Annotated in this window: 93 protein-coding genes, 1 tRNA gene, 3 rRNA genes and 1 pseudogene (2 of these 98 only partly in view); 33 read left to right on the top strand and 65 right to left on the bottom strand. The window is 63.1% G+C overall.

Annotated elements, in window-relative coordinates:
- A protein-coding gene (locus PFZ56_RS07000) for a CynX/NimT family MFS transporter (protein ID WP_170002577.1) crosses the window boundary here: on the top strand, positions 1 to 1,111 show its 3' portion. It extends 95 nt beyond the left edge of the window; only the last 1,111 of its 1,206 coding nucleotides appear in the window; the start codon falls outside the window, past its left edge; its stop codon occupies positions 1,109 to 1,111.
- Positions 1,112 to 1,173: 62 nt separating this feature from the next.
- Here PFZ56_RS07000 and PFZ56_RS06995 read toward each other — a convergent pair whose 3' ends face one another.
- Complete coding sequence (locus PFZ56_RS06995) at positions 1,174 to 1,434, bottom strand: hypothetical protein (protein WP_060836990.1); 261 nt, start codon at positions 1,432 to 1,434, stop codon at positions 1,174 to 1,176.
- A gap of 354 nt (positions 1,435 to 1,788) precedes the next feature.
- Between PFZ56_RS06995 and PFZ56_RS06990 the strand changes: the two genes are divergently transcribed.
- From PFZ56_RS06990 to PFZ56_RS06965, 6 genes are all read left to right on the top strand, one after another.
- A complete protein-coding gene (locus tag PFZ56_RS06990; RefSeq protein ID WP_170002575.1) occupies positions 1,789 to 2,265 on the top strand; it encodes a DUF6392 family protein in 477 nt (158 codons plus the stop codon).
- A gap of 640 nt (positions 2,266 to 2,905) precedes the next feature.
- Complete coding sequence (locus PFZ56_RS06985; protein WP_102882711.1) at positions 2,906 to 3,484, top strand: hypothetical protein; 579 nt, start codon at positions 2,906 to 2,908, stop codon at positions 3,482 to 3,484.
- A 9-nt stretch (positions 3,485 to 3,493) separates the two neighbouring features.
- Positions 3,494 to 3,709 (top strand): helix-turn-helix transcriptional regulator, encoded by a 216-nt coding sequence (locus tag PFZ56_RS06980; protein WP_011058598.1) that lies wholly within the window; start codon positions 3,494 to 3,496, stop codon positions 3,707 to 3,709.
- A gap of 74 nt (positions 3,710 to 3,783) precedes the next feature.
- Positions 3,784 to 4,455: a hypothetical protein gene (locus tag PFZ56_RS06975; protein ID WP_102882710.1), complete on the top strand. Its 672-nt coding sequence runs from the start codon at positions 3,784 to 3,786 to the stop codon at positions 4,453 to 4,455.
- 104 nt (positions 4,456 to 4,559) lie between these two features.
- Entirely contained in the window at positions 4,560 to 4,988 is a 429-nt protein-coding gene (locus PFZ56_RS06970) for an SMI1/KNR4 family protein (RefSeq protein ID WP_170002573.1), read from the top strand.
- Between the two features lie 23 nt (positions 4,989 to 5,011).
- The gene (locus PFZ56_RS06965; RefSeq protein ID WP_102882709.1) at positions 5,012 to 5,326 is read left to right on the top strand and encodes a hypothetical protein; all 315 of its coding nucleotides are present in this window, start codon (positions 5,012 to 5,014) and stop codon (positions 5,324 to 5,326) included.
- A gap of 114 nt (positions 5,327 to 5,440) precedes the next feature.
- Here PFZ56_RS06965 and PFZ56_RS06960 read toward each other — a convergent pair whose 3' ends face one another.
- The gene (locus PFZ56_RS06960) at positions 5,441 to 7,813 is read right to left on the bottom strand and encodes a TonB-dependent receptor (RefSeq protein WP_170002569.1); all 2,373 of its coding nucleotides are present in this window, start codon (positions 7,811 to 7,813) and stop codon (positions 5,441 to 5,443) included.
- Positions 7,814 to 7,967: 154 nt separating this feature from the next.
- Between PFZ56_RS06960 and PFZ56_RS06955 the strand changes: the two genes are divergently transcribed.
- Entirely contained in the window at positions 7,968 to 8,912 is a 945-nt protein-coding gene (locus PFZ56_RS06955; RefSeq protein ID WP_110651204.1) for a LysR family transcriptional regulator, read from the top strand.
- A gap of 274 nt (positions 8,913 to 9,186) precedes the next feature.
- Positions 9,187 to 10,803 (top strand): alkaline phosphatase family protein, encoded by a 1,617-nt coding sequence (locus tag PFZ56_RS06950; protein WP_170002567.1) that lies wholly within the window; start codon positions 9,187 to 9,189, stop codon positions 10,801 to 10,803.
- 147 nt (positions 10,804 to 10,950) lie between these two features.
- On the opposite strand, the gene PFZ56_RS06945 is transcribed toward PFZ56_RS06950, so the two are convergent.
- Entirely contained in the window at positions 10,951 to 11,856 is a 906-nt protein-coding gene (locus PFZ56_RS06945) for a TauD/TfdA family dioxygenase (protein ID WP_110651294.1), read from the bottom strand.
- A gap of 183 nt (positions 11,857 to 12,039) precedes the next feature.
- Here PFZ56_RS06945 and PFZ56_RS06940 point away from each other — a divergent pair, with 183 nt between their 5' ends.
- Complete coding sequence (locus PFZ56_RS06940) at positions 12,040 to 12,960, top strand: LysR family transcriptional regulator (RefSeq protein ID WP_102862601.1); 921 nt, start codon at positions 12,040 to 12,042, stop codon at positions 12,958 to 12,960.
- 264 nt (positions 12,961 to 13,224) lie between these two features.
- Here the strand turns inward: PFZ56_RS06940 and PFZ56_RS06935 are convergent, their stop codons facing one another.
- A complete protein-coding gene (locus PFZ56_RS06935; RefSeq protein ID WP_170002565.1) occupies positions 13,225 to 14,247 on the bottom strand; it encodes an ABC transporter substrate-binding protein in 1,023 nt (340 codons plus the stop codon).
- Between the two features lie 368 nt (positions 14,248 to 14,615).
- Between PFZ56_RS06935 and PFZ56_RS06930 the strand changes: the two genes are divergently transcribed.
- From PFZ56_RS06930 to PFZ56_RS06920, 3 genes are read left to right on the top strand one after another with little or no spacing between them, the layout of a single operon-like run.
- Positions 14,616 to 16,211: an ABC transporter permease gene (locus tag PFZ56_RS06930; RefSeq protein WP_170002563.1), complete on the top strand. Its 1,596-nt coding sequence runs from the start codon at positions 14,616 to 14,618 to the stop codon at positions 16,209 to 16,211.
- On the top strand, positions 16,208 to 17,023 hold the full coding sequence (locus PFZ56_RS06925; protein ID WP_170002561.1) for an ABC transporter ATP-binding protein: 816 nt from the start codon (positions 16,208 to 16,210) through the stop codon (positions 17,021 to 17,023). Before PFZ56_RS06930 ends, PFZ56_RS06925 begins: the two co-directional genes overlap by 4 nt.
- A gap of 14 nt (positions 17,024 to 17,037) precedes the next feature.
- Positions 17,038 to 18,648, top strand: coding sequence for an arylsulfatase (locus PFZ56_RS06920; RefSeq protein ID WP_170002559.1), 1,611 nt, complete (start codon positions 17,038 to 17,040; stop codon positions 18,646 to 18,648).
- Positions 18,649 to 18,829: 181 nt separating this feature from the next.
- Here PFZ56_RS06920 and PFZ56_RS06915 read toward each other — a convergent pair whose 3' ends face one another.
- Together PFZ56_RS06915 and PFZ56_RS06910 are read right to left on the bottom strand one after the other, a co-directional pair.
- Positions 18,830 to 19,276, bottom strand: a complete 447-nt coding sequence (locus PFZ56_RS06915) for a hypothetical protein (protein ID WP_170002557.1) — start codon at positions 19,274 to 19,276, stop codon at positions 18,830 to 18,832.
- Positions 19,277 to 19,389: 113 nt separating this feature from the next.
- Entirely contained in the window at positions 19,390 to 20,463 is a 1,074-nt protein-coding gene (locus PFZ56_RS06910; protein ID WP_170002555.1) for a fatty acid desaturase, read from the bottom strand.
- A gap of 99 nt (positions 20,464 to 20,562) precedes the next feature.
- Here PFZ56_RS06910 and PFZ56_RS06905 point away from each other — a divergent pair, with 99 nt between their 5' ends.
- The 3 genes from PFZ56_RS06905 to PFZ56_RS06895 all read left to right on the top strand — a co-directional run bounded on the left by PFZ56_RS06905 (position 20,563) and on the right by PFZ56_RS06895 (position 23,199).
- Positions 20,563 to 21,567 (top strand): AraC family transcriptional regulator, encoded by a 1,005-nt coding sequence (locus tag PFZ56_RS06905; RefSeq protein WP_102882708.1) that lies wholly within the window; start codon positions 20,563 to 20,565, stop codon positions 21,565 to 21,567.
- A gap of 170 nt (positions 21,568 to 21,737) precedes the next feature.
- Positions 21,738 to 21,986, top strand: coding sequence for a helix-turn-helix domain-containing protein (locus PFZ56_RS06900; RefSeq protein ID WP_102862594.1), 249 nt, complete (start codon positions 21,738 to 21,740; stop codon positions 21,984 to 21,986).
- Positions 21,979 to 23,199 carry a type II toxin-antitoxin system HipA family toxin gene (locus PFZ56_RS06895; RefSeq protein WP_170002553.1) on the top strand — a complete coding sequence of 407 codons (1,221 nt, stop codon included), beginning with the start codon at positions 21,979 to 21,981 and terminating at the stop codon, positions 23,197 to 23,199. The genes PFZ56_RS06900 and PFZ56_RS06895 overlap by 8 nt, the downstream gene beginning before the upstream one ends.
- An 11-nt stretch (positions 23,200 to 23,210) precedes the next feature.
- Here PFZ56_RS06895 and PFZ56_RS06890 read toward each other — a convergent pair whose 3' ends face one another.
- Positions 23,211 to 24,599 carry a heavy metal sensor histidine kinase gene (locus tag PFZ56_RS06890; protein ID WP_170002551.1) on the bottom strand — a complete coding sequence of 463 codons (1,389 nt, stop codon included), beginning with the start codon at positions 24,597 to 24,599 and terminating at the stop codon, positions 23,211 to 23,213.
- Positions 24,586 to 25,266 carry a heavy metal response regulator transcription factor gene (locus PFZ56_RS06885; RefSeq protein ID WP_041115126.1) on the bottom strand — a complete coding sequence of 227 codons (681 nt, stop codon included), beginning with the start codon at positions 25,264 to 25,266 and terminating at the stop codon, positions 24,586 to 24,588. The genes PFZ56_RS06890 and PFZ56_RS06885 overlap by 14 nt, the downstream gene beginning before the upstream one ends.
- A 135-nt stretch (positions 25,267 to 25,401) precedes the next feature.
- Between PFZ56_RS06885 and PFZ56_RS06880 the strand changes: the two genes are divergently transcribed.
- The gene (locus tag PFZ56_RS06880; protein WP_102882706.1) at positions 25,402 to 25,890 is read left to right on the top strand and encodes a heme-binding protein; all 489 of its coding nucleotides are present in this window, start codon (positions 25,402 to 25,404) and stop codon (positions 25,888 to 25,890) included.
- Between the two features lie 98 nt (positions 25,891 to 25,988).
- The gene (gene uraH, locus PFZ56_RS06875) at positions 25,989 to 26,399 is read left to right on the top strand and encodes a hydroxyisourate hydrolase (RefSeq protein WP_102862589.1); all 411 of its coding nucleotides are present in this window, start codon (positions 25,989 to 25,991) and stop codon (positions 26,397 to 26,399) included.
- A 147-nt stretch (positions 26,400 to 26,546) separates the two neighbouring features.
- Here uraH and PFZ56_RS06870 read toward each other — a convergent pair whose 3' ends face one another.
- Positions 26,547 to 27,233 (bottom strand): Crp/Fnr family transcriptional regulator, encoded by a 687-nt coding sequence (locus tag PFZ56_RS06870; RefSeq protein ID WP_102882705.1) that lies wholly within the window; start codon positions 27,231 to 27,233, stop codon positions 26,547 to 26,549.
- 102 nt (positions 27,234 to 27,335) lie between these two features.
- On the opposite strand from PFZ56_RS06870, the gene PFZ56_RS06865 reads away from it, so the two are divergent.
- Entirely contained in the window at positions 27,336 to 27,860 is a 525-nt protein-coding gene (locus PFZ56_RS06865; protein ID WP_102882704.1) for a DUF962 domain-containing protein, read from the top strand.
- Between the two features lie 44 nt (positions 27,861 to 27,904).
- Here PFZ56_RS06865 and PFZ56_RS06860 read toward each other — a convergent pair whose 3' ends face one another.
- The 9 genes from PFZ56_RS06860 to dibA form a co-directional block, all read right to left on the bottom strand.
- Positions 27,905 to 30,142, bottom strand: coding sequence for a GMC family oxidoreductase (locus PFZ56_RS06860; RefSeq protein ID WP_170002549.1), 2,238 nt, complete (start codon positions 30,140 to 30,142; stop codon positions 27,905 to 27,907).
- Complete coding sequence (locus tag PFZ56_RS06855) at positions 30,139 to 30,651, bottom strand: sorbitol dehydrogenase (protein WP_102882702.1); 513 nt, start codon at positions 30,649 to 30,651, stop codon at positions 30,139 to 30,141. Before PFZ56_RS06855 ends, PFZ56_RS06860 begins: the two co-directional genes overlap by 4 nt.
- Positions 30,648 to 32,024, bottom strand: coding sequence for a cytochrome C (locus PFZ56_RS06850; protein WP_102882701.1), 1,377 nt, complete (start codon positions 32,022 to 32,024; stop codon positions 30,648 to 30,650). Before PFZ56_RS06850 ends, PFZ56_RS06855 begins: the two co-directional genes overlap by 4 nt.
- A gap of 295 nt (positions 32,025 to 32,319) precedes the next feature.
- The gene (locus tag PFZ56_RS06845) at positions 32,320 to 33,309 is read right to left on the bottom strand and encodes a sulfate/molybdate ABC transporter ATP-binding protein (RefSeq protein ID WP_102882700.1); all 990 of its coding nucleotides are present in this window, start codon (positions 33,307 to 33,309) and stop codon (positions 32,320 to 32,322) included.
- A gap of 3 nt (positions 33,310 to 33,312) precedes the next feature.
- Positions 33,313 to 34,182 (bottom strand): sulfate ABC transporter permease subunit CysW, encoded by an 870-nt coding sequence (cysW, locus tag PFZ56_RS06840; protein WP_016968484.1) that lies wholly within the window; start codon positions 34,180 to 34,182, stop codon positions 33,313 to 33,315.
- 13 nt (positions 34,183 to 34,195) lie between these two features.
- Positions 34,196 to 35,014, bottom strand: coding sequence for a sulfate ABC transporter permease subunit CysT (gene cysT / locus PFZ56_RS06835; RefSeq protein ID WP_102862585.1), 819 nt, complete (start codon positions 35,012 to 35,014; stop codon positions 34,196 to 34,198).
- A gap of 149 nt (positions 35,015 to 35,163) precedes the next feature.
- Entirely contained in the window at positions 35,164 to 36,174 is a 1,011-nt protein-coding gene (locus PFZ56_RS06830; RefSeq protein ID WP_170002547.1) for a sulfate ABC transporter substrate-binding protein, read from the bottom strand.
- Between the two features lie 172 nt (positions 36,175 to 36,346).
- On the bottom strand, positions 36,347 to 36,529 hold the full coding sequence (gene oscA, locus PFZ56_RS06825; protein ID WP_022643503.1) for a sulfur starvation response protein OscA: 183 nt from the start codon (positions 36,527 to 36,529) through the stop codon (positions 36,347 to 36,349).
- A gap of 505 nt (positions 36,530 to 37,034) precedes the next feature.
- Positions 37,035 to 38,954, bottom strand: a complete 1,920-nt coding sequence (gene dibA, locus PFZ56_RS06820) for a phosphodiesterase DibA (protein WP_102862583.1) — start codon at positions 38,952 to 38,954, stop codon at positions 37,035 to 37,037.
- Positions 38,955 to 39,100: 146 nt separating this feature from the next.
- Between dibA and desA the strand changes: the two genes are divergently transcribed.
- Positions 39,101 to 40,285, top strand: a complete 1,185-nt coding sequence (gene desA, locus PFZ56_RS06815) for a delta-9 fatty acid desaturase DesA (protein WP_170002528.1) — start codon at positions 39,101 to 39,103, stop codon at positions 40,283 to 40,285.
- 187 nt (positions 40,286 to 40,472) lie between these two features.
- On the top strand, positions 40,473 to 41,465 hold the full coding sequence (locus PFZ56_RS06810; protein WP_102882698.1) for a sensor domain-containing diguanylate cyclase: 993 nt from the start codon (positions 40,473 to 40,475) through the stop codon (positions 41,463 to 41,465).
- 105 nt (positions 41,466 to 41,570) lie between these two features.
- Here PFZ56_RS06810 and PFZ56_RS06805 read toward each other — a convergent pair whose 3' ends face one another.
- The 9 genes from PFZ56_RS06805 to PFZ56_RS06765 form a co-directional block, all read right to left on the bottom strand.
- A complete protein-coding gene (locus PFZ56_RS06805; protein ID WP_110595271.1) occupies positions 41,571 to 42,785 on the bottom strand; it encodes a response regulator in 1,215 nt (404 codons plus the stop codon).
- Between the two features lie 142 nt (positions 42,786 to 42,927).
- Complete coding sequence (gabT, locus tag PFZ56_RS06800) at positions 42,928 to 44,205, bottom strand: 4-aminobutyrate--2-oxoglutarate transaminase (protein ID WP_102862579.1); 1,278 nt, start codon at positions 44,203 to 44,205, stop codon at positions 42,928 to 42,930.
- A 177-nt stretch (positions 44,206 to 44,382) separates the two neighbouring features.
- Positions 44,383 to 45,825: an NADP-dependent succinate-semialdehyde dehydrogenase gene (gene gabD / locus PFZ56_RS06795; protein WP_102882696.1), complete on the bottom strand. Its 1,443-nt coding sequence runs from the start codon at positions 45,823 to 45,825 to the stop codon at positions 44,383 to 44,385.
- Between the two features lie 378 nt (positions 45,826 to 46,203).
- Complete coding sequence (locus PFZ56_RS06790; protein ID WP_102862578.1) at positions 46,204 to 46,518, bottom strand: RebB family R body protein; 315 nt, start codon at positions 46,516 to 46,518, stop codon at positions 46,204 to 46,206.
- A 55-nt stretch (positions 46,519 to 46,573) separates the two neighbouring features.
- Entirely contained in the window at positions 46,574 to 46,888 is a 315-nt protein-coding gene (locus PFZ56_RS06785) for a RebB family R body protein (RefSeq protein ID WP_011058563.1), read from the bottom strand.
- A gap of 112 nt (positions 46,889 to 47,000) precedes the next feature.
- Positions 47,001 to 47,528, bottom strand: coding sequence for a hypothetical protein (locus tag PFZ56_RS06780; protein WP_249735456.1), 528 nt, complete (start codon positions 47,526 to 47,528; stop codon positions 47,001 to 47,003).
- 169 nt (positions 47,529 to 47,697) lie between these two features.
- Positions 47,698 to 48,360: a hypothetical protein gene (locus PFZ56_RS06775; RefSeq protein WP_102882694.1), complete on the bottom strand. Its 663-nt coding sequence runs from the start codon at positions 48,358 to 48,360 to the stop codon at positions 47,698 to 47,700.
- Between the two features lie 24 nt (positions 48,361 to 48,384).
- On the bottom strand, positions 48,385 to 48,612 hold the full coding sequence (locus PFZ56_RS06770) for a RebB family R body protein (RefSeq protein ID WP_011058560.1): 228 nt from the start codon (positions 48,610 to 48,612) through the stop codon (positions 48,385 to 48,387).
- 119 nt (positions 48,613 to 48,731) lie between these two features.
- Positions 48,732 to 49,274: an RNA polymerase sigma factor gene (locus PFZ56_RS06765; protein WP_162884103.1), complete on the bottom strand. Its 543-nt coding sequence runs from the start codon at positions 49,272 to 49,274 to the stop codon at positions 48,732 to 48,734.
- Positions 49,275 to 49,462: 188 nt separating this feature from the next.
- Here PFZ56_RS06765 and PFZ56_RS06760 point away from each other — a divergent pair.
- The 3 genes from PFZ56_RS06760 to PFZ56_RS06750 all read left to right on the top strand — a co-directional run bounded on the left by PFZ56_RS06760 (position 49,463) and on the right by PFZ56_RS06750 (position 51,014).
- Positions 49,463 to 49,539 (top strand) — tRNA-Arg (locus PFZ56_RS06760).
- A 175-nt stretch (positions 49,540 to 49,714) separates the two neighbouring features.
- Positions 49,715 to 50,566: a hypothetical protein gene (locus tag PFZ56_RS06755; RefSeq protein ID WP_170002525.1), complete on the top strand. Its 852-nt coding sequence runs from the start codon at positions 49,715 to 49,717 to the stop codon at positions 50,564 to 50,566.
- Positions 50,550 to 51,014 carry a hypothetical protein gene (locus PFZ56_RS06750; RefSeq protein WP_102882689.1) on the top strand — a complete coding sequence of 155 codons (465 nt, stop codon included), beginning with the start codon at positions 50,550 to 50,552 and terminating at the stop codon, positions 51,012 to 51,014. The genes PFZ56_RS06755 and PFZ56_RS06750 overlap by 17 nt, the downstream gene beginning before the upstream one ends.
- Before the next feature lie 18 nt (positions 51,015 to 51,032).
- Here PFZ56_RS06750 and PFZ56_RS06745 read toward each other — a convergent pair whose 3' ends face one another.
- The 7 genes from PFZ56_RS06745 to PFZ56_RS06715 all read right to left on the bottom strand — a co-directional run bounded on the left by PFZ56_RS06745 (position 51,033) and on the right by PFZ56_RS06715 (position 55,732).
- Positions 51,033 to 51,221 (bottom strand): hypothetical protein, encoded by a 189-nt coding sequence (locus PFZ56_RS06745; RefSeq protein WP_102862572.1) that lies wholly within the window; start codon positions 51,219 to 51,221, stop codon positions 51,033 to 51,035.
- Between the two features lie 72 nt (positions 51,222 to 51,293).
- Entirely contained in the window at positions 51,294 to 51,977 is a 684-nt protein-coding gene (locus PFZ56_RS06740; protein ID WP_170002523.1) for a hypothetical protein, read from the bottom strand.
- Positions 51,974 to 52,555 (bottom strand): RNA polymerase sigma factor, encoded by a 582-nt coding sequence (locus PFZ56_RS06735; RefSeq protein WP_170002521.1) that lies wholly within the window; start codon positions 52,553 to 52,555, stop codon positions 51,974 to 51,976. Before PFZ56_RS06735 ends, PFZ56_RS06740 begins: the two co-directional genes overlap by 4 nt.
- 37 nt (positions 52,556 to 52,592) lie before the next feature.
- The gene (locus PFZ56_RS06730) at positions 52,593 to 54,362 is read right to left on the bottom strand and encodes a VWA domain-containing protein (protein ID WP_170002519.1); all 1,770 of its coding nucleotides are present in this window, start codon (positions 54,360 to 54,362) and stop codon (positions 52,593 to 52,595) included.
- An 88-nt stretch (positions 54,363 to 54,450) separates the two neighbouring features.
- The gene (locus PFZ56_RS06725; RefSeq protein ID WP_170002517.1) at positions 54,451 to 55,011 is read right to left on the bottom strand and encodes a YbhB/YbcL family Raf kinase inhibitor-like protein; all 561 of its coding nucleotides are present in this window, start codon (positions 55,009 to 55,011) and stop codon (positions 54,451 to 54,453) included.
- A gap of 201 nt (positions 55,012 to 55,212) precedes the next feature.
- Positions 55,213 to 55,476: a BrnA antitoxin family protein gene (locus tag PFZ56_RS06720; protein WP_110595261.1), complete on the bottom strand. Its 264-nt coding sequence runs from the start codon at positions 55,474 to 55,476 to the stop codon at positions 55,213 to 55,215.
- Positions 55,454 to 55,732, bottom strand: a complete 279-nt coding sequence (locus PFZ56_RS06715) for a BrnT family toxin (protein ID WP_102882683.1) — start codon at positions 55,730 to 55,732, stop codon at positions 55,454 to 55,456. The genes PFZ56_RS06720 and PFZ56_RS06715 overlap by 23 nt, the downstream gene beginning before the upstream one ends.
- Positions 55,733 to 56,153: 421 nt before the next feature.
- Here PFZ56_RS06715 and PFZ56_RS06710 point away from each other — a divergent pair, with 421 nt between their 5' ends.
- Together PFZ56_RS06710 and PFZ56_RS06705 are read left to right on the top strand one after the other, a co-directional pair.
- Complete coding sequence (locus PFZ56_RS06710) at positions 56,154 to 56,423, top strand: hypothetical protein (RefSeq protein ID WP_170002515.1); 270 nt, start codon at positions 56,154 to 56,156, stop codon at positions 56,421 to 56,423.
- Positions 56,424 to 56,471: 48 nt separating this feature from the next.
- Entirely contained in the window at positions 56,472 to 57,065 is a 594-nt protein-coding gene (locus tag PFZ56_RS06705; protein ID WP_102882682.1) for a DUF4291 domain-containing protein, read from the top strand.
- Positions 57,066 to 57,238: 173 nt separating this feature from the next.
- Here PFZ56_RS06705 and PFZ56_RS06700 read toward each other — a convergent pair whose 3' ends face one another.
- The 7 genes from PFZ56_RS06700 to PFZ56_RS06670 form a co-directional block, all read right to left on the bottom strand.
- Complete coding sequence (locus tag PFZ56_RS06700) at positions 57,239 to 58,741, bottom strand: YdgA family protein (protein WP_170002513.1); 1,503 nt, start codon at positions 58,739 to 58,741, stop codon at positions 57,239 to 57,241.
- A gap of 199 nt (positions 58,742 to 58,940) precedes the next feature.
- Positions 58,941 to 59,576, bottom strand: coding sequence for an NADH:ubiquinone oxidoreductase subunit N (locus tag PFZ56_RS06695; protein ID WP_102882680.1), 636 nt, complete (start codon positions 59,574 to 59,576; stop codon positions 58,941 to 58,943).
- Positions 59,577 to 59,669: 93 nt separating this feature from the next.
- Positions 59,670 to 61,118: an efflux transporter outer membrane subunit gene (locus PFZ56_RS06690; protein ID WP_110651260.1), complete on the bottom strand. Its 1,449-nt coding sequence runs from the start codon at positions 61,116 to 61,118 to the stop codon at positions 59,670 to 59,672.
- A complete protein-coding gene (locus tag PFZ56_RS06685) occupies positions 61,115 to 62,005 on the bottom strand; it encodes an HlyD family secretion protein (RefSeq protein WP_170002511.1) in 891 nt (296 codons plus the stop codon). The genes PFZ56_RS06690 and PFZ56_RS06685 overlap by 4 nt, the downstream gene beginning before the upstream one ends.
- On the bottom strand, positions 62,002 to 62,211 hold the full coding sequence (locus PFZ56_RS06680; protein WP_011058538.1) for a DUF1656 domain-containing protein: 210 nt from the start codon (positions 62,209 to 62,211) through the stop codon (positions 62,002 to 62,004). The genes PFZ56_RS06685 and PFZ56_RS06680 overlap by 4 nt, the downstream gene beginning before the upstream one ends.
- A complete protein-coding gene (locus tag PFZ56_RS06675) occupies positions 62,208 to 64,295 on the bottom strand; it encodes an FUSC family protein (RefSeq protein ID WP_170002509.1) in 2,088 nt (695 codons plus the stop codon). The genes PFZ56_RS06680 and PFZ56_RS06675 overlap by 4 nt, the downstream gene beginning before the upstream one ends.
- On the bottom strand, positions 64,292 to 64,720 hold the full coding sequence (locus PFZ56_RS06670; protein WP_110595253.1) for a MarR family winged helix-turn-helix transcriptional regulator: 429 nt from the start codon (positions 64,718 to 64,720) through the stop codon (positions 64,292 to 64,294). The genes PFZ56_RS06675 and PFZ56_RS06670 overlap by 4 nt, the downstream gene beginning before the upstream one ends.
- A 197-nt stretch (positions 64,721 to 64,917) precedes the next feature.
- Here PFZ56_RS06670 and PFZ56_RS06665 point away from each other — a divergent pair, with 197 nt between their 5' ends.
- Both PFZ56_RS06665 and PFZ56_RS06660 read left to right on the top strand, forming a co-directional pair.
- Positions 64,918 to 65,196 (top strand): antitoxin of toxin-antitoxin stability system, encoded by a 279-nt coding sequence (locus tag PFZ56_RS06665; protein WP_102882675.1) that lies wholly within the window; start codon positions 64,918 to 64,920, stop codon positions 65,194 to 65,196.
- Complete coding sequence (locus PFZ56_RS06660; protein WP_102882674.1) at positions 65,193 to 65,474, top strand: type II toxin-antitoxin system RelE/ParE family toxin; 282 nt, start codon at positions 65,193 to 65,195, stop codon at positions 65,472 to 65,474. Before PFZ56_RS06665 ends, PFZ56_RS06660 begins: the two co-directional genes overlap by 4 nt.
- Here PFZ56_RS06660 and PFZ56_RS06655 read toward each other — a convergent pair.
- The 3 genes from PFZ56_RS06655 to PFZ56_RS06645 all read right to left on the bottom strand — a co-directional run bounded on the left by PFZ56_RS06655 (position 65,471) and on the right by PFZ56_RS06645 (position 67,916).
- Entirely contained in the window at positions 65,471 to 65,716 is a 246-nt protein-coding gene (locus tag PFZ56_RS06655) for a DUF2789 domain-containing protein (RefSeq protein ID WP_102882673.1), read from the bottom strand. The genes PFZ56_RS06660 and PFZ56_RS06655 overlap by 4 nt on opposite strands.
- 14 nt (positions 65,717 to 65,730) lie before the next feature.
- The gene (locus PFZ56_RS06650; RefSeq protein WP_102882672.1) at positions 65,731 to 66,192 is read right to left on the bottom strand and encodes an aminoacyl-tRNA deacylase; all 462 of its coding nucleotides are present in this window, start codon (positions 66,190 to 66,192) and stop codon (positions 65,731 to 65,733) included.
- Positions 66,193 to 66,308: 116 nt separating this feature from the next.
- Positions 66,309 to 67,916 (bottom strand): glycosyltransferase family 39 protein, encoded by a 1,608-nt coding sequence (locus PFZ56_RS06645; RefSeq protein ID WP_170002507.1) that lies wholly within the window; start codon positions 67,914 to 67,916, stop codon positions 66,309 to 66,311.
- A gap of 208 nt (positions 67,917 to 68,124) precedes the next feature.
- Between PFZ56_RS06645 and PFZ56_RS06640 the strand changes: the two genes are divergently transcribed.
- Both PFZ56_RS06640 and PFZ56_RS06635 read left to right on the top strand, forming a co-directional pair.
- Positions 68,125 to 70,323, top strand: coding sequence for an outer membrane assembly lipoprotein YfiO (locus tag PFZ56_RS06640; RefSeq protein ID WP_170002505.1), 2,199 nt, complete (start codon positions 68,125 to 68,127; stop codon positions 70,321 to 70,323).
- Complete coding sequence (locus PFZ56_RS06635; RefSeq protein WP_170002503.1) at positions 70,293 to 71,042, top strand: DUF3142 domain-containing protein; 750 nt, start codon at positions 70,293 to 70,295, stop codon at positions 71,040 to 71,042. The genes PFZ56_RS06640 and PFZ56_RS06635 overlap by 31 nt, the downstream gene beginning before the upstream one ends.
- Before the next feature lie 94 nt (positions 71,043 to 71,136).
- Here the strand turns inward: PFZ56_RS06635 and PFZ56_RS06630 are convergent, their stop codons facing one another.
- The 14 genes from PFZ56_RS06630 to PFZ56_RS06565 form a co-directional block, all read right to left on the bottom strand.
- A complete protein-coding gene (locus tag PFZ56_RS06630) occupies positions 71,137 to 73,602 on the bottom strand; it encodes a TonB-dependent siderophore receptor (protein WP_110597169.1) in 2,466 nt (821 codons plus the stop codon).
- Positions 73,603 to 73,699: 97 nt separating this feature from the next.
- Complete coding sequence (locus PFZ56_RS06625; RefSeq protein WP_110597170.1) at positions 73,700 to 74,653, bottom strand: FecR domain-containing protein; 954 nt, start codon at positions 74,651 to 74,653, stop codon at positions 73,700 to 73,702.
- Positions 74,650 to 75,159: a sigma-70 family RNA polymerase sigma factor gene (locus tag PFZ56_RS06620; protein WP_102882666.1), complete on the bottom strand. Its 510-nt coding sequence runs from the start codon at positions 75,157 to 75,159 to the stop codon at positions 74,650 to 74,652. The genes PFZ56_RS06625 and PFZ56_RS06620 overlap by 4 nt, the downstream gene beginning before the upstream one ends.
- 70 nt (positions 75,160 to 75,229) lie before the next feature.
- Complete coding sequence (locus PFZ56_RS06615; RefSeq protein ID WP_258381524.1) at positions 75,230 to 76,726, bottom strand: efflux transporter outer membrane subunit; 1,497 nt, start codon at positions 76,724 to 76,726, stop codon at positions 75,230 to 75,232.
- Positions 76,723 to 77,793, bottom strand: a complete 1,071-nt coding sequence (locus tag PFZ56_RS06610; RefSeq protein WP_110651270.1) for an HlyD family secretion protein — start codon at positions 77,791 to 77,793, stop codon at positions 76,723 to 76,725. The genes PFZ56_RS06615 and PFZ56_RS06610 overlap by 4 nt, the downstream gene beginning before the upstream one ends.
- A gap of 14 nt (positions 77,794 to 77,807) precedes the next feature.
- A complete protein-coding gene (locus PFZ56_RS06605) occupies positions 77,808 to 79,352 on the bottom strand; it encodes an MFS transporter (RefSeq protein WP_170002501.1) in 1,545 nt (514 codons plus the stop codon).
- A 267-nt stretch (positions 79,353 to 79,619) separates the two neighbouring features.
- Entirely contained in the window at positions 79,620 to 80,546 is a 927-nt protein-coding gene (locus PFZ56_RS06600) for a LysR family transcriptional regulator (RefSeq protein ID WP_102862548.1), read from the bottom strand.
- A gap of 215 nt (positions 80,547 to 80,761) precedes the next feature.
- Entirely contained in the window at positions 80,762 to 81,628 is an 867-nt protein-coding gene (locus tag PFZ56_RS06595) for an ABC transporter permease (protein WP_123391947.1), read from the bottom strand.
- 33 nt (positions 81,629 to 81,661) lie between these two features.
- Positions 81,662 to 82,522 carry an ABC transporter ATP-binding protein gene (locus PFZ56_RS06590; RefSeq protein WP_110597175.1) on the bottom strand — a complete coding sequence of 287 codons (861 nt, stop codon included), beginning with the start codon at positions 82,520 to 82,522 and terminating at the stop codon, positions 81,662 to 81,664.
- A 5-nt stretch (positions 82,523 to 82,527) separates the two neighbouring features.
- Positions 82,528 to 83,565: an ABC transporter substrate-binding protein gene (locus PFZ56_RS06585; RefSeq protein WP_222933705.1), complete on the bottom strand. Its 1,038-nt coding sequence runs from the start codon at positions 83,563 to 83,565 to the stop codon at positions 82,528 to 82,530.
- Positions 83,566 to 83,591: 26 nt separating this feature from the next.
- Positions 83,592 to 84,479, bottom strand: a complete 888-nt coding sequence (locus tag PFZ56_RS06580; RefSeq protein ID WP_110597172.1) for a TauD/TfdA family dioxygenase — start codon at positions 84,477 to 84,479, stop codon at positions 83,592 to 83,594.
- A gap of 326 nt (positions 84,480 to 84,805) precedes the next feature.
- Entirely contained in the window at positions 84,806 to 86,173 is a 1,368-nt protein-coding gene (locus PFZ56_RS06575) for an HlyD family type I secretion periplasmic adaptor subunit (protein ID WP_102862544.1), read from the bottom strand.
- Positions 86,163 to 88,319 (bottom strand): type I secretion system permease/ATPase, encoded by a 2,157-nt coding sequence (locus PFZ56_RS06570; protein WP_102882663.1) that lies wholly within the window; start codon positions 88,317 to 88,319, stop codon positions 86,163 to 86,165. The genes PFZ56_RS06575 and PFZ56_RS06570 overlap by 11 nt, the downstream gene beginning before the upstream one ends.
- A 37-nt stretch (positions 88,320 to 88,356) precedes the next feature.
- Positions 88,357 to 89,709, bottom strand: coding sequence for a TolC family outer membrane protein (locus tag PFZ56_RS06565; RefSeq protein ID WP_102882662.1), 1,353 nt, complete (start codon positions 89,707 to 89,709; stop codon positions 88,357 to 88,359).
- Positions 89,710 to 90,071: 362 nt separating this feature from the next.
- On the opposite strand from PFZ56_RS06565, the gene PFZ56_RS06560 reads away from it, so the two are divergent.
- Together PFZ56_RS06560 and PFZ56_RS06555 are read left to right on the top strand one after the other, a co-directional pair.
- Positions 90,072 to 106,028, top strand: a complete 15,957-nt coding sequence (locus tag PFZ56_RS06560; RefSeq protein ID WP_394304628.1) for a LapA family giant adhesin — start codon at positions 90,072 to 90,074, stop codon at positions 106,026 to 106,028.
- 159 nt (positions 106,029 to 106,187) lie between these two features.
- Entirely contained in the window at positions 106,188 to 106,526 is a 339-nt protein-coding gene (locus PFZ56_RS06555) for a tryptophan synthase subunit beta (protein ID WP_102861886.1), read from the top strand.
- Positions 106,527 to 106,569: 43 nt separating this feature from the next.
- Here the strand turns inward: PFZ56_RS06555 and lapD are convergent, their stop codons facing one another.
- Entirely contained in the window at positions 106,570 to 108,516 is a 1,947-nt protein-coding gene (gene lapD, locus PFZ56_RS06550; RefSeq protein WP_170002497.1) for a cyclic di-GMP receptor LapD, read from the bottom strand.
- Positions 108,517 to 108,530: 14 nt separating this feature from the next.
- Positions 108,531 to 109,223, bottom strand: coding sequence for a cysteine protease LapG (lapG, locus tag PFZ56_RS06545; RefSeq protein WP_102882660.1), 693 nt, complete (start codon positions 109,221 to 109,223; stop codon positions 108,531 to 108,533).
- A gap of 300 nt (positions 109,224 to 109,523) precedes the next feature.
- Here lapG and PFZ56_RS06540 point away from each other — a divergent pair, with 300 nt between their 5' ends.
- Positions 109,524 to 110,288, top strand: coding sequence for a thioesterase II family protein (locus tag PFZ56_RS06540; protein WP_170002495.1), 765 nt, complete (start codon positions 109,524 to 109,526; stop codon positions 110,286 to 110,288).
- A 69-nt stretch (positions 110,289 to 110,357) separates the two neighbouring features.
- Here the strand turns inward: PFZ56_RS06540 and PFZ56_RS06535 are convergent, their stop codons facing one another.
- From PFZ56_RS06535 to PFZ56_RS06515, 5 genes and pseudogenes are all read right to left on the bottom strand, one after another.
- Positions 110,358 to 111,143 (bottom strand): methyl-accepting chemotaxis protein, encoded by a 786-nt coding sequence (locus PFZ56_RS06535; protein WP_371826218.1) that lies wholly within the window; start codon positions 111,141 to 111,143, stop codon positions 110,358 to 110,360.
- 117 nt (positions 111,144 to 111,260) lie between these two features.
- Positions 111,261 to 112,238: pseudogene (locus tag PFZ56_RS06530) on the bottom strand (cache domain-containing protein); the annotation flags it as partial.
- Between the two features lie 919 nt (positions 112,239 to 113,157).
- Positions 113,158 to 113,273, bottom strand: a 5S ribosomal RNA gene (gene rrf / locus PFZ56_RS06525).
- A gap of 113 nt (positions 113,274 to 113,386) precedes the next feature.
- Positions 113,387 to 113,502, bottom strand: a 5S ribosomal RNA gene (gene rrf / locus PFZ56_RS06520).
- Between the two features lie 139 nt (positions 113,503 to 113,641).
- Positions 113,642 to 115,343: ribosomal RNA gene (locus PFZ56_RS06515) — 23S ribosomal RNA — on the bottom strand (it continues 1,190 nt past the right edge of the window).

Genomic DNA, 115,343 nt, shown 5'->3' with positions numbered 1-115,343 from the left:
CCCGTTGCTCAACGAGATTCGCGGGGCCACCGGCATGAGTTTCCAGAGCAGCGCCTGGCTCACCAGCCTGCCGGTGATCTGCATGGGCCTGGTGGCCTTGCTCGGAGTACGGATCGAAGCCCGTCTCGGCGAACGCCGCGGCGTGTCCCTGGGTTTAGTGCTGGTGCTGCTGGCCTGCCTGGTGCGGCTGTTCTTCGGCCAGGCCGCGGCCTTGCTCGCCACCGCCCTGCTCGGCGGCGCCGGAGTGGCCCTGATCCAGGCCCTGGTGCCAGCGCTGATCAAGCGCCAGTTCCAGCAGCGGGTGGCCCTGGCCATGGGCGTCTACTCGGCCTCGCTGATGGGCGGTGGCGGCATCGCCGCCCTGCTCAGCCCGCAGGTGGCCAGCCACTTCGCCCACTGGCAAGTGGGGCTGGGCATCTGGGTACTGCCAGCCATGGCCGCCCTGCTGCTGTGGCTGTGCCTGCCCCTGGGCGCCGGCCGCCGCAACGGCCTCCCGGTGCCCAGGGCCGGGCTCTGGAGCAACCGCCGCGCCTGGCTGCTGGCGTTGTATTTCGGCTTGGTGAACTGCGGCTACATGAGCATGGTGGCGTGGCTGCCGGCCTACTACCTGCAGCTGGGTTGGAGCGCCACCCAGAGCGGCTCGCTGCTGGCCTTCATGACGATTTTCCAAGTCACCGCCGCCCTGCTGATGCCCGCCCTGGCCCAGCGCAGCAGCGACCGCCGCCCACTGCTGGGCATCAGCCTCACGGCCCAGGCCGCAGGGTTTCTCGGGCTGGTGCTGTGGCCCTTGCAGAGCCCGCACCTGTGGGTAGCGCTGATCGGCTTCGGCCTCGGAGCGTGCTTTGCCCTGAGCCTGATCCTGACCCTGGATCACCGCCGCGATCCCCGGGAAGCCGGGCAACTGGCGGCTTTTGTCCAGGGCGTGGGCTTTCTGATCAACGCCGTCTCGCCGTGGCTGAGCGGCTGGCTGCGGCAAGTCACCGGCAGCTTTGTCAGCGCCTGGTGGGTGTTGATCGTCGGCGTCCTGGCGATGCTGCTGTTGACGCGAATCTTCAGCCCGGCCAGTTATCAGGCCAGGGCCACTGTCGGCACTGTCGCGCCAGCGACCTGAGCGCGACCGTCAATCGATGCCGCCTGCGAGGGCTCGCAGGCGGACAAGCGTCAAGGAACGGATCAGCCCTCGATCCGCCACTGCAATGCATCCAGCACATCGCAGCCGTCCTGCAGCAGCAGGTGAGCGGCATTGGCCACATGGCTCAGGTCTTGATCGGCAACACCCTTGATGCTCAGGCAGTTGAGACTGTGCATCAGATCGCGAGTGGCCTTGATCCGCTGCACAGCGCAGCCATAGAGATCGGCCGGAGGGGCGGCAGGGTTGAGGTAGAGCACCGGGGTGGGGGTGAGATTGCTTTGTAGCGGGGTGAACTCAGACATGGGTACATCTCCATTATTGTGTGGAGCTATCACCCGTTGCGGCTAAACAAGAGGGGTGGCAGCTGTACGCGGGTTAGCCGGCCGGGCCAATAATGGAATACCCGGCACACCCGAAGGTGTCCCGCGCACAGCCGCCATAACAAACGCCAAGCGACAAGGCGCGGGGCATTATAGAGGCAGGAAGTGCGTCCATTATTGTGTTTTTTCGACCGGCTAAGATCGGCCACCGATGCGTCGGTGACAGGCCGGACTATAGGCAGGAGGTCCTGGCGGAACAATCGCCGAAGTATTGCCATTCCCTTCCATCGACCCCAAGTAGAATTCCCTCTCGACACCCAGAACACAGGAACCGCAATGGACGCCGACACCCTCAGCCGCTGGGTAAAGAGCCTCGGGCTCAGCCATGCAGAACTGATCGCCCGGGGAGAGCGCATCGAGCGCCCGACGGGCAAGCTCTACGACGAATTCGAATGGCTGACCGTGATCGTCGAGCCCGGCCTGATGCTGGACTTCTGGGAAGACAGCCTGGTCCTGGAAAAGGTACTGATCGAGCTCATGCCTCTTGAAGAAGGGCGCTCGTTCTACAGCGGCGAACTGCCCGCCCCGTTCTCACGCAGCATGACTCGCGAAGACATTCGCGACCTGCTCGGCACGCCCCTGCGCTCGGGGGAACGTAGGCCATCAGCAGATGGGCAATACATGCTCAACGCATGGGAGAGCTACCGCCTGCCGGAGCCTCTCCACCCGAGTGCGCGGGTGGGTTTCGTCTATAGCGTCGACCTGACAATCAAAGTCCTGTCATTCGACTTGCTCGAGCCGCAGCGCGACTGATTCGCGCGACACCGCGTGGCTCTTGGAGGCTTGCGGCGATCCGGTAGGCATTAGAGGCTCGGCGTGAGATCGCCAAGCAAGGCCCTGCGGTCCTTTTCGCAGCCTCGCAGGCTCGGCAGCGGCTACAGGGAACGTGGAGGACGACAGAGATAGGCCGGCCGGTAGGCCGCCGTCAGATTTTGATCTTGCTCTGGCTTTTGATCTTCCTGCCCCCTTAGACACGATGGCCGAACGCAGGCATTGAGCCGTGGGTAACCCGGCAGGACGCCGGGTTAGCCGCGCTGGGCCAGGGATGGCCCATTGCGGCGGCCCACGGATCAATGCCGGAGTTCGGGCATGCCGAGCCTAGGCGAGGCACCGAGTGTAGGGGCAGGAGCCTTTGGTTACTTTGGGCTCTTCAAAGTGACTCGCTGTAAGAGCGAAACCATAAGTGGCCGTGACCGCAGCAACGGATATGCACACCCATAAGACCGCAACCTCAGGTTTCACGGCCGCTACGCGCCCGAGCGGGAGCCTGCTCCCTCGCCACATCATCATTCCTGGCTATGAACCGCCGGCATCTTTCGAGAAATAAATTATTGTAATCAGATAATTATTTATCAATAATTCGCCACCCCCAACGTTTTGCAAGGAATGACGCATGAACCCCCAAATAAATGGCTCAGCCCAGTACCGCTTACGACGGGTCGGCCTGCTGGCCGCGATCCTGGCCTGGGTCATGGGTGTGGTCGAGGTCGGCGGCAATGCCGGAATGTGGATCTACAACAAGGATCAGGTTCTGGGTGCCCTGCTCAGCGTCTTCGCCGACCACTCGCCGCGTCTGCTGGAAGCCGATTTCAAACTCTCTTCGCTGAGCTTCACCCTGCTGGTGATCCTCGACTTCCTGCCCTTGCTGCTGTCGAGCTTCGCCCTGTACCTGACCGGGGTGTTCTTCCTGCGCCTGTCGCGCGGCGAAACCTGGAGCGACCGCAACATCCGCATCCTCTGGCGCGTGGGCATGCTGTGGATCGTCGCCCCGGCCACCTTCCCGATGATGGAAACCCTGCAAGGCCTGGCCCTGTCCATCGACCTGCCGCCCGGCCAGCGCATTCTGCAGATCTCCGCGGGCTTCTCGTCCTACGCGGCCTATGAGGTGGTCAAAGGAATCTTGCTCTGCTCGTTTTCCATTATCATGCGCGACGCCAAAGTCCTCAGTGATGAGCACAGTCACTACATATAGAACAATGAGATGACCATTATCGTTCGGCTTGACGTTGTCATGGCTAAAAACAAGATTCGCTCCAAAGAGCTGGCCGCCATCCTGGGCATTACCGAGGCGAATCTGTCGTTGCTGAAAAATGGCAAGGTCAAGGGGATGAAAATCGAGACCCTGGACAAACTCTGCGCTGCACTCGACTGCCAGCCCGGTGACCTTCTGGAATACCAGGCCACCGAGCCCGCGTAACCCCCCGCGTTTGTTTGATCCGAGTCCCGTTCGTTAAAGCCTTACCACTCCTCACGTTGCACATTGGCTTATTCATGACTCGCTACCTGCTCTGCCCGCTGCTTTTACTCGCCTGTCTTTTGACCGGCTGCGCCAACAAACTCGAAGTGGCCATCGCCGCTACCCCGGCTCCGGACTACTACTTCGATCCCCAGGCCCCGGTGCTGGTGACCGTCAACGGCGCCAACGACGCCCACGGCCTCAACGCCAGCTACTACCTGCGCGACATGGTCGCGGCCCTGCACGGCATGGGCTTCAAGCAGGTCTACACCGAGACATCGCTGCCCAAGAACCCCCCACCGTTTCGCATGAACTTCACCCTCGACGTGGGCAGCGAAAAGACCAGCTACCGCTACACCGCTACCGACTACGGCCAGGTGCCCAGCAGCACCAAGACGGTGTGCAAGCAGAGCACCAAGAAGGACAAGAACCTGGTCTGCAACAGCACCCCGACCACCACCTGGGGCCCGGTGGGTTCCTCGGAGCGCACCGGCTACACCACCCTCAGCACCTTCAACATCAAGGCCAAGGACGAGCAGAGCCGGCGCACCGTGTTCCTGCTGCGGGCCTCGTCCTATAACGAGGACTGCCAGGACGCCAAGGTCGAGGACTTCCTGGTGCAGGAAAGCCTGAACAACCTGGACTTCAAAAACCGGGTGCAGCGCAAATACACCGTCACCCTGCCCGAAGGTCACAGCTGCAACTAAGCGCCTACCGCGCACCGGGCGACACGCCTACAATCGCCCCTCGCCGCCCGCCCGATCCCCCTCGCGCGGGCGCAGCCCCCTCAACGACAAGGCGCAGGTCGAACATGCCCCTGGACTGGAATGCCTGGGAAATAGAACCCGGATCGGCGGTGGACGAACAGCTGATCGCCCAGGTGCAGCAACGCCTCTGCGTCGAGTTCCCGGCGCTGTACCTGGAGCTGGTGCAGTACGCCGCGGCCGCCGCGCCGGGGATCGGCACATTCCCTTATGGCAACGGCTACGCCTGCATCAGCGAGTTCTTCGAATTCGGCCTGGACAACCAACCCTGGAGCCTGCTCTGGTACGCCAGCCTCGGCCGCGTGCCGGGGCTCGCCGCCGGTTGCCTGCCGATTGCCCGGGATGCCGGTGGCCTGCTGATTTGCCTGGACTTCAACAGCCCGCGGGTGGCGGTGGAAGTCTTCGATCCCGAGAGCGCCAGGCGCTACCCGGTGGCGGCCGACTTCAAGGCCTTTGTCGAGCTGTGGCAACCATGAACACGCCAGGCAAATGGATAGTCGTGCCCACCAGCCAAGAGGCCCAGCAACGCCTGGATCTGGACCAGTGCCTGCCGGGCGACCTGGAGGAACTGGCCCTGTCCCCGGAGCAGTGGGCGGTGCTGTCGCGCAGCGACCTGCTACCGAGCCTGAACCGCGCCCTGGGCAGCCTGATCGACGACTACGAAGACGCCTCGATCCAGGGCCAGGCCGCCCTGGCCACGGCCCTGTCGATCCTGATGCAGGCCGCGACGCCCGAGGATGAACTTATCCACAGGCTGATCGCCCTGAATCGACTGGCCCTGGAACGGGATACCGGCCTGTACTTCTACTTCTGAGGCCGTCGGCCAAAACCGCCTCGTCCAGCCAGCTCGCCTGCGCCACACTCACCGTCGTTTCCGAGCGTGACATGCCCTGGGGGCTCTGCGGCGCGAGGTCCGTGAAGCCGGGTTTCAGAAGTCGTAGCGGCCTGTGACGCCCAGGGTTCGCGGCGTGCCCAGCAGGCCTTCGTAACCACCGTTGCCGCCGGTCCAGAGGGTGGTGTAGTAGGTTTTGTCGAAGGCGTTCTTCAGCCACAGTGAGACGTCCCACTGACCCTGCTCGTAGTTGCCGCGCAGGCCGGTGGACAGGTTGACCACGGCGTAGCTGGGGATCTGCCCGTATTCGGAATCCTCCACGGTGCCCACCGCCTTGGAACGGAACGCATAGCTGGCGGTGACGTACTCTTCCAGGCCGTTATCCAGGTTCCACTTGTACTCGCCGTTGGCGTTGCCGATCCATTTCGACGCACCCACCACCTGGTGGCCGCTGAGGTCGCAGGACGCCGGTGCGCCAGGACGCAGGCTGACTTCCGGCGGGCACGGCGCATCCTTGTAGGACAGGTAGCGCACGTCGTTGTAGGAGCCGTTGAGGTTCAGGGTCAGGCCGCGAATCGGCACCAGGGTGCTTTCCACCTCCACCCCGCGCGAGCGCACCGAACCGGCGTTGGTCAGGTACTGCACGCGATTGGCGTCGTCGTAGGCGTTGGTCTGGTAGCCATTGACCTGGGTCCAGAACAGGTTGGCGTTGAGTTGCAGGCGACGGTCCCACAGGGTGCTCTTGAAGCCCAGTTCCGCGTTGTTGGCGCGCTCGGTGCCGATCAACAGCGAGTCCGCCCCGGCGGTCGGCGCCGAGCCCACGACCAGATTGACCCCGCCGGACTTCTCGCCGTGGGACAGGGTGGCGTAGCCCAGCAGGTCATCGGTGAAGCGGTAGCTGAGGTTGAGCAGGCCCGAAGGGCTGGTGCTGTACTGGTTGAGGTCACCGGAGTCATAGGCCCCGGTGCGTCCGCGACGAGCATTGGCGGCAGCCCCGACCACTGCCGCGCCACCCAGCGGAGCGTTGCGGGTGACCCAGGCACTTTTTTCCTCGTAGGTGCCCCGCAGGCCAGCGGTGAAATCCAGGCGCTCGGTCAGGTGCCAGGTGCCTTGGGCGAACAGGGCGAAACTGTTGGTCTGGATGTGCCCGTTGCCGATGCTGGTGACGTTGCTCAAGGCACCGGCCGGGGTGCCGTTCCAGATGTCCGCCTTGGGCCCGTAATAGGCGAAGGATTTGTTGTCCAGGTCGGAGCCGAAGTAGTAGGCACCCAGCACGTAGTCGAAGAAGCCGCCAGTGGGCGAGGCCAGTCGGAATTCCTGGGACCACTGTTTGTCTTCCACTGAAACCCCGGCGTTGTAGGTAGCCGCCACGTTGAGGCCATCGTCGTTGCGCGGAGTGAAGTTCCACCAGCGGTAGGAACTGACCGAGGTCAGCGTGAAGTCGCTGGGCAGGGTCCAGTTGGCCTCAAGCGAAGTGCCGCCCTGGAACACCGTGACATGCTGGTCGTTGTCCAGGTTGACCTTGCGGTGCGAACCGTTGACCAGGGTCGCCCCGGCCGCCGCCGCACGCGACTGGTAGACATTGGTGCCGTTGATGGTCGGCCCGGTGCTGTACAGCACCCGGGTGCCGGCACTGGAATCCTCTTCGTTGTAGTCGCCGATCCAGCGCAGGTTGAAGCTGTCATTGGGCTTGTACAGCAACTGCCCGCGAAAGCCCTGGCGGGAGCCGCCATTCAGATCGTGGCCGTCGAACTCGTTCTTGATGTCGCCGTCGCTGCGGGTGCGGTAGGCGGAAAAACGCCCCGCCAGCTCATCAGTCAGCGGCCCGGAAATCGTGCCCTTGGTCTGGAAGTAGCCGTCCTCGCCGAGGGAGGTTTCGATGCTGCGCTCCGGGGTGAAGCTCGGCGCCCGGGTGCTGATGTTGATCACCCCGGCGGTGGTGTTCTTGCCGAACAGGGTGCCCTGGGGACCGCGCAGCACTTCCAGCTGTTCGATGTCCATCAGGTCGAACACCGCCATCCCCGGCCTTCCGAGGTAGACGTTGTCGATGTACAACCCGACGCTGCCTTCCAGGCCGTCGCTGGCCGGGTTGTTGCCCAGGCCACGGATCGACACGCTGGACTGGCGCGCATGCATGTAGGCGACGTTGACGCTGGGCACCAGTTGCTGCAGGTCCTGGATGCGATACACCCGCTGGCTCTCCAGGGCCTGGCCGCTGACCACGCTCATGGGCGTAGGCACGCTCTGCGAGCTTTCCTCGCGGCGGCGAGCCGTCACGGTCACCGTTTGCAACTGGCCATCGTCGGCCTGGGTCTTGTTGGCGCTGTTCTTGGCCGGCGCGGTGTCCGGCGCCGGGGCCTCTTCGGCCCAGGTCGGCGTCCAACTGGCGCTGCCGGCCAGCAACAGCGCCAGGGGCAGGCGCTTGAGCCGCCGGGGCGAGAGGGGTGACGCGAGGGACAACGGGCTCATGGGCGGCTCCTGGTCAGAAAATATACAGCCTCGTATATTCCTTAAAGTTATTTATTTATGTTTTTGCAAAGATTTACTGCATAAGAGATTGCCTTTATAAGGAGTCGACCTAATGCATAGCCAATGCATTTCCCCGATATTTTTTATGTGAAAAATGCATATCGATCTGCGCCAGCTCCGTCACTTCATCGCCCTCGCTGAACAGCGCAGCTTTGTCGCGGCCGCAGCGGCGGTGAACCTCTCGCAATCGGCCTTCAGCCGCAGCATCCAGGCCCTGGAACACAGCGTCGGTTGTCAGCTGGTGGATCGCGGGCGCAAGGACCTGGCGCCGACCAAGCAGGGCCAGTTATTGCTGGAACATGCGCGCCGGCTGGTCAGCGGGGCCCAGCAGATGGCCAACGAGATCAGCCAGTTCAATGGCCTGGAGGCGGGAGAGTTGCGTTTCGGCTGCGGCCCGGCCCCAGCCTCGGGGTTGATTCCCCGAGCCATCGGCAGCTTTATCGGGCGCTACCCCAAGGCCCGGGTGCAGTTCCAGGTGGATGACTGGCAAAGCCTGAGCAAGCGCCTGCTCAGCGAAGAGTTCGAGTTCTTCGTCGCCGACACCCGGCACTTCGAGGCCGATCCGGATTACCTGACCCAGCGCCTGCGTCCGCGCAAATGGCATTTCTGCTGCCGCGCCGGGCATCCCCTGGCCCAGCGCGCCAGCGTCAGCGCCAGTGAGCTGATGAGCTACCCGCTGGCGGTGACCATCCGCCCGCCGAACCTGCGCAAAGTGATTGTCGACCTGAGCGGCAAGCCGGACTTCACGCCCAACGTGGAATGCGAAAACAGCTACAGCCTGCTGGGCGTGGTCATGCGCTCGGACGCCATCGGCATCGTCGGCTCCTACAGCGATGCCTTGCACAACGCCAAGGGCGAACTGGTGTGCCTGAAGATCGACGGGCTGGCCGACGACCTGGAAGAGCTCTACACCCGCTACGGCATCGTCAGCCGCGCCGGCTATCGCCTGTCGCCCCTGGCGGCGGCGATGATCGAAGAGATCAAGGCCATCGACGAACAGGACGAAGCGCTGCCGTCCCTCGACAACCTGGCCGTCTGAGCCCCTGACTGGCGTCCTGCCCCGACACTCGTCCCCTGCGCTTGCACCTGTAGCCGCTGCCGAGCCTGCGAGGCTGCGAACGAGGACGCAGTCCTCGCCCCGGCCATCCACGGCAAATCCCCGGCGGCCGCTGCGCGGCCGATCGCAGCCTGCGGCAGCGGCTACAAGGACCTGAGCGATGCACGCCCTGCATCAAAACTATTCGGCAAATGCGCTTGCCGGGAGGCCCCGCCGGAGGCGAAAAAACTCGCCTGTCTTCCCCTCGGTGAACCCCATGTCCAATACCCATCCGCACGTGCGCAACGTGCTCTACATCATGTGCGACCAGCTGCGCCGGGATTACCTCTCGTGCTACGGCCACCCACACCTGCACACCCCGAACATCGATCGCCTGGCCGCCGCCGGGGTGCGCTTCAGCCGCGCCTACACCCAGGGCACCATCTGCGGTCCATCACGGATGTCGGCCTACACCGGGCGCTATGTCAGCAGCCATCAGGTGGCGTGGAACGCCGTGCCCCTGCCCCTGGAGGAACTGACCCTGGGGGACTACCTCCGGCCCTACGGCATTCGCACTGCGCTGGTGGGCAAGACCCACGCCACGCCCAACCTCGATGCCCTGCAACGCCTGGCCATCGACCCCGAAAGCCCCCAGGCCGAGGCGCTGAACGAAGTCGGCTTCGAGCCCTACTTGCGCCACGACGGCATCTACCCCGACGACCCGCTGTTCGATGACAAACGCGAGTCGGCGCCCTACACCCATTACCTGCGCAAGCTGGGCTATGACGGGCGCAACCCCTGGCACGACTGGGCCAACGCTGGAGCCGGCGAGCAAGGGCAGATCCTCAGCGGCTGGAAGATGCGCAACGCGCACCTGCCGGCCCGGGTCGCCGAGGAACATTCGGAAACCGTCTACACCACCGACCGCGCCATCGACTTCATCAGCGAACAGGGCGAGCAACCCTGGTGCCTGCACCTGTCCTACATCAAGCCGCACTGGCCCTACATCGCCCCCGCGCCCTACCACGCCCTGTATGGCCCCGAGCAGGTCATCCCGGCCGTGCGCGCGGCGCCTGGGCAGCTCAGCGATCACCCGGTCTACGCCGCCTTCCGCCAGCATGAAGAAAGCCTGAATTTTTCCCGGGATGAAGTGCGCCTGAACGTGGTGCCGACCTACATGGGGCTGATCAAGCAGGTGGACGATCAGTTGGGCCGGCTGTTCGATTTCCTCCAGAGCAACGGCCGCTGGGACGACACTTTGATCGTCTTCACCAGCGACCATGGTGACTTCCTTGGCGATCACTGCCTGGGGGAAAAGGAGTTTCTGCTGGAGCCGGCGGTGGGTGTACCACTGATTGTCCGCGACCCGCGCGCGGCGGCGGACAGCAGCCGCGGCACGGTGGATGAACGCCTGGTGGAAACCATCGACGCCCTGCCGACCTTTCTTGAGGCCCTGGGCCTGCCGGGAGCCGAACATCGCCTGGAAGGCCGCTCGCTGATCCCGCTGCTGCACGGCGCCGAACCGGACTGGCGCCGCTACGCCATCAGCGAATACGACTACGCCTTCCAGGCCCCGGCCCGGGAGCGCCTGGGCCAGCCCATCGACCGTTGCCGCATGACCATGGTGCGCAGCGAACGCTGGAAGTACCTGGCCTACGACGGCTTTCGCCCACAGCTGTTCGACCTGCACAACGACCCCCAGGAGTTGCATGACCTGGGAGCCGACCCGGCCTATGCCGCGGTGCGTGAAGAACACCTGGGGTATCTGCTGCAATGGCTGCGCGGCCTGAAACGCCGCACCACCATCAGCCATGAGGAAATCGACCTGCGGGGCCAGCGTTTCCGCTACGGCGAACCGGAAAGCGAAAAGCTGGTGCAGATCGGCGTGTGGTAACCCCCACCCACGCCTACACCGCCCCTCGTAGGAGCCGGCTTGCTGGCGAAGAGGCCCCCAAGCCTTGCAGCGCTCTCTGGGGCGCATTCGCTGGCAAGCCAGCTCCTACAGTGGGCAGGTTCATCGGGTAAATGCCCGTGGGGCGGGTCAGAGGCCTTTGATGGTCTGGCTGCGCTGGCCATGCACGCCCACAGGGACATCGCCCTTGAGGGTCACGCGGCGCACGATGCGGTCCTGGGTGCCGTAGTCGTCCACGGCGTAATGCTGGGTCGAGCGGTTGTCCCAGATCGCTACGTCACCGGCGCTCCAGCGCCAGCGCACGGTGTTTTCCAGGCGGGTGACGTGGCTTTGCAGCAGGTTGAACAGGTGCGCCGAATCGGCCTGGGAATAGCCTTTGATGCGCTTGACGAAGTGCCCCAGCACCAGGCTCTTTTCGCCGCTTTCGGGGTGCACGCGGACGATCGGGTGTTCCGTCTCGAATACGGTGGAGGTGAAGACTTTGCGGTAACGCTCCAGCTTCTCCGCCGAGACATCAGGCTTGGCCCCGGCGTAGTCGTATTCGTTGCTGTGCACCGCCCAGAGCTTGTCCGCCAGCTCACGCAGTTCCGCCGAGAGTTCGTTGTACGCGGTGGCGGTGTTGGCCCACACCGTATCGCCACCGGAAGCCGGGGCCACCACCGAACGCAGGATCGAGGCTTTCGGGTAGGCGTCGACGAAGGTCACGTCGGTGTGCCAGGAGTTGGCCCGCTGACCCTCGGCGCCATCCAGTTCCAACAGGTAGCGGGTGCCGTCGCGCACCGGCACGGTGGGGTGGGCCACCGGTTCGCCCAGCAGGTGGGAGAAGGCTTCCTGGCTCTGGTCGTCGAGGTGGGTCTGGCCACGGAAGAAAATCACCTTGTATTGCACCAGCGCCTGCTGGATGGCGTCCACGGTGCCGGCGTCGAGGTCGCCGGACAATTGCACGCCACGGATCTCGGCGCCGATGCGACCGGCCACCGGGTGGATATCAAGGGCATCAACAGCGGGTTTAACGGCTAAGGCGGCATTGCTCATCAGGTACACCCTCATCGACTGCTTACGGTGGGAACCGCCGCGAAACAACGCTCTATCTATATTCAATTTGGATCTAATAGATAACTACATGCTTCGTTGACGGAATAAGAGCTTGCATTTAAAACCTCATTCCTCACTCGTCGCAAATGCCTTCGAGCTATTTTTCGGATGCCGGGAAAGCATATGGATCTTCGCCAATTGCGTTACTTCATCGCCCTCAATGAACACCGCAGTTTTGTCCGTGCCGCCGACGCGATGGGCATCACCCAACCGGCCTTCAGCCGCAGTATCCAGGGCCTGGAGCAGGAGTTCGGCTGCGTACTGGTGGACCGTGGCAACAAGGATCTGCGCCCCACCCCGGAAGGCCAGGTGGTGCTGCAGCACGCCTTGAGCCTGGTGCAGGGCGCGGCCTTGCTCAGCAGCGAAGTGACCCAGATGACCAAGCTCGATGCCGGCGAGGTGCGCTTCGGCTGCGGCCCGGCGCCGGCGGTGAAACTGGTGCCCGACGCGGTGGCGCAGTTCAGCAGCGCCCACCCCAAGGTGCGCACCTGCTTTGCCGTGGATAACTGGGAGAAACTCAGCCGCAGCCTGAACCGCGAAGAGATCGAATTCTTTATCGCCGACATCCGCCATTTCGAGGCCGACCCGAACTACCAGACCCAGCCGCTGACGCCCAAGCGCGGGGTGTTCTTCTGCCGCCCCGGGCACCCGCTGCTGGCCAAGGAAAGCCTGTCCACCAACGACATGTTCGACTACCCCCTGGCCACCACCCTGATCCCTCCGGGGATTCGCAAGCTTTTGGCCAACCTCAGCGGACGCATCGACTTTTCACCGACCATCGAGACTGAACACTTTCCGGCGCTGGTGAAGATCGTCCGCCAGTCCAATGCCATTGGCGTGGGCACCGCCGAGGCCTTTGCCGAAGACATCGAACAGGGGTCGCTGGTGCTGCTGCACTGGCGCAACCTGCCGCAGAACATCGAAAGCCTGAATGCCCGCTGCGGCATCGTCAGCCGCAGCGGTTTTCGCCTGTCGCCAGCGGCGCGCAAGTTGATCGAAGTGCTAGTGGCGGTCGACCAGCAAACCCACGGCATCGCCGTCTAACCCTGTAGCCGCTGCCGCAGGCTGCGAACGACGACGCAGTCGGCGCAAGAGGCACCCGGCTCCTCCAGGTAGACCGCGTTGCCGGCCCAGCGCCCCCCACGGTGCCGAACGCAGCCCTGTAGCCGCTGCCGCAGGCTGCGAACGACGACGCAGTCGGCGCAAGAGGCACCCGGTTCCTCCAGGTAAACCGCGTTACCGGCCCCGGCGGCCCCTACGGTGCCGGGCGCAGCCTGCGGCAGCGGCTACAGGGGTTCAGGAAGGGGGTTACAGGCCGGCGGCGGCGAGCGGTGGGGCGACCCAGGCCTCTACCTTGAACGGCTTGCGGATCAACCGTTCCTTGGCCGCCAGATCCACCGAATCCTGCAATTTGCCGAGGAACACCGGGTCCAGGGTCGAGGGGAAGATCTCGCTCAGGCGCTGGTCCTTGAGGTCTTCCTGCAAGATCACCGGCGGGTAGCTGGCCAAGCCTGACACCAGCTGGATATAGGCGTCTTTGTTGCTGTCCTGGGTCAGCCACTCTACGGCCTGCTGCTGGGCCTTGAGCAGTTTTTCAACGGCTTCGGGGTGCTCGTCGACAAACTTGCCGGCGCCCACCAGCACGCTCTGCACGCTGCCGGCGCCGCCCAGGTCCTTGGTGCTCAGGGGCAGTTCGGCCAGGCCCTTGCTGCGCAGGGCGGAAAGCCCGGTGCTGCCCCAGGAGGCGTCGATCTGCTTGGCCGCCAGGGCCGCCACCGCCGCGTTGAAGTCGAGGTTGACCACTTTCAGGTCCTTCTCGCTCAGGCCCCGGCTGGCCAGGGCGGCATCGAACGACAGCTGGGTGGCGGTGCCACGGAACACCGCCACGCGCTTGCCCTTGAGGTCTTCCAGGGTCTTGATCCCCGAGCCCGGCACCACCCCCAGGTAATGCTTGACCCCACGGGCCGAGGCGCTGAGCAAACGCGTATCCAGGCCATTGGACTTGCCGATGATGGCCGCCAGATCCCCGAGATAGGCCAGGTCCACCTGGCCGTTGGCGAAGGCTTCGTTGATCACCGGGCCTGCGCCCTTGAAGAAATTCCACTGGATCTGGATGCCCTGGTCGGCAAAGGCCTTTTCGAAGATCTGCTGCTGACGCAGCACGTCCACCACTCCGCCACCACTGTGCTGGGTGCCGGCGCTGAGGTCGGGCACGGCGATGCGGATTTCCTTGAGCTCTGCGGCCTGGGCCAGCAGCGGCAGGCAACCCAGCAGTCCCGCCAGGGCCGGCGCGGTGAACAGGCTGATCACGCGTTTGAAGGGAAGGTTCATGGGTGCGGCTCCTGATGGCAAAGGCTGTGAGGAGCAGAAGGTAGGCACGGAATCGATCAACATTTAAATACTATAAATTCACATTTTAATAACCATATTGAATAAACCAGTGACCACGGGCGCCCCGGAGGATATGCATCAAATGCATGAAAAATATTCTTCAAATGCATTGGATGCGTGTCGGGCAGAAGCCTTAAATGGCTTCTCTTATCTCCTAATAGAATCGATAAGTTTTTTAATAGATCACAAATGCATAACACGTAGGAGCCGGCTTGCCGGCGAAGAGGCCCGCCAGCCCTGATTCGCTGGCAAGCCAGCGCCTACGGCATCGACCCACGCCATGCAGTACCCGACGACGGAGGTCATCCATGGCCCGTGTTTCCCTGCTCAGCCTGCCCCTGGCGGCGCCGTCCAACGGACGCCCGGGCTGGCCCGCAATCCATCAGCGCCTGCTGCCCTGGCTGCTGCCCCTGAGCCTGTTCGTCCTGTGGTGGCTGGCCAGCCGCAACCTGTGGATGAGCGAGCAGATCCTGCCGGCCCCGGCCCTGGTCTGGAGCAGCGCCCTGGAGCTGGGCCGCGGCGAGCTGTGGAGCCACCTGGCGATCAGCCTGCAACGGCTGTTCTGGGGCTTGCTGGCCGGCATCGCCGCCGGGGCCCTGCTGGGCGGCGCCCTGGGTTTCAGTCGGCGTCTGGAGCGTCTGGTGTACCCCACCTTCGGCGCCCTGGCGCAGATCCCGACCCTGGCTTGGATTCCCTTGTTCATGGTGTTTTTCGGCATCGGCGAAGTGCTCAAGCTGGTGGTGCTGGTCAAGGCCGTGGTGGTGCCGGTGACCTTGCACACCCTGGTGGGCGTGCGCGACGCCCAGCCCAAGCTGCGAGAAGCCGCCGCAGTGCTGCGCCTGCCCCCGGCCTTGCTGATCCGCCGCCTGGTGCTGCCCGCCGCGCTGCCGGCGTTCATGGCCGGGGTGCGCCTGGCCCTGGCCACCGGCTGGACTTCGTTGCTGGCGGTGGAGCTGTTGGCCTCCAGCGAAGGCATCGGCTACCTGATGGTCTGGGCGCGGCAGCTGTTCATGCTGGATATCGTCTTCGTCTGCATCCTGGTGATCGGCATGCTGGGGGTGTGCATGGACCGCGGCATCGGCTGGCTGGATCGCACCCTGGTGCACTGGCCGAACCCGGCCACCGCCGCTCTGCGCCGTGGCCCGCGCTACCAGGGCTGGCAACGCCTGCAACCCTGGCTGCTGCCCCTGGCCTTGCTGGCCCTGTGGCAAGTGGCGAGCGCAGGGCAATGGGTGGACGCCAACATCCTGGTAAGCCCGCTGGCAGTACTCAGCACCACTGTCGACGGCCTGCGGGACGGCAGCTTGCTGGGAGGCATGGGCCTGAGCCTGGGTCGCGCCCTCGGCGGCCTGGCCCTGGGTGGCGGACTGGGCCTGGCCCTTGGCCTGCTGCTGGGGCTGTCGCGCCTCAGTGAACGACTGCTGGGGCCGACCCTGGCCGCCATTCGCCAGATCGCCATTTTCGCCTGGGTGCCGCTGCTCACCGCCTGGTTCGGCCTGGGGGAGCTGGCCAAGTGGGTGTTCGTCGCCCTGGCCGCCTTCTTCCCGTTATTCATCGCCACCCAGCGCAGCGTTGCCCAGCTGTCACCGCAACTGGCGGAGGCCGCCCAGGTGCTACGCCTGAACCTCTGGCAACGCTTGCGCCGACTGGTGCTGCCCGGCGCGGCGCCGGGGATTTTCGCCGGCCTGCGCATCAGCCTGATCTACGCCTGGATGGGCACCATCGGCGCGGAATACTTCATGCCGTCCAATGGCGGCATCGGCAGCCAGATGATCAGCGCCCAGCAACTGCTGCGCATGGATCTGATCATGGCCGGCATGCTCCTGGTGGGCCTGACCGGGGCCCTGCTCAACCTGCTGGGCCAACAACTCGAAACCCGCGCCACCCGCTGGAGACACGCATGAACGCACCCCTGGTCAGTTTCAATCACGTGGGCAAGAGCTTCGCCGTCGCCGGTGGCGAGGTGGAGGCGATCCGCGAATTCAACCTGGATATCGCCGACGGCGAGTTCGTCGCCATCGTCGGCTCCAGCGGCTGCGGCAAGTCCACCCTGCTGCGCCTGCTGATTGGCCTGGACACCGAGTTTCGCGGCGAGATCCGGGTCGACGGCCAGGCCGTCAGCGGCATCGGCAGTGAACGCGGCATCGTGTTCCAGGAGCACCGTCTGTTCCCCTGGCTGACCGTGGCCGAGAACATCGGCCTGGGCCTGGTCAACGAGCCCCTGAGCGCCGCCGAGCGCCAGCGGCGGATCGACGATTTCATCGAGCTGGTAGGGCTCAAGGACTTTACCCGGGCCTATCCCCATCAGCTCTCTGGCGGCATGGCGCAACGGGTGGCCATTGCCCGTGGGCTGGTGGCCAGCCCGCGCATCCTGCTGCTGGACGAACCCTTCGGCGCCCTCGACGCCCTAACCCGCCAGCAGATGCAGGACGAGCTGCTGGCGATCCGCGAGCGGGCAAGAATCACCACGGTGCTGGTGACCCACGATGTCGAGGAAGCGATCTTCCTCGCCGACCGGGTGGTAGTGATGGAGCCGCGCCCAGGCCGCATCAAGCGCGTGGTCGAGGTGGCCCTGCCGCACCCACGCCAGCGCAGCGGTTTCGACTTCCACCAACTGCGTGAAGAACTGCTCCACGAACTCACCAGCGATGATCACTACCAGGCGCCGCAGCCGGTGCAGATCCGCAACCTGCCCTTGACCTTCATTGCTTGCTGAACAGGAGTGCCGCGATGCCGCAACGTCCCAACTTTCTAGTGATCCTGGCCGACGACCTGGGCTTCTCCGACCTCGGCGCCTTCGGCGGCGAGATCGCCACGCCGAACCTCGATGCCCTGGCCGCAGGTGGCCTGCGCCTGACCGACTTCCACACCGCCCCGACCTGTTCGCCGACCCGCTCCATGCTGCTCACCGGCACCGACCATCACATCGCCGGGATCGGCACCATGGCCGAGGCCCTGACCCCCGAACTGATCGGCAAGCCGGGCTACGAGGGTTACCTCAATGACCGCGTGGTGGCCTTGCCGGAACTGCTGCGCGAAGCCGGCTACCAGACCCTGATGAGCGGCAAATGGCACCTGGGGCTCACCGCCGAGCGCGCGCCCCACGCCCGGGGCTTCGAGCGTTCGTTTTCGCTGCTGCCGGGGGCGGCCAATCACTACGGCTTCGAGCCCACCTACGATGAGCACACCCCCGGGCTGCTCAAATCCACCCCGGCGCTGTACATCGAGGACGACCGCTTCATCGATGAACTGCCGGCGGATTTCTATTCCTCCGATGCCTTCGGCGACAAGCTTTTGCAGTACCTGAAAGAGCGCGACCAGAGCCGGCCGTTCTTCGCCTACCTGCCGTTCTCGGCGCCCCACTGGCCGTTGCAGGCCCCCGAGGAGATGGTCGCCAAGTACCGTGGCCGCTATGACGCCGGCCCCGAGGTGCTGCGCCTGGAACGCCTGGAGAAACTCAAGGCCCTGGGCCTGATCGAGGCCGAGGTCGAGCCTCATCCGCTGATCAACCTCAACGCCGAGTGGGACGCCCTCAGCGACGAACAGCGGCAGGTTTCGGCGCGGGCCATGGAGGTGTATGCGGCGATGGTCGAGCGCATGGACTGGAACATCGGCCGGGTGGTGGATTACCTGCGCCAGCAGGGCCAGCTGGACAACACCCTGATCCTGTTCATGTCCGACAACGGCGCCGAAGGCGCGCTGCTGGAGGCCTTTCCCAAGTTCGGCCCGGAGCTTTTGACCTACCTCAACCAGCACTACGACAACCGCCTGGAAAACATCGGCCGGGCCAACTCCTACGTCTGGTACGGCCCGGCCTGGGCCCAGGCGGCCACGGCGCCATCGCGGCTGTTCAAGGCCTTCACCACCCAGGGCGGGATTCGTGTGCCGGCGCTGCTGCACTACCCGCAGTTGCCGCTCAAGGGACAGATCAGCCACGGCTTCGGCACGGTGATGGACATCACCCCGACCCTGCTCGACCTGGCCGGCGTGCGTCACCCCGGCAAGCGCTGGCGCGGGCGCGATGTGGCGCCATTGCGGGGCAAGTCCTGGCTGGGCTTTCTTTCCGGCGAAACCGCCCAGGTGCATGACCAGCACACGGTGACCGGCTGGGAGCTGTTCGGCCGCCGGGCGATTCGCCAGGGCCAGTGGAAGGCGGTGTACATCCCCGGGCCGGTGGGCCCGGCGACCTGGCAGTTGTATGACCTGGGCCAGGACCCGGGGGAGGTTCACGACCTGGCCCAGAGCCAACCGGAAAAACTGCGCACGCTGCTGGAGGAATGGCAGCGCTATGTGGATGAAACCGGAGTGATCCTCAGCGAATCGCCGTTCCAGCCGGATTGAGCTTGTAGGAGCTGGCTATGAACCGGACCGTGCAAGAGCGGGCTTGTGTAGGAGCTGGCTCGCCAGCGAAAGCGTCCTCCAGAACAACACAAGTCTCCAGGGCCCTTTCGCCGGCAAGCCGGCTCCTACGCGGTGCGTTTGGGTTGTCGGTGAATACACCGGGCTGCGCCAGGCGCTGGCCTCAGCCTCGGGTGATGCGGCAGGCCGGGGTTGTTGGCAGTTCCTTGACCACAACGTAATGCCCCGCCCGGTTTTTCTCGACCCGCAACGGCGAAGCGGCCAGGTAGCTGCCGTGCAGGTTCTGGTCGACAAAACAGATGGTGATGCCCTGCTTCCCCTGCTCCATCACCCTGACGCTGTAGATCCAGCTTTGTTCTTCGTCCGTCGCGCTGTAGGTGCCATCGGCGTCTGCGGCCTTCTCGTAGATCCGATAGGGCGTCTGGCCCAGCGTGGTGCCGTCCGGGTAGTGCCGCGGCCTTAAGGAATTGCGAAAACCGTTCACTTCCAGATGCTTCAAGATACTCAGCGCCAGCGCCTCGTCGCGGCCTTCCGCCACCGAGTCGGCCAGCGACACGCTGCCCACACTCATCAAGGCAACGGCGATCAATCGCCTTAGCGCACTGTTCATAGCGTCTCCCTGTCGTTGCCCCTTCGCGGATTCCGGGCGTTTCCCGGCGCCGCGTGACCTTGGCTTAACGTTATCGGTCCCTGGATATTTAACCAGAAAGACAGTCCGCCCCCTCAAGCCCGGGCGTTATGCGCAGGTTGCGTGGTCATCTGCTCCACGGGATGAAAGCGGTTGGCCCGGGCAAAGGTGCCGAAATCGTTGAAGCGCACGCCCATCTCGGCCATCACCTTGTGTGCCACCGGCGCCGTCAGCTGGCGGATGTAAAAGGGCTCCTTGACCACGAAATGATGGATGCCGTGGGTGCTGCCGAAGTTGCAGCAGAAGGCCTGCAGCGGCCACATCCACCAGGGGTTGAGCACCTGGGTCTGCTGGATCACGTTGCCCGGTTCGATATCGCCGTAGTAGTGCATGTTGGAGCTGACGAAATGCAGGCAGAAGGTGCGCAGCACGTTGGGACCGATGATCACCACCACGGCAATATCGATGCCGTGCATCAGCGCCAGGGTGTCCTGCGACCACTGGATCGGGCTGCCGAGCAACGCGGCGACGCCATTGGCGGCATGAAAGCCGAGGAACAGGTACCAGGCGCCCCAGTGCAGCAGGGCCAGCGGCGCGTACACCGCCAGGGTGCGGCTGAGGATGCGCAGCTTGTGCCTGGCCCCCGGCGCCCGCAGCAGGCGGATGAAGGCCGCCATCATGTTGTCGCCGACCATCAGCAGGCGGGCGATGCCCCAGGGTTCGCCGTTGGTGATGGCGCGCTCTTCGATATCGCTCTCGCTGCCGGACACCTTGTGGTGATTCAGGTGCAGGTGGCGCCGCACCCAGGGGTTGATGGTGCTCGGCCGCGCCAGCCAGACCAGCGCCAGCATCAGGTTGTGGGGCAGGCGCTGCTTGCGAAAGTACATGCTGTGGATCAGGTCGTGTTCCAGCTCGTGGGTCAGGGAAGCGAAGAACGCGTTGAGCAGCAGGCACGCCCACCAAGTCAGGTAGCCAGCGACATAGAGCGCCGCTGACCCCAGCATCCCGGACAAGGCAAAGAGCAGAATCCCCGCACCCAGGGCGTCCTGGTGCCGCAGCAAGGGAAAGCGCCGGCGCAGTTCATCGCCCCGGGCCAGGACCACCTGGCGAATGTGCGCCGCTCGCTGTTGTGCGTTCATCCGCTCGGGGCTTGCAGAAATACCCTGCATGATTCCATCCTCTGGTCAGTGATGTGTGCATCCTGCCCCGAGCCCCGGCTCCGGGCCCTAGCCGTAAACGCCAACCTGTTGACCGGACGCGCCAATCGCATGACCGAAGCCACTTCCCTTGCCAGCTGGACCCGCGCCTTGCGCAAGCAACTGGACGCCCTCGACCTCGACAGCGACGCACTGTGCCGCGCAGCCGGGCTCGACCCGCAATTGATGGATGACCCCAACGCCCGCTACCCGCTGTCGGCCACCACCCGCCTGTGGCATCTCGCCGTGCAGGCCAGCGGCGACCCGGCCATTGGCCTGCGAGTGTCGCGCTTTGTCAGCCCCACCACCTTCCATGCCCTGGGCTACGCCCTGGTGGCCAGCGGCAGCCTGCGGGAAGTGTTCGAGCGCATCGTGCGTTATCACCAGGTGGTCAGCGATGCCCTGGAACTGGCCCTGACCCGCGAGCCGGACCGCTACCGGTTCTTCCTCAAGGTGCCCGAAGGCGCGCCGCAGCCGGCCATCGAGGCCATCGACGCGTTTGCCGCGATCTACGTGCGCACCTGCCGTAACCGCCTGGGCCGCGACTACGCGCCGCTGGCCGTGCATTTGCGGCGCCCGGCCCCGGCGGACCCGAGCCAGTGGCACAAGGTGTTCCGCTGCCCGGTGCACTTTGCCGCGGCCGACGACTGCCTGGAATTCGGCCTGCACGATTTCGACAGCCACCTGGACGATGCCAACCCGGAACTGGCCGAGCACAACGAAGCGGTGCTCAAGCGCACCCTGTTGCAACTGCGGCCGCTGACCTGGGAGCGCAAGGTGCGCGGCGTGATCGAAGCCCAATTGCCGGAAGGCGAACCCTCCGCGGAACGAGTCGCCCAGGCCCTGCACCTGAGCCTGCGCAGCCTGCAACGGCACCTGGCGGATGAAGGCACGCGCTTCGACACCCTACTCAACGAATGCCGGGAAAACCTCGCCCTGCTGCACCTGCGGGACCTGGAATGCTCCCTGAGCGAAATCAGCTACCTGCTGGGCTTTGCCGATGCCAGCAGCTTCAGCCGGGCGTTCAAACGCTGGACCGGGATGACCCCGGGGCAGTTTCGCGACGGTTTGCGTTGAGCCCCTGCGCCGGCCAGCCGGTTCCTACAGGTGCAGCGACGGGTGCAACCTCCACCAGTAAAAAAAACCGCGAAAAAGACTCTGCCGATCTACACTGCACAATGCATCAAATAGGATGCATTAAATAATTTTCAGAAAAAATGCATTGCATACAATGCGGAATAAATCCCATGGAAAGCCTTGGACAACTGATCCGGACCCTGCGCAAAGAGCGCAAGCTCTCGCAGCAGGCACTGGCAGCACAATACGGCATGAGCCGTGCCACTATCTCGGGGATTGAAAACAACACCATTACCGAAATCGGCTTGCGCAAGGTCGAAGCCATTCTCAATGGTTTTGGCTACGAGCTCAGCGCCGTGCCCCGCCCCCGGCAACGCCCGACCCTGGACAGCCTGAAACAGGCGCATTTCCATGACTGAGCAACAGCAGCTGCACATCCGTGTGGCCGGCATGGCGGTGGGCACTCTCGGCCGTGGCCAGGCGCAGGCGGACTCGGTTTTCACCTACAGCGACAACACCTCGCCCCGCGACGCGGTCTCGCTGACCATGCCGCCACGCCTGGCGAGTTATGGCTGGGATCGAGGCCTGCTACCGGTGTTCGATATGCACCTGCCGGAAGGTTCGCTGCGTGATGAACTGCTGCGCCGTTTCAGCAAGGCGGTGCGCGGTTTCGACGACTTCGCTCTGCTATCGATCGTGGGGCCGCACCAACTGGGTCGGGTGGCCATCAGCACAACGCAATCACCCCAGGCGCCCCTGCCGGAAACCAGCCTGGAGGACCTGTTGGTGCATGACGGTGCCGAGGGACTGTTCGAGGATCTATTGGCGACCTATGGCCAGTATTCAGGGGTTTCCGGGGTGCAGCCCAAAGTCCTGATCCGCGACAGCACCAACAGCGTCGAACGCCTGACCCATCGCGGCGCTACTCATTTGGTGAAGGCTTTTCGCGCCGATCAATACCCCCACCTGGCCGCCAACGAATTCTTCTGCATGCGTGCGGCGCTGCATGCCGGCCTGCCAGTGCCGGAGATCGAACTCAGCCAGAATGGCCAGTTCCTGGTGGTCAAACGTTTCGACCTGAGCGCCCAGGGCTACCTGGGTTTCGAGGATTTCTGCGTGCTCAACGCCTGGCCGGCAAAAGCCAAGTACGACGGCTCCTACGAAGGCGCGGCGAAACAGATCAAGGCCTTTGTCTCCCCACACCTTCTGAACCGGGCCCTGGAGTCATTCTTCAAGATCGTGGCGTTGTCGGCCGGACTGAGAAATGGCGATGCCCATCTGAAGAACTTCGGCGTGCTGTACCCCGACACGGATGTGGAAGCCCCCGTCAGCCTGGCACCGGCCTTTGATCTGGTGACCACGTCGGTCTACATCAAGGCGGACAGCCTGGCGCTATTGCTGGGAGGCTCCAAGGCCTGGCCCAAACGCCAGGCGCTGCTGCGCTTCGCCCGCACGGCGTGCAACCTCAGCGAAGGCCGCAGCCATGAACTGTTGCAACAGGTCGAGCACGGCATGGCACAGGCGATGGGCGAGATGCAGGTCTATAGCGCGGCACATCCCGCCTTCAAGGGCATGGCCGAGGCCATGAGCGAGGCCTGGAAAACCGGTGTGGCGCGCAGCCTGACCCGTTGATCCGGTCACCGTTAAAGAACCGCAAAACCCAGTTCGAACACCGTGGCCTGCCCCTCGCTCGCGACCCGCACCTGACCGCCATGCAGCAGCATGATCGAGCGCACGATGGCCAGGCCCAGGCCGCCGGAATCCCCCGGTTCGGCGCGGGAGGGGTCAACCCGGTAGAAGCGATCGAACAACCGGGGCAGATGCTCAGGGGCAATCGCCGGGCCCTGGTTGTGCACCTGCAGCCAGCACCAGCCGGCTTCGTCGCGGCGTCGCAGGCGGATCAGCGAACCCGCGTCGGCGTGGCGCACGGCGTTGGCCAGGAGGTTGCCCAGGGCCCGTTGCAGCAGTTGCTGGTCGGCCAGCAGCTCGCCGTAAAATCCGTTCTCCAGACGAATTTGCCGGTCATCGGCCAGGGCTTCGAAATAGTCGCACAACTGCGCGCCGACGCCCGAGAGTGACAGCAGCTGGCGGTCCAGCGCCGCATCGGCCTGCTCGGCCCGGGCCAGGAACAGCAGGTTCTCGGCCATGCGTCCCAGACGCTCGAACTCCTCCATGTTGGAGGCCAGCACTTCCTGGTACTCCGCGGCGCTGCGGGGCTGGTTCAGGGCCAGGCCGTTGCTGCCCAACAGGTTGTGCAACGGCGTGCGGATTTCATGGGCCAGGTCGGCGGAGAACTGCGACAAGCGCTGAAAGCTCTCCTCCAGGCGCGCCAGCATGGCGTTCAAGGCTTGCACCGGCTCGTGGAATTCGGCCGGGATGCCGCTGGTGTGCAGGCGTCGGTCGAGGCTGCGCAGATCGATCTCGCGCACCGACTCGCTGAGCTGGCGCAGCGGCTGCAAGCCCCGGCGCAATAACAGCAAGCCCAGGGCGAAGGCCAGCAAGGCCCCCAGGCCTACCGCCAGGTACAGGCGCAGGCGGTAGCTGGCGAGCATCTGCTCGCGCTCGCTGAGCACCTTCCCGGCAATCACCGTCAGCGCCTCGCCCTTGGGGCCGCTGGCCTGCCCCGCCAGCAGGGCCAGCGGAACCTGGTCGCTGCCCGGCCAGAGGAGGATGTCGCGGCGTTGCGGGCGCTGCTCACGGGCAAGCGGCAGCAACTCGGGCAAGCGCTGTTGCCGGGGGTTGATGCCGATCACCGTCGAGCCATCGGCCCGCAGCACCAGCAGCAGGCTTTCCTGGTTGCCCAGCATGTTCTGGTACAGCCGGGGCCGGGCTTGCAGGGCGTCCAGGCTGTCGCTGTCCTGCAGCAGGGCGCGCACCTGTTCCAGACGTCCCAACAGGGCGAGGTCATCGCGGTAGGCGATTTCCTCGGCCAGGGAGCGGTAGAGGAACACCCCGATCACGCTGAGCACCAGGGCGCAGACCGCGGCGAAGGCCAGGGCCAGCCGCCAGGCGATGGAACTAGAGCGCTTCATCCGGGGCTTCCAGCTGGTAGCCGACGCCACGCACGGTGTGGATCAGCTTGGGCATGTAGGGATCGTCGACCTTGGCCCGCAACCGGCGCACCGCCACTTCCACCATGTTGGTGTCGCTGTCGAAATTCAGGTTCCACACCTGGGAGGCAATCAGGGTCCGCGACAGCACTTCACCCTGGCGGCTGGCCAACAGGTGCAGCAGGGCGAACTCCTTGTTGGTCAGGGCAATGCGTTGGCCGCCACGGCTGACCCGACGGCGCAGCACGTCGATCTCCAGGTCGGCGATGCTAAAGGATTCGGCTTCACGCAGCGGCCCGCGACGCAGCAGGGTGCGGACCCGGGCCAGCAGTTCGGCGAAGGCAAAGGGCTTGAGCAGGTAGTCGTCGGCGCCCAGCTCCAGGCCACGAACCCGGTCTTCGATGGCGTCCTTGGCGGTGAGGAACAGCACCGGGGTGGCGCCGCGCTGGCGGATCAACTGCAGCAACTGCCAGCCGTTGAGGCCGGGGAGCATCACGTCGAGGATGATCAGGTCGTATTCCTGCTGCTCGATGAAATAGCGCCCGTCCAGGCCGTTCAGGGCCACGTCCACGGCGAATCCGGACTCTCCCAGCCCCTTGGCCAGGAAATTCGCGGTCTTGGCTTCGTCTTCAACTACCAGCAAACGCATGGTGCACCTCGGAAATGATCGGCACAGGCTAGGCGCCCCGCGCGCGCTTGCCCATTACAAACTTGTAATCCAACTGACGAGGTTCTGACGAGCACCGCTGGGTAAGGTGGCGACCTGTCTTTCAGGAGCCTTCCCATGATCTGCAAAACCCTCGTTCTAAGCGTTGGTCTGGGCCTTGCCGGCACTGCCCTGGCGGCCCCGGAACTTCCGCGTCACGCAGAGCTGGACCTGGCCACCGCCCGTCAGTTGGCGGACGCCAGCCTGGCCCAGTGCACGGCCGTGGTGTCGGTGCTGGACCGTGGCGGCAACCTCTTGGTGACCCTGCGCGCTGATGGCGTCGGCCCGCACAACACCGTCGCCAGCCAGCGCAAGGCGTATACCGCGCTGTCCACCAAGACCCCTACCCGGCTGTTCGCCGAGCGGGCGCGCAACAACCCCGAGGCGGCCAATCTCAATACCTTGCCGGAGCTGTTGTTGCTCGGCGGCGGCATTCCCTTGTTTGCCGGCAACCAGCTGGTGGGCGCGATGGGCATTGCCGGTGCGGGCGGCGCGGCGCAGGACGAGGCGTGCGCGTTACAGGCGGCACAGCGGGTGGGGTTGGCGGCCGAGGCCGGACGTCAGTGAACTGGAGTGCCGCGCCCGCGTTGCGCTAATGCGCAGCCTCGCGGGCTCGGCAGCGGCTACAGAGTCTGTTGTTTGTTCAATCGAGAAAGGAGTGGGACATGAATATTTTGCGTAATAGCCTGGCGGCCATCGGCCTCTGCGGTCTGTCGAGCCTGGCCCTGGCGGCCGGCAACCCCTTGAGCGTGCACGTGCTCAACCTGGAGAACGGTTTGCCCTCACCGGGGGTCAAGGTGACCCTGGAGCAGCATGTGGGCCAGGACTGGAAAGCCCTGTCCAGCGGCGTGACCAACGAGCAGGGGCGGATCAGCGAGCTGTTTCCCGCTGGTCAGGCGCTGACAGCTGGCGAATACCGGGTGGTGTTCAAGACCGGTGAATACTTCAAGCAGGCCAAGCGCGATACCTTCTTTCCGGAGATTCCGGTGATTTTCGAGGTCAAGCAGACCGAGCAGCACTACCACATTCCGCTGTTGCTCAGCCCTTATGGCTTCTCGACCTATCGCGGTTCGTAGGAGCTGGCTGCTGACGAGGGCGGTCTTGCGGGCCTCTTCGCTGGCAAGCCAGCTCCTACGGTCGGCAGAGAAATCGCGCGGGATTTTGTAGGAGCCGGCTTGCCGGCGAAGGCGGTCTTGCGGGCCCCTTCGCTGGCAAGCCAGCGCCTACAGGCCTGCGAGGGCGCGCAGGCGCTCGGTGTCGAGGATTTCGATCTCGCCGTAGCTCAGGCGCAGGATGCCCTGGTGCTGCAGGTCCTTGAGGATCTGGTTGGTGGTCTGGCGCGACAGCGAGAGCATCAGCGCCAGTTGCTCCTGGGGCAGTTGCAGCAGGCTGCGACTTTGGCTGACTTCGCCGTAGCCGCCGGCCATCGCCAGCAGGCGACTGGCCACACGAGCCGGCGCCGGCATCAGGCTCAGTTGTTCCAGGTTGATGAAGGCCAGGCGCAGTTTGTGACTCATCAACAGCGCGAACTGGCGCCAGTACTGCGGCTGTTGCTCCAACAGTTGCAACAAGCTCGACTGCGGCACCTGAAGCAGGGTGCAGGCACCCTCGGCGTAGGCATCGTGGGTACGCGGCTGGCCGTCGAACAGGCAGATCTCGCCAAACCAGTGCGGCGCTTGCATCAGGCTGAGCAAGGCTTCCTTGCCCTGCTCGCTGACGGCTCCCACCCGCACCGTCCCTTCCAGCACCGCGTACAAGCCGCAGGGCGGATCGCCACGCAGGAACAGGCATTGCCCCGGCGCCAAGCGGCGCAGGCGGGCACCGCCGAGCAAACTATTCTGTAAGGAATCCGGCAGGTGGCTGAACCACTGGCCGGTCATCAGGCAGTCACGCCACTGCTGCATGTCCATGAACAGGTTTTTTCCTCAAGGCATCGGCGTGATTGTCGCCTAGCTGACAGTGCCGTGATCGGCGGCCGGGCATGATCGGGCCACCCTAACGGAGGAACAACAATGAAAAGCCTCGTTGATCATCTGAGTCAATACGCCGCCTACCACCGCGACCCGCGCAATATCGCCAGCCACTTTATCGGCATTCCCATGATCGTTCTGGCGGTGGCGGTGCTGCTGTCCCGTCCCGCCTGGCCGCTGGCGGGCATCGTGCTGTCGCCGGCCGTGCTGCTGGCCCTGGCCTCAGCGGTGTTCTACCTGCGCCTGGAGTTGCGCCTGGGCGTGTTGATGAGTGTGCTGATGGGGCTGTCGGTCTGGGCCGGGCAAGCGCTGGCAGCGCAAAGCACCGGGCTGTGGCTGAGCAGTGGCCTGGGCCTGTTCGTGATCGGTTGGGTGATCCAGTTCATCGGCCATTACTACGAAGGCCGCAAGCCGGCCTTTGTCGATGATCTGTCGGGCTTGATCGTCGGCCCGCTGTTCGTGGTGGCCGAACTGGCGTTCCTGCTGGGGCTGCGCCATGACTTGAAACAGGCCATCGAACAGCGTTCGGGGCCCGTGGCCCTGCGCCAGAAAAAAGCCATGATCTGAAGTCCCTGGCCGGGCGTGCCGACTGCACGCCCGGCCAGGATGGGTCACAAGCCGCCAAACTCCACTCGCACCGTCAGTGCGCCCTGGTTGTCCTGCAGGCCGACACCGTAACGCCCGTCCAGGTCGTCATTGATGCACAGCTGCAACTCTCCTTGCTGGCCCGCCGGGATCTGCGCCAGATCGCCGATCAGAAAGGGCGTGCCAGCGCTCCCGACGCGGCCGATCAGCGCGCCCTCGCTGGCCCCCGGCAAGGTATAGCCGGACTTGGCGATGTAGACCGGATTGCCCCGGCCGTCCACCATGCCCCCCGCCGGACTGGCAGACCAGCGCCCGCTGACGTAGCGCACCAATTGCGCACTGATCCCATTGAGTTGCACCCCGGTGCCTTGCCAGGGCTGATTGGCCTGGACCGTCACGGTGCTGGCCTTGAGCTCGTTGGCGAGCACATCGGCGGCCTGGAACGACAACGCGGCAATGGTCAGGCTCGGATTGGACGTGCCGCTGCTGGGAAACACCCCGTCTCCCACCAGGAACAGATTGCGGTGATCCCAACTGCGCTGATGCTTGTCCACCACCGAGTCCCTGGGGTTGTCCCCCATGCGGTAAGTCCCCATCAGGTGCCCGGCGCCCTGGAAGCTGTAGGGCTCGCCGTCGTAGACGAAGAACCCGGGGTTGGTCTTGGGGTCCGGCTTGAGGTCCGTGAGTTCGGTGGCCCCCAGCAGCTCGGTGATGATGTAGGTGGCGGCCTGCCGGGCCTGTTTGAAGCCCTCCTTGGTGTAGTCCGACAGGTTGTAGTGAATCTCCGGACGGGGGATGCCCAGGCGGTCCTTGTACTCGGTAGAAGGGACTATGTAGCAGTCGGCGTGGTCCGGATCCTTCTCCACCTGTTCCACCAGGAAGGCAATTCGGAACTGGCGGATCAGGCGGTCGTTGAGGGCACGGATCAGGTCCGCTCCAAACAACGCCTGGGGATCATGCTTGTCTCCGGGCAACGGGTTGGTGTGGCTGTTGTTCTGGCCGTCGATCAGGTCGCACACAGTGGTGTAGGGATCGCCGATCGGCCAGTTCAGGCCCTCATTGCCGATCTCGATGCGCCAGGCCGCCCGGTGGCTGCGAAAGGCCCCATCGCGCAGGCTCTCGATGCCCGCCGTGGACACCGGCCCACGATAAGGGAACACCGTCTGCCCCGGCGGCATCAGCCCCCAGGCCAGGTAGATCGGGTGGTCCGACAGGCTGCGCCCGACCTGACCACTGCTGTTGGCCACGCCATTGGGTGCCTCGGGACAGGCTGAGTTGAGCAACAGCTTGGGGGTCTCGATGGCGTGGGCGGCGATCACATAGTGCTGCCCCAGGGCCACGCCATTGGCGGTGGGCGGGCCGTCCCCCAACTGGTACTGGATGAACTCGATGCCGCTGATGCTGGACTTGCCATCGACCCGGACCTTGCTCGCCACGCTCTTGTACAGCACCCGGACATTGCCGGTCTCCAGCGCCTTGTTCAGAGTCACCGTGGCGTCGTACTTGGCCTGGATCGGGCAGATCGGCGTGCAGTTGGTATTGCCCGCACAGACCCGGCGCCCGGCATAAGGCTCGGAGTTGCGCCCGGCCGGCGTCGGACTCACAAACAGTGGCATGCCGGCAAACGAATGGCCCTTGAGCGCCTTGACGAAACGCTCGTCCACCAGGGACAGCGGAATGCTGTGCATGGGGAATTGATAATCCTCGGGAAAGGTCATGCCCAGGTAGTCCTGGTCACCCACATCCGCCGCCACGCCGATCTCCGCCTCGGCGCGGCAGTAGGCGCTTTGCAGATCCTGGTAGCCGATGGGCCAGTCGACCCCGACGCCGTACAGCGACTTGAGGTGAAAGTCATTGGGCAGCATGCGCAGGCAGGTGGCGACCCAGTGCCAGGTGGTGCCGCCGCCCACCCGCTCATAGGTGCTGGTGAAGGCCAGCGGGCCTTTCTGCACCAGGTAGCTGGTCTGCGGGTTCTGCCAGCCGTTGATCAGGTCGGCAATGGTTGGGCGCGGCGCGTTCTGCTGGTCCGGCTGCAGTTCCGGATAAAGCTGCGGCTGCAGGTTGCTGGCCGGAGGATAGGGCGACTCCGGAGTCTTCAGGGTGGCGTTGTAGAAGCGCTCCATGTATTGCGTGCGATTGGCCGGAATGCTCGGCCCGGACTCCAGCACCAGCACCTTGACCCCGGCCAGCCCCAGTTGATAGGCGATGATGCTACCGGCCAGGCCGGCGCCGACTATCACCACATCCGCTTGTTCAGTGCTCATGACGAAGCTCCTTGCTGCCCCTTGGCGGGCACACCGGTAAAGGCCTCCAGGCTCGGCGGCGTCTCGTTCCAGTAGCCGAAATGAAACTGGCTGTAGCCCATGGGATGGGCCTGGGCGGCCTTCCAGGCCCAGCTTTGCTGGTACGCCAGGTCGGACACGACCCACTGCTGCCCGGCCTTGAAGCTGCTGGCGTCATAAGGCTGGTACCAGACCCCCAGCAGCCACATTTTCATGATCGAACGACAGGCCTTGGCCGCAGGTGTGGCCGCCGGCTTGCCGTTGCTCATCAGCAGCGCCCGGGCGATCTGTTCCGGGCTCTGCTGGTCAGCCACCAGGCTGGCGTACTGGCTCAGCAGGTCATTGAGTTGGGCCTCGGTCAGCTTCGGGCGGATATAGGCCAGAAACTGGCTGGGCAGGTCGATGGGGTCGATCGACGGCGCCAGCAAGGCCTTGCCGATCCCCAGCAACGCCGAGGACAGGCCGACAAAGTTCTCACGCTCGGTGCTCATGGTTTGCTCCCTGCGGCGCCAGTGGATTGGGCACGCTCCAGCAGATAGGTGAAGTCGGCGAAGGTGGTGCGGGGGTTCTGGGTGACCCGGGTGGTCGCGTTGTTGTGGCAATCCATGCAACTGGAGGACGCCTGGGGCACCGTGCCCTGGATATAGGTTTCCAGGGTGGCGTTGGCGAGGAAGGTCGGGGCCGGGCTGCCCAAGGGATTGGTCGGCGACGGCGTCTCGCAGTCAGGGGCCGGATCGGCGGGCCATTGGGTGTCGATCATCTGGTAGTTGGCCCAGACACTCTGCGGGTTGGCCGTGCGCAACAGCGCCTGGTAGGTGCTGTTCAGCGCCTTGGCGGCCTCGGTCAGCGGGATCTCGCGGACGATCTGCGACGGCGTGGCCTTGACCGCCGGGTTCCAGGGCCGGGGCGGCGGCTCGTTGACCTTGGCCGGGCTGGCAGCGTTGTAGAACAGGTACGGGCCTTTGCGCTGCTCCGGCGGGGTGGTTTTTTCCGGCACGTTGTCCACGTGTTCGAAGGTCGACCAGACCCACTGCGGCGCCAGCGCGGTCTTGTGCACGATGTGCAGGCCCACCAGGCCCACCGCCTCGGCCTTGCACGACTCTTCCACGATGGGCCCGTGGGTCGGATCGCTGTTGCCGGGGGTATAGACCAGGGCGTCCACCGTATGGAAGCGGCTGCGCTGGTCGTTGCCGTCCAGCACCTTCCACGAGGCCTTGACCATGATTGCGCCGAGTTTCTGATGGGGATTGGAGCTGCAGCTGAAGGCCACGCGGTTGTTCGGGCTGGCGGCGAAATACGCCTGCTGGCCCTGGACGCTGTACAAGCCCTTGTCGACGATATCGTTGAACATCGGCCGGTTGACCACGATTTCGTTACGGGTGTAGGTGCCGCTCTGGTCCACCAGCGGGCCGCTCTGGAACGGCTGGATGAACTCGTCGAGGACACCCGCGACCTTGCCCATCTGTTGCAGCAGGCGCCCGGACTTGAGCCCCTCACAGGGTTTGGGAAGAATCGCCGGAGCCTCCCAGGCCAAAGGCTTCTCACCCTTGGCCCGGAAGATCTGATAGCTCTCTTTCCAGCCTTCCCAGACGGTGGGACCGTCCTCCTTGCCGATGGGCCCAACGCCGGGACTGCCGTCGGCCTGGGCTGGCCAGTTGAGGGCGATGAAGGTCTGCCAGGACAGCACGTCAAAATCGCGCTGCAGGCTTTCCAGGGTCGGTTCCGGGGGGGCGGTCACTGCAACGTCGTAGGGTATGCGCGAGGACAGGTCTGGGGGCGCGAGCGCCAGGGCCAAAGGGCTGAGCAGTGCACCGCAGAGTGCACAACCGAACCTCGGACCGGGCCGATGGACTTCCTTTTTCATGCTTGTCTCCTTGGCATCAGGCTGGCCAGGAGACAGAACGCTGGTCCTTCAAGGACTCTTCAATTGCGCCCTCCTGGCACAGTTTCCAGCGTAGATAAGGAAACTTGCGCCCAGGGCACGGGCCATAGATCGAATCGAGCTAGCAGCAATAGCGAACGCCATCACCCACCGTCGATACACGACATCCTCTGCGTAGGAGCCGGCTTGCCGGCGAAGGGCCTTCGAGCCAGGTACAAACCTGGAGGACGCTTTCGCTGGCGAGCCAGCTCCTACAGCGGGCGTGATGTCGGTGGGGTCAGAGGCTGGAGTGTTTCTGCCAGACCTTGGGCTTGAAGAACAGCGTCTCGCCACGGGCCAGGCCGATCAGGCTGTCGTGGTCTTTCACCACTTCGGCTTCGATCAGTTCGCTCTGGCCTTCGACCTTGAGGGTGACTCGGGTGGTGGCGCCCAAGGGACGGATGTCGCGCACTTCGGCGGCGTGATGGTCTTCCAGTTCCGAACGCGACAGCGACACTTCGTGGGGACGGAACAGCACATGGTTGTCCTCCCCCAGATGCAGGCGGTTGGAGTCACCCAGGAAGTGGTAGACGAAGTCGCTGGCCGGGTTCTCGTAGACGTCCCCCGGGGAGCCGATCTGCTCGATCACGCCCTTGTTCATCACCACGATGCGGTCCGCCACTTCCATGGCTTCTTCCTGGTCGTGGGTAACGAACACCGAAGTCAGGTTGATGTCTTCGTGCAGCCGCGCCAGCCAGCGCCGCAGCTCCTTGCGCACCTTGGCATCGAGGGCGCCGAAGGGTTCGTCCAGCAGCAGCACCTTGGGCTCCACCGCCAGGGCGCGGGCCAGGGCGATACGCTGGCGCTGGCCGCCGGACAGTTGCTCCGGGTAACGGTCGGCGAGCCAGTCCAGTTGCACCATGTTCAGCAGCTCATGGACCTTCTCGGCGATCTTGCTCTCGCTGGGACGCTGGTTCTTGGGCTTCATGCGCAGGCCGAAGGCGACGTTGTCGAACACGCTCATGTGGCGGAACAGGGCGTAGTGCTGGAACACGAAACCGACGTTGCGATCGCGCACGTCGTGGCCGGAAACGTCCTCGCCGTGGAACACGATGCTGCCGTCATCCGGCGTTTCCAGGCCGGCGATGATGCGCAGCAGGGTGGTCTTGCCGCAGCCGGACGGGCCCAGCAGAGCCACCAGCTCGCCGCTGTGGATATCCAGGTTGATGCTGTTCAGGGCCTTGAAGGCGTTGAAGTTCTTGCTGACGTTACGGACTTCGATCGACATGACTTATTCCTCCGCGGCGCTGGCGCGCAGGCGGTTGATTCGGGATTCGCTCCACTGCTTGAGCAGCAGGATGAACAACGCAAGGATCAGCAGCAGGCTGGCGACGGCAAAGGCGGCCACGTGGTTGTACTCGTTGTAGAGGATTTCCACGTGCAGCGGCAGGGTGTTGGTGACCCCGCGAATGTGCCCGGACACCACCGACACCGCGCCAAATTCGCCCATGGCTCGGGCGGTACAGAGCACCACGCCGTAGATCAGGCCCCATTTGATATTGGGCACGGTGACGTGCCAGAACATCTGCCAGCCATTGGCCCCCAGCAACCTGGCGGCTTCCTCTTCCTGGGTGCCCTGCTCCTGCATCAGCGGGATCAGTTCCCGGGCGACGAAGGGCACGGTGACGAAGATGGTGGCCAGGACGATGCCGGGCAAGGCGAAGACGATCTGGATGTCGTGATCCGAAAGCCACGGGCCGAACAGGCCCTGGGCGCCGAACATCAGCACATAGACCAGGCCGGCGATCACCGGCGACACCGAGAACGGCAGGTCGATCAGGGTCACCAGGATGCTCTTGCCACGGAACGAGTACTTGCTCACGCACCAGGCGGCGCTGACCCCGAACACCAGGTTCAGGGGCACCGAGATCAGCACCGCGATCACCGTGAGTTTGAGCGCCGACAGGGCATCGGGCTCGAAGATCGCTTCAAAGAACGCACCGATGCCCAGCTTCAGGCCCTGGGACACCACAATGAACAACGGCAGCAGCAAAAACAGGGCAAAGATCAGCCAGCCGAGGCCAATCAGCACCCGCCGTGAGGTGGCGCTGCCACGGCGGGCGGCGTTGGCCGACGAGGCGGCGATAGACGATTGAGACATGAGTCGCGCCTCCTTATGGACGTTCGATGCGCCGCTGCAGCAGGTTGATCAGCAGCAACAGGATGAAGGAAACCACCAGCATCAGCACGCCGATGGAAGTGGCGCCGGTGTAATCGTACTGGTCGAGCTTGACCATGATCAGCAGGGGCAGGATTTCGGTCTTCATCGGCATGTTGCCGGCGATGAAGATCACCGAGCCGTACTCGCCAACGCCCCGGGCGAAGGCCAGGGCAAAGCCGGTGAGCCAGGCCGGCAGCAAGGCCGGCACCAGGATATGGCGGAACACCTGCCAGGGTTTGGCGCCCAGGCAGGCAGCGGCCTCTTCCACTTCACGGGGAATGTCCGCCAGCACCGGCTGCACCGTGCGCACCACAAATGGCAGGGTGACGAAGGTCAGCGCCAGGGTGATGCCCAGGGGCGTGTAGGCAATCTTGAAACCCAGGTCGGTGGCGAACTGTCCCACCAGGCCGGTGGGCGCGTAGAGCGCGGTCAGGGCAATGCCGGCCACGGCAGTGGGCAGGGCAAACGGCAGGTCGATCATGGCATCGATGACCTTGCGCCCGGGGAAGCTGTAGCGCACCAGGACCCAGGCCAGCAGGGTGCCGATGACGCCGTTGATCATGGCCGCATACAGCGCGGTACCGAAGCTCAGCTTGAGCGCGGCGAGCACCCGTGGCGCCGAAATGATCGCCCAGAACTGTTCCCAGGTGAGTTGCGCGGCATGCACGAACATCGCCGCCAGGGGGATGAGCACAATCAGGCTGAGGTACACCAAGGTGTAGCCCAGCGTCAGCCCGAAGCCGGGTATGACGGGGGAGATACGACGCGACATAAAAGTCCTTGGTTAACGGAACGGATACGCAAAGCCCGCAACTGAATGCGGGCTCTACCTGGTAGGAGCCGGCTTGCCGGCGAAGGGGCCTGCAGCCTGGTGTGGCCCTTGAGGGCGCCTTCGCTGGCAAGCCAGCTCCTACAACAGGTTTACTGGGCCGTGTAGATCTGGTCGAACACACCACCGTCGTTGAAGAATTTCGGTTGGGCAGTCTTCCAGCCGCCGAAGTCCTTGTCGATAGTCACCAGGTCCAGTTTGGGGAACTGCTGGGCATATTTGGCGGCTACGTCCTTGTCCCGGGGACGGTAGAAGTTCTTCGCGGCAATTTCCTGGCCGGCCGGGCTGTACAGGTGCTTGAGGTAGGCCTCGGCGATCTCGGTGTTGCCTTTCTTCTCGGCGTTCTTGTCCACCACGGCCACGGGTGGCTCGGCAAGGATCGACAGCGAAGGCACGACGATGTCGAACTTGTCGGCGCCGCCGTCTTCCTTGAGGGCCAGGAAGGCTTCGTTTTCCCAGGCCAGCAACACGTCGCCCTGACCGTTGTTGACGAAGGTGATGGTCGAGCCGCGAGCGCCGGTGTCCAGCACAGGCACGTGCTTGAACAGCTCTTTGACGTATTCCTGAGCACGGGCTTCGCTGCCGCCGGTTTTCAGGCCATAGGCCCAGGCGGCAAGGAAGTTCCAGCGCGCACCGCCGGAGGTTTTCGGGTTCGGGGTGATCACCGAGACGTCTTTCTTGATCAGGTCGCCCCAGTCCTTGATGCCTTTGGGGTTGCCCTTGCGCACCAGGAACACGATGGTCGAGGTGTAGGGGGTGCTGGCGTCGGGCAGGCGTTTCTGCCAGTCCGCCGGCAGGGTCTTGCCGAGCTTGGCGATTTCGTCGATGTCACCGGCCAGGGCCAGGGTCACCACGTCGGCGCGCAGGCCGTCGATCACCGCCCGGCCCTGTTTGCCGGAACCACCGTGGGACTGCTGGATCTTCACGTTGTCGCCGGGATGCGATTGCTTCCAGAAGTTTGTGAACTCGGCGTTGTAGTCCTGGTACAGCTCGCGGGTCGGGTCGTAGGACACGTTGAGCAGCTCGTAATCCTTGGCAACGGCGGAACCGGCAAAAACGGCGCTGGCGAGGGCGGCCAGGGCATAACGGCGAATCGACGACATGATGGAGCTCCCGAAATTTTTTAAAGTGCTGGCATTTTTCTTATGGCGAATCAGGCCCGCATTCGTGGGCGAATGCTGGGGTTCAGACTGGGGGTCATGGATGACGCCCTCCGGTTGTCCAGTCGGGCCTCTCGATCACGAGAGGGTGATGCGGTCTTCGACTGCGCTGCAGTCAGCTGGGTTTGTTGCCGGGCTGTTGCAGGCGGAATTTTTCCTTGCGTTCGATCTGCACGACCTGGGCGTTGTGCACGGTGATTTCCACCGCGCCAAAGCGCAGGTCGCGCAGAGCGCTTTGAATTTCCCGCAAGATGGTTGCTTCGTCCTGGCCGTCAACGCTACGTAGAGATGCGCTCATGGTGCTGCTCCTGAGTGAAAGGTGCCTGGCAGTGGCGGCACTGCTTGCGGCGTGGGAGCAATAGTAGATAGGCGCGGATATTCTTAAAAATACTGTTTAAGAATGTTTATATAACCAGAAAAATTATTCGACCTGACAGCAGCTTAGCCCCCTGTAGCCGCTGCCGAGCCTGCGAGGCTGCGACAAGGCCATCAGGCCTTCAGCGGTCTACAACATTTGCGCCCGCGTTGCGGTCGTTCGCAGCTTCGCAGGCTCAGCAGCGGCTACAGGGGTTGGTGGAGGCCGTTTTGTCGGGGCGCCCGGCCGGGCAGAGCCTGGGAATTCCCCTGCCCATGGCGCATTCGATCCTGTAGCCGCTGCCGAGCTTTCGCGAGGCTGCGACAAGGCCCGCAGGGCCTTGCCTGGCGATCTATAGACGAACCCTTGGCGTCCTGACATCGCCGCGACCGCTGCGTCGGAGTGCCGCCCAGCTCGTTCGCAGCCTGCGGCAGCGGCTACAGGAGTATCAGCGGATGGCGGGGGCATTGCTCCAGTCGAGCTGCTCTGCCGGCACCGGCCGGCCGAACCAGTAGCCCTGGCCCAGGTCACAGTCGTGTTCGAGCAGGAACCGCGCCTGCTCCGCTTGCTCGATACCCTCGGCGTGAACCTGCATGCCCATGCTCTGGGCCAGGGCGATGATCACCCGAGAGATCGCCGCATCGTCTTCATCGAACGGCAGGCCGGCGACAAAACCCTGGTCGATCTTGAGCTTCTGTACCGGCAGGCGCTTGAGGCGCAGCAAGGACGAGTAGCCGGTACCGAAGTCATCGATGGCCAGGCGAATGCCCAGTTCACGCAGACGGTGCATCTGCTCCAGCGCCACCTCGGGATCGTCCATGACCGCGCTTTCGGTGACTTCCAGTTCCAGGTAGGCCGGGTCCAGGCCGGTGTCGTGCAGCACCTGGGCCACCTGCTGATAGAGCTCGCTGCGCGCAAACAGACGGGTCGATACGTTCACCGCGACAAACGACAGCACCACACCTTCAGCCTGCCACTGGCACATCTGCCGGCAGGCCTGCTGCATGACCCAGGCGTCGATCTCGGCAATCATCCCGGTGCGTTCGGCAATCGGAATGAACTCCGCCGGGGACACCAGGCCACGTTGCGGATGCTCCCAGCGCACCAGGGCCTCGACGCCGATCAGGCGACTGTTCTTGAGATCGTGCACCGGCTGGTAGTAGACCCGCAGCTCCTGCTGCTCCAGGGCCCGGCGCAGTTCGAAGGCAATCTCCACCCGTTGCTGGGCATGGGCGGTGAGTTCCTCGGTGTACAGGGCATAGCCGTTGCGCCCGGCGCTCTTGGCCTTGAACAGCGCCGCATCGGCGTTGCGCAGCAGCTGACTGGCGCTCAGGGCGTCACTGGGGAACAGACTGATGCCGATGCTGGCGTTGATCACCACCTGCTGTTCACCCAGCTGGAAGGGCTCCTTGAGGCCGTCGATGATGCGCTGCGCCAGGGCGGCGGCCTGCACCAGTTGCGGGCAGCTTTCGGCCAGCACTGCGAACTCGTCGCCTCCCAGACGTGCCAGGGTCATGCCCGGGCCGAACATGCCCCCCAGGCGCTCGCCCACGGCCTTGAGCAACTGGTCGCCGACGTTGTGACCGAGGCTGTCGTTGATCATCTTGAAATGATCCAGGTCGATCATCAGCATGGCGCAGCCACGCTTGTGGATCTGCGCCGACGCCAGGGCCTGTTCGGCACGATCGGTGAACAGCAGGCGGTTGGGCAGGTCGGTCAAGGGGTCGTGGTGGGCCAGGTGGGCCAGTTCGTGCTCGGAATCCTTGATTGCACTGATGTCGGAGAACACCGCGACATAGTGGGTGAGCTCGCCCTGCTCATCGCGGATCGCGCGAATGCTCTGCCATTGCGGGTAGATCTCGCCGCTCTTGCGTCGATTCCAGATTTCGCCGCTCCATTCGCCGGTTTTCTGCAGCGAGTCGAACATCGCCTTGTAGAAGTCCGGCGAATGGTGGCCGGACTTGAACAGGCTCGGCTGGCGACCCAGCACCTCTTCGCGCTGGTAGCCGGTGATCTCGATGAAGGCGCGATTGACGTGGACGATCTGGCCCTGGGTATCGCTGACCAGCACGCCCTCGCGGGTGCAGTCGAACACTGCCGCCGCCTGGCGCAGGCGCTCGCGATCCTTCTGCTGATGGCGCAACCAGCGGTCGGCGCCCATGACTCGCAACAGGCGGGCCCGGGCAAAGAAGATCAGCACCGCGCTGACCAGTGCCCAGGCGTAGCCACTGACCTCGTGCCAGTAGGCCTGATCGGCAAATTCATCGAAGAAACTGCTCAGTAAATAACCACTGAACTGCAGCCAGATCAGGGATAGCAGCAGATAGAGCAGCGCGGCACGCAAGCCATTGCGATAAGAAACCGACATAAGTCCGTCTATTTCCACACGAAAAGTTCGGGATTATAGAGGAAGAAACATGCCGCCACTCTTATCTGAAAGGGCGACTGGTTTTCTCAGCGGGCTTAGTGATAATGCCTGAGCTGTTTTTTTCTTTATCGAGGGCCTTATCGCCTATGTGGTACGAAGGTTTACTTGGCTTGTCCGCCTGGCAACTGGTGGCAGTCACTCTGTTGATGACCCACGTGACCATCGTTGCGGTCACGATCTATCTGCATCGCTATTCCGCGCACCGTTCCCTGGAACTCAACGCCGGCCTAAAACACTTCTTCCGCTTCTGGCTGTGGCTGACCACGGCGCAGAACACCCGCGAGTGGACCGCCATCCACCGCAAGCACCACGCCAAGTGCGAGACCGTCGACGACCCCCACAGCCCGGTGATCAAGGGCCTGTCCACGGTGCTGCGCAAGGGCGCCGAGCTGTATCGCGAAGAGGCCAAGAACTCGGAAACCCTGCGCATCTACGGCAAGAACTGCCCGGAGGACTGGATCGAGCGCAACCTCTACAGCCGCTACAAGCTGGGCGGTATCGCGCTGATGGCGGTCATCGACCTGCTGCTGTTCGGCACCATCGGCATCACCATCTGGGCGATCCAGATGATGTGGATTCCATTCTGGGCCGCCGGCGTGATCAACGGCCTGGGCCACGCCGTCGGCTACCGCAACTTCGAATGCCGAGACGCCGCCACCAACCTGGTGCCCTGGGGCATCATCGTCGGCGGTGAAGAACTGCATAACAACCATCACACCTACCCCAACTCGGCCAAGCTCTCGGTGAAGAAGTGGGAGTTCGACATGGGCTGGGCCTGGATCAAGGTCTTCAGCTTCCTGCGCCTGGCCAAGGTCCAGCGCGTAGCGCCCATCGCCCACCGGGTCGAAGGCAAGGGCCACCTGGACATGGACACGGCCATGGCCATCCTCAACAACCGGTTCCAGATCATGGCCCAGTACCGCAAGCTGGTGATCGGCCCGCTGGTGAAGCAGGAGCTGGCCAAGGTCGATCACTCGGTGCGCCACCAGTTCCACCGCGCCAAGCGCCTGCTGTCCCGGGAAACCAGCCTGCTGGAAGACCGCCACCACCTGCGCATCCAGACCATGCTGGAACACAGCCAGGCGTTGAAGGTGATCTACGAAAAGCGCCTGGCCCTGCAGCAGATCTGGGTCAAGACCAGCGCCAACGGCCACGACATGCTGGCGGCGATCAAGGACTGGGTGCACGAGGCCGAGGCCAGCGGTATCCAGTCCCTGCGGGACTTCGCCCACCAGTTGAAAACCTACTCTCTGCGGCCCACCGCAGCCTGAGCCAAAGCCCCTCGCCACAAGCCGGCGAGGGGCGACTGCGACCGTCCGGCGGGCGCGCCAGGTATCGCCGCAATGGCTGGGAACTTAGCGTCCGATCCCCTATCTCACTGAACACTTCGCCACCCAGGCGGGCTTGGTTGTGGCTGCTGTCGAACTTGGCGCGGCACGCCCTTTGAGATCTGTGCCGATGGTCAATAAGAATTCACACACTCCATCTTCGCTTCCCCAGTGGCCCGAAGCCGCGCAAACCCTGATGGCCCTGATGCATGCACAGGGCGAAGTCGCCCGCCTGACCGAGCGCGAGCAGCTGTTCAGCGCCCTGCTGGTCAGCGTCAATGCAGTGCTCTGGGCCTTCGATTGGGACAACCGCCAGGTGCTGTACGTCAGCCCGGCCTATGAACGGATCTTCGGCCGCCCGGCAGGCCTGCTGCTGGCGGACTTCAACCAGTGGCGCGACAGCATCTACCCCGACGACCTGGAATACGCCGAGCGCAGCCTGGCCCAGGTCCTGGACAGGGGCGCGGTGGAAGATCGCGAGTACCGCATCATCGATGCCCAGGGGCAGGTGCGCTGGCTCAGCGACAAATGCTTCATCAACCGCAACACCGAACCCGGGCAGCGGCTGATCGTGGTGGGCATTGCCGAAGACATCACCGAAAAGAAGCAGCTGGAAGCCGAGCTGCAACGCCTGGCCACCACCGACGTGCTGACCCAAAGCAGCAACCGCCGACACTTCTTCGAATGTGCCCATCGCGAGTTCGAACAGGCACGCCGGCAAGGTTTACCCCTGGTCTTTCTGTTGCTGGACATCGATGACTTCAAGGTGATCAACGACACCTACGGCCATCCCGAAGGCGACATCGTTCTGCAGCGCATTGCCGAGAGCGGACGGGCTGCACTGCGTCGGGGAGACCTGTTCGGGCGCATCGGCGGTGAAGAGTTCGCGGCGGTGTTTCCCGGCTGCAGCGCGGACATGGCCCATCAGGTTGCCGAACGCCTGCAGCGCGAGATTCAGCGGCAGACCTTCAGCTGCCAGGGCCAGACCTTCAACATCACCATCAGCCAGGGCCTGAGCAGCCGACGCCGCGAAGATGAAAGCCTCGACAGCCTGTTCGCCCGGGCCGATGCGGCGATGTACCAAGCCAAGCGCCAGGGCAAGAACCGCATCGTCAGCGGATAACCACGCGCGCCCCATCCGTGGGAGCTGGCTTGCCAGCGAACAGGCCCTAAAGGCCCACAGCGCGGTGGCGAATGTCTTCGCCGGCGAGCCGGCGGCTAAAGAGGATCAGCCCTTGCGCAGGCGGGAAAGCTCCGGCAAGCCGACTTTCAGCAGGCGCGCCGTCTTGCTGCGGGCCACCTCCTCCACCCCTTCATGTTCGGTCAGCCGCGCCAGTTGCGCCGCCAGGTTCATCACCAGGGCTTCGCGGGAATAGACCCCTCCGCCCAACTGGTAGATCGAGGCAATCAGTTCACGCAGCTCCAGGGGCATGCGCCAGCGAGTGCGCAGCGCCGAACCATAGGCGGCACCGAAGCGTTCCAGGGCATCACCGATTTCTTCCTGCTCATCCAGTTCGCCACCGGCCTGCTTCCACTCTTGCAGACAACGCAGCAATGCCAGATCGCCCAGCCGGTGCAACAGGCCCGCGCAATAGCAACGCTCCTGATCCAGGTCCAGCAGGCGGGCCAGGGTCCGACCATATTCCGCCGTGTGCAGCGACAGCTCCCAGTAGCGCTCGGCATAGTCAGCCAGGGCCGGGTCGCTCAGGCGCGCGCTGCGCTTGAGGGCCAGGCCCAGAATCAGGTTCATGCTTTGCCCGGTACCCAGCCGGTGCAGGGCCTGGGACAGGGTCTGTACGCCTTCACCGTTGTGTTGCGCGGCACTGTTGGCGGCGCAGATCAGCACGGCAGTGATCTGGGGATCGGTGCGGATCTCCTCCTCCAGCAGCTTGAGGTCCAGCCCGTCGGGGTTGAGGCTACGCTTGACCGCCAATTGCACATCGGTCAGCAGCGGTGCGCCATCGGCGATCTCGCGACGGCGTTCAAGAAAGGTCCACAGGGTCATGCCCGGGGCCAGGGTCGGCACCTCGCAGGCAACCTCCTGGCCAGCATCCAGCAGCAGCCCCTGCAGGCGCTGGGTCAGGCTTTCCATGTTCAAGGGTTTGGTCAGGTAGGCCGTGGGTGCCAGAGGCAAGGCCTCGCGCACGCTGGCACTGTCGCTGCGCACGCTGAGCAGAATGAAAGGCTGCAACGGGTTGCGCTTGCGCTGGCGCACGGAGCGCAGCAAGGCGAGACCGTCGATGCCCGGCAACTCCCAGTCGGCAATGATCAGGTCATAAGGTTTGGCGCTCAACAGTTCCAGGGCTTCCTGACCGTCGGCACACAGATCCAGACGCGCGTCACAGCGCACGTTGAGCAGCACTTGCTTGAGCAAATCACGAGACCAGGGATCGGCCTCGGCAATCAGCACACGAGGTACAGCGGGTAAATCAACAGCGGTCATGCAGCACGCTCCCTAGGCAATCCTTTGCACCTTAGTCAATGCACGGGCTTCCATACAGCGCAAATCCCCTATGGACCGCCTGGGGATGAAAAAAACCCGCCGAAGCGGGTTTTTTTGTCGATCAGGTCACAGCAGCAACCACTCAGAGTTCAGCGAAACACTCTTCGATGATGGCCAGGCCTTTATCCAGTTGCTCGTCCGGCGAGGTCAGCGGAACCAGAACCCGCAACACGTTGCCGTAGGTGCCGCAGGACAGCAGGATCAGCCCCTTGTCGCGAGCCTTGGCCACGACCTGAGCCACAGCAGCGGCGTTCGGCTTGTGGCTGTCGCCGTTTTCGAACAGTTCCACTGCGATCATCGCGCCCAGGGCGCGCACTTCGCCGATCACCGGGTACTTGGCCTGGATGGCCTTGAGGCCGGTCACCAGACGCTCGCCCACCGCCTTGCAGCGATCCAGCAGGTGTTCTTCCTCGAACACTTCCATCACCGCCAGAGCGGCGGCACAGGCGATCGGGCTACCGGCGTAGGTGCCGCCCAGGCCGCCTGGAGCGATGGCGTCCATGTATTCGGCCTTGCCGCAGACACCGGCCAGCGGGAAGCCGCCAGCGATGGATTTGGCGAAGGTGGTCAGGTCGGCGGCAACGCCCATCTGTTCCATGGCGAAGAAGGTGCCGGTACGGCCAGCGCCGGTCTGCACTTCGTCGGCGATCAGCAGGATGCCGTGCTGGTCGCACAGGGCGCGCAGGCGCTTCATGAACTCTTTAGGCGCGACGTAGAAACCGCCTTCGCCCTGCACCGGTTCGATGATGATGGCAGCGATATCACGTGGCTCGGCGTCATTTTTGAAGATGCGCTCGATGCTGGCGATGGAGTCGTCGATGCTCACCCCGTGCAGTTCGTTGGGGTACAGCGCGCGGAAGATACCGCCTGGCATCAGGCCCATGCCGGCCGAGTAAGGCACGACTTTACCGGTCAGGCCCAGGGTCATCATGGTGCGGCCATGGTAGGCGCCGGTGAAGGCGATCACGCCGGCGCGGCCAGTGGCGGCACGGGCGATCTTCACGGCGTTTTCCACGGCTTCGGAACCGGTGGTCACCAGCAGGGTTTTCTTGGCGAAGTCACCCGGAACCTTGGCGTTGATTTTCTCGCACAGTTCCACGTAAGGCTCGTAGGCCAGGACCTGGAAGCACGTGTGGGTCAGCTTGTTCAGTTGCTCGGTCACTGCGGCGATGATTTTCGGGTGCACGTGACCGGTGTTCAGTACCGCGATACCGCCGGCGAAGTCGATGAACTCGCGGCCTTCAACGTCGGTGACGGTGGCGTTCTTCGCGCTGTCGGCGAAGATCGGGTGAATCTGGCCTACACCGCGCGGTACAGCGGCTTCACGGCGTTTCATCAAGGATGCGTTGGTCTTGCTCATAGTGTCCTCATTCACCGCTGCTACAGCGGTGTGATTCAAGGGTTGCGGGGCGGGGAAGCGCCTGCGACAGCATGCGATGATCGACTGCCGGAGCGGTCCCGGGCCACCTTGAAAACGTGCGTTTTTAAAGCGGCGCCAGGGGACAGCGCTCTCGTGCCCCCGGCGCTTGAAACCGGATCAGATACCCAGGCAGAGGTATTTGATTTCCAGGTAATCCTCGATTCCGTACTTGGAGCCTTCACGGCCCAGGCCCGAAGCCTTGATGCCGCCGAACGGCGCCACTTCGTTGGAGATCAGGCCGGTGTTGACCCCGACCATGCCGTATTCCAGGGCCTCGGCGACACGGAACACACGCCCCAGGTCGCGGGCATAGAAGTACGACGCCAGGCCGAACTCGGTGTCGTTGGACATGGCGATGACTTCAGCTTCGTCTTTGAAGCGGAACAGCGGCGCCAGCGGGCCAAAGGTTTCTTCCTTGGCCACGGCCGCGTCTTTCGGCACGTTGACCAGGATGGTCGGCTCAAAGAAGTTGCCTTCCATGGACTTGCCACCGGCCAGCAGGGTCGCGCCTTTTTTCAGGGCGTCGGCGATGTGTTCCTGGACCTTGGCCACGGCTTTTTCGTCGATCAGCGGGCCGGTGGTGGTGCCTTCTTCCAGACCGTTGCCGATCTTCAGCTTGGCCACCGCGACTTTCAGCTTCTCGGCGAAGGCGTCGTACACCGAATCCTGAATGTACAGGCGGTTGGCGCAGACGCAGGTCTGACCGTTGTTACGGTATTTGGAGATGATCGCGCCTTCGACGGCCTTATCCAGGTCGGCGTCGTCGAACACGATGAACGGCGCGTTGCCGCCCAGTTCCAGGGACACTTTCTTGATGTCCTTGGCGCATTCGGCCATCAGCTGGCGACCGATTTCGGTGGAGCCGGTGAACGACAGCTTGCGCACGATCGGGTTGCTGGTCAGCTCGCCGCCGATGTCGCCGGCACTGCCGGTGACCACGCTCAGCACGCCTTTCGGAATCCCGGCGCGGTGCGCCAGTTCCACCAGGGCCAGGGCCGAGAACGGGGTTTGCGAAGCGGGCTTGATGACCATGGTGCAACCGGCGGCCAGGGCCGGGCCGGCTTTACGGGTGATCATCGCGGCCGGGAAGTTCCACGGGGTGATGGCGGCGGTCACGCCGATCGGCTGCTTGATCACGATCAGGCGCTTGTCCGGCTGGTGGCCAGGGATCACGTCACCGTAGATGCGCTTGGCTTCTTCGGCGAACCACTCGATGAAGGAGGCGGCGTAAGCGATTTCGCCCTTGGCTTCGGCCAGCGGCTTGCCCTGCTCCAGGGTCATCAGGCGACCCAGGTCGTCCTGGTTTTCGATCAGCAGTTCATACCAGCGGCGCAGCTTGGTGGCGCGCTCCTTGGCGGTCAGGGCACGCCAGGCCGGCAGGGCCTTGTCGGCGGCTTCGATGGCGCGGCGGGTTTCGGCGGCGCCCATCTTGGGTACGGTGCCGAGGATTTCACCGGTCGCGGGGTTGTTGACCTTGATCGTCTGGCCGTTGTCCGCGTCGACCCAAGCTCCATCGATGAAGGCTTGTTGGCGGAACAACTGGGCGTCTTTGAGCTGCATGTCGGCTTCCTTAACAGCACCGCGCATACGCGGGGCGAATTGTGATTGTAAAAAAGGCGCCCTGTCAGGCATGGACCGCGCTGGCGCGTCTGCAAGCCCTGGACAAAGCTGCCGTCAGGAAAATCGTTCACTGGGTAAAAGCACGAAAATGTCGCACACAAGGATAGACGTGCGCTTGGGCACCCAGGCAAGAGCGTTTGAAATCTCAAACGAATCCTAGGGTCAACAGGGGTAAAGGACAATAGGCTGTTCGAAAAAAAGAACGTAAACGTCCTTTAGGTTAAAAATTTCAGATCAACGTCACTCGCAACCGCCGAAAAGACAACGCCCCCGGGGCCTGCAGACCGCGGGGGCGTTGGCGTGACGCCAGGGAAAGGATCAGCTACTGAACGACTTGAGCACCGTCAACAGGCTGGTGAGGTTGTCGGCCACGCCGCCCTGGGCGACTTTCTCGGTGGCTGCCGCTCCGGCGGTGGTGTCGACGCTGTAGATCTGCATCACGCCCTGGTTGGTGGCCGCCTGGGCCAGGGTGTTTTGCTGCTGCTGGGCCGACACCGAGTTCTGGAACAGGATGGCCACGGACTGGCCCATGGACTGGTAGACGGTGCCCATCGCCATGGCCGGTGCTTCGGCAACGACCTTGACGTTGGTCTGGGTCACGGCATCGGTGATTTGCGGACTGACTGTGCTCATAAAAACTCCATTTTTTCAGCAGGAAAGTTCAACGGGAAATCAGGCGCTCAGCCACTCAGCTCTGGAAGGACTTGAGCACCGTCAGCAGGCTGGTGAGGTTGTCGGAGACCCCGCCCTGAGCAACCTTCTCGGTGGCGGCGGCGCCGGCGGTGGTGTCGACGCTGTAGATCTGCATCACGCCCTGGTTGGTCGCGGCCTGGGCCAGGGTATTTTGCTGCTGCTGCGCCGAGACCGAGTTCTGGAACAGGATCGCGGTGGCCTGGGCCATGGATTGGTAGATGGTGCCCATCGCCATGGCCGGCGCTTCGGCGACGACTTTGACGTTGGTCTGGGTGACGGCATCGGTGATTTGTTCGTTTACAAGTGGCATGGCTCAACTTCCTTTGTTAGTACACGGAGCATTCCGTGTCTTTGAGTGAACGTGGCAGCCGTTTTGCTGTGAACCGTGAGGCTTGGGACCGTCGGCTTATTTCAGGGGGGGCTTATTGCCCGGCAGCAGCGAGCACCTGCTTGAGGGTGTCCTCGACCTTCTGCGACAACTCGGCCATGCGCGCCTCGACGGCGACTTTCACCTCCTGCTGCACCAGGGCGCTGATCATCGCCTTGAGGGCTGGATCGTCGGCAGGGGCCAGGGCGGGAGTGGGTGTTGCGGCCGCGGTCTTGTCCGAACTTGGTGCTGCTGCCGGTTCCGATACGGCAGTCGGCGCAGCAGTGGCGGCCGCGGCCTGACTCTCGGCCACCGCCTGCAGTTGACGCAGCACCAGTTCGCGCGCCTGGGGATCGGCCCTATCGACGCCGACACCCGACAACTGCTCGATGATCTTGCGCGTGCGCTGCTCATCGGCCTCTATCAGCTCGACGGCCCGCTGCCGCGCCTGATCAACGCTCTGTTGCGCGGACTTGGACATGTCCAGCGGCTTGTCCTGGACAAACGCCTCCAGTACCTGGCGCTCGACCTGGGTCAATGGACGATTCAGATACTTCTCGGCAAAGAGAAGTATCGTCGCCATCGGGGTTTGCTCTTCATTCGCCATTGCATGCTCCTTGTTGATGAATGGCGTTGAAGGGCTGGGCACCGGGTCCGTCGAACTTCAACGCCTGGGGTGAACAGAGCGACCGGCGAACGCCGGCGCCTCTGGCACGACGGCCCCGGGCGCCTTGCGCGCCCGAGGGTCGGACTCAGGAAGACGACGATCGATTGGCCAGAGTGGCGCTGTACTTGGCGATGCTGGCGTCGATCTTGTCGATGGCCATGCCTGCCGCCTCCGCTTCCATCGCACCCGCCGCAGCCGCCACGGCAGCGGCCGCGCCGACCATCAGGTCGGTGGCCAGCACGCCCAGGGCGTCCTCGGCGGCGCCCTTGACGTTCTCTTTGACGATGTTCTCGGTCATCTGCTTGAGCAGCACCGCCTGGGCCGCCAGGGCCAGCTTGCTGACCCCGTCGAAATACCCCGCCGCCGACTGCGCCACCAGACCGGCGGCCTGACTGATCATCATGTCCGGCGCCGCTGCGATCTGCGCCGGGGCATAACTGAAGGTCTGGGCATTGGTGAACTGCACCGCCTGGACGATCTGGCTGTTGAGCGCATCAGTGCTGTCGGTGCTGGGGCTGCCGGCCTGCTTGAGCAAATGGGCGTTCATCGTCTCCATCACCGAAGGCCGCGCGGCGGCGGACGGCGGTGATGGCGCAGACTCGGCCGCCGCATCGGTGCCGGTCGACGTGGGCTCGCTGGGCGCCGCCTGAGGCTCGGCCGTTTCCGCACCCGGACTGGGGCCGGCCGCCGCGCTCGCGGTGTCATCGGCCGCGGCCGCGGGTGGGGTTTTCTTCTTGAACCATGCCATGACGATTCTCCCGGGCGATCAGCCCTATTCGCCGATCGCCATGATCAACGCCACGGCCTTGGACACCACCGCGTTAGAGATCTGGTTCAGCGCCTGCTGGCTGTTGACCGCGTTCTGCAACGACAGGCCCGCCGAGTGGCTGGCCACCTGATACAACGAGGCGATGGCCTGGGCCGGGGCTTCGGCCACCACCTTGACGTTGGTCTGGGTCACGGCATCGGTGATCTGCGAGTTGACCATTGGATCGGGCATACATCTCTCCTTAGATGGAATGGCCCACCGCAGAAGGCGGCGGCACCGGCTACAGCGTCGAAAACAGGCTCACTGAACAAGAACGTCCCGGCGCACCCGCTGTGAATCCTGCCACGCCCTCAACGCAGGGCCTCGCGCAACAATTGCACATGCTTGCGCGCCAGGGGCTGGTTCATTCCCAGCTCGGCGGCGATGTTCGGATAGGGCAGATCGTCGACAAACTTCAGTTCAAACAAGCGGCGTTTTTTAAAAGGCAATTGCGCCACCCGCCGACTGAGCAGGGCCAGGGTTTCCAGCAGTTCCACCTGCTCCAGCACCGACATCTGCGGCGCCTCCAGCTGCTGCAGCGGGTCGTCCTCGAAATCGGCGAAATCCACGAACAGACGCTGTTCCCGCGCCCGCCGCCGACAGCTGTCGACAAACACATGATCGAGCACCAGGAACAGAAAACCCTGGGGATCGCGAATCCGCTCCGGCGAACGGCGAAAGAACAGCAGCGCCTTGATCGCCGTGGCCGCCAGCCACTCCTGGGCGCCATCGGCGTTACCCCGCGCCAATTGCCGGGCGCGGCGCTGCAACCCGGGCAGCACCGCCTTCCAGCTGGCCTCGAACAGATGATCCGCCAACGCTGTCGGCAGGCCCTCTTGCATCAAACAGTTCATCTCCCGCACCTCCCTGTGCCCCGTGACTGCACGGATATGGCTGCAGGTTGCGCTGGGCCGAACGGCCGATGCAGCGGGAAAAACTGCCACTACGGCCCGGGTTTCCGGGGATTGCGCCGGGCGGTGGAAAAGGGATGCAAGCCGGCGTGGACGCTTCGAGTCGACATAGGTATGATGTCGCCCGCACTGCATCCGTAGCTCAGCTGGATAGAGTACTGCCCTCCGAAGGCAGGGGTCGTGGGTTCGAATCCCGCCGGGTGCACCAGCTTCAACGAGAAAGCCCCAGGTCTGATGGCCTGGGGCTTTTTTGTTTCCGAAAGCCGGCGTTGCCGGCAGCAGCCTCATTCACTCCCTGATCCAGGACGACGGCTCGCGACTGGAGGCTGTCCCGGTGGAGCGCGACTTGCTACATTCCCAGCCCCCCCGGACAGGAGGTCCCGATGCTGCGCCATCCCCTGCTCAATCAGCCCTTCAAGCCAGACCTACGTGATTGGGTCAGCTGTTTCATGGGCTATGACATGCCCCAGGCACTGGATGCCGAACTGAGCCGCTATAACCCCAACGATTCCCAGGACCGCGAATACCTGATCCGTCATTACGCATTGCGGCGCGACTACCCCCAGCAGAACTTCCGTCATCGGCAACGGCTGGTAGAGGTTCTGCAAGCCGCACTGGACGATCCGGACTATGACTTCGACAACATCTGGGAGCCTGCTGAAGATGACGACGAATACGCGCAATGGCCCAGCACTTGGCCGGCGGTGCTCGACGACAGCCGGGACTTCTTCCAGCGCCTGCTGGTCGCGGCCCGGGAGCTGTGGCACGAGGACCTGAGCCGCGCACGGTTGCCTCCTCTGCAGGAATGCAGGGCGATTGCGCAGCGGGATCGGGGCACCCGCGACTGGCTGTTCAACATCGACAACAGCGAAACCTGGAGAGCGGTCTTCAATGAGGCGGCCACGCCCTATGACTTCAATACCCCAGGCCCGGTGTTTCAAGGCGAGCAACTGAGCCTGCAGCTGTATGGCGATCTGGGACGGCTGTCCGTGCCTTCCACCTGGCCGGCGAGCCAGGCCCCAACCCACTGCCGCTTGCTGCTTCAGGTCCAGGGCATCAGCGAACTGGCGGTCAGCGGTACGCGCTTCGACGGGCGCATGCGTACCCAGCTCACCCGCCTCAACCCCGGTTATCACCTGCGCCTGGAAATCGGTTTTGACTGCGTGATCGAATGCGTGGCGCTGTCCGTGAACATCACCGACGTCGAAGGAATACGCGATGAAAAGCAACTTTGAAATAGCCCTGGAGCGTCAGGAAATACCCCAGTTCTTTCGCGGCCAGGGCCAGTACCTGACCCGGGACGGCGATTGGGACGAGCACCTGTACTGCATCAACTGGCCGGGGATCTTCGCTTACCTGCGGGACCACGCCGATGGCGCACAGCAACTGAGCAGCGCCTTCGAGCTTTACGTCTACAGCGTTGGGGAAACCATCGAGGATTGCTTCGGCCTGCGGGAAAACCTGTTCGGCTATTACTCGACCCGGACCCGCTGGGCGCCCGAGAGCGTCGATCTGCTGGCACAGCTGCCGGAGCCCTGCCGGCGGCGCATCGTGCAGCGTTTGAGCTGGTATCGCTGGCAGGTGGAAAATCACGCCCGGCTGCTGCCGGAACGGGCCCGGCGCATGACCGCAGACGGTGCCTGCGCCGAGTTCATCGACCTGCCCGCCTTGCCCTACAGCTGAACCCGGCGGCCGCCGGAATTATTCATCCTCGGCGGCTTCGGCGTCCTGCTGCGCTTGTTCGGCTTCGTCCTGCGCCTCGGGATCAGCGCCCTCTTCAGCCTCTTCCAGGCCAAAGTCCTTGCGACTCTCCTTGATGGCCTGACGGATATCCGCGCCCTTGATCGGGCAGTTCAACATTGCCGCTATACGGTCGATGCGGGGTGCCATGACCGGCCTCTCACTTTCTGGAAACTGCGCAGATAGTGCGCGCTTTCCCTGGCGACAGCCAACCCCCGCACCTTATTGACGACGCAAGGCTTGCAGGCGCGCGTCCAGATCCTCCTGTGGATACTGTTCATGCAACTGGAGCAGTAGCTCGGCCGCCGCACGGCTCTGGCCGTCTTCCCACAGGCGCAAGACCGCCTGAAGTTGCTCATCCAGCCGTTTGATCGTCCGGGGCTCGACCGGGGCCGACATGCGCTTGGCCAGCTTGCTCGACTCGGCCCTGGGCTTGGCCAGCGCAGGTGGCGCTGCATCAGCGGACGCTTCCATCTCCGGCGCCGCGGCAAAACTGCCGACAGGGGCCGCCGGTGCGATGGGCGAAGGGGCTGCGGGCTCAGGGACGCTCAAGGCCCCGGCCAGCTCGGCGGAGCGTGGCGCCGCCTGGCGTGCCATGGGTGCAGCTGGGGCTGGAGCGGGCGCAGGGACAAAGGCCTGCTCTTGTGGATAGTGCTCCGGGGAAGGCCGCAGCAAGCCAATGACCAGCGCCACGCCAAACAGGCTGGCAAAGGCCAGTTGATAGCGCGGCCGCTGGCAGGCCTGCATCCAGCGCTGCCAAAGGCTCGGCTTGGGCGCCGGGGCTTCGCGGCGCGCGGTGGCCAGGATCAGGGCATCCAGATGCGCCGGAGGCTCCTGAGCGCTGTGTTGACGGATGTGCGCCAGCATCTGTTCTTCAGGGGACGGGGTCTGTCGGGCGTCAGTCATGTGCGTACCTCCTCGGCCAGGAGCCGACGCAATTTTTTCAGCGCGTAGCGCAAACGGCTTTTCACCGTTTCCAGCGGCGCCTGGGTCAGGCTGGCGATCTCCGGCAGTTCCAGGTCGCCGTGGGCGCGCAGCAGGAACACTTCGCGCTGGTCTTCGGGCAAGTCTTGCAAGGCGGCTTCGATACGCTGCTGGTCGCGGCACAGGCTCAGTTGCTGTTCGGGACCGGGAGCCTGGTCGGCTTCGCCATGCAGTTGTTCGTCATAGCTGTCGTGCAACGGGTTGCGCTGGCCGTGCTTGCGCCAGTGATCGATCAGCCGGTTGCGAGCAATCTGATACAGCCAGGTACGAAAGCTGGCCCGGCCCTGAGGCTGGCTGGCGCTGCGGATCAGGCTGAGCCAGGTGTCCTGGTAGACCTCTTGCGCCAGCTCGGCCTTGCCGCACAGGCCCAGGACAAAGCGATACAGGCCCTGGCGATGGCGCTGGTAGAGCAGCTCGAAGGCCGCAGGATCTCCGGCGCGATAACGCGCCAGCAGCGCTTCATCGCTGCTGGCATCGGTGGACACTTGGGGAGCAGACATAGGGCGGATGAACTCCTGTTCACTGCTCGTAATGGGTCTATTCAAGACGGCTCTGCACTTGGCTTACGTCCAACGGATGAGCCTCGGCCTGGGCAGCATTTTCCGTCTGGGTTTTCGGCGCCTGAGTTTGCAGACTTTGCGCCAGCTCCACCAGTTGTACGAACTCGCCGCGCAGTCCGTAAGGATCTTCGCCCTTGGCGCCCCGGGCCAGCTTGGCGGTGTCGGTCAGGCTGAAGTTGCCGGTGTAGCGGCCGTCCTTGAGTTGCTGGGAGAACGCCGCCACCGCAGCAGCGAAGCGCAGGTCGGGGCTGGCCTCAGCCAGTTTAGCCGGCTGCTGCGCGCTGATCGGCCGTTCGATCAAGCGGCTACTGCCACCTTCCGGCGCCTTGTAGCGCACCCGCAGCATCGCTAGTTCACCATTCTTGCCACTCTGCTGCGGCGCCTTGGCCTGTGCATAACGCAGGGGCTCCAGCCAGCCCTTCTCGCCCGCCGGGACGATTTCATACAACGCGGTCACCGTATGCCCAGCGCCGATTTCCCCTGCGTCCACTTTGTCGTTGCTGAAGTCTTCACGCTTGAGGGCACGGTTCTCATAACCCAGCAAACGGTATTCGCTGACTTGGGCCGGGTTGAATTCCACTTGCAGCTTCACGTCCTTGGCCACCACCGCCAGGGTGGAACTGAGCTGGTCCACCAGTACCTTGCGCGCTTCGCGCAGGTTATCGATGTAGGCGTAGTTGCCGTCACCGGCATCGGCCAGTTGCTCCATCAGGTGCTCGTTGTAGTTATCCACACCGAACCCCAGGGTGGTCAGGGAGACACCGCTCTTGCGCTTCTCGGCGGCCATGGCCTTGAGGCTGTCGAAGTCGCTGATGCCGACGTTGAAGTCGCCGTCGGTGGCCAACAGGATGCGGTTGATGCCCTTGTGGATAAAACCCTGCTGGGCCATCTGGTAGGCCAGCTGGATGCCCGAGGCGCCCGCCGTGGAACCACCGGCGGTGAGCTGTTCGATAGCAGTGCGAATCTTCGCCTTGTCGCGTCCGGATGTAGGCTCCAGCACCACTCGCGATTCGCCGGCGTAGACCACCAGCGACACCCGATCCTGATCCCGCAGTTGATCCACCAGCAGCTTGAGGGTGCTTTTCACCAGGGGCAGGCCTTCGCGGCGGTCCATGGAGCCGGAGACGTCCACCAAAAACACCAGGTTGGCCGGGGCCAACTCTGCCACCGCACGATCCGATGCCTTGATGCCGATGCGCAGCAAACGAGTGTGGGAGCTCCACGGCGAGGGCGCCAGCTCGGTGGTCACGCCGAAGGGCGAGCCATCGCTGGGCAGGGCGTAATCGTAGGGGAAATAGTTGACCAGCTCTTCCAGGCGCACCGCGCCTTCCGGCGGCAGGCTGCCCTGGTTGAGCAAGCGGCGGACATTGGCATAAGCACCGGTATCGACGTCGGCGCTGAAGGTAGAGACCGGTGCTTGGGCAACGCTGTGGATCGGGTTGTCCGGCAACTTCTGGTACTGCTCACGGGCCTCGTCGCGGTAACCGGCCATGATCGAATCACGGGCGGCGATGGGCGCCGGCATCGGTGCCGACAACCTCATGGGATGCGCCACGCGCTTGGTCATGGCGGCATCGGCGTGTTGCGCCTCGTACTGCGCTTCAGGCGCAGCCGGCAATGCTCCCTGGGTTGACGACCCGGCGGCGGATTCGGGCTTGGACGACACACCACAGCCGGCAACCGCCAGCAACAGACCGGCGGCGAAACCCTGGGCGACCGGACGAAGGAAATGCACGGGAAGGGACATGGGGGCTGACCTCGGGAAGAAATGATCCATTCCCCCCTTCAGACGAAGCCCCTGAGCCATTCGGGTTAAGCCCCGGAAAAAAATTCACTCAGCGAGCGTAACGGCGCACCACACTGCTATTGCGCAACACGTGGCCGTTGATCTTCTCCAGCAACTGAGCCCGGGTCAGCCCGGCAGGCAGGGCATCCGGCGCCAGATCCAGGGCGTAGATCTGGATGATGTAGTGGTGCGCGCTGTCACCCACCGGCGGGCATGGGCCCATGTAGGAAGTACCGTTGCGGCTGTTGAGGCCGCCCACACCTTCCAGAGTCGACTTGGTGCCAGCTCCGGCGGGAATCTGCCGAGTGCTGGACTTGATGCCGTAATGCACCCAGTGATCCACACCCTGGCCCTTGGCGCCGTCCGGGTCGTGCATGACGATGGCGTAGCTCAAGGTGCCGGTGGGGCCTGCGGTCCAGTTCAGGGCCGGGGAGTTGTTGTGCCCGCCACAGCCCTTGGCATCACTGGCATTGCCGGTGGTGAACAGCCGGTCATCCGAGACCCCAGGGATATTCAGGGTAAAACGCTCCTGGGCCTGCACGGGAAACTGCAGGCACAGCAGCACGGCACCAGCGGCCAGCCAAGTATTGCGGGAGGCAAAGCGAGACATACGAAAGCACCTTTTGCAGATGAGATCAGGGGGCCAGAGGACTATAGCCTGCACAAAAGAGCGCGCTCCTTCGTGCAGGGCGCGGGGAGATTGAGCTTGAGGACAGGGGTAGTTGTAAATGAATATTTCAGAGTCCAACCGCGATCGCGAGCACAGTTCACGGCCGGCCAGACACTGCGCCCGACATGACGCGGCAGGCCCTCAGCCTCGATGGGCCTGCATGTACTGACGCAGCAATTGGTTGATCCGCGTCTGATAACCCGCGCCCTGGCCCTTGAACCACTCCAGCACATCGGCGTCCAGGCGAATGGTCACGGCCTTCTTGCCCGGCAGGTGCACCTCGGCGCGGCGAAAGAAATCGTCATCCAGCTCGGGAATATCTGAAGTATCGATGCTCTGGTCATCGGCTTTCGCCAGGCGCTCCCAATCCGTTTTCGATCCGTCAGTTTTCGATCCGTTGGACATAATATTTAGCCTCCCGTTTAGTGGCTTTTCGCGCCGAGATAATGCGCACCGCATGACCCCGCCGCTCGGTATGGACCACCACGCCCACCAGGGTCCTGATCCAACCGAGGCTGACCCAGCGTTCTTCGCCGTAGTCCAGGCGCTCATCGCGCAAGGACAGCACCGGACGCTGGAACATCAGCACGGCATCGTTGAAATCGATGCCGTGCTTGAGCAGGTTGGCGTGGTTCTTGGCCTCGTCCCATTCAAAGTACATGAGCAATTCCGTATTTACAAATGTACATACAGGCTAGCCGAGCGTTCGCCAAAAGCGCCCTGGGTAAACACCTGGAAATACAGTCGTAAGCAGGATGGATGTGTACGGAAAAAGCCCTACAGCGTTCTCGGAAAAGACACCGCCACACTTGCCTTGCACCGCTGGAAGCCGGCGGCTTATAGTCCGGCCGTCGCCCAGATGGCGACTCGGGTTTGGCGACCCGACATATAGAGAATGCAAACAACCTGCTTGCAGGTTTTTTTGCGCCCACATGATTGCTCTATGGCGGTTGTGCGTGGGAGACCTTCGGGTCTGTCGGTTTTCTCTATTGCCGGCTCGCCAACCTGCGCACAACTGCCACCTATTGTTTGGCGACGGTAAGTGGACAGCCGCTCAACTAACGGAATAGAGAGAACTGATCATGAACCGCTACATGCCGATAACCGGCCACGACTGCCTGATTCCTTCCCTGCTGATCGACACCCAGGCGCCCATCGACGTGCTGCACGACGCCGCAGCCTTTCGCATCCGCGCCGCGACCCAACTGCTGGAGAACTTCGCCGCCGAGACCCTGCGCAGTGAACCGGTGGTTTTGCAGGAACTGACCCTGGTGTGCAGCATCCTGCTGCGCGATGGCTGTGATCTGCTGGATGTGACATCACGGCGCCTGCGGCCGCAGGCCGAACTCTAAACACCCCAGGGCGGCTTCCCGGCCGCCCGCTTTTCATAAGGAAATGCCATGCATAAACCCGCAACAGAACTCCCCCAGCGCCAGATCCGCGCGCTCTACGACGCCGACACCATCCGCGTCTACCAGGCCTACTCCGACAGCATCGCCGACGCCGCCCTGGCCCACGGCACCTTCGTCTCCCCGCCCTTCAAGATGGAGCGCATGACCTGGATAAAGCCGTCTTTCCTGTGGATGATGTACCGCGCCGGCTGGGGCTACAAAGACGCCGGACAGACCCGCATCCTGGCCATCGACATCAGCCGCGAAGGCTTCGAATGGGCCCTGGCCAACGGCTGCCTGAGCCATGCCGACGAGTCCATGAGCAAAGAAGAGTGGTTGAAGTTGAAAGATCAGTCGCCGGTGCGCATTCAATGGGACCCAGAACGGGATCTGTACTTGCGGCCACAGGAACACCGAGCGATCCAGATCGGCCTGAGCAAGGAGGCTGTGGCGTTGTATGTGAACCAGTGGATCAAGCGCATCACCGATGTCACGCCCCTGGCCCACGAGATTCATCGGCTTATTCAGCTAGGTGATTTGGACGGCGCCCACAGTCTGATTCCGCAAGAACAGGAATATCCCACTCCCCGCGAGTACAGATGAGTCGCCCTTGGCGCCAGCTCAACCATCAGCGACGCCTGCCCTACCTCCTCAGGACTGAGGCGCAAACACTGCATGACGACCCCTCTCCGGACAGCAAAACGCCCGGGCTGTTGAACAGCGCCGGGCGTTGGGCTTCGCGGTCGGAGGGCGCCAGAGACGCCCCCACTTAGGGCTTACTGCAGGGTGCCAGCACCGCCCATTTTGCTCATGACAAAACCCACGAACTGCTCGACGGTCATCTTCTGGCCGTTGAAATTCACTTCGTTATTGGCGTAGTGCAGCGACGACACCACCGCATTGCCTTCCAGCTTGGCCAACTGGGTGGCCAGGGCCATGGCGCTGAGCATTTCCGCGGTGGCGGCGCTTTGCTCGGCGATCTGCTTGGCGTCGGTCTGGCCTTCGGCCTGGGCCTGCAAGGCGGCGACGTCAGCCAGCATCGGCTTGGACAGCGACAGCTTGGCGTCCAGCTGGCTGATCAGTTGCTTGCCCAGCTCAGCCGGCGGCAGTTCCAGGCTCTGCGGCTTGGCCAGGTCCAGGCTCAGGCTGAAGCGGCTTTCACCACCAGCGGTCTTGAATGCCAGGCTTTCCAGGGCGATCTGTGGTTTGGCTTCCAGGACCTTGTTTACCGCGGCACGCACCTTGACCTGCTGGGCGTCGCTCATTTGCAGTTCCGGTGCCGGCTCACCCTCGGCAGTCGCCTCGTTGGCCGCCTGCTGATACGGCTGCAGCACGGTCTGGTAGATCTGGAGCAGATCGAGCATGCCCTGGCTGTCGAGGTTCTTCATGCTCCAGAGCATCTCGGCCGAACCCACGGTCTTGCCGTCGAAGGCGATTTCGCCAACGCGGTAATCCGCACGACCAGCCACGTTGCTGCCGGTTTCTTCGCTGGAGGTCTTCTGTTCGAAGTTCTTCAGGGTCAGCACCGACTGCTTGTCACCGAAGGTGGCCTTGGTGCTGGTGAGCTCCAGGGTGTTCTGCCCCAGGTAGTAGTCGAAGCTGCTCTTTTGCAGGTTGCTGGCCAGGGTCAGGCCATTGATGTCCAGTTTGAGCGGTGCTTTTTCTGGCGAGCTGAGGAACAGGCTCAGGCTGTCCATGTAGCCGTCGACCTTGGCTTTCTGGCGGTTTTCGCTGACGCTGAAGGTGGCGTTCAGGCCGGAGAACTTGAGGTTGTTCAGCTCATCCAGGGCCAGCTCCATCGGAGCGAAATCCACAGTGCCCTCGGCGGACAGGTCATAGCCAACATTGACCACGCCCTTGAACGGTGCAGCGCCCTTGGTGGCGGCAAACCACTTGTCAGTCTGGGCATTATTTTCCAGTTGGTAATGACTGGACGCCATGACGGGCAGCCACTTGAGACGGATCAGGCGCGAGAAAGGCAGCGGGCCGTGTTCGATGTGGTCGGCGATCATCAGTTCCAGCCCACCGTTGAACACCTCGCCCTCGGTCTTGAGGCGGTAGCGGGCGTCGCTACTGAACACGCCACGCTCCAGGGACACCAGTTCCAGGGTAGCGGTGGCGTCGTAACCGATCAGCGCCGCTTGCAGCTCCTTGTTGCTTTCAACCACCTGCTGCTGCAGAACCCCTTCCAGCTTGGTGCCGGTGTACCAGGCGCCGCCGGCACTGATGACACCTACCGCGACGACGATTCCTAACAGTACGCCTGCTGATTTATTCATGTCTGACCCGATCAATATCCGTTGTTTGAAGGTGTGCTCGTCTTCCCTGAACCCATGACGGGTTGCGGCTCGACTCCGCGCAAAACCGGCGCAGATTACCACTGGCGGCTAGCGCGAGCCCAATCTTTGAATGTGAAAAACCGCGGAACGCGGGGGAGCGGGCCCTGTAGCGGTTACCACAGGGCCGGGGGAAGGGATTTCAGGAATACTCGACTTCCAGGGCGTCAAGTTGATGGTCGAAGCTCTTGAGACGGGCGCTCCAGGTGTAGACCAGTACTTCGAAGTCCCGATCGATCACCGGGCTGTTACCGCGGGACTCACCCCGTGGGTCGCAGAAATCCAGCTGATATCGCTCCCGGGCCATGGCGGTGGCGACATCCGACAGTTCCCGGGCATTGCTCAGCCAGTGATGGCCGTCATCGGCCTGTTTGTCGAGCAGCATGCACTGCTTTTTCAGGGCTTCCAGGCTCTTTTCCAGCGGGGTGCCGGTGAGTTCGCCCATGACTTCGGCGAAGGTCCGCCCCGGCTGCCAGTAGCTGCCCCAGAAGTAACGGTCGAACACGGTCTCAACCCGGCGCAGAGCCACCTTGGTGTCCCAGATCATCACCAGGGTCTTGCTCTGTTCGAGCTGTCTTTTCTTGATTTTCTGACTTTGCCACGAGGCCCAGGCCACCACACCGATGGCCAACACCGCGATCAGCGCGCTGGCGCTGTCGAGGAACACCATGGCCTTGTCGATCTGGTGGGCCAGCATGATGCCGTAGAAGTAGGTGGCAGACAGCAGCACCAGTGCACAGAGCGCACACCAGAAGCCCGGAGCATAAGGGTTTTTCATTATTGGAATCCCCATGACCATCACATGCTTTGATCGGCTGGAAAGTCCATTGCACGCCGGACTGTTCCAACAGATCAAAGCATAGCAACGGCCTCAGGGTTTCGCGGGTTGCGAGCCTTGCGTTCGTCCGCTTTCCCAGCCGCCGCCCAGGGCCAGGAACAGATCGATCTGGCTCATTGCCACCTGAGTATTGGCCGCCGCCAACTGCGCGCGCATGTCGGTGTAGGTGCGGGTGGCTTGCAGGTCGGCGAGGAAGGAAGCGCGCCCGGCCTGGAAGAAACGGTGAGTCTGGTCCGCCGCCAGTTGCGCCGACTGCTCGGCATCCGCCAGGGCCTCGCGGCGTTGCAGCTGGGCGCTGTACTGGGCCAGGCCGGTCTGGGTTTCACGAATGGCGTTGAGCACGACTCCGTCGAAATGGGCCAGGGCGCCCTGGCTCGCCGCTTCGGCCTCATGAATGCGCTCACGGGCGCCGTTGGCCGGCACCGTCCAGCTGATCAGCGGACCGAAGCCCCAGCGGTTGGTGGAGGGCTTGCCGAGGTTGTCGAGGATGCCCACGGTGCCGACCGTCGCGCCAATGCTGATGTCCGGGTACAGGGCCCCGGTGGCCACGCCGATGCGCGCGGTGGCGGCGGCCAGTTGGCGCTCGGCCTGCCGTACATCGGGACGACGCTTGAGCAGCGCCGCGCCATCGCCCACCGGCAACAGTTGGGCGATGTGCGGTAACTCGGCGCACGTGCCGGTGCCGGCGGGCAGTTGATCCAGCGGTTTGGCCAGCAGCATCGACAGGCGAAACAGCCCCGACTGGCGCGCGGCTTCATAGCGCGGCAACTCGGCGCGCAGGGACTTGAACTGGGTCTGGGAGCGGGTGACCTGGGTTTCATCGCCGCGCCCGGCATCGCGCAGGCGCTGGGTCAGTTCGGTGCTCTGGGCTTGCAGGCGCAGGGAGTATTCGGCGATTTCCCGCTCCTCGTTGGCCGCGCAGACCTGGGTATAGGCGCGCACCACGTCCGCCACCAGGGTGATGCGCGCGGTATCGGCCGCCGCCTGGGTGGCATCGGCATTGGCCTGGGCCGCTTCGATGCCGCGTTGCAGGGTACCGAACAGGTCGAACTGGTAAGAGGTGCTGATGGACAGGTTGCCGACGTTGGCCACCGGCACTTTTTCCGGCAGCAGGAAGGCTTCGCCAGACTCCTGCAAACGCTCGACCCCGGCCTTGACCCCACCGCTCCAGCCACCGGCGGCCTGGGCCTCATCCACCTGAGCCCGGGCCCGGGCCAGGTTGGCCGCGGCCACGCGCAAGTCGGTGTTGGAGGCCAGGGCCTGCTGCACCAGCTGGTCCAGACGCGGGTCCTGGTACAGGCGCCACCAGTCGGCGGGCACCGGCGCCGACACCACATTGGCGCCCTGGGCGGTCAATTGGCCCTGCAGGTCCTGGCGTTGCAGCGCCGCGTCCTTGGGCAGACGGTAATCCGGCCCGACCATCTGGCAGGCCGAGAGCAGCAGGCCGAGTCCGGCCAGGGCCAAACGTGCGCCGCTGTTCATTGGCCGGGCCCCCGCTGGGCCTGGTCGTCGAGGATCGACACCGTGGCGGTACGCCCGGCGATCATGCGGAAGTCCGCCGGCACCTCGTCAAAGGCGATGCGCACCGGAATCCGCTGGGCCAACCGCACCCAGCTGAAGGCCGGGTTGACGTTGGGCAACAGGTTGGAACCGCTGCTGCGGTCACGGTCCTCGATCCCGGCGACGATGCTTTCCACATGCCCGCGCAGCCGCGCGCGGTCGCCGATCACACGGATGTCCACCGCCTGACCAACATGAATGCCGTCGAGCTTGGTCTCTTCGAAATAGCCATCGATATGAAAGGAATTGCTGTCCACCACCGACAGCACCGGGCGCCCGGCGGTAACGAATTCCTGAGTCCGCGGTGCGCGGTCGTTGACGTAGCCGTCCACCGGGCTGCGTACCACCGAACGGTCGAGGTTGAGCTGGGCGCTGTCCACCGCCACCTGGGCCTCGGCCAGGACCGACTGGGCACGGGCCTCGCGGGACTGGCTCTCTTCCAGTTGCTCGCGCGGCACCAGATTGCCCAGGCCACGGTTGCGCTTGGCCTCGCGCTGGGCCTGGGCCAGGGTTTCCTGACGGTCGGCCAGGGCGGCCTTGGCCTGGCGCAGGGCCAGCTTGAAACGGTCCTGATCGATGCTGAACAACACCTGGCCGCGCTTGACCAGCTGGTTGTCGCGCACTTCCACCTGCTGGATCAGCCCGGACACATCCGGGGCGATCTGCACGATGTCGGCACGAATATGCCCATCCCGGGTCCAGGGCGCGAACATGTAGTACATCACCATGCGCCAGACCACCACGACCGCGAAGGTCACCACCAGTAACGTCAGGACCACACGGCCAATGGTCAATAAAGGTTTTTTCATGTCATCAGGTATCGACTGAGAGAGTCCACCGCGCCCAGCAGCAGCGCGTAGAGACCCACGTTGAACAGCGCCCGGTGCCAGACCAGACGATAAAAGTGCAAGCGCGTCAGCACCCCGTGCACCAACAGGTACAAGCCATAGGTGATGCCCATCAGCACCAGCAGCGTGGGCAGAAACACCCCGCTGATATCCAGATCACCGATCACAAGGGCGCTCCATCAATGCCATGGGGAAGGGGTTGTTCAAGCTCGCCGGTGGCGACGAATTCCACCCCCGGCAGCAGCGCCAGGCGCAGGCCACTGAGGGCGTGCAGCAGGTGCAGGCGGGTTTCGTCGTCGCCTTGCAGGCCCTGGCTGTTGAGCGCTCGCCGAGTGCGATCCAGGGTCATCAGCAACGCACTGGGTGCGGGCAGGCGCTCACCGGCCTTGAGGCAGGCCTTGAAGTATTCGCCGACCTCGGCCACCACCCGGCGCAGCAGGGTCTGGGCCTGTCCTTGCACCCGTGGCGCGTAGGCCTGCAGGTCCAGGACATTGAGCGCCACGCGCAACTCCCGCAGGGCGGCACCGGTGTCCTGGCCGGTCATGGCCAGGCGCGGCAGGTGCTGCATCAGCCGGTCGAGCATCTGCGCGCCCATGTGCCGGTGCTCGGCCAGGGTTGCCGGCTCGGAGAGGCTGACGATGTCGCGCCAGCTGAAGCGGGTCAGGCGCTTGGCCGCCAGCTCCGAACCGAACGGCCGGGCGATCAGGGTCCAGACAAAGGCAAACAGCAGGCCCATGGGCCCGGCCAGGTTGGCGTTGGCAAAACTCAGGAAGTCCGCGTCGTAGGCGCCCTGGATGCTGATGAAGGACGAGGTGTTGACGATGGTCAGGAGCATGCCCAGGTAGAACCGCGGTTGTACCGTCAGGGTGCCGACGCAGATGAAGGGCACGGCAAAGGCCAGCACCAGCATGGGGAAGTCATGCAGGTTGGGCAGGATCAGGAACAGGTAGAGGCTGGCGAACAGCACCGACATCGCGGTCCAGAAAAAGAACCGGTAGATCTGCGGGGCCGGGTCGTCCATGGAGGCGAAGAAGCTGCAGGCCACCGCCGCGAGGATCACCGCGCTGCCGCCGTCGGTCCAGCCCAGGAGTATCCACAGCACCGAGGCGACGATGATTGCGAGCACCGTCGAGCCCGCCGAGTACAGCATCAGCCCGCGGTCGAGAAAGGGCGTCAGCCGGCCCAGGCGCCAATGTCGGTAGACCGCGCGCCAGGGGGCCTGACTTTCACTCTGGATGGCGTGCTGCAGGCTGCGGCAGTCCTGCCACAAGTCGATCCACTCGCCGAGGCGGTACAGGGCGTTGGACAGCAGCAACTGGTGCCGGTCATCCAGGGCTTCTGCGCTCGGCTGCAGGGCTTCAAGCTCATCGCGCAGGGCTTGCCAGCGTTCCACCGAAGCGTCCCGGGCGGTGCCTTGCAGCCATTCATCGGCCTTGGCCAGCAAGGGGGCGAACTGCGCCACCAGCTCCGGGGTACGCCGCTCCAGGGCGTACAAGGCGTCATCCAGAGCATCCACCACCGGCAGCAGGTGGATCATCCGCCCGCGCAGTTCCTTGGTGTTGCGCACCGTCTGCGGCCGGGCGCCTTCGTGGGGCAACTGGCCGATCATCAACTCCAGGGTGTTGAAGGTGCCCACCATCGACGTGCGCAAAGCGCTGACTTCTTCAGGCTGGACGTTGCGGGCCAGGAAGCGCTGGCTGTAGCGCGCGGCATCGGCGAACCACTTGCTGGTGGAATCGACGAACACCGGGGCCAGCCGCCGGGGCCAGAACAGGCTGCCGATGACCGCAGCGCAAATGATGCCGAGGAAGATTTCCTCGGTTCGTGCCTCGGCCACATCCCACACCGCCAGGGGGTTGTCCACCACCGGCAGGGCAATCAGCGGCAAGGTGTAGCCGGCCAGCATCAGGGCGTAGTTGTTGGCAGTGCGCAAATGCATGGACAGGAACAGCAAGATCCCGGTCCACAGGGCGATGATCAGCACCAGCAGATAGGGACTCTGCACGAACATCGGCACCAGCAGCACCGCAGCCGCCGCGCCGAGAAAGGTACCGACCGCCCGATACAGCGCCTTGGAACTGGTGGGGCCGACAAAGGGGCTGGAGACGATGTACACCGTGGCCATGGCCCAATAGGGACGCGGCATCTGCATCAGCATGGCGATGTACAGCGCGATCATCGAGGCGGCGAAGGTGCGTACACCGTAGAACCAGTCCCGCGCGGGGGGCATACCGGTGAAAAAGCCTTTCAAGATGGCAGCACCGGTACATGGCTGGCGGACTCGAAGGCGCGAATCACCCGCAGTGCCGCTTCCAGGTCGCTGCTACTGATGCCTTCGAGGACTTCATGGCGCAGGCGCACCAACTCACTCTCCACGGCGTGCACCAGCTCGCGGCCGCTGTCGGTCAGGCTCAGGCATTTGGCCCGGCGATCGTTGGGGTCTTCACTGCGGCACACGTAGCCGGCGCTGCACAGTTGATCCAGCAGGCGCACCAGCGACGGGCTTTCCATCCCCGCGGCCTGGGCCACCGTGACCTGACGCACGCCCTCGCCCAGGCGCCCGATCATCAACAGGGGCACCGCACAGGCTTCGGAGATGCCAAAGTTGACCAGGGTGGTCTGGCAGATACGCCGCCAATGCCGGGACGCGACCACCATGCCACTGCTGATGTTCATGTGGAGTGATTCAAGGGAGTTGGACACTAGATGGTTCGCACACTGTTAGTTTGCTAACTATCAATATGGCATCCACGGATAAATCCAGTCAAGTTTTGTAACAATTACCCAACCCAAGCATCCTGCTGATCCGCTTCCAGCCAGAGCAGATACTGAAAAGGTATATACTTTTTCATGACTTTTTGCGGAGAACGCTCATGCCAAAGCACGCCGTCTTTACCATGAAACTCGAAACTGAACTGCGGGATCAGTTCATGGCGGAAGCACAAGCCTGCCACCGTCCGGCCTCGCAGATCATTCGCGAAATGATGCGCGATTTCGTCCAGAAGCAGCACGAATCCCGGGAGTACGAGGCATTTTTGCAGCAGAAAATTAAGCTCGCCCGAGCCTCGGTGGAAGCTCAACGCGGGCACAGCCATGAAGACATAGAAGCCGAGTTCGCTGCCAGACGCGCCAAGGCATCGAGGCTCGAATGAACATCGCCTGGGTTCCAGAAGCCGTGAAGGACCGCTCGGACATCTGGGATTACCTGTACGCCCTCAACCCAAGGGCGGCCGTTGAGATGGACAGGCGCTTTAGCGACTGCGTCGAACACCTGATCCTCAATCCACATATCGGATCTGTGGGGCTGGTGGTCGGAACCCGCGAGCTGATTCCCCACCCCAGCTATCGCTTGGTCTATCAGATCGACCAAGACAGGATCTGGATACTGACCCTGGTACACACTTCTCGCCAATGGCCACCGCTGAGCTAGCCCCCTCGCCCCCTGCGCAACAGCACATCCAACTGATCCACCACCTCCGCCCAGTCCGCATCGTCGAGCAGTTCCGTGCGCAGGAAATCCGCCTGGCTCTTGCTCCAGAAGAACGCGTCCGCCAGGTGCAACTCCGGTTTCAGCGGGGAATGGGTAGCGATGAATCGATCGATGCTCACCGGGTCATCAGCCAGCCCCAGTTGCTTGAACAGCGCCGGCAGATTGTGGGTCGGTGATTCCATGGTCTGACTCCTGATCAGTGAGACACTTCGCAAACCTGAGCGTGGGGCACCATTTTCAGATACTCAGCCATGCTCATGTGCACCAGGTTGTGGTGATTGCCGGCCTCCAGATAGATGTCTTTCTGCCGGGTCAGGCAGGGGTCGATGACGACATCCAGGCCATAGGATTCGCCAAGAGCCGGCACCGCGCCGCGCTCGCAGTCGTTGAACAGATGGGCCAGGGTGCTTTCCCGGGTGATCTGCCATTCACCGCTGCCGCGGACCTTGCTCAAATCCAGATGACGGCTGGCGGGCAATACCGCCATCAGGTAGTGACCGTGGTGATCGTCGAGAATCACCGACTTGGCCAGCCGCTGCGCGGGAACCCCCGCCACACGTGCGGTCTCCAGGCTGCTGGCCGAGTGAGGGTGAGTTATCAGGTCAAATTCGCAATGCGCCAGCTCCAGGCTGCGTTGCACGGTTCTTGCCATACGCATGATGCACCTCGGTGCCCCGAAACCGGTTCGAGGCGGCAGGTTGACGTTCCCTCAAATGAGTCTAGGTCGGGCCAGGGTTGCCGCACCGCGCAACTTCCGAACGGCATTCAACGCACTCAGCGCGAGCTGCATAGCGCTGTCACAGAGGCGCACATGACAAACAGTCGGGCCCGGGTGCTGCCTGCGGCGAACTCGCTGACTGTGTGCCAGCCGGCCGGCAAGGGCGCGAACTCCTCGGGTTGATCGTCGGTACCCACCAGCCAGATCCGACCGCTGCCCACCGGCAACGAGCCCAGTTGATCCAGGTAGACCTCATCCGGTTGGTCGATCAGGGTGCCGAAACCATAGGCGTTCGGCCTGCCGGAGGCGCCCCCTGGCAACGGCGGCGTGTACAGCAACGGCTGAGCATCGGTGCGGTTGTAGTAGACGTAGCTCAAGTACCAGAGCATGTCGCTGATGACGATGCGGTCGCCCGGGGCGTAGTGGGTGTTGACGTAATCCACCATCACGCTGATCTGGTCGTTGACGTCGACATCGGTGTTGTTTCGCAGCCCCTGGGCTTCGATCCCCACGAAGACCAACAACAGGGCCAGAGCCAGCAGTCGCGCGGTGCGCAGCCAGCGGTCGATGACCATTGCCACGATCAACGGCAGGCCCAGGGCATAGGCCGTCAAGTAGCGTTCGATGAACACCGGGGAAATGAACGACACCGCAAACACCAGCAACAGCGGCACCAGGGTAAAACTGACCAGCAGCCCACCCAGCCGGGTCCGCGAGTCGTCACGCCACGCGGGCACCAGGCAGACCAGCAGCATCAGCAGCGGCAACCCCACGAACAGCGGCCAGGGCAGGCTATCGCCTTCGTCCTGGAGCAACAGCTGCCAGACCATGGCCGGCAGGGACGACCAGGTCACCGCAGGTTCCCAGCCCACATCGCCACCGACCTTCAACTCGTCCAGGTGCCGCAGCAGCTCCAGCAGCTCGGGAACCCAGGGCAGGTACAACAGCACCACCAGGGCATTGGCCAGCCACCAGACCGGCCGACCAAGCAACCGCCGACCGTCCTCGCCCCGGGCGCCCGATAGCGCCAGGTACAGCCAATGGGCCAGAACACAGAGCACCGTGAAGTAATGGGTGTAGAACGCCAGCGCCAACAACAGGCTGTAGATCAGCAGGTAGCGCCGGCGCCGAGGCTGGCGTACCCAGTACGCCAGGGCCAGGGTCGCCCCCAGCAGCAACATGCCCAGCAGGGCATACATGCGCACTTCCTGGCTGTAGCGCACGGCGGTGGGCAGCAACGCCAGGAGCACCCCGGCGAGAATCGCCGCTCGTCGGCCTGCCAGCAGCGCCACCAGCCAGACACCCAACCCCACCGTGACAATCCCCGGCACGGCGCTGAACATTCGCACCGACAAAATGCCGTCGCCAAACAGTGCGATCCAGCCATGCAGCAGCATGAAATACAGCGGCGGGTGGACATCGCGCGCGGCATGCCGCCAGATCTCTATCAGGGAATACTGGCTGAGCAACAGACTGGAACCCTCGTCGCCCCAGATGGCGGCCGCCGTCAGGTCATAGAAGCGGATGCCGGCGGCCAGCAGCAAGATCGGCAGCAACCCGTATTCCAGCACCCGCCGGGCCAGCCGCTGCAGCCCAGCGCCCTGCTGCATCATCGTCTGCGGCGACAAACGCCCGACCAGATCCGGCGCTTTGCGAAATTCCATTCCCAGCTCCCCTCACCCGCATGACGTGGCTGCAATGACCGGCACAGCATCTTCTTTTGCCTGGAAAACCGCAAAGCCCATACAGGCCCGACAGCCGTTGCAAAACATCGGAATCTTCGCTGGCTGCATAGGTGTGCCTCCTGGCCTTCTGTATGATTCGCCCATCTTCAAGGTGCTCCCTCGCGGCTTTGCGAATTAAGGACAATTCATGCGTATCGGTCTTCTTCCATCATTGACCCTGGCCCTGGGCACCTTGTTTGCCGCCCTGGCCCAGGCCAGCTCGGACGACATCTGCTCACCGACCTGGAAGCTCTACGCCAACCAGTTGGACAGTTGCAGCAACCTGCCCTTTCTCAGCCCGGGCAACGACAGCCGGGTCAACCTGCGGCTGCTGCTGGCCGACCAGGGCAGCCTGCCCCTGACGCCCCGGCCCCTGATTCAGGATGAACTAGGTATGGGCTACGGTCCCGTGCCCTTCATGCACTATCGCCTGCACCCGGCGCAGCCCGAGCTCGACCCCGCCACTGGCAACCCACCCAAACCCGGCCCCTCGCCCGCCACCGAGCAGCTCGACAGCCTGCTGCAGGCCGTGGGCCTGCGTCGCGCCAACCAGAAAACCGCCGGCGACGGCTTTCTCTCCGGAGAAGGCAGCCGCTGTCGCAGCAACTCGGACGCCAGTGCCCTGGCGTTTGTCGAGCAGCTCAACCAGGCGCAGCTGAGCCCGGAAGAACGCCAGGCCCTGGCCGAGGCCCGGGTGCAACTGCTGGCCAGCTGCGACTGGAACGCCAGCGAAATGAGCAAGCTGCTGCCGGGCAACCTGAACTCGCCAGCGGCCAAGGCGTTCGCCCGCTACCTGCAGGCCGCCGCCGACTTCTACAGCGGCCGCTTCAGCGAAGCCGGCAACGGTTTTGCCGCGCTCAAGGACAATCCCCAGCCCTGGCTGGCCGAAACCGCGGCCTACATGAGCCCGCGCACCCTGCTCAACCTGGCCCAGCAGAACGCCTTCGATGAATGGAGCATGGTCAATCTGGAGCATGTGGACAAACCCGTCCTGCAACAGGCCAGCGCCGGTTTCGAGGCCTACCTGAAGACTTATCCACAGGGCCGTTACGCCGTATCCGCCAAAGGCCTGATCCGCCGTGTGCACTGGCTGAAGGGCGACACCCAGGCCCTGGCCGATGACTACGCCGAGCAACTGACCCAGGCACCCGGCACCCCGCGCAACATGCCTCTGGACGACTTGGTGGAAGAAGTCGACTACAAACTGCTGAGCCTGCCCGAAGACCACTTCAAGGCCCCTCTGCTGCTGGCGGTCAAGGACCTGATGCGCATGCGCGACGCGCCATCGGCGCCTCTGACCCGGGACGCCCTGCAACAGCAGAAGGCCCTGTTCGCCAGCCAGCCGGCGCTGTTCGACTACCTCCAGGCCGCTTTCAGCCTGTATGTCGAACAGCAACCGGCGGCGGCGCTCAAGCAACTGCCCAGCCAACTGCCGACGCAACTGGACTACCTGAGCTTCAGCCAGCAGACCCTGCGCGGCCTGGCCCTGCAGGCCCAACAGGACTGGAAAGGCGCCGAGGCGCTGTGGCTGCAACTGCTGCCCCTGGCCCAGCAACCGCTGCAACGCGAACAGCTGGAACTGGCCCTGGCCTACACCTACGAGCGCAGCGAGCAACTGGCCAAGGTGTTCGCCACCGACTCGCCGATCAAGACCGCCCAGGTGCGCGCCATTCTCCTGCGCCAGGTGGCCTCGCCCAAACTGCTGCGCCAGCAGGCCCAACAGGCCGACTCACCAGCGGAGCGCAACGCCGCGCGCTTTATCCTGCTGTACAAGGACCTGACCCGCGGCCAGTACGCGGCCTTCGGCAAAGACTACGAGCAACTGCCGCCCAGCCTGCCCGACGATAGCCTTGGCGCCAGCCTGGGCTACATCTACCTCGATACGCCGCCACTGCGCGACTTCCACTGGAATGGCCCCCAGCCTGAAGAGCAACAGCCGGACTACCGTTGCCCGAGCCTGGTGGAGACTGCCGCGCTCCTTGAGCGTGACCCGAAAGCGCCGGCCGGGCTGCTCTGCCTCGGCGAGTTCATGCGCCTGAACAACTTCGATCAGATGCCCCTGGACACTCCACCGAACGCCCAGTCCCTGGGTGGCACCCAGGACACCTTCCCCGGCAAGCCGTTCTCGCGACTCGACGGCTATCAAGTGGTGATCAACAACCCCAAGGCCAGCCGTGACGAACGCGCCTACGCCCTGTACCGAGCCATCTACTGCTACGCCTCCTCCGGCAACAACCGTTGTGGCGGTGCCGGCGTCGAACCGGCGGTGCGCAAGGCCTGGTTCCGCCAGCTCAAGGGCAAGTTGGGGGACACCCAATGGGGCCAGTCGCTGCGTTACTACTGGTGAATCCAAAACGCCTGGCCGGCTGCCTGCTGTCACTGTGCCTGTACTGGGCAGCACCAGCAGGCGCCACCGTAGACGCGGCGCAATACGACGCCTTCTGGCTGTGGAGCGGAGTCAAGACCCAGCCAGTGCTGGCCCAGGCCAAGACCCTGTACATCCTCCAGGGCCAGATCAGCCGTTCGCGGCGCCATCCGGCCAGCGGCGTCCAGCTCATCGCCCAGGGCCTGCCGGTGTCGCAGCTGCCCCAGGAGCAGGTCTGGGTGGTCTACCGCGCCCACACCCTGGCCTGGCCGGAGTCGCTGTATAGCCAATTGCTTGGCCAAGTGCAGCGCTGGCATGCCACGGGCACCGCGGTGATGGGCATCCAGATCGACTTCGACAGCAGCACCCGCGACCTCGAACGCTATGCGAGCTTCCTGCGCGACCTGCGCCAGCGCCTGCCGGCGCACTACCGCCTGAGCATCACCGGCCTGATGGACTGGGGCAGCAACGCCGACCCGCAAGCCATCGGCCAACTCAAGGGCGTCGTGGATGAAGTGGTGGTGCAGACCTACCAGGGCCGCCGCAGCATCCCCAACTACGCCAGCTACCTGCCGCGCCTGGACCGCATGGGCCTGCCCTACAAGGTCGGCCTGATCCAGGGCGGTGACTGGCAGGAGCCCCAGGCGCTGCGCGATAGCCCCTGGTTCAGGGGCTATGTGGTGTTTTTGCAGAATCCTTGAGAGCGAGGCGGTCTGGCGGACACCTTTGCTGGCAAGCCTGCGCCGGCAAAAACCAAAAGCGCACAACGCTCCAGCTCATCAGCCTGATGGACCCTTACCAGTCATAGGTCAAACTCGAGACCATGGTCCGCCCCTCACCGTAGTAGCAGTCCCAGATGCTGGTGCACTTGGCGACGTAGGTCTTGTCGGTGAGGTTCTTCACGTTCAGTGCCAGCTTCACGCCCTTCCATTGCAGCGGTGATTTTTCCAGGTCGTAGCTCAGGCTGGCGTCGTACACGGTGTAGGACGGGATCTGGAAGGCGCCGTCGTAATCGGTGCCATAGCTGCCCTTGACGTAGCGGGTGCCGACGCCTGCGCCCAGGCCCGCCAGCGGCGTGTCGCCAAGGATCGTGTAGTTGAGCCACAGCGAGGCGGTCAGCGGCGGCATGCCGGCCGGGTGACGCCCTTCGCGCCCGTCGTTGTCCTTGGTGTACTTGACGTCGTTGCGTGACGCCGAGGCAATCACGTCCAGCGATTCGCTGAGGCTGGCCTTGGCTTCCAGCTCGATGCCACGGGAACGCACCGCGCCACTCTGGATGCTGAACCCGGGGTTGGCCAGGTCGGAGGTCAGGATGTTCTCCTGATCCAGCTGGTAGGCCGACACCTGGACGAAACTCTCCTGGCCCGGCGGCTGGTATTTCATCCCCACTTCGTACTGCTTGCCGCTGGACGGCTCGAAAGCGCTGCCCCCGACGCTGGTGCCACTCAAGGGCAGGAATGATTCCGAATAGCTGACAAAGGGCGCCAGGCCATTGTCGAACAGGTACACCAGCCCGCCGCGCCCGGTGAAGGACTGGCTCTTGGCGTTGGTATGACCACCGTTGAGCGGCGTCTTGTTATCGGTTTCCGCCCAGTCGTTGCGACCGCCCAGCACCAGCACCCACTTCTCGTACTTGATCTGGTCCTGCACATACAGGCCGGTCTGGATGATGGTGTTGTCCCACTGGTAAGGGTTGCCGAAATTCAGCGACTGGCCGTAAGTGGGGGTGAACATGTCGAGGATCGGCGGGTTGTAGTCGTACTTGCCGTGAAACTTGGAGTTGGAGTGGTAGTAGTCCAGTCCCATCACCAAGGTGTGACTGAAAGGCCCGGTGTCGAACTCGGCCTGGGCGATGCTATCCACGCCATAGACCTTGTTGTGCTGCTTCCAATCCACACCATAACGGGTCATGTAGCGCTGGTCGTTGAGGCCGGTCTTGGGATTGCTGACGAACTTGTAGCCGTGCAGCGGCGCGCGGTAGCGGTCATCGACGTCGGCGTAGCGGGCGTTCTGCTTCAGGGTCCAGACATCGTTCAGGCGATGGGAGAACTCGTAGCCGAGGACGAACTGGTCGCGGTCATAGGCATTGACCCCGGGCTCGCCGAGGAACAGGTCGCGGTCGATCTTGCCATTGGGGTTGGCGAACACCGTGCCCACGCTGGGCAGGCCCTGGGCCTCGGGTACGTCATTGTCCTTCTGGTACTGGGCGAACAGCGTCAGCTGGGTGTCGTCATCGGGCCGCCAGGTCAGGCTCGGGGCGATGAACTGGCGCTGACGCTGGACGTAATCGACGGCGTCCTGGCTGTCGCTGGCCAGCCCGGTCAGGCGATAGAGGAACTGCCCCTGCTCATCCAGCGGGCCGCCCAGGTCCAGGGCGACGCTCTTGTGGTCATAGCTGCCGGCTTCCAGCACCAACTGATGCAAGGGGGTTTCGGTGGGCCGCTTGCTGACCATGTTGACGATGCCGCCCGGCTGGTTCTGCCCGTAGAGCACCGAAGCCGGGCCCTTGAGCACTTCGATGCGCTCCAGGGCATAGGGATCGATCTGCAGGGCACCGCCGGTACTGCCGCCGCCGTAGGGCAAATGCAGGCCATCGAGGTACATCGGCGTCGGGGAAAAACCGCGGGAGGTGGGTTCGTCGAAAATCTTCACCCGGTCAGAAAAGCCACCGCCGGTCATGCCCGGGGTATAGAGCAGCGCTTCGGTCACGCTTTGGGCGCCGCGGGCCTTGATTTCCTTGGCGCCGATCACGTTGATGGTCTGCGGAATCTCCACCAGCGCCGAGTCGGTCTTGCTCCCGGTGGCGCTGCGCTTGGCGACGATTCCCGGCACCGCGCCCCAGGCATCCTCGGTCATCTGCGTGGCGCCGATCCGGGTCGGCGCCAGCTGCAGCGCGCCGTTCTCGGCCAAGGGTTGCAGGCCCCAACTGGCCCCGGTCTGCACCGCCTGCAAACCACTGCCAGCGAGCAACGTCTGCAGGCCCTGTGCGACCTCGTAGCGCCCATGCAGGCCGGCACTGTGCTTGCCGGCCGTCATGCTCGCATCCACCGACAGGAGAATCCCCGCGGCACTGGCGAAACGATTCAGGACCTGATCGAGATTGCCGGCGGCAATCTGGTAGTCCCGCGCCTGGCTCTGGCTGCCGCTGTCGGCCTGGGCCATGCCCGGCAACACCGGGGCCATGGCCAGCAGCGCGACAAAGGCGCGGCGACGGGCAGCGGTGCCCAGGGTCAAAATGGATGCTGTGGTCTGGTAAGGCATTCCTGAACTCCCCATGAGAATGCGTCTTGATCGGCTTTCATGGGGTATCCCGGACAGCTCGGCAGAATCGACAATCGCGCAGAAGAATTATTTGCAATCAGTCCCGCGGCTTGAGGGTCACCCAGTAGCGGGTCACCGCGTGCGCCCGCACCGGCAACGAACGTTCCAGGGCCGCGAGAACCGCATCGCTGTCCGCCAGGGGGAAGACCCCGGTGAGCAACAGGCCGGCCACCTGCTCGTCACAACGCAACAGCCCCGGGCGATAACGCGCCAGCTCGGTGACGAACTGCCCCAGGGGCTGGCGTTCGGCAATCAGCCGGCCCTGGCTCCAGCTGCTGGCATTGACCTCGGCCACTTGCCGCGCCGAAACCCGCCCGGCGCTGAACCACAGGCGCTCGCCGGCCTTGAGTTGCAGGGCCGGGGCATGCCGGGGGCTGACCCGCAGCGCACCTTCGTAGAGATCAACCCGGGTGCCGCCATCCAGCTCGCGCACGGCAAAACGAGTGCCCAGGGCCTGGATATCTCCGGCGGCGGTTTCGACGATCAGCGGCCGCGAGGCATCATGCCCGCTGGTGAGCAGGAGCTCGCCCTGGATCAGACGGATGCGCCGCTCACTGGCACTGAACAGCAGGTCGACGGCGCTGGCGCTGTTGAGGTCCAGGCGACTGCCGTCGCTCAGGGTCAGGTGGCGAATTTCTCCGGTGGCCGTACGCTGCCCGGCAAAGGCCGCCCGCCAAGGCTGACTGTCCTGGACCAGGTAACCGCTGCCCCCGGCCACCAACAGCAAGCCCAACAGTTTCAGCGCCGCACGTCGTTGCGGGTCCGGGGCCTGCGCCAGCAGCACATGGGCACTGTGCTCCGGCACCCCGCCCAGGGTTTGTTGCAGTTGCTGCAAGCGCTGCCAGGCCCGCTGGTGTTCGGAGTCAGCCTGTTGCCAGGCCACGAACGCCTCGCGCTGCTGCGCATCGAGCTCCCCGCCCCAATGCAGCATCAGCCATTCACTGGCCTGCTCGACGATGGCGGGAGCAATGGGTGCCTGATGCGCCTTCATTCTTCGTAAAGCACCTGATAGCAAGCCTGGATCGCACGGATCATGTACTTCTGCACCGAACTGACAGAAACCTCCAGGCGCTCGGCAATCTGGGCATAACCCAGCCCTTCGAACTGCGACATGACAAAGGCCTGGCGCACCTTGTCCGGCATGCGATCGAGCATGGCGTCGATCTGCATCAGGGTTTCGAGGATCAGTGCGCGGCTTTCCAGGGAAGGCGTCTGGGGTTCCGGCAGGTGGGCGATGCTTTCCAGGTAGGCGCGCTCGATGCGCAACCGGCGCCACTGGTCGATCACCAGATTGCGCGCGATCTGCGCCAGGTAACTGCGGCTTTCCTGGTGCCCGGGAAAGCGCCCCGACAGCAACAGGCGCAGGAAAGTGTCCTGCGCCACGTCCGCCGCATGCTCGCGATCGCCCAGGCGCTTGCGCAACCAGCTCTGCAGCCAACCGTGATGATCTCGATACAGACGATGGAGCTGGGCGTTACCGTCAGTGGTTGCTTCCATGAATGAAACTGCACACATGATTGAGAGCAATTATCATTACACTTTTTTCTCAATCCAGGCAAAAAGGCTTTCAGTGCCCCTGACTGGCGGCGTGCAGCGGATACACCGACTCCCAGCCTCCCCCCAGCGCCTTGTACAAACCGACCATGGACAGGGACACCCCCGCTGAGCTTTCCACCAGTTGCTCCTGGGTGGCCAGCAAGGCGCCCTGCACGGTCAGGACGTTGACGAAATCCACCACTCCTTCGACGTATTGCTGCTGCGCGGTGCGCAAGGCGATCTGATTTTGCCGCACCGCTTCGGCCAGGCTGTCGCGGCGCAGCTGGCTGGCGTTGTAGCGGGTCAACTGGTCGTCGATTTCGTGCCAGGCCCGCAGCACGGTCTGCTGATAGGCCAGGGCCGCTTCCTGCTGCTGGGCCTCGCGCAACTGGAGCATGCCGCGCAAACGACCACCGTCGAACAGCGGCAGGCTGAACTGCGGGCCGATGCCGAACTGGCGGGAGCTCCAGGAACCAAAATCTGCCAATTGCAGGGCCTGGGAACCGAAGTTGCCGGACAAGGTAATGCGCGGATAGAAATCCCCCTTGGCCACGCCGATGCTGGCCGTCGCGGCATGCAGCCGTGCCTCGGCCTGGCGGATATCGGGGCGGCGTTCGGCCAGCTGCGACGGCAGGCCGATGGCCACTTGGCTCGGGGGTTGGGGCACCGGCGCGTCACTGGCCAACACCTGGTGCAGGGCCTGGGGCGGCTCGCCCAGCAGCAGGCTCAGGGCGTTGATCAACTGCGCCTGACGCTGCTGCAACTCCGGCAGCCGGGCCTCGATGGTCGCGACCTGGGCCGCCGCTTCGGCCACATCCAGGTCAGTGGCCACGCCATCGGCCAGGCGCAGTTGCGAGAGTTTCAGACTGCGCCGGGCAACCTCGAGGTTCTGCTCGGTAACGGCTCGGGTGCTCTGCACGCCACGCAGTTGGATGTAGTCCTGAGCGACCTCCGCCAGCACCGACAGCAGCACCCCGCGCCGGTCGTTCTCCGCCACTTCCAGGGTCGCGTCGGCGGCCTCGGTCTCGCGCCGGACCCGGCCCCACAAATCCAGCTCCCAGGCGGCGGAAAAACCCGCTTCCCAGAGATTGAAGGCTGACTTGCCGTTGTTCCCCGAGGGGTCGCTCAAGCCTTCGCCACTGTTGCGCTTGCGCCCGTAGCCGCCATTGGCCGCCGTGCTCGGGTAGCGCTCGGCGGTGATCACCTGGCGCGCCGCCCGGCTCTGCTGCAAGCGACTGCTGGCCAGTTGCAAGTCGAGGTTGTCGCTCAGGGCGCGGCGACTCAGGGCCGACAGTTGTGGATCGTTGAACACCTCCCACCAGCGCTCCTGCATGGCACTGTCCACCGCCTGACTGGCGGCGGCCTGTGCAGGGGCCGACCAGGCCTGGACCTGAGTCGCCTGGGGCCGCTGGAAATCCGGACCGACGCTGCAGGCCCCCAACGCCAGCAGGCTCAGCACCAGCAATGCAGGGCGCCACGAAAGGTGCCTTGGCAACGAACTCTCTTGGATCTGCCGCTCGATACTCATCGCTGGGTCACCTCGCGGGCACGGGTGGTGGAGCTGTGGGTGTCCACGCTGGCTTCCACCGACATGCCGACCCGCAGGCGCTCGGCCATGGGCTGGTTGGGGTCCAGGAGAATCTTCACCGGAATGCGCTGCACCACCTTGGTGAAGTTGCCGGTGGCGTTGTCCGGCTTGACTGCGGCGAAGGTCACGCCGGTGGCCGGGGCCAGACTCTCGACGCGGCCATGCAGGGTTTCGCCGCCCAGGCTGTCGACCCGGACTTCGACCGCCTGCCCGGCGTGCATGGCGGTGAGCTGGGTTTCCTGGAAATTGGCCAGCACATAGGCCTGCTGCAAGGGCACCACGGCGAGGATCTTGCTGCCGGGAGTGACATAGGCGCCAACCCGTACCGCGCGCTCGCCGACCATGCCGTCCACCGGGGCGACGATGCGCGTGTAGGACAGCTCGTAGCTGGCCATTTCCAGGGCTGCCTGGGCCCGCTTCAGGCTGCCTTCGGCGGCGTCGCGCTGGGCGGTGAGGATTTCCACCTGCTTGCGTTCCGCCGCCAGGGCCGCGGTGGCGGTGGCCACGCGGGCACTGGCCTGGTCGATGCGGGTCCTGGCTTGCTGGGCGTTCTGCACCGTACCGGCGCCGACCCCGGCCAGGTGGTTGTAGCGGTTCAGCTCATGCTCGGCAAAGGCACGCTCGGCCTGGGCCGCGCTCAAGGCCGCCTGGGCCTGGGCAATCACCGAACTCTGCCGGTCCAGGGTGGCCCGGGCGTTCTGCAACTGGGCCTGGGCCACCAGGGTTTCGGCATCCGCCGCCTGGGCCGCGGCCCGCAGGTCACGGTCATCGATCAGCGCCAGCAGCTGCCCGGCCTTGACCTGCTGGTTGTCCTCCACCAGCACTTCCTTGATGAACCCGGCCACCCGCGGCGCCACCAGGGTGTAGTCGGCGGCGATGAAGGCGTCGTTGGTGCTCTGCTCGCTGGAGCGGCCGAACAGGCCCGGCATCACCAGGTAGGCCAGCACGCCAAGGGCCGCTACCGTCGCCACGGCGACGGCGATTTTGTCTTTGCTCTGGATCGTCATAAAAACCTTCTCGTTCAAGTGGGCGCCCGCGGTGGATAGATCCGCGTCGGCAGCCAGAAAATCAGCAGGATCAGCGCAGCGGCCACCCCTGCCATGCAGAAATACAGATCGGCGGAGGTCAGCACCACGGCTTGCTGGTGCAGGCGCTGGGCCAGCCCGGGCACCCGGTCGTCCACCAGGGGCGAATTGCCCAGGCGGTCCACCAACATCGTCGAGTGGAAATGCAAACGGTGGGTGGTGAGCACATCCAGCACCCCGGTGGCGACCACCGCCGCCAGGCCTTTCACGGTGTTGAACCAGGCCGAAGCGAAGGGCCCCTCCACCGGCGTGATGCTGCCGGTGGACAGCATCAACAACGGCAGCACCGCCATCGGCTGGCCGAAGATCTGCAGCAGTTGCAGCCCATAGAAATCGTCACGAATCCAGGCCGAGGTCAGGTGCGTGCCCCCCAGGCAAGACAGCACCAGCATGCCCAGGCCGATCCCCAGCACCCAGCGGCAGTCGACCCAGCGCAGGTTGCACAGGGCCGCCACCAGGGGCAGAGCCAGCAGTTGCGGCAAGGCCATCACCAGCATCACCGGTGCGGTCTGCAACGGTCGATAGCCCTGGACCTGAGCCAGGTAGGCCGACGGGATGATGATCACTGCGGTCAATACCACCAGCACCCCGGCCAGGGTCAGCAGGGCGAAGGACAGGTTGCGGATGCCGAGCATCTGCAGCTTGAAGAAGGGAATCGGCTGCGACCATTCGTTGATCATGAACAGCACCAGCAACACCAGCCCGCCGACCAGCAGCACGCTGATCAGCGGCGACTCGAACCAGTCCAGGCGATTGCCCTGAAGGATGCCGATCACCAGCATGCAGATCGCCGGGAAGCCCAACAGCAGCCCACGCCAGTTGAACTGCTTGCAACGCTCCAGACGCAACGGGTCCTGAGGCAGGCCGTAAGCCACCGCCGCCATGGCCAGCAGACAGGGCGCCACCACCTGCCAGAAGGCCCAGCGCCAGCCCACGTACTCGGTCCACAGTGCTGCCAGGGGCGTGCCCAGGCTCGGGCCGAAGGTGGCGGTCAGGGCATAGCCGGCCAAGCCGTAGAGCTTGACGTTGGCCGGCAGGAAGCGCAGGGCCACGGTCATCAGCATCGGCGGCAGCGCGCCTCCGGCCAGGCCTTGCAGAGTGCGCAGCAGCAACAGGCTCTGGTAGTTGGGGGCGAAGGGGCACAGCACCGCCAGCAGGGTGAACAGCGCAATGGCGCAGAGGGTGAAACGCCGCAGGGAAAAGGTCACCGAGCACCAGGGCGCGAAAGCCATGGCCGCCACCGAGGTGGCGGAGTAGCACGCCACCAGCCAGGTGCCTTCGTCGAATCCGATGAACAACGCGCCGCGGATATCCGCCAGGGCGATCTTGGTCACCATGTCGTTGAGACCGGAAACCAGCACCACCAGCAGCACACCCACCAGGCCGATGATGATTCGCGGTCCGAAGACCGGTGGGGCAATGGCTGCCGGCTTGCTGGCGGCTTCAACCGAAGCGGGCGCAGCGACAGCGAGAGAACTCATGGAAATACTGCTCCAGACAAGAAAACCAGAGCAGTTTATGAACAGCCAGCACTGACGAAAACTGACTTATCGACACTTTATAAGTGCACCAAACGCAACAATTAACCCTATTGACCGTAGGAGCTGGCTTGCCAGCGAAGGGGCCATCAAGATCGCTTTCGCCGGCAAGCCGGCTCCTACATGGGCGACGCAGATTGCAGATGCTCCGTAGGAGCTGGCTTGCCAGCGAAGAGGCCATCAAGATCGCTTTCGCCGGCAGGCCGGCTCCTACGAGGAGGTCGGCTGGGCTTCTTGCCAGGTGGCCTGGCAGGAGCTGCGCAGGGTTTCGCGGAACCATTTGTGCGCCGGGTCCTTGTCGTAGCGCGGGTGCCAGGCCTGGGTCAGGACCAGGGTCGGCAGGGAAATCGGCAGGACAAAGGAGCGCAGACGCAGGCCCAGGCGCGAGACGCTGAGCAATGTTTCCTGGGGTACCGGCAAAATCAGGTCCGAATCCGGCAGCATGAACATGGCGGCGTGAAAACCCGGGGCAATCAGCGGCACTCGACGCTCCAGGCCCAGCTCCGCCAGCGCCGTATCGATCGGCCCACGGGCAATGCCTCGACGCGACATGCTGATATGGGGAAACGCGGCAAAACGCTCGGCGGTGATGTCTTCGTCCAACAATGGATGGCCTTCACGCACCAGGCCGACAAAGGCCGTGGTGAACAGGTTCTGCACCTTCACTTCCGGGGTCAGGGGCCGGGTGTTGCTGATCCGCAGGTCGATCCGCCCCTCCCGCAGGGCCTCGTCATCGCCATCGCCTTCCGGCACGAAGCGCAGCTCGCACAAAGGCGCCTGACGCTCCAGGGTGTCGATCAGCCGTCCACCATAGACGCCGACGAAAAAGTCGTTGGCGCGCACATTGAAGCGCCGCCGCAACGACAACAGGTCGACCTGGTCCGCCGAGCGAAACAGCAGCGCCGCCTGCTCCACCAGATCACGCACCTGGCTGCGCAGCTCCAGGGCCTTGGGGGTGGGCACCAGGCCACGCCCGGCACGCACCAGCACCGGGTCGCCCAGGGCTTCGCGAATCCGCGTCAGGGTCCGGCTCATCGCCGCTGGGCTGAGGTTCATGCGTCGTGCGGCGCCGACTACGCTGCCCTCGTCCAGCAGGGCATCGAGGGCGACCAGAAGGTTCATATCCGGTAGTTGCATGCTGAGCACTCATGACTGATCAGGGATGATCCGGACGCAATGCTAGCAGGCTTGGCGCCGAGGAAAATGAGAGAGATCAATCCTTACCCACGAACCCACTGCCCGCGTAGCAGCCGGCTTGCCGGCGAATGGGCCTTCAAACCTTGCATCGCCCTGAGGACGCCTTCGCTGGCAAGCCAGCTCCTACAGTCGAGGGGTCTGGCGGGCGAGATAGCTCAGCGTTGCATGCCCCAACGTTTCACCGTGATGCGCTCCAGGGTGTCGAAGATCAGGTTCTCCACCAACAGGCCGATGAGGATCACCACCGCCAGCCCAGCAAAGACCTTGTCGGTGTACAGCTCGTTGCGGTTCTGGAAGATGTACCAGCCCAGGCCGCCCTTGCCGCTGGTGGCGCCGAACACCAACTCAGCAGCGATCAGGGTGCGCCAGGCGAAGGCCCAGCCGATCTTCAGCCCGGCCAGGATCGACGGCAGCGCCGCCGGGATCAGGATGAACAGCACCAGGCGTAGGCCCTTGAGGCCGTAGTTGCGCCCGGCCATGCGCAGGGTTTCCGAGACGCCGAGAAACCCGGCGTAAGTGTTCAGGGCCAGGGCCCAGAGCACCGAATGCACCAGCACGAAAATCAGGCTGTTCTGCCCCAGGCCGAACCACAGCAGCGCCAGAGGCAACAGGGCAATGGCCGGCAACGGGTTGAACATCGAGGTCAGGGTGCTCAGCAGGTCACGGCCGAACTGGGTCGAGACCGCCAGGGTGGTCAGGGCGAACGCCAGGACGATACCAATCAGGTAGCCCTTGAGCAGCACCACCAGGGAAATGCCCACCTTGCCCAGCAATTCGCCGCTGAGCAGGCCCTGGTAAAGAGCGCTGGCGGTCTGCACAAAGCTGGGCAGCAGCAGGTCATTGTTCTGGTAGCGGGCCACGGCTTGCCACAGCAGCGCCAAAAGGATCAGGATCAGGCCCTTGCGCAGCCAGCCCTGTTGCCAGAGTCGCTGGCCCAGGGGCAGCTCTCGTTCCAGCGGGACTTGCAGCAAGGGTTGCAGGACAACTTCGTATTCTTCGCGCACGGGGGATGACTGGCTCATCGGGCGTTCCTCGTTCAACGGTGGCCTGACGGCTCAATAGGCGATACGGATATCGGCGAAATCCAGCTCGGTTTCGGTGTCAGGCCCCTGGCCTTCATCGAACAGCAAGCGATGAATACGCTGCGCCGTCTGCTGAAAAGCCACGCCGCCCAGGCTTTGCAGGTCGTACTGGTGGCTGTGGACTTCCGCCCGCACCCGCCCCGGATGCGGCGACAGCAAAAGGATGCGATTGCCCACCACCAGCGCCTCCTCGATGGAGTGAGTGACGAACAGCAAGGTGAAGCGCACTTCCTCCCAGAGCAGCAGCAACTCCTCCTGCATCTTGCGCCGGGTCAGGGCGTCGAGGGCCGCGAAGGGCTCGTCCATCAGCAAGATCTTCGGCTGCATGGCCAGGGCCCGGGCAATCGCCACCCGAGCCTTCATGCCACCGGACAAGGTGTGTGGATAGGCATCGGCGAAAGCCGCCAGGCCGACCTTGGCCAGATAGTGCAGGGCGCGCTCTTCGGCCTCACGGCGGCCGAGGGTTTTCGACGCCAGCAGGGGAAACATGACGTTCTGCTTCACGGTTTTCCAGGGCGGTAGCTGGTCGAACTCCTGGAACACCACGATGCGATCCGGCCCAGGCTGACTGACTCGCCGCCCCTGCAGGCGAATCTCGCCCTCGCAAGGCTGGATGAACCCGGCCACCGCCTTGAGCAGGGTCGACTTGCCGCAGCCCGAAGGCCCCAGCAGGACAAAACGATCGGCTGGATCAACCTCGAAACTCACCCGGTGGGTGGCCCGCACCACGCGCTGCGGGGTGCGGTATTCCAGGCTGACTTGATCCACCGCCAACAGCGTCTCGGCGATGGCGGTGAGGTTGCTGGCCGTGTGGCCTGGCAAGGGGGCGTTCATGGCCATCAGCTCCCTTGCAGCGGTTTGGCATCCTGGAAGAAGTAGTCCTTCCACGACTGCGGCTTGTTCTTGATGGCGCCGACCCGGTGCAGGAACTCCGCCAGCGGGTAGGTGTTTTTCGGCGTCACGCTGAATTCGAACTGCGGGTTGTCGATGATCTTCAGCAGCGCGGCGCGGTCGATCTTGGCCTTGGTCACACGGATGTAAGTGTCGGCGGCCGCGCCCTTGTCGTTCTGGGCGAACTCGGCAGCTTCAGCCAGGGCTTCGACGAAGGCCTTGTAGGTTTTCGGGTTGTCGTTGCGAAATTTTTCGGTGGCGAACAGCACCGTTGGCGAGTTCGGGCCCAGCAGGTCGTAGGTGTTGAGCACCACGTGCACATTGGGGTTCTCCAGGGCCTGATCCTGGAACGGCGGGTTGGAGAAGTGCCCGGTCAGCTCGGTGCCGCCGGCAATCAGCGCGGCGGTGGCGTCCGGGTGCGGCACGGCGATGGTGTACTTATCCAGGCGATTGAATTCCTGGTCGCCCCATTGCTTGGCCGCGGCGTATTGCAGGAAGCGCGACTGCACCGAGACGCCCACCGCCGGCACCGCGATGCGGTCCTTCTCGGTGAAGTCGGCGATGGTCTTGACCTGGGGATTGTTGCTCACCAGGTAGTAGGGGAAGTTGCCCAGGGACGCCACGGCCTTGACGTTCTGCCGGCCGTGGGTGCGGTCCCAGATGGTCAACAGCGGGCCGACGCCGGCTCCGGCAATGTCGATGGAGCCCGACAGCAACGCGTCGTTGACCGCTGCGCCGCCGGACAGCTGGATCCAGTCGACCTTGATGTCGATGCCCTCTTGCTTGCCGTGCTTTTCAATCAGGTTCTGATCGCGCACTACGTTGAGCAGCAAATAGACGATGCCAAACTGTTCGGCGATGCGAATTTCGCCTTCGGCATGGGCCGCCGAGGGAGCCACCAGGCTGCCGGCCAGCAGACTGAAACCCAGGCCGATGGCCGTGGCCAGTTTGCCGAGGCGGGGAATGAAGGGAATGGATAAGGACATGATGATTCTCCTGCCGTGCCTGGCGATCAGTAAGGGGCGTCGCCCTGGATGGTGGTGCGATACAGCTTGCGGCGCAGATGGCTCGGGCAACCGGCGGCCAGGTGGATCAGCGAGCGGTTGTCCCAGAACACCAGATCGTGGGGCTGCCATTGATGGCGGTAGATGTTTTCCGGCAGCACGCTGTGGGCGTACAGCTCGGCCAGCAATTGGGCGCTTTCGTCTTCCGGCAGGCCAACGATGCGGGTGGTGAACCCCTCGCTGACGAACAAGGCCTTGCGGCCGCTTTCCGGGTGGGTGCGGACGATGGGGTGCACCACCTCGGCAACCTGGGCCAGTTGCTCCGGGGTCAGGGTCGGACGCCAGTTGCCCTCGAACTTGGTCTCGCTGTAGCGCGCCGTGTAGGAGTGGGCGGCGCTGCGGCCCTGCACCGCCTTGCGCAGCGCCTCGGGCAGGGTGTCCCAGGCTTTGTGCATGTCGGCGAACAGGGTGTCGCCACCTTCGGCCGGCAATTCCTGGGCGTGCAGCATCGAGCCCAGGCTCGGCAGTTCCTTGTAGGACAGGTCCGAGTGCCAGAACTTGCCGGCATCCCCCAGGCCAATGGACTGGCCGTTCTCGATGATGTTGGAAACGATGAGGATTTCCGGGTGCCCGGCCAGCAGGAACTGCTTGAGCACATGGATCTGCAGCACGCCGAAGCGGCGGCTGAAGGCGATCTGTTGTTGGGGGCTGATGCGCTGGTCGCGGAACACCACCACGTGGTGATCCAGATGGGCGCGGTGGATGCGGGCGAAGTCCTGGTCGTTGACCGGCCGGGACAGGTCCAGGCCGATAATCTCGGCGCCCACGGCGCCGCTGAAGGGACGGATTTCGAAGGCTTGTGCAGCGATAGGCGCGGCACTGGCTGATGCAGACATGACTTAAAACTCCCGCGCAGGCGCGCCCAGGGCGCGCGCGTCGATCAGAAACTCACGGAGATCCCGTGTGGGTTCATTTCGTGCGGCGCGCCGATTGGTCGGCAGGTACGCAGGGAGTCGACTTTATAGATATAAGAAAGCGAATTTAAATACCGTTAGCGAATAACGATATGTTGATTCGAGCGGCGCGATACCTGGGGACGCTGCGCTATCGACGGCTCGATGAGACGAACTGTAGGAGCCGGCTTGCCGGCGAAGGCGCTCTCACGGGCCCCTTGGCTGGCAGCCAGCTCCTACAAGGCTGGCAAGGTCGTTTTTTTCACGGATCAGCGCTCGTGCAGGGCTTCAGCGCGGGCGCGGATGATCGGCTTGAGCAGGTAGCTGAGGATGCTCTTCTTGCCGGTGATGATGTCCACCGAGGCGACCATCCCGGGGATGATCAGCAGCGGTTTTTCATCGGTGCCCAGGTGGCTGCGGTCGGTACGCAGCTTGATCATGTAATAGGTGGTTTTCTTGTCTTCGTCGGTGATGGTGTCGGCACCGATCTGCTCCAGGCGGGCCTTGAGGCCGCCGTAGATGGTGTAGTCATAGGCGCTGAACTTGACGATCGCTTCCTGCCCCGGGTGCAGGAACGCGATGTCCTGGGGACGGATCTTGGCTTCCACCAACAGGGTGTCGTCCAGGGGCACGATCTCCACCATGTCGCTGCCCGGCTGGATCACGCCACCGATGGTGTTGACCATCAGTTGCTTGACGATACCGCGCACCGGCGAGGTGACCAGGGTCCGGCTGACCCGGTCTTCCAGGGCCTTGCCGGTGGCGCTGGCCTTGTTCAGTTCGGTGCGCGCCTCGTTGAGCTGGGTCAGGGCCTCGCTACGGAACTTGCCGCGGGTTTCATCGATCTTGCGCTGCACTTCCTTGATCGCCGATTCGGCACGGGGAATCGCCAGGGTGGTGGCGTCCAGCTGGCCGCGGGTTTCCACTTCGGCACGCTTGAGCCGCAGCACTTCCACCGGTGATACCGCGCCTTGGGCCACCAAAGGCTCGGACATGGCAATTTCCTGGCGTTGCAAGCCCAGCTGCTGACGGTACTGAGCCTGCTTGGAGGTGAACTCGCGCAGCTCCTGTTGCTTCTGGATCAGCTGTTCCTGAAGGCCGCCGATTTCGTCATGCAGTTGCTGGCGACGACTTTCATAGAGGGACTTTTCGCTGGCGGCCTGGCCGGGGACTTCCTTGAGCACGTCCTCGGGGAAATTCAGCGCCCGGTCATCGACCTCGGCGCTCAGGCGCTCGACCCGCAGCAACATGGACAGGCGCACAGTCTCGGTCTCGCCGACGTTGGACTGGAAGCGCGTGTCATCCAGGCGGATCAGCGGCGCTCCGGCCTCCACCACCTGGCCTTCCTTGACGTACAGCTCGGAGACAATGCCGCCTTCCAGGTTCTGGATCTTCTGCACCTTGGACGACGGAATGGCCTTGCCCTCGCCCTTGGTCACTTCGTCGATGACCGCGAAGTTGGCCCACAGCACCAGGAACAGGAAGAACGCGATGATGCCCCAGATGGTCAGGCGAATGACCCGAGGCGCATCTTCGATCAGGGCCTTGTTGACCTCAGGCAGCGGCTGCCCCTGAAGAGAATCGGTGCCTTTGAAATAGCGGCGGATCGAGTCCTTGAATCCCGACTTAAGCAACACTGATCTGCCCCTTCTTCAACGCTTCCATCACCACCGCTTTCGGGCCATCGGCCAGGATCTGTCCACGGTCCACCACCAACAACCGATCCACCAGCGACAACAGCGACGCCCGGTGAGTAACCAGGACCACGGTCTTGTTCTGCACCACTGACTCCAGGCGCTGCTTCAGGCGTTCTTCACCGGTGTTGTCCATGGCGCTGGTGGGCTCGTCGAGCAACAGGATCTGCGGGTTGAGCAACAGGGCACGGGCCAGGGCGACGTTCTGACGCTGGCCACCGGACAGGTTCTGTCCACGCTCGCCCACCTGCAATTCATAGCCTTGCGGGTGCAGCCGGGCGAACTCGTGAACCCCCGCCAGTTCGGCGGCTTGCAGCACCAGCTCGTCTTCAACGTAGCGGGCACCGGAGGTCAGGTTGTCCCGCAGGGTGCCGGCCAGCAGCTGGATGTCCTGGGGCACGTAGCCAATGTTATGGCGCAACTCGCTGACATCGATCTGGCGGATGTCCACGCCGTCCACCAGCAAGGCACCGGAATCGGGCTGGTAAAGCCCTACCAGCAGCTTGGCCAGGGAGCTTTTGCCCGAGCCGCTGCGGCCGATGATGCCGACCTTCTCGCCTGGCTTGATCACCAGATTGATGTTCTTCAGCGCCGGGTTCTGCTGCCCCGGGTAGGTGAAATTCAACAGCCGGCATTCGATGGCGCCCTGCAGCACGCTGCGGCTCAGGGGACGCTCGTCGAAATTGCGCTCCTGGGGCAGCTCCATCATCTGGTCCACCGAGGTCATGGTGACGCGGGCCTGCTGGTAGCGGGTCAGCAAGCCGGACAGCGAGGCCAGCGGGCTCAGGGCCCGGCCGCTGAGCATGTAGCAAGCGATCAGCCCGCCCATGCTGAGGTTGCCGTCGATGATCTGGTACACGCCGAAGATGATCATGATCACCCCGGCCAGTTGCTGGATCAGCAAGGTGATGTTCATCGCCAGGCTGGAGAGCATCTTCACCCGCAGTTCCAGGCGGCTGAGGGTGCCAATGGTCTGCTCCCATTGATACTGACGCTCGCTTTCGGCGTTGTTGACCTTGACCGCGTCCAGCCCGGCCAGGGTTTCGATCAGGCTCGACTGACGCTCGGCACCCAGGGCCATGGTTTTCTCCATGGTCGCCACCAGGGGCTTCTGCAGGGCGTAGCCGATACCCAGGGCGATGGGGAATGCCAGCACCGGAATCCACACCAGGTGCCCGCCCAAGATGGCGATCACCAGGAAGATCAGCAGGGTGAACGGCAGGTCAATAAGACTGGTGAGGGTCAGGGACGCGAGAAAATCCCGCAGGCTCTGAAACTCATGGATGTTCTGGGCGAAGCTACCGACCCGAGCCGGGCGGTACTTCATGGCCATGCCGACGATGCGCTCGAACAGCGTGGCGGAAATGATCAGGTCGGTCTTTTTCCCCGCCAGGTCCAGGCACAGGCTGCGCAGACTCTTGAGGATCAGGTCGAAAATGTAGGCGCCCATGATGCCAATGGACAGCACCCACAGGGTCGAGGTGGTCTGGTTGGGGACTACCCGGTCGTAGACATTCATCACGAACAGCGGCGCGGCCATGGCGATGATGTTGATCAGCAGGCTCGCGGCGATGGCGTCGGCATACAACCAGCGCGAACGCTTGAGGGTGTCGCGGAACCAGGAGCGGGCCCGGGGAATCAGCGATCCGTGATTGACGTCGAACTTGTGCTGGGGCTGGGCAAAGAACACCTGGCCGCTGTAGTCGTCGGCCAGTAGCTGGCGATTGACGCAGACTTCACCGCCGTCGCTTTCGCTGAGCAGCAGCCGTGCCTGGTCCTCACCCTGCCAGCCCAGAAGCACGGCGCTGCGGCCGTCCTTGAGCAATAGCAGGGCGGGCATCGCGATGGTCGGAATCTGCTCGAGCTTGCGACGCAAAACGCGCCCCTGCAGCCCCGCCCGGGCCGCCGCACGGGGCAGCAGCTCGGCGCTCAGGCGCTGTGACGGCAATGGCAGACCCGTGGTCAGCATGGCCGCACTGGCGGGCTTCTGATGCAGGAAGCAAAGGGTCAGCAGCCCATCCAGCAAGGGGTCGTCATGCATGCCGCGCGGATCATGACTGAGTTGCACACGACTGACTTCTGGTTCCACGCTGGACACTCTTGGCTGGCAATAGGATGAAAGTAGCTCAATTCATCCCAGGCAGCTGGACCTTGGGCTTCGCATCGTTCTGCACGACCGAAGCCATAGGTGCGACCACTCCCTGGCTCTTGAGCAACTCGCCCATGGTCGCCTTGATTCGATACTGAGTAAATAACTGAATGTTCTGGATCTCGGCCAAACGCCGGGAAGCGGTAAACAGTTCGTTTTCGCTGTCGAGCAAGTCCAACAGGGTACGTTCGCCCAGACTGAACTGCTTCTGGTAGGCGGTGCGCACCGCCATGCTGCGATCAACATATTGCTGGGCGATCGGCACCTGGGCATTGGCATTGTTCAAGGCGTTCCAGGCCAGGCCCAGTTCTTCGTTCAGTACCCGCAGGGCGTTGTTGCGGATATCCAGCGCCTGGTTGGACTGGTAGGCCTTGGACTCCAGATCGGCCTTGTTGCTGCCGCCGGCGAACAGGTTGAAGCGCATGCGCAGCATGGCCTGCCATTCATTGTTGTGGCCGTTCTGACCGTCGAGGTCGTTGTCGGCGGTGCGTCCCAGCTCAGCATCGAAACGTGGGTAGAACGCCGATTTGGCGGCGTCGTACTGCTTCTCGGCAGCGACAATGTCGGACTCGGCGGAGCGCAGGATCGGGCTGTTTTCCAGCATCTGACGGCGGGCCTCATCGAGGTTGGCCGGCAGCATCGCCATAAAACTGGCAGGGCGTTCCAGTTGATCCGGCATCTGCCCTACCGCACTCAGGTAGTTGGTCTGGGCGTCGGCCAGGTTGGTCTGCTCGGTGATCAGGTTGTTGCGGGCCTGGGCCATGCGCGCTTCGGCCTGGTCAAGGTCGGCGCCACTGCCCACGCCACGCTGGGTGCGCAGTTTGATCTGGTCGTAGATGCGTTCGTGATTACGCAGATTGTCTTCTGCCAGTTGCACGAATTGACGACGGGTCAACACATCCAGGTACACCTGGGCCACGGTCAGCGCGGTGCGCTCGGAAGTACCCAGCAGGGAATAAGCCCGAGAGTTGACGGTGGCTTGTTGACGCCCCACTTCGCTGGACGTGGCAAAACCGTCAAAAACCATCTGTTGGAGACGTAAACTTGACTCGCTACGGTTCAGGGTTTCCCAGTGATTGCTGCCAGTACCCGCACGAGTACTAGGGTTATCGGTCCCTTCGCGACCGTAGCCAGCGAGCATATCGACACGCGGCAAATAGCCACCCTTGGCGGCTTTAAGTTGATAGTCGGCGGCTAGACGGCTGTTTACCCCGGCTTGAATTTCCGGGTGCACATCCAGTGCTTTCTGCATGGCTTCGGGGAGTGTTTGTGCCTGCACGAAACTGGCAGCTAAGGCGAACGGCAGGGCCTTGAACAGGTGAAAACGCATGGTAAGAATTTCCCTCGGACAGCATGTCCAGAAACACGTCATAACGTGGTGCCACATCGAATGATTGCAACCACAACGACCGTCCGTCGGAAAGTTCAAACTAAGAACTGGTTCACATACTTCAAGTCAGGTTACTGCACGAATATCAATGTGACATTAATTCGGCGATTGTTTAGGATGGCACCCAGAAGGTCAATAGTTTGGCATAAAGTTAATCCCGAAAAAATCTAGCCAAAATATTGACGACTATACTGTCAAATACCCGTTCCCAATTACACAGCAATGTACCTCCAGACTGAGTTGCGGCCCGCGCCCAAGCCGGTACATGGATGTCAACTGAGCGGTACACCGGAGAGTCCCCAATGAGCAGTGTTGTTGCCATCGTCAAAAGCATTGTCGGTCAGGTTTTCGTAGTTTCCCCGGAAGGAATCCGGCGCGTACTCATCGAAGGCGACCGCCTGTTCGTGGGTGACCAAGTGGATACCGGCCCGGCGGGTGCCGTTACCCTGGAGTTGACCGACGGGCGTACCCTCGACCTTGGCCGCGACACTCAATGGAGCGGTGCCGCACCGGACTCCAGCACCGACCTGGCCCAGGCCAGCGCGCAAGCCGCGCCATCGGTGGCTGAACTGCAGCAGGCCATTGCCGCGGGTGTCGACCCGACCACCGACCTGGAAGCCACTGCTGCCGGCCCGTCCGCAGCAGGTACGGGCGGTGCCGCCGGGGGCGGCCATAGCTTCGTCCAGCTTGAGGAAACCGCTGGCCGGGTGGACCCGACCATCGGCTTCCCGACGGCCGGCCTGGGGCTGGCCACTTCGGCCCAGGACAACACCATTGGCGGGCTGACCAACAATAATGGCCTGGCCAATGGCAACGGCAGTGGCAGTGATTCGCTGCGTCCGGCGACCCTGACCCTGGGCGCCACCCCAACCATCACCGAAGCCGGTGGTGTGCTGGTGTATACCGCCACTCTGACCCAGGCACCGCTGACCGACCTGACCGTCACCCTGTCCAATGGTGCGGTCATCGTGATCAGTGCGGGCCAAACCACTGGCAGCGTGCAGGTCCCTCTGGCGCCCCAAGACAACGTCTACATCGACCCCGGCCAGATCAGCGTGAGCGTGACCGGCACCGCTGGCGGCGGTGGCCTGCTGGTGACCGTCAATCCAACCCCGGCTGTGACCCAGATCACCGACACTATCGACACCACCACCGTCACCCTGACAGCCGATGCCAACGTCACCGAAGGCGGACAGATCACCTACACCGCCACCCTGACCAACCCGGCGCAAACGCCGGTGACCATTACCCTGTCCAACGGTTCGGTCATCACCATCGAAGCGGGCAAGTCCAGCGGTTCGATCGACGTCGCGGCCCCGGTCAACGATGTCTACAAGAACGGCAGCACCATCGAGGTCGGCATCACCAAGGCCGAGGGCGGCAACTTCGAGAGCCTGGTGCCCAGCACCGACAAGGCCGTGACCACAGTCACTGACACCATTGACGATACCGGCCTGAGCCTGTCGGCCACCGGCACCGTGGCCGAAGGCGGCTCCATCGTCTACACCGCGACACTGACCAATCCTGCTGGGACTCCGGTCACCGTGACCCTGAGCAACGGTGCAGTGATCACCATCGCCGCTGGCGCCACCACTGGCACCGCCACCGTGGCCGCACCGGCTGATGACGTCTATAAGGACGCGGGCAAGGTCGAAGTCACCATCACCAAGACCGATGGCGGCAACTTCGAAAACCTGGTCACCAACCCAGCGCCGGCTGTGACTGATGTCACCGACACCATCGACACTTCCACCGTCAGCCTGACCGCCACTCCGAGCGTCGCCGAAGGTGGAACTGTGGTGTACACCGCTTCGGTTACGGCTCCGGTTACCGGCTCGCCGGTCGTGGTCACCCTGTCCAACGGCCAGACCATCACTATTCCAGTCGGTGAATCCTCCGGCACCGTGAACTTCACCGCGCCGAACGATGCCCTGGCGGGCGGTAGCTCTCTGAGCACCACCATCACCAAAGCCGACGGTGGTAACTACGAGAAGCTGGAGATCAACGACAAGCCAGCTGAAACCTCGGTTACCGATACTCCGGATACCACCACCCTTAGCGTGACTGCTACCGATACCGTGGCAGAAGGCGGTTCGATTGTTTACACCGCCACGCTGACCAATGCTGCTGGCACACCCGTCACCGTGACCCTGTCCAACGGTGCAGTCATCACCATTGCCGCAGGCGCCACGACTGGCACCGCCACCGTCGCGGCCCCAGCCGATGACGTGTACAAAGACGCTGGCAAGGTTGAAGTCACCATCACCAAAGCCGACGGCGGCAACTTCGAGAACCTGGTTACCAACCCAGCGCCAGCGGTCACCGATGTCACTGACACTGTCGATACCAGCACCGTTTCGTTAACCGCTACACCAAGTGTCGCTGAAGGCGGCACCGTGGTTTACACCGCTTCGGTTACGGCTCCGGTTACCGGCTCGCCGGTTGTGGTGACTCTGTCCAACGGACAGACCATCACTATTCCGGTTGGCGAATCGTCCGGCACCGTGAACTTCACCGCGCCTAACGATGCACTGGCAGGCGGCAGTTCCCTGAGCACCACCATCACCAAAGCTGACGGTGGTAACTACGAGAAGCTGGAGATCAACGACAAGCCAGCTGAAACCTCGGTCACCGACACACCGGACTCCACCACACTCAGCGTGACTGCCACCGATACCGTGGCAGAAGGCGGTTCGATTGTTTACACCGCGACCCTGACCAACGCTGCCGGCACTCCGGTCACCGTGACCCTGAGCAACGGCGCGGTGATCACCATTGCCGCAGGCGCCACAACTGGCACCGCCACCGTGGCGGCACCGGCCGATGACGTCTACAAGGATGCCGGTAAAGTAGAAGTCACCATCACCAAAGCCGATGGCGGCAACTTCGAAAACTTGGTCACCAATCCAGCTCCAGCCGTGACTGATGTCACTGACACTATCGATACCAGCACCGTTTCGTTAACCGCGACCCCAAGCGTCGCCGAAGGCGGCATCGTGGTGTACACAGCCTCGGTGTCCGCCCCAGTAACTGGCTCCCCGGTCGTAGTAACGCTGTCCAATGGCCAGACCATCACCATTCCGGTGGGCGAATCCTCTGGCACCGTGAACGTCACCGCGCCGAACGATGCACTGGCAGGCGGCAGCTCCCTTAGCACCACCATCACCAAAGCTGACGGTGGTAACTACGAAAAGCTGGAAATCAGCGATAAGCCCGCTGAGACCTCGGTTACCGATACCCCGGATACCACCACCCTTAGCGTGACCGCTACCGATACCGTGGCTGAGGGCGGCTCGATTGTTTACACCGCGACCTTGACCAATGCTGCTGGCACTCCCGTCACCGTGACCCTGAGCAATGGCGCGGTGATCACCATTGCCGCTGGCGCCACAACTGGCACCGCCACCGTGGCGGCACCGGCCGATGACGTCTACAAGGATGCCGGTAAAGTAGAAGTCACCATCACCAAAGCCGATGGCGGCAACTTCGAAAACTTGGTCACCAATCCAGCTCCAGCCGTGACTGATGTCACTGACACTATCGATACCAGCACCGTTTCGTTAACCGCGACCCCAAGCGTCGCCGAAGGCGGCATCGTGGTGTACACAGCCTCGGTGTCCGCCCCAGTAACTGGCTCCCCGGTCGTAGTAACGCTGTCCAATGGCCAGACCATCACCATTCCGGTGGGCGAATCCTCTGGCACCGTGAACTTCACCGCGCCAAACGATGCACTGGCAGGCGGCAGCTCCCTTAGCACCACCATCACCAAAGCGGACGGTGGCAACTACGAAAAACTGGAAGTCAGCGACAAGCCAGCTGAAACCTCGGTTACTGATACACCAGACACCACCACTCTGAGCCTGAGTGCTACTGACTCGGTAGCAGAAGGTGGCTCCATCGTTTACACCGCTACGCTGACCAACCCTGCTGGTACTCCGGTCACCGTGACCCTGAGCAACGGTGCGGTGATCACCATCGCCGCTGGTACCACAACTGGCACCGCGACTGTCGCGGCCCCAGCCGATGACGTCTACAAAGACGCTGGTAAGGTTGAAGTCACCATCACCAAAGCGGATGGCGGCAACTTCGAAAACCTGGTCACCAACCCAGCGCCAGCCGTGACTGATGTCACTGACACTATCGATACGTCGACTGTCAGCCTGACCGCGACCCCGAGCGTCGCCGAAGGTGGAACCGTGGTTTACACCGCGTCGGTTACCGCTCCGGTGACCGGTTCGCCGGTCGTGGTGACCCTGTCCAACGGTCAGACCATCACTATTCCAGTGGGCGAGTCCTCCGGCAGCGTGAACTTCACCGCGCCGAATGACGCCCTGGCTGGCGGTAGCTCCCTGAGTACCACCATCACCAAAGCGGACGGTGGCAACTACGAAAAACTGGAAATCAGCGATAAACCTGCTGAGACCAGCGTTACCGATACGCCAGATACCACCACCCTGAGCCTGTCGGCCACCGACTCCGTGGCCGAAGGTGGGTCCATCGTTTACACCGCCACCCTGACCAACGCCGCTGGCACACCGGTCACGGTCACGCTCTCCAACGGTGCCGTCATCACCATCGCGGCAGGCGCCACTTCGGGGACTGCAACCGTTGCCGCTCCTGCGGATGATGTTTACAAAGATGCCGGCAAGGTCGAAGTCACCATCAGCAAGGCCGAGGGCGGCAACTTCGAGAACCTGGAAACCAACCCGGCTCCAGCGGTGACCGATGTCACTGACACCATCGACACTTCGACTGTTAGCCTGACCGCAACCCCGAGCGTCGCTGAAGGCGGCATCGTGGTATACACCGCATCGGTCACCGCGCCAGTGACTGGCTCGCCAGTGGTAGTGACCCTGTCCAACGGCCAGACCATCACTATTCCAGTGGGCGAGTCCTCCGGCAGCGTGAACTTCACTGCACCGAATGACGCCCTGGCTGGCGGTAGCTCTCTGAGCACCACCATTACCAAGGCCGATGGCGGCAACTACGAGAAACTGGAAATCAGCGATAAACCCGCTGAAACCAGCGTTACCGATACTCCGGATACAACGACTCTGAGCCTGACGGCCACTGAGTCTGTGGCCGAGGGCGGCTCTATCGTCTACACCGCCACTCTGACCAACGCTGCCGGAACTCCGGTGACCGTGACCCTGAGCAACGGCGCGGTGATCACCATTGCCGCAGGCGCCACTTCAGGCACCGCCACAGTCGCCGCTCCGGCTGACGACGTGTACAAAGACGCCGGCAAAGTCGAAGCCACCATCACCAAAGCTGACGGTGGTAACTTCGAAAACCTGGTCACCAACCCAGCTCCAGCGGTGACTGATGTCACCGATACCATCGACACCAGTACCGTTTCACTGACTGCTACGCCAAGCGTCGCTGAAGGCGGCACCGTGGTGTACACCGCTTCGGTCACCGCGCCGGTGACCGGTTCGCCAGTTGTAGTGACCCTGTCCAACGGCCAGACCATTACCATTCCGGTTGGCGAATCTTCCGGCAGCGTGAACTTCACTGCACCGAATGACGCCCTGGCTGGCGGTAGCTCTCTGAGTACCACCATCACCAAAGCGGACGGTGGCAACTACGAAAAGCTGGACATCAACGACAAACCCGCTGAGACCAGTGTTACCGATACGCCGGACACCACGACGCTGAGCCTGTCGGCCACCGACTCCGTGGCCGAGGGCGGCTCCATTGTCTACACCGCTACCCTGACCAATGCTGCAGGCACTCCGGTCACCGTGACCCTGTCCAACGGTGCAGTCATCACCATCGCCGCTGGCGCTACCTCGGGTACAGCCACCGTCGCCGCACCGGCTGACGACGTGTACAAAGACGCCGGCAAGGTCGAAGTCACCATCACCAAAGCTGACGGCGGCAACTTCGAGAACCTGGAAACCAACCCAGCGCCAGCCGTCACCGATGTCACCGACACCATCGATACCTCGACGGTGAACCTGACGGCGACTTCAAGCGTGGCCGAAGGCGGTACCGTGGTGTACACCGCGTCTGTGTCGGCGCCGGTGACCGGCTCGCCAGTTGTAGTGACCCTGTCCAACGGACAGACCATTACCATCCCGGTGGGCGAATCGTCCGCCACCGTGAACTTCACCGCGCCCAACGATGCCCTGGCTGGCGGCAGCTCCCTGAGCACCACCATCACCAAGGCTGACGGCGGCAACTTCGAGAAGCTGGAGATCAGCGAAAAGCCCGCTGAAACCACAGTAACCGACACCCCGGACACCACCACCCTGAGCCTCTCGGCCACCGACTCCGTGGCCGAAGGCGGTTCCATCGTTTACACCGCCACACTGACCAATGCTGCTGGCACCCCGGTGACCGTAACCCTGAGCAACGGCGCGGTGATCACCATCGCCGCTGGCGCCACGACTGGCACCGCCACCGTCGCGGCGCCTGCCGACGACGTCTATAAGGACGCCGGCAAGGTTGAAGTCACCATCAGCAAGGCTGACGGCGGCAACTTCGAGAACCTGGAGACCAACCCGGCTCCAGCGGTGACCGATGTCACTGACACCATCGACACCTCGACCATCAGCCTGACCGCTACCCCAAGCGTCGCCGAAGGCGGCACCGTGGTGTACACCGCGTCGGTTTCGGCGCCGGTGACCGGCTCTCCGGTTGTGGTGACCCTGTCCAACGGACAGACCATTACCATTCCGGTGGGCGAGTCTTCCGCCACCGTGAACTTCACGGCGCCCAATGATGCCTTGGCTGGCGGCAGCTCCCTGAGCACCACCATCACCAAGACCGAGGGTGGCAACTACGAAAAACTGGAGATCAATGACAAGCCGGCCGAGACCGCTGTCACCGACACTCCGGACACCACCACCCTGAGCCTGAGTGCCACCGACTCGGTGGCCGAAGGCGGCTCCATCGTCTACACCGCGACCCTGAGCAATGCGGCAGGTGCTCCGGTGACCGTGACCCTGAGCAATGGCGCGGTGATCACCATCGCCGCTGGCGCCACTTCCGGCACCGCGACCGTCGCCGCCCCGGCCGACGACGTGTACAAGGACGCTGGCAAGGTTGAAGCCACCATCACCAAAGCTGACGGCGGCAACTTCGAGAACCTGGAGACCAACCCGGCTCCGGCAGTAACCGACGTCACTGACACCATCGACACCAGTACCGTGTCCCTCACTGCAACGCCAAGCGTCGCTGAAGGCGGCACCGTGGTGTACACCGCTTCGGTCACCGCGCCGGTGACCGGTTCGCCAGTTGTAGTGACCCTGTCCAACGGCCAGACCATCACCATCCCGGTCGGCGAAAGCCAGGCCTCTGTTAATTTCACCGCCCCCAACGACGCTCTGGCCGGTGGCAGCTCCCTAAGCACCACCATCACCAAGGCCGATGGCGGCAACTACGAAAAACTGGAGATCAGCGATAAACCGGCTGAGACCAGCGTGACCGATACCCCGGATACAACGACTTTGAGCCTCACCGCCACCGACTCGGTGGCCGAAGGCGGCTCCATCGTCTACACCGCGACCCTGACCAATGCCGCTGGCACTCCGGTCACGGTCACACTCTCCAACGGTGCCGTCATCACCATCGCGGCAGGCGCCACTTCGGGGACTGCCACCGTTGCCGCTCCTGCAGACGATGTTTACAAGGATGCCGGCAAAGTCGAAGCCACCATCACCAAAGCTGACGGCGGCAACTTCGAGAACCTGGTCACCAACCCAGCTCCGGCTGTGACTGATGTCACCGACACCATCGACACTTCCACCGTCAGCCTGACTGCCACTCCGAGCGTCGCCGAAGGCGGCACAGTGGTGTACACCGCGTCGGTTACGGCTCCGGTTACCGGCTCGCCGGTTGTGGTGACTCTGTCCAACGGTCAGACCATCACTATTCCAGTGGGCGAGTCTTCCGCCACGGTGAACTTCACCGCGCCGAACGATGCCCTGGCTGGCGGTAGCTCTCTGAGCACCACCATCACCAAAGCGGACGGTGGTAACTACGAGAAGCTGGAGGTCAGCGATAAGCCAGCTGAAACTACAGTCACTGATACCCCGGACACCACGACGCTGAGCCTCTCGGCCACCGACTCCGTGGCTGAAGGCGGCTCCATTGTCTATACCGCGACACTGAGTAATGCGGCTGGTACGCCGGTCACCGTAACCTTGAGCAATGGCGCGGTGATCACCATTGCTGCCGGTGCCACTTCCGGCACCGCCACCGTCGCAGCACCAGCCGACGACGTTTACAAAGACGCCGGCAAAGTCGAAGCCACCATCACCAAAGCGGACGGTGGCAACTTCGAAAACCTGGTCCCCAATCCAGCGCCTGCCGTGACTGATGTCACTGACACTATCGATACGTCGACTGTCAGCCTGACCGCTACACCAAGCGTCACCGAAGGCGGCACTGTGGTGTACACCGCTTCGGTTACGGCTCCGGTTACCGGCTCGCCGGTTGTGGTAACTCTGTCCAACGGACAGACCATCACTATTCCGGTTGGCGAATCGTCCGGCACCGTGAACTTCACCGCACCCAACGACGCACTGGCAGGCGGCAGCTCCCTGAGCACCACCATTACCAAGGCTGACGGCGGCAACTACGAGAAGCTGGAGATCAGCGATAAACCTGCTGAAACCTCGGTTACCGATACGCCAGATACCACTACCCTGAGCCTGACGGCCACCGATTCTGTGGCCGAAGGTGGCTCGATCGTTTACACCGCAACACTGACCAACGCCGCTGGCACTCCGGTCACTGTGACCCTGAGCAATGGCGCGGTGATCACCATTGCTGCCGGTGCCACTTCGGGGACTGCAACCGTTGCGGCCCCAGCCGATGACGTCTACAAAGATGCGGGCAAGGTTGAAGCCACCATCACTAAAGCGGACGGCGGTAACTTCGAGAACCTAGTCACCAACCCAGCTCCGGCTGTGACTGATGTCACCGATACCATCGACACCAGCACCGTTTCGCTGACTGCTACGCCAAGCGTCGCTGAAGGCGGCACTGTGGTGTACACCGCTTCGGTCACAGCGCCAGTGACTGGCTCGCCAGTAGTAGTGACCCTGTCCAACGGTCAGACCATCACCATCCCGGTCGGTGAAAGCCAAGGTTCGGTGAACTTCACTGCACCGAACGATGCCCTGGCTGGCGGCAGCTCCCTGAGCACCACCATCACCAAAGCGGACGGTGGCAACTACGAGAAGCTGGAGATCAGCGATAAACCCGCTGAAACCTCGGTTACCGATACTCCGGATACCACCACCCTGAGCCTGACGGCCACCGATTCTGTGGCCGAAGGTGGCTCGATCGTTTACACCGCAACACTGACCAACGCCGCTGGCACTCCGGTCACGGTCACACTCTCCAATGGTGCCGTCATCACCATCGCCGCTGGCGCTACTTCGGGGACTGCAACCGTTGCCGCTCCTGCGGATGATGTTTACAAGGATGCCGGTAAGGTCGAAGTCACTATCACCAAAGCAGACGGTGGCAACTTCGAGAACCTGGTTACCAACCCAGCGCCAGCCGTCACCGATGTCACCGACACTATCGATACCAGCACCGTTTCGCTGACCGCTACGCCAAGCGTCGCTGAAGGCGGCACTGTGGTGTACACCGCTTCGGTCTCCGCTCCAGTGACCGGCTCGCCGGTTGTGGTGACCTTGTCCAACGGTCAGACCATCACTATTCCAGTCGGTGAATCCTCCGGCACCGTGAACTTCACCGCGCCGAACGATGCCCTGGCGGGCGGTAGCTCTCTGAGCACCACCATCACCAAAGCCGACGGTGGTAACTACGAGAAGCTGGAGATCAACGACAAGCCAGCTGAAACCTCGGTTACCGATACCCCGGACACCACTACTCTGAGCCTGAGTGCTACTGACTCGGTAGCAGAAGGCGGATCCATCGTTTACACCGCGACCCTGACCAACGCTGCAGGGACTCCGGTCACTGTGACCCTGAGCAACGGCGCGGTGATCACCATTGCTGCCGGCGCCACTTCCGGCACCACCACCGTCGCAGCGCCGGCCGATGACGTCTACAAAGACGCCGGCAAAGTCGAAGCCACCATCACCAAAGCGGACGGCGGTAACTTCGAGAACCTGGTCACCAATCCAGCACCTGCCGTGACTGACGTCACCGATACCATCGACACCAGCACCGTTTCGCTGACTGCTACGCCAAGCGTCGCCGAAGGCGGCACTGTGGTGTACACCGCTTCGGTCACCGCGCCAGTGACTGGCTCACCAGTAGTAGTGACCCTGTCCAACGGTCAGACCATCACCATCCCAGTTGGCGAAAGCCAAGGTTCGGTGAACTTCACCGCGCCGAATGACGCCCTGGCTGGCGGTAGCTCTCTGAGCACCACCATCACCAAAGCGGACGGTGGCAACTACGAAAAACTGGAAGTCAGCGACAAGCCAGCTGAAACCTCGGTTACTGATACACCAGACACCACCACTCTGAGCCTGAGTGCTACTGACTCGGTAGCAGAAGGTGGCTCCATCGTTTACACCGCTACGCTGACCAACCCTGCTGGTACTCCGGTCACCGTGACCCTGAGCAACGGTGCGGTGATCACCATCGCCGCTGGTACCACAACTGGCACCGCGACTGTCGCGGCCCCAGCCGATGACGTCTACAAAGACGCTGGTAAGGTTGAAGTCACCATCACCAAAGCGGATGGCGGCAACTTCGAGAACCTGGTCACCAACCCAGCGCCAGCTGTGACTGATGTCACTGACACTATCGATACGTCGACTGTCAGCCTGACCGCGACCCCGAGCGTCGCCGAAGGTGGAACCGTGGTTTACACCGCGTCGGTTACCGCTCCGGTGACCGGTTCGCCGGTCGTGGTGACCCTGTCCAACGGTCAGACCATCACCATTCCGGTCGGTGAATCCTCCGGCACCGTGAACTTCACCGCTCCAAATGATGCTCTGGCTGGCGGCAGCTCCCTGAGCACCACCATTACCAAGGCTGACGGCGGTAACTACGAGAAGTTGGAGATCAGCGACAAACCAGCTGAAACCTCGGTTACTGATACGCCAGACACCACCACACTGAGCCTGAGTGCTACTGACTCCGTGGCCGAAGGCGGGTCCATCGTTTACACCGCAACACTGAGCAATGCGGCCGGTACTCCAGTCACCGTGACCCTGAGCAACGGCGCGGTGATCACCATTGCTGCCGGCGCCACCACTGGCACCGCCACCGTCGCGGCGCCAACCGATGACGTTTACAAGGATGCAGGCAAGGTCGAAGCCACTATCACCAAGGCCGAAGGTGGCAACTTCGAGAAGCTGGTGCCAAACACCACGCCAGCGGTGACCGACGTTACCGACACCATCGACAACAGCACCGTCACGCTCAAGGCCACGCCTTCGGCTGCCGAAGGCGGCAACGTCACTTATACCGCCACCGTTAGCGCTCCTGTGACCGGTTCGCCCGTCACCGTGAACCTGGCCAATGGCGAGAAGATCACCATCCCGGTCGGCGAGACCACCGGTTCGGTGAGCATCAGCGCGCCTAACGATGTACTGGTCGGCCACACTCCGCTGACCAACTCCATCACCAACGTCAGCGGCGGCAACTACGAGAACCTGGTGGCTGACAAGACTCCGGTCAGCACCACCGTGACCGACACCGTCGACACCACCAGTGTCAGCCTCAGCGCCACCGGCACTGTGGCCGAGGGCGGCTCCATCGTTTACACCGCGACCCTGAGCAATGCTGCAGGCACTCCGGTTACCGTGACCTTGAGTAATGGTGCAGTAATCACCATCGCTGCCGGCGCCACCACTGGCACCGCCACCGTCGCGGCGCCAACCGATGACGTTTACAAGGACGCTGGCAAGGTTGAGGCCACCATCACCAAGGCCGAGGGCGGCAACTTCGAGAAGCTGGTGCCAAACACCACACCAGCGGTGACCGACGTTACCGACACCATCGACAACAGCACCGTCACGCTCAAGGCCACGCCTTCGGCTACCGAAGGCGGCAACGTCACTTATACCGCCACCGTTAGCGCTCCTGTGACCGGTTCGCCCGTCACCGTGAACCTGGCCAATGGCGAGAAGATCACCATCCCGGTCGGCGAGACCACCGGTTCGGTGAGCATCAGCGCGCCTAACGATGTACTGGTCGGCCACACTCCGCTGACCAACTCCATCACCAACGTCAGCGGCGGCAACTACGAGAACCTGGTGGCCGACAAGACCCCGGTCAGCACCACCGTGACCGACACCGTCGACACCACCAGTGTCAGCCTCAGCGCCACTGGCACCGTGGCTGAAGGCGGTTCGATCATCTACACCGCGACCCTGACCAACGCAGCCGGTACTCCGGTGACCGTCACTCTGAGCAACGGCGCGGTGATCAACATCGCCGCCGGCAAAACCACCGGTACCGTCACCGTTGCGGCGCCGGCTGACGACGTCTATATCGACGCCGGCAAGGTCAATGCCTCGATCACCAGCGCCACCGGAGGCAACTTCGAGAAGCTGGTGCCGGACACCACACCAGCGGTGACCAACGTGACCGACACCGTGGATACCACTTCGGTGGGCATCACCGGCAGCACTTCGGTCACTGAAGGCCAGACCGCCAGCTACACCGTGAGCCTGACGCATCCGGCGCAGACCGAAGTCACCCTGAAGATCAGCTACAGCGGCACCGCCACTGACGGTTCGGACTTCAGCGGCGTGTACACCGTGAAGATTCCGGCCGGCGCCAGCAGCGCCAACTTCAACGTCGCCACTATTGACAACAAGATCACTGAAGGCACCGAGAACTTCACGGTCAAGATCGATTCGGCCAGCGGCGGTAACTTCGAGAACCTGGTGGTGGGCAGTAACAACAGCGTCACCACCTCGATCATCGACAACGATGCGCCACCGGTCATCGACCTGGACGCCAACAACTCCAGCGGCGCCAGCGGTGCCGACTACAAGGTCACTTTCACCGAAGGCACCACGGGCCCTGGCGTGTCGATCGCCGACACCGACCTGAGCATCACCGACCCGGACAGCACGATGCTGACCGGCGCCACCATCGTGCTGACCAACCGTCAGCCGGGGGACTCGCTGAACCTGGGCAACAGCGTCAACGGCATCAACATCAATGCCAACAGCAAGGACGGCTCGATCACCCTGACCCTGTCGGGCAACGCGACGCTGGCCGACTACATGCAACAGATCAAGAACATCACCTTCACCAACAACAGTGAAGACCCGAGCACCACGCCACGGACCATCACCGTGACCGTGACCGACGGCGGCAACTACTCCAACGTCGCCACCACCACGGTCAATGTGGTGGCGGTAAACGACGCCCCAACCGCCACCGGCGGCGCCGTAACCGGCAGCGAAGACAGCCCGCTGGCCCTGACCTGGTCCAACTTCGGCGTCAGCGACGTCGACAGCCCGGCTGCCAACCTTGGAGTGAAAATCACCCAACTGCCGGGTGAAGGCAAACTGCAGTACCTGGACGGTTCGACCTGGAAGGACGTGGCCAACAACCAGACCTTCAGCAAGGCCGATATCGATGCCGGCAAACTGCGCTTCACCCCGGACGCCAATGAATCCGGCACCAATGGCTACGGCGGCACCGGCGTAGGCAACCAACAGGCCGATTACGCCCAGATCAAGTTCCAGCCAACCGATGGCCAGGCCCTGGGCAGCACCGGTACGGTCACGGTCGACATCACCCCAGTGGCCGATGCCCCGACCCTGAGCGTGGCGGGCAACAACGTCAACTCGGTGGGCCTGCTCAAGGAAGTCTGGACCGGCCTCAGCGGCCTGGGCACCGACGGCAACGGCGCGTCCGCCAGCACCCTGAAATCGGTGATTGATGCTGCCGGTACGCCTAACAGCAGCAGCCTGGCGACCAACGTCCAGTCCGACGGCAACATCACCCCGGGCACCGCATCGAAGACCTCCGGCCTGATCTACCTGGAAGCCGGCAAGGCCTACACCTTCTCCGGCACCGGCGACGACAGCCTGCTGGTGACCATCGGCGGCAAGAACGTGGCCAGCACCACCTGGGGCGCGGGCGGTAACCTCAACGGTACCTTCACCCCGACCACCAACGGCTACTACACCATCGATATCTACCACCACAACCAGAGTGGCCCGGGCAGCTACGACGTCAACCTGTCGGTCAACGGCGGAGCCCCGGTAGACCTGAGCAACGCCGGCGTGCCGCTGTACACCGGCGTCACCGACCTGACCAACGCCGGAGTTTCGGTGTCCGACCTGCACGGCACCAACGGCGAGGGTTACTACGACGGCTACAAGCTCAACGAAGGCGGTGAAGGCGGCAGCGTGCATCTGTCGAAGATCAGCACCGGCCTGACCGATACCGACGGTTCGGAAACCCTGAGCGTGAAGATCAGCGGCATTCCTGCAGGCTCCGTCCTCAGCGATGGCGCCGGGCATACCTTCACCGCCACCGCGACCTCCGGCGAAGCCAACGTCACCGGCTGGAACCTGGGCAACCTGACGGTCACCCCGCCGCCTTACTACAACGGCACCTTCAACCTCAACGTGACCTCGACCTCCACCGAGTCCCTGGGCGGTTCTGCCAGCACTTCGGCGCAGATCCCGGTCAAGGTCTACCCGGCAAACTACAACGCTGTGGTCGCCACCGCCGACGACGATACCGTCACCGGTACCGACGGCAACGACATCGTGGTCGCCGACATCGGCGGCCTGACGGTGGTCCCGGGCACCAACTACAACATCGCCTTCATGGTGGACACCTCGGGCAGTATGAGCAGCGCCTCGATCACCGCGGCCAAGAACTCACTGACCTCGGTGTTCAATACCCTGAAGAACAGCATCGGCAGCGCTGGCTCGGGTACCGTGAACATCTTCCTGGCCGACTTCGATTCCCAGGTCAACAAGTCGGTAGCGGTGAACCTCAACGACCCGAATGCCCTGGCCCAACTCAAGGCCGTGCTGGATTCGATGGCTTCTGGCGGCGGCACCAACTATGAAGACGTGTTCAAGACCACGGCCAACTTCTTCCAGAGCAGCCAGGCCACCGGCAATACCAATGCCACCAACCTGACCTACTTCATCACCGACGGTAAGCCGACCTACTACCAGAGCGGCGAGCAGACCAACCCGACGCTGTACGGCAACGTGCGCCTCGACGATGTGGTGACCACCAGCAACTACAAGCTGGGGGATACCTTCAGCAGCTACATCGACAACACCCACTACCTCTCCGTGAACTCTAGCGGCTCGGTGGTTCTGCAGACCTACACCAATGGCTGGGGTTGGAGCAGCAAGACCCTGGGCACCCTGCACGCCCAGGGTGACGGCACCTATGAGCTGTCGAACCTGGCGGGTACCGGTAGCAGCACTAACTCGGCCACCACCAGCAACTCCAATGATGGCTTCGTACTGCTGAGCAAACTGTCCCAGGTGGAAGCCATCGGCCTGAACAACGATGTCAGCCTCAACGACCTCAAGCCATACGACAGCGATGGCAAGCCGCAGACCAACATCGACCCGAACGACCTGGCCAATTCGATCATCGGTCACACCGAAGCCACCATGCCGGGGGCCGACAAGGTCAGCGGCGGCGACGGCAACGACATCCTGTTCGGCGACCTGGTGAGCTTCAACGGCATCGCCGGCGAGGGTTACCAGGCCATGCAGGCCTACGTGGCCCAGCAGAACGGGGTCGATGTGAGCAAGGTCACCACCAGCAACGTGCACCAGTACATCACCGAGCACTACACAGAGTTCGATGTGTCTGGCAGCCATGACGGCAACGACACCCTGCTGGGCGGCGCCGGCAATGACATTCTCTTCGGCCAGGGCGGCAACGACACGCTGGACGGCGGCAAGGGTAATGACATCCTGCTGGGGGGCACCGGCAAAGACACCCTGATCGGCGGCCAGGGCAATGACATCCTGATCGGCGGTTCAGGTGCCGATACCTTTGTCTGGAAGGCCGGCGACACTGGCAACGATGTGATCAAGGATTTCAAGGCCAGTGAAGGTGACCGTATCGACCTGCGGGATCTGCTGCAGGGCGAGAGCGCCAGCACCATCGACAACTTCCTCAAGATCACTACCGTGGACGGGGTCTCGACTCTGCAGGTCAGTTCCGAAGGCAAGCTCAACGCCGCCGGGGGCCTGGCCAACGCCGACGTGACGATCAAGCTGGAAGGCAACAACTGGTCCAATGCCAACATCAACTCGTTGATCGCCGGTAGCGACCCGACCATCAAGATCGATCACAACAACAGCTGATCGGCTCCTGGCAGCCACCCCTGGCGGGTGGTTGCCGGGTCCTGGCCAACAGCCTGCGCCGTGACGATTGTCGCGGCGCACCGCATACTCGCGCTCTGAATGCTGCGCTGGCCTATGCTGCTGACAGCCGGATGCCTAAAAAAGCCTGAGGGATTTGCCATGTTCTACGTGCAACGCGATGCGCAAGGTCAGCTGATTCGCGTGGAAGCCGCCGCTTACGCCGAGGCTACCGAGACGCTGCCCGCCGATCACCACGAGATCCAGACCTGGTACGCCAACGAGGCGGTGGAAGTCAGTCTCAAGCAGCTCAAGCAGAGTGACCTGGAAATGATCCGGGTGCTGGACGACCTGATTCAGGTCCTGACCAGCAAGGGCGTGATTCGCGTCACCGACCTGCCGGCGGCGGCTCAGGCCAAGCTGATGGATCGCACCCAGGCCCGTGAGGCCCTGGGTGGACTCAGCCGGCTGATCAATGATGATGAAACCGGTTTGATCTGAAAGCCCCTCGCCTACAGGAGCCGGCTTGCCGGCGAATGCACGTTCAAGCCCAAGGTGCTGGCTCGCCGAACAGTTGCCCCTGCACGCCATACAGCCCCATCTCGCGAATCACCTGCAGCTCGCCCTGGGTCTCGACCCGCTCGGCAATCAGCGGCAGGTCGATGCTGTGGGCAGCCCGCTGGATAGCTTCGATAAACAGGCGTTTGTCACTTTCCTGATCGATGTCGCGGATGTAGCTGCCGTCAATCTTCAGATAGGCCAGGCCCAAGCGCGCCAGGTTGCCGATCATGCTGAAGCGCCCGCCAAAGCGTTGCAGGCTGAGGGAGAAGCCCAGTTCACGCAGGCGCCGGGTCAACTGTTCCAGCTGAATCTGCTCAGGCAGCTGTTCCTCACCGATTTCCAGGGTCAGGCGCGGCCCCAGGTCAGAGTGCTGGCGCAGAATCTCGAATACCCGGTTCAGGGCCTGAGGATCTTCCAGGGTGGCTGCCGACAGGTTCAACGCCAGGCAGTGGTCATGTCCGACCATCTGCTTCAACACCTGTTCCAACATCAGCAGATCCAGGCGCGACGTCCAGCCAAAGCGCTCCAACCAGGGCAGGAAGCGCCCGGCCGGGATGGTCTGGCCCTGCTCGTCCAGCAACCGCGACAACACCTTGTAGTGCAGCACCAGCGTGGTGTCCTGGGCCGCCACCACCGGCTGGAAATACAGCTTGAAGCGCTGCTCCGACAGCGCCCGGTCCAGCAGCTCATGCCAGGCATGGTGATCATCCCCGACTTGAGCTCCACCCCCCTGATCCAGGCAGGCCCAGTTGGTCTCGCCCTGGGCTTCGGCCTGGGCCAGGGCCTGATCGCCGAGGCTGAGCACCGCTTGTGGCGAATCTCCGTGAGCAAAGGCCGCCAGACCGATGGTGGCTACTGCGGCAACGTCGGTGGCGCCGGTGGCATGCAGGTTGCCCAGAGCGCTGTCCAGGCTTTGGGCCAGCTGGATGGCTTCCTCACGCACCAGGCCGGGCGCCAGTACGGCGAATTCGCCACCGCGGACCCGGGTCACCAGGTTCTGGGTTTCGGGGTACTTGTTGCACTCGCGCAGCAATTGCTCTCCCACCGCTTGCAGCAGTTGGTCGGTGCGCTGGCCCCCCAGACGCTGGTTCAGGCCAGCCAGGTCCTTAACCCGCAACAGCAGCAGGTAACCGGAACTGGCCTGCTCCGGGTTGCTCACCCGGGCATGCAGCTGCATTTCGAAATAACGCCGGTTGGCCAGCCCGGTCAGGCTGTCCTGATACGACTCGATGCGCAGTTTTTCACTGCGCTCGGCCTGCTCCTGGAACAGCGCCTTGAGCTTCTCGACCATCTGGTTCATCGCCTGCACTACCCGGCGCAGTTCCGGGGTTCGGGGCAGTTGCGGCAGGCTGAGGAACTCGCGGCGGGCAATGGCATGGGACTGCTGGACCATGTAGTCCAGCGGCTTGAGCTGGCGCCGCAGCAACAGGGCACCGAGCACCGCGCTCACCGCACCACAGATCAACAGCCAGCCCAGGCTGCCCAGGGCGCTCTGCCAAAGCTTGGCCACGGCGAACATCGGGTGGCTAAGCACTTCAACCCGCGCTGCCTGCTCCCAGCCACGACTGACGATGGCGTCGCCGCCGGCAGGCTCAAGGCCGATGAGCTTGACGAACCACTGGGGCACATTGCTGACTTCCGGGATGCCGTTGCGCTCGACGATGGTCTTGTCGGTGGCCAGGTCCACCACCCGGATGCTGGCGTAGTAGCCGCTGTCGAAGATCGAACTGACCATCAGTTCGACCATCGCCGGATCATCGATATTCGGTGTCAGCGACAAGGCCAGGGCCGTGGCCGCGTCCTGGGCATGGGAGCGCAGCTGATTGACATACTGGGTGCGTGAACTTTCCAGGCTGACCATGAAGCTGCCGCTGAAGGCGACCACCAGGAACACACAGATTGCGATCAACAGTTGTTTGAACAAAGACATCTGAGCTCGTGCTCCTAGTTAGTCGTCTCGACCGGGAAACCTTCGGCCTGCATTTTTTTCAACACATCCTGCCAACGGGACAGGCGCTTGGTATCACCGACCCGCTTGTTGCCTTTGGCGCCCGGCAGCCACAACCCTTCGGCATTGAAGGAGTACACCGGCAGCAGGTCGGTTCGCTCGCTGGCCGGGCGGATCGAGTCCTCCAGGCTATCGAGCACCAGCGGCATGGCATCCGCCGTGGAATAGTAGGTCAGGACCATGTGCGCGCGGTTCTGGCGCAAGGCCTTGACGTAGGTGATGCGCAGTTTGTCACTGGACACCCCGAGACGCCGCAGGCTGAAGTACTTGGCAATCGCATAGTCCTCGCAGTCACCGGCGCCCTTCCATAGCGCCTCGATCGGCGTCTCCCAGTAGTCCACCTGACGCCACAGATCGATATCTTCCATGTAGCGCATGTTCTTATTGAAGAACAGGTTGACCACTTTCAACTGCTCGCGCTCGGGCACCTGCTTCTGCGTGGCCAGCAGGTGCTGCCAGGCATCGATACGTTGCTGACCTTCGCCCAGGGGACCGTAGAGCGCCGTGGCACGGCGGCTGATCAGGGAAAAATCCCAGTCGGCGTGCAGACTGCCCAGCAGCGCGCCAGCCAGCAGCAGTGCCGAGCAGAACCAGCGCAAGGTCCGAAAAAGAGCTAAACGTGCCGCCAATGCAATGAGTCCATGGGAGCTGTCGTAAATCGGCTGATGGTGAAGGCTGGCCCGACAAAAAACAATGGCACCTTACAATCACCGGCCACCAGGGAAGGGCCTGCATTCAACACTCAGAGAATAGCTTCAAGTGGCCTTTGCGTTGCCGGCGACAGCCCATGAATTTCACCCGTCGCCACGTGCATTCAGCCGCGCCAGCCACTATGTTAGAAACCATTCGCGGACTGGGACGTCCCCCTCCAACGGCCTCTTGTCCGCAACGAGATCCCGCCCACGGGCCACCTTGCTTAAGGAAAAGCTGTGTACACCGACACCCGACAATGGACGCTGGTGATCAACTCAGGGCACGCCACCCGCATACGCCTGATCTGCTTTCCCCAGGCCGGGGCGGCAGCGGAGCAACTGCGAGTGTGGTCCAACAGCCTGGCCGATCACATCGAGCTGGTGGTGATCAACCTTCCGGGGCACGGCCCACGCCGCGACGAAGCGCCCTGTGACAACTGGCCGAGCCTGCTGGAAAACACGTTCGCCGCCCTCAATCCCTGGCTCGACAAGCCCCATGCGCTGTTCGGCCACGGCCTGGGGGCACTGTTGGCGTACGAAACCTGCAAGTACGCCCAGGAGCGGTTTCCACTGCAGACCCGCCACCTGTTCGTCTCTGGCTGCCGCAGCCCTGACAGCCTGCCCCGCCGGCCTTTGCTGCACTCATTGCCCATCGCGGCATTCCGCGAAGCGATCCTGACTCTCGGCGCCAGCCCCCTGGAGATGCCCCGGGGGCAAAACGACCTGCAATCCTACGAACGCTTGCTGCGCAACGGCCTGAAACTCTTCGAAACCTGGTACGACACCTCCAGCGGCTGCCTCGACATACCGCTGACGGCTTTCTATGGCAGTGAGGACCCGCTGGCGACAGCCAACCATATGCTCAACTGGCGAGAGTTCACTGGGCGCGAATTCGAACTGATTGAAGTGGCCGGCAACCATTTCTTCATCAAGTCTCAGCGCCAGCGCCTGTTGCAAGTGATCAACACGCACCTGGGGCTGCTGGGGGAACACCTGACCTGAACGCCGCCCATGAAAAAGCCCGCTCTGCTGTGATGCAGGAGCGGGCTTTAGGGGCGGTCCCTGACGGCCTCAGATCTTGAAGCTGTCCACCAGTTGCTTCAGGCGGCTGGCCTGCTGCGACAGTGCATCACAGTCCTTCAGGGTTTCGTTGAGGTTGGCAACGCCCTGCTGGTTCAGCAGGTTGATCTGGTTGATGTCGACGTTGAGGGTCTCCACCACCGCGGTCTGTTCCTCGGTTGCCGCAGCCACCGACTGGTTCATGCCATCGATCTCGCCGATCCGCTGAGTCACGCTGATCAACCGTGCACCGGCCTGGTTGGCCACTTCGACGCTCTCTTCGCTGGACGCCTGGCTGGCATTCATGGTCGAGACCGCCTCGCGGGACCCGACCTGCAGGGAGGTGATCATCTTGTGGATCTCTTCCGCCGACTCCTGGGTACGGTGGGCCAGGTTACGCACCTCATCGGCCACCACGGCGAAACCACGGCCGGCTTCACCGGCACGGGCCGCTTCGATGGCGGCGTTGAGGGCCAACAGATTGGTCTGCTGGGAGATGCCCTTGATCACATCAAGAATGTGCCCGATGTTGTCGGTGCTGGCATTCAGGGTCTCGATCTGGGTGCAGGACAGGCTGATCTTCTGCGACAGCTCGGTCATCGCCTGGATGGTCTGCTCCACCACTTGGCGACCGTCGTCGGCCTGCTCGCTGGCGCCACTGGCGTGTTGCGAGGCATCGGCGGCGTTGCGGGCGATTTCCTGGGTGGCAGCACCCAGTTCGTTGATCGCTGCGGCTACGCTGTTGGTGCGGGCGCTCTGCTCGTCGGAACCGATGATCGACGCGTTGGACGATGCCATCACCCGTTGCGACAAATCATGCACCTGGCGAGTAGCCGAGGACACTTCGGAAATCGAGGCGTGAATCCGTTCCACGAACTGGTTGAACGAACTGCCCAACTCGCCGAACTCGTCCTTGCTTTCCACGACCAGACGCCGGGTCAGGTCGCCTTCGCCCTGAGCAATGTCCTGCATCGCCCGGCCCATGGTGATCAGCGGGCGCATCAGCACCTGGATCAGCAGAGTCAGCAATACCGCAATCACCGCCACAGCGATAAACATGGCGATCAAGGCAGAAGTACGGAACTGGCTCAGTGGTGCGTAGGCCTTTTCCTTGTCGATGGACAGACCGATGTACCATTCGGCATTCGGCAGACCGGTCACCGGGGTGAAGGAAAGGATGCGTTCCTGTTTGTTCAGGACCACTTCCTGGTTGCCGCTGGCGATCCGCACATTGGCGCTGGGATAGATGTCCTTGAGGTTCTTCATCACCTGGTCTTTGTCCGGGCTGACGATCACCTGACCGTCGGCGCTGACCAGGAAGGCATGGCCCAGGCCGCCGAAGTCCACCGAGTTGATGATCTTCACCAGGGTTTCCAGGCTCAGGTCGCCACCGACCACACCGAGTAATTCTCCCTGCTTCTTCACCGGCATGGCGATGGTGACCACCAAACCGCCGACAGCCGCCATGTAGGGCGGGGTCAGCATGGTTTTATCGGCGGTTACGGCCTGTTTGTACCAGGGCCGCTGACGCGGATCGTAGCCGTCGGGCATCTTCGCATCAGGACGCTGGGTGAAGGTGCCATTGGCTTGGCCGACATAGGTGAACTGGAAATTCGAGGTGAAGGCTGGCTGATCCACCAGGCCCGGGAAGTCTGCGTTGTGACCTTGGTGGGCAACGTTCTGCGCCAGGTTCTCGAGCACCAGGATTCGCCCGCTCATCCAGTTCTGCACGCTGCTGGAGGTGAGCTCACCGGCCTGCTGGATGGAGGACTCGAGGTTCTGTCGGATAGTGTTTCGCTGCAAGTAGTCGTTGTACAAAGTGAACAACGCAAAAGCCAGAACCACTACGCCGGAGGCGGCCAAAAGGATTTTATGGCTGAACTTGAGATTCATTTCATGGGACTTCTTATGCCGAAAGTGGGGATGCGTCCGTAAAGCAACATTCCATGTAACAGTGCAGGCGACATTCTCCGGCCGCTCTACTTTGGTGCACACATGTCTTATCAGTCTTTCGGCAAGAATCCCCGAACCCTTAGAGATTTATCTGAATTACTTGTCTGAACTTGCCGATTCCCGCCGAACGGCATTCCAGAGCGTCCGCCGCGCATTTTCAGATGACCGACAGCTTCCTGCTTACTGCCAAATCGATAACCCCTCCATAACAGCGCGACTAATTGTCATTTGTGGCAATCAGGCCGGCAGGCTCCATGTCATCAAACAAGTTCGCCGTCCAGATCAGCGGGGCACTCGGCGCCCACTGCTGGTGGAGAGCCGGCATGCCTTCCCCAACTCTATGAAGCATCCGGAGCAGCGCTACTACTGGCACCCGGAGCGCTGGTGGACCGAGTGCAGACCGGATATCCAAGGCTGCAGGAGTATCTACAAGAGGCCGGACACTGCATTGCTGGCAAGTTGTACCACGTACGGAACTACCACCCGCAGGCGTTATGCCAAAGCCATTAGGTGCTTTATCTAGATTCGGTCAGTGCTCAAGCGCTTTGGGGGGAGCCTGCGGCTTACAGAGAGAACCTGGTGCCGTTTCTGCTTGAGTTCCATTACAACCCTGGTCTTGCCCGGCAATTGTGGGCTGTGGCTGATGGCATTTATATCTGGTGGTGTAAGTTGATTGCCCGCAGGAGCGGCAATCGGCGTAGAGCCTGGCGTTAAGGATAGAGTAGAACGTTGGTAATAGCCGTCTGTTCAAGGCAGCTACAGGTACTCCGCAGGACCTTGTGACTTGATTACCCAGACTTTATCGAGCGCAAAAACAAAACCCCTGTCTGCGTCAGCAAACAGGGGTTTGGGAATTTAATCTTGACGATGACCTACTCTCACATGGGGAAACCCCACACTACCATCGGCGATGCATCGTTTCACTTCTGAGTTCGGGATGGGATCAGGTGGTTCCAACGCTCTATGGTCGTCAAGAAATTCTGTGGCCGATCCGTTGGACTCTAGAGTCGAACGTGTCAGCAAAATCAGTAACTTCTACATAAAGACAAAACCCCAATTGCTTTCGCAATTGGGGTTTCGGAATTTAATCTTGACGATGACCTACTCTCACATGGGGAAACCCCACACTACCATCGGCGATGCATCGTTTCACTTCTGAGTTCGGGATGGGATCAGGTGGTTCCAACGCTCTATGGTCGTCAAGAAATTCGGTAGCCAGTCCGTTGCTCATGCAACGTGCCAGCGAATGGGTATGTAATAGATTTGTGTGTTGTGCAAACTTTCGGTTCGTAGCGTCTTCACACACCGCAACTCGCTTCTTAAGCAAATTGCTTGGGTGTTATATGGTCAAGCCTCACGGGCAATTAGTATTGGTTAGCTCAACGCCTCACAGCGCTTACACACCCAACCTATCAACGTCGTAGTCTTCGACGGCCCTTTAGGGGATTCAAGATCCCAGTGAGATCTCATCTTGAGGCAAGTTTCCCGCTTAGATGCTTTCAGCGGTTATCTTTTCCGAACATAGCTACCCGGCAATGCCACTGGCGTGACAACCGGAACACCAGAGGTTCGTCCACTCCGGTCCTCTCGTACTAGGAGCAGCCCCTCTCAAATCTCAAACGTCCACGGCAGATAGGGACCGAACTGTCTCACGACGTTCTAAACCCAGCTCGCGTACCACTTTAAATGGCGAACAGCCATACCCTTGGGACCGGCTTCAGCCCCAGGATGTGATGAGCCGACATCGAGGTGCCAAACACCGCCGTCGATATGAACTCTTGGGCGGTATCAGCCTGTTATCCCCGGAGTACCTTTTATCCGTTGAGCGATGGCCCTTCCATACAGAACCACCGGATCACTAAGACCTACTTTCGTACCTGCTCGACGTGTCTGTCTCGCAGTCAAGCGCGCTTTTGCCTTTATACTCTACGACCGATTTCCGACCGGTCTGAGCGCACCTTCGTACTCCTCCGTTACTCTTTAGGAGGAGACCGCCCCAGTCAAACTACCCACCATACACTGTCCTCGATCCGGATAACGGACCTGAGTTAGAACCTCAAAGTTGCCAGGGTGGTATTTCAAGGATGGCTCCACGCAAACTGGCGTTCACGCTTCAAAGCCTCCCACCTATCCTACACAAGCAAATTCAAAGTCCAGTGCAAAGCTATAGTAAAGGTTCACGGGGTCTTTCCGTCTAGCCGCGGATACACTGCATCTTCACAGCGATTTCAATTTCACTGAGTCTCGGGTGGAGACAGCGCCGCCATCGTTACGCCATTCGTGCAGGTCGGAACTTACCCGACAAGGAATTTCGCTACCTTAGGACCGTTATAGTTACGGCCGCCGTTTACCGGGGCTTCGATCAAGAGCTTCGCGTTAGCTAACCCCATCAATTAACCTTCCGGCACCGGGCAGGCGTCACACCCTATACGTCCACTTTCGTGTTTGCAGAGTGCTGTGTTTTTAATAAACAGTCGCAGCGGCCTGGTATCTTCGACCGGCATGAGCTTACGGAGCAAGTCCTTCACCCTCACCGGCGCACCTTCTCCCGAAGTTACGGTGCCATTTTGCCTAGTTCCTTCACCCGAGTTCTCTCAAGCGCCTTGGTATTCTCTACCCAACCACCTGTGTCGGTTTGGGGTACGGTTCCTAGTTATCTGAAGCTTAGAAGCTTTTCTTGGAAGCATGGCATCAACCACTTCGTCACCTAAAAGGTAACTCGTCATCAGCTCTCGGCCTTAGAACCCCGGATTTACCTAAGATTCCAGCCTACCACCTTAAACTTGGACAACCAACGCCAAGCTGGCCTAGCCTTCTCCGTCCCTCCATCGCAATAACTAGAAGTACAGGAATATTAACCTGTTTTCCATCGACTACGCTTTTCAGCCTCGCCTTAGGGACCGACTAACCCTGCGTCGATTAACGTTGCGCAGGAAACCTTGGTCTTTCGGCGTGGGTGTTTTTCACACCCATTGTCGTTACTCATGTCAGCATTCGCACTTCTGATACCTCCAGCAAGCTTCTCAACTCACCTTCACAGGCTTA

Origin of the sequence: Pseudomonas danubii, assembly GCF_042980055.1 — a bacterium.
Lineage (GTDB): Bacteria > Pseudomonadota > Gammaproteobacteria > Pseudomonadales > Pseudomonadaceae > Aquipseudomonas > Aquipseudomonas danubii.
Note: the sequence above shows the minus strand (reverse complement) of the source record. Positions and strands in the feature narration are given on the sequence as shown.

Excerpts from the sequence above, each read along its gene's own strand:
- PFZ56_RS06995 (WP_060836990.1), bottom strand. The coding sequence starts at position 1,434 with ATGTCTGAGTTCACCCCGCTACAAAGCAATCTCACCCCCACCCCGGTG.
- PFZ56_RS06990 (WP_170002575.1), top strand. The coding sequence starts at position 1,789 with ATGGACGCCGACACCCTCAGCCGCTGGGTAAAGAGCCTCGGGCTCAGC.
- PFZ56_RS06985 (WP_102882711.1), top strand. The coding sequence starts at position 2,906 with ATGAACCCCCAAATAAATGGCTCAGCCCAGTACCGCTTACGACGGGTC.
- PFZ56_RS06980 (WP_011058598.1), top strand. The coding sequence starts at position 3,494 with ATGACCATTATCGTTCGGCTTGACGTTGTCATGGCTAAAAACAAGATT.
- PFZ56_RS06975 (WP_102882710.1), top strand. The coding sequence starts at position 3,784 with ATGACTCGCTACCTGCTCTGCCCGCTGCTTTTACTCGCCTGTCTTTTG.
- PFZ56_RS06970 (WP_170002573.1), top strand. The coding sequence starts at position 4,560 with ATGCCCCTGGACTGGAATGCCTGGGAAATAGAACCCGGATCGGCGGTG.
- PFZ56_RS06960 (WP_170002569.1), bottom strand. The coding sequence starts at position 7,813 with ATGAGCCCGTTGTCCCTCGCGTCACCCCTCTCGCCCCGGCGGCTCAAG.
- PFZ56_RS06955 (WP_110651204.1), top strand. The coding sequence starts at position 7,968 with ATGCATATCGATCTGCGCCAGCTCCGTCACTTCATCGCCCTCGCTGAA.
- PFZ56_RS06950 (WP_170002567.1), top strand. The coding sequence starts at position 9,187 with ATGTCCAATACCCATCCGCACGTGCGCAACGTGCTCTACATCATGTGC.
- PFZ56_RS06945 (WP_110651294.1), bottom strand. The coding sequence starts at position 11,856 with ATGAGCAATGCCGCCTTAGCCGTTAAACCCGCTGTTGATGCCCTTGAT.
- PFZ56_RS06940 (WP_102862601.1), top strand. The coding sequence starts at position 12,040 with ATGGATCTTCGCCAATTGCGTTACTTCATCGCCCTCAATGAACACCGC.
- PFZ56_RS06935 (WP_170002565.1), bottom strand. The coding sequence starts at position 14,247 with ATGAACCTTCCCTTCAAACGCGTGATCAGCCTGTTCACCGCGCCGGCC.
- PFZ56_RS06930 (WP_170002563.1), top strand. The coding sequence starts at position 14,616 with ATGGCCCGTGTTTCCCTGCTCAGCCTGCCCCTGGCGGCGCCGTCCAAC.
- PFZ56_RS06925 (WP_170002561.1), top strand. The coding sequence starts at position 16,208 with ATGAACGCACCCCTGGTCAGTTTCAATCACGTGGGCAAGAGCTTCGCC.
- PFZ56_RS06920 (WP_170002559.1), top strand. The coding sequence starts at position 17,038 with ATGCCGCAACGTCCCAACTTTCTAGTGATCCTGGCCGACGACCTGGGC.
- PFZ56_RS06915 (WP_170002557.1), bottom strand. The coding sequence starts at position 19,276 with ATGAACAGTGCGCTAAGGCGATTGATCGCCGTTGCCTTGATGAGTGTG.
- PFZ56_RS06910 (WP_170002555.1), bottom strand. The coding sequence starts at position 20,463 with ATGCAGGGTATTTCTGCAAGCCCCGAGCGGATGAACGCACAACAGCGA.
- PFZ56_RS06905 (WP_102882708.1), top strand. The coding sequence starts at position 20,563 with ATGACCGAAGCCACTTCCCTTGCCAGCTGGACCCGCGCCTTGCGCAAG.
- PFZ56_RS06900 (WP_102862594.1), top strand. The coding sequence starts at position 21,738 with ATGGAAAGCCTTGGACAACTGATCCGGACCCTGCGCAAAGAGCGCAAG.
- PFZ56_RS06895 (WP_170002553.1), top strand. The coding sequence starts at position 21,979 with ATGACTGAGCAACAGCAGCTGCACATCCGTGTGGCCGGCATGGCGGTG.
- PFZ56_RS06890 (WP_170002551.1), bottom strand. The coding sequence starts at position 24,599 with ATGAAGCGCTCTAGTTCCATCGCCTGGCGGCTGGCCCTGGCCTTCGCC.
- PFZ56_RS06885 (WP_041115126.1), bottom strand. The coding sequence starts at position 25,266 with ATGCGTTTGCTGGTAGTTGAAGACGAAGCCAAGACCGCGAATTTCCTG.
- PFZ56_RS06880 (WP_102882706.1), top strand. The coding sequence starts at position 25,402 with ATGATCTGCAAAACCCTCGTTCTAAGCGTTGGTCTGGGCCTTGCCGGC.
- uraH (WP_102862589.1), top strand. The coding sequence starts at position 25,989 with ATGAATATTTTGCGTAATAGCCTGGCGGCCATCGGCCTCTGCGGTCTG.
- PFZ56_RS06870 (WP_102882705.1), bottom strand. The coding sequence starts at position 27,233 with ATGGACATGCAGCAGTGGCGTGACTGCCTGATGACCGGCCAGTGGTTC.
- PFZ56_RS06865 (WP_102882704.1), top strand. The coding sequence starts at position 27,336 with ATGAAAAGCCTCGTTGATCATCTGAGTCAATACGCCGCCTACCACCGC.
- PFZ56_RS06860 (WP_170002549.1), bottom strand. The coding sequence starts at position 30,142 with ATGAGCACTGAACAAGCGGATGTGGTGATAGTCGGCGCCGGCCTGGCC.
- PFZ56_RS06855 (WP_102882702.1), bottom strand. The coding sequence starts at position 30,651 with ATGAGCACCGAGCGTGAGAACTTTGTCGGCCTGTCCTCGGCGTTGCTG.
- PFZ56_RS06850 (WP_102882701.1), bottom strand. The coding sequence starts at position 32,024 with ATGAAAAAGGAAGTCCATCGGCCCGGTCCGAGGTTCGGTTGTGCACTC.
- PFZ56_RS06845 (WP_102882700.1), bottom strand. The coding sequence starts at position 33,309 with ATGTCGATCGAAGTCCGTAACGTCAGCAAGAACTTCAACGCCTTCAAG.
- cysW (WP_016968484.1), bottom strand. The coding sequence starts at position 34,182 with ATGTCTCAATCGTCTATCGCCGCCTCGTCGGCCAACGCCGCCCGCCGT.
- cysT (WP_102862585.1), bottom strand. The coding sequence starts at position 35,014 with ATGTCGCGTCGTATCTCCCCCGTCATACCCGGCTTCGGGCTGACGCTG.
- PFZ56_RS06830 (WP_170002547.1), bottom strand. The coding sequence starts at position 36,174 with ATGTCGTCGATTCGCCGTTATGCCCTGGCCGCCCTCGCCAGCGCCGTT.
- oscA (WP_022643503.1), bottom strand. The coding sequence starts at position 36,529 with ATGAGCGCATCTCTACGTAGCGTTGACGGCCAGGACGAAGCAACCATC.
- dibA (WP_102862583.1), bottom strand. The coding sequence starts at position 38,954 with ATGTCGGTTTCTTATCGCAATGGCTTGCGTGCCGCGCTGCTCTATCTG.
- desA (WP_170002528.1), top strand. The coding sequence starts at position 39,101 with ATGTGGTACGAAGGTTTACTTGGCTTGTCCGCCTGGCAACTGGTGGCA.
- PFZ56_RS06810 (WP_102882698.1), top strand. The coding sequence starts at position 40,473 with ATGGTCAATAAGAATTCACACACTCCATCTTCGCTTCCCCAGTGGCCC.
- PFZ56_RS06805 (WP_110595271.1), bottom strand. The coding sequence starts at position 42,785 with ATGACCGCTGTTGATTTACCCGCTGTACCTCGTGTGCTGATTGCCGAG.
- gabT (WP_102862579.1), bottom strand. The coding sequence starts at position 44,205 with ATGAGCAAGACCAACGCATCCTTGATGAAACGCCGTGAAGCCGCTGTA.
- gabD (WP_102882696.1), bottom strand. The coding sequence starts at position 45,825 with ATGCAGCTCAAAGACGCCCAGTTGTTCCGCCAACAAGCCTTCATCGAT.
- PFZ56_RS06790 (WP_102862578.1), bottom strand. The coding sequence starts at position 46,518 with ATGAGCACAGTCAGTCCGCAAATCACCGATGCCGTGACCCAGACCAAC.
- PFZ56_RS06785 (WP_011058563.1), bottom strand. The coding sequence starts at position 46,888 with ATGCCACTTGTAAACGAACAAATCACCGATGCCGTCACCCAGACCAAC.
- PFZ56_RS06780 (WP_249735456.1), bottom strand. The coding sequence starts at position 47,528 with ATGGCGACGATACTTCTCTTTGCCGAGAAGTATCTGAATCGTCCATTG.
- PFZ56_RS06775 (WP_102882694.1), bottom strand. The coding sequence starts at position 48,360 with ATGGCATGGTTCAAGAAGAAAACCCCACCCGCGGCCGCGGCCGATGAC.
- PFZ56_RS06770 (WP_011058560.1), bottom strand. The coding sequence starts at position 48,612 with ATGCCCGATCCAATGGTCAACTCGCAGATCACCGATGCCGTGACCCAG.
- PFZ56_RS06765 (WP_162884103.1), bottom strand. The coding sequence starts at position 49,274 with ATGAACTGTTTGATGCAAGAGGGCCTGCCGACAGCGTTGGCGGATCAT.
- PFZ56_RS06755 (WP_170002525.1), top strand. The coding sequence starts at position 49,715 with ATGCTGCGCCATCCCCTGCTCAATCAGCCCTTCAAGCCAGACCTACGT.
- PFZ56_RS06750 (WP_102882689.1), top strand. The coding sequence starts at position 50,550 with ATGAAAAGCAACTTTGAAATAGCCCTGGAGCGTCAGGAAATACCCCAG.
- PFZ56_RS06745 (WP_102862572.1), bottom strand. The coding sequence starts at position 51,221 with ATGGCACCCCGCATCGACCGTATAGCGGCAATGTTGAACTGCCCGATC.
- PFZ56_RS06740 (WP_170002523.1), bottom strand. The coding sequence starts at position 51,977 with ATGACTGACGCCCGACAGACCCCGTCCCCTGAAGAACAGATGCTGGCG.
- PFZ56_RS06735 (WP_170002521.1), bottom strand. The coding sequence starts at position 52,555 with ATGTCTGCTCCCCAAGTGTCCACCGATGCCAGCAGCGATGAAGCGCTG.
- PFZ56_RS06730 (WP_170002519.1), bottom strand. The coding sequence starts at position 54,362 with ATGTCCCTTCCCGTGCATTTCCTTCGTCCGGTCGCCCAGGGTTTCGCC.
- PFZ56_RS06725 (WP_170002517.1), bottom strand. The coding sequence starts at position 55,011 with ATGTCTCGCTTTGCCTCCCGCAATACTTGGCTGGCCGCTGGTGCCGTG.
- PFZ56_RS06720 (WP_110595261.1), bottom strand. The coding sequence starts at position 55,476 with ATGTCCAACGGATCGAAAACTGACGGATCGAAAACGGATTGGGAGCGC.
- PFZ56_RS06715 (WP_102882683.1), bottom strand. The coding sequence starts at position 55,732 with ATGTACTTTGAATGGGACGAGGCCAAGAACCACGCCAACCTGCTCAAG.
- PFZ56_RS06710 (WP_170002515.1), top strand. The coding sequence starts at position 56,154 with ATGAACCGCTACATGCCGATAACCGGCCACGACTGCCTGATTCCTTCC.
- PFZ56_RS06705 (WP_102882682.1), top strand. The coding sequence starts at position 56,472 with ATGCATAAACCCGCAACAGAACTCCCCCAGCGCCAGATCCGCGCGCTC.
- PFZ56_RS06700 (WP_170002513.1), bottom strand. The coding sequence starts at position 58,741 with ATGAATAAATCAGCAGGCGTACTGTTAGGAATCGTCGTCGCGGTAGGT.
- PFZ56_RS06695 (WP_102882680.1), bottom strand. The coding sequence starts at position 59,576 with ATGAAAAACCCTTATGCTCCGGGCTTCTGGTGTGCGCTCTGTGCACTG.
- PFZ56_RS06690 (WP_110651260.1), bottom strand. The coding sequence starts at position 61,118 with ATGAACAGCGGCGCACGTTTGGCCCTGGCCGGACTCGGCCTGCTGCTC.
- PFZ56_RS06685 (WP_170002511.1), bottom strand. The coding sequence starts at position 62,005 with ATGAAAAAACCTTTATTGACCATTGGCCGTGTGGTCCTGACGTTACTG.
- PFZ56_RS06670 (WP_110595253.1), bottom strand. The coding sequence starts at position 64,720 with ATGAACATCAGCAGTGGCATGGTGGTCGCGTCCCGGCATTGGCGGCGT.
- PFZ56_RS06665 (WP_102882675.1), top strand. The coding sequence starts at position 64,918 with ATGCCAAAGCACGCCGTCTTTACCATGAAACTCGAAACTGAACTGCGG.
- PFZ56_RS06660 (WP_102882674.1), top strand. The coding sequence starts at position 65,193 with ATGAACATCGCCTGGGTTCCAGAAGCCGTGAAGGACCGCTCGGACATC.
- PFZ56_RS06655 (WP_102882673.1), bottom strand. The coding sequence starts at position 65,716 with ATGGAATCACCGACCCACAATCTGCCGGCGCTGTTCAAGCAACTGGGG.
- PFZ56_RS06650 (WP_102882672.1), bottom strand. The coding sequence starts at position 66,192 with ATGCGTATGGCAAGAACCGTGCAACGCAGCCTGGAGCTGGCGCATTGC.
- PFZ56_RS06645 (WP_170002507.1), bottom strand. The coding sequence starts at position 67,916 with ATGGAATTTCGCAAAGCGCCGGATCTGGTCGGGCGTTTGTCGCCGCAG.
- PFZ56_RS06640 (WP_170002505.1), top strand. The coding sequence starts at position 68,125 with ATGCGTATCGGTCTTCTTCCATCATTGACCCTGGCCCTGGGCACCTTG.
- PFZ56_RS06635 (WP_170002503.1), top strand. The coding sequence starts at position 70,293 with ATGGGGCCAGTCGCTGCGTTACTACTGGTGAATCCAAAACGCCTGGCC.
- PFZ56_RS06630 (WP_110597169.1), bottom strand. The coding sequence starts at position 73,602 with ATGCCTTACCAGACCACAGCATCCATTTTGACCCTGGGCACCGCTGCC.
- PFZ56_RS06625 (WP_110597170.1), bottom strand. The coding sequence starts at position 74,653 with ATGAAGGCGCATCAGGCACCCATTGCTCCCGCCATCGTCGAGCAGGCC.
- PFZ56_RS06620 (WP_102882666.1), bottom strand. The coding sequence starts at position 75,159 with ATGGAAGCAACCACTGACGGTAACGCCCAGCTCCATCGTCTGTATCGA.
- PFZ56_RS06615 (WP_258381524.1), bottom strand. The coding sequence starts at position 76,726 with ATGAGTATCGAGCGGCAGATCCAAGAGAGTTCGTTGCCAAGGCACCTT.
- PFZ56_RS06610 (WP_110651270.1), bottom strand. The coding sequence starts at position 77,793 with ATGACGATCCAGAGCAAAGACAAAATCGCCGTCGCCGTGGCGACGGTA.
- PFZ56_RS06605 (WP_170002501.1), bottom strand. The coding sequence starts at position 79,352 with ATGAGTTCTCTCGCTGTCGCTGCGCCCGCTTCGGTTGAAGCCGCCAGC.
- PFZ56_RS06600 (WP_102862548.1), bottom strand. The coding sequence starts at position 80,546 with ATGCAACTACCGGATATGAACCTTCTGGTCGCCCTCGATGCCCTGCTG.
- PFZ56_RS06595 (WP_123391947.1), bottom strand. The coding sequence starts at position 81,628 with ATGAGCCAGTCATCCCCCGTGCGCGAAGAATACGAAGTTGTCCTGCAA.
- PFZ56_RS06590 (WP_110597175.1), bottom strand. The coding sequence starts at position 82,522 with ATGAACGCCCCCTTGCCAGGCCACACGGCCAGCAACCTCACCGCCATC.
- PFZ56_RS06585 (WP_222933705.1), bottom strand. The coding sequence starts at position 83,565 with ATGTCCTTATCCATTCCCTTCATTCCCCGCCTCGGCAAACTGGCCACG.
- PFZ56_RS06580 (WP_110597172.1), bottom strand. The coding sequence starts at position 84,479 with ATGTCTGCATCAGCCAGTGCCGCGCCTATCGCTGCACAAGCCTTCGAA.
- PFZ56_RS06565 (WP_102882662.1), bottom strand. The coding sequence starts at position 89,709 with ATGCGTTTTCACCTGTTCAAGGCCCTGCCGTTCGCCTTAGCTGCCAGT.
- PFZ56_RS06560 (WP_394304628.1), top strand. The coding sequence starts at position 90,072 with ATGAGCAGTGTTGTTGCCATCGTCAAAAGCATTGTCGGTCAGGTTTTC.
- PFZ56_RS06555 (WP_102861886.1), top strand. The coding sequence starts at position 106,188 with ATGTTCTACGTGCAACGCGATGCGCAAGGTCAGCTGATTCGCGTGGAA.
- lapD (WP_170002497.1), bottom strand. The coding sequence starts at position 108,516 with ATGTCTTTGTTCAAACAACTGTTGATCGCAATCTGTGTGTTCCTGGTG.
- PFZ56_RS06535 (WP_371826218.1), bottom strand. The coding sequence starts at position 111,143 with ATGGCATCGTCCAACGCGTCGATCATCGGTTCCGACGAGCAGAGCGCC.